The sequence below is a fragment of the Anaeromassilibacillus sp. SJQ-5 genome, assembly GCF_054108045.1.
The window spans coordinates 1-114838 of sequence record NZ_JBPJWQ010000002.1 but is presented as its reverse complement, the minus strand read 5'-3'; the positions used below and the strand labels follow the sequence as shown (position 1 = coordinate 114838).

The window sequence follows — 114838 nt, the reverse complement described above, 5'->3', positions numbered from 1 at the left end:
CCAGGGGAGCGGCCCGGTGACGGACGAGATGTATGCGGAGGTCAAGCGCTTCGCCCAGTTCATCCAGGCGCGCCAGAAGGAAGAGGAATAAAAGGGGGCGTATTCTCGGAGCGAGATAGTTTCACCCGGAAGGGGGGAGAGCTTTATGAACACACAGGTGAGCATCGAGGTCCCGGAAGCGGCCGAAACGGCGCTGTCCGCCGCCTATGAGGCGTTGCTGTCCATGGGCCGCTGCCCGAAATGGGCACGGCCTAGCATCGACCCAGCGCTTTTATACGCCCAGGCGTCCATCACCCGCCGGTATCTGCGCACCAACGATTACGTCTGTATCCTCACAGTTCAGCGGCTGGGGGAGGGGCGGTGCCGTCTGACCGTGACCGTCGATGCGCTCCTAAGAGAAAGAGCCTACGACCATACGGGTGGACAAAACATTCTGTTCATGTCCGACCTGCTCACCGCGCTGAGCCAGAGGCTGCGGGGGGCGCGGCCGGAGAAGTAAGGGAAGTGAAATGCATTGCGCCAATCATCCGGAATCGCCGGGGAGCCGGGGCTGCTGGAATACGCGGCCGGGCGGGACATCGAGGTCTACTACGGCCCGCTGCCGGCCTGCGGGTGCTTGTCCCTGACCATGGCCGGGCGGTGCTACATCGCGCTGGATCCCCTGGCTATCGGCAGCATGGCCGATGGGCGGGTGAAGCTGGCCCACGAAATCGGCCACTGTGTCACCGGCAGCTTTTACAGCCGGAGCAGCGCCTGCGACGTGCGGGAGCGGCACGAGTACCGGGCGGATAAATGGGCGGTGCACGCCCTGCTGCCGAAGGAGGAGCTGGAGCGGGCGGTGAAGGAGGGCTGCACCGAGGTGTGGGAGCTGGCGGAGCGCTTCGGCCTGACCGAGGATTTCATCCGCCGCGCCGCCTATGTCTACCGCTGCGAGGAGGCGGAATAAACCATGCGCAGACAACCCGCGGGGGCGCGAAGGCCCCCGCTGTCCGAAACCTTTGCCCTGGGGGCCCTGCTGGCGGCGGCGGGGGGCTTCCTGGACGCCTATACCTACCTGCTGCGAGGCGGGGTGTTCGCCAACGCCCAGACCGGCAACATCGTGCTGCTGGGCATGCGGCTGGCCGAGGGGGAGCCCGGCCGGGCCTTGGGGTATCTCGTGCCTATCCTGGCCTTCGCTGCCGGCGTGGCCGCCACCGAGGGGCTGCGCCGCCGCTGGGCCGCCTCGCCGCGGGGACGGGCCGCCCGCCTCCATTGGCGGCAAATCGTCCTGGGGGCCGAGTGCGCCATCCTGCTGGCGGTGGCCTTCCTCCCGGCGGGGCGGTGGGATATGGCGGCCAACGTGGCTATTTCCTTCCTGTGCGCCATGCAGGTGCAGGCCTTCCGCGCCCTGGAGGGCAACGCCTTCGCCACCACCATGTGCACCGGCAACCTGCGTTCCGCCACCGAACGGCTGTGCCGGTACGCGGCGCAGCGGCGGCGGGAGGATTTGCGGGCCGGGCTGCAATACGCGGGCATCCTCCTGTTTTTCGTCGCCGGTGCGGCGGGGGGCGCGCTGCTTGGCCGCCTGCTCGGCGTGCGGGCGGCCCTGGCCGGCTGTGTCCTGCTGGCCGCCGCCTTCGTCCTTCTATTCGCGGAGGAGCGGGAAGAGGCATAAAAAAAGCCGCCCCATCAAAGGGGCGGCTTTCCGCGCATGAAGGAGGTCTTTTTCAAACGACTGCAAGGGGATTCCCTCCCGCGCGTCAGCCCAGCAGGGCGTCGAACAGCCAGCGGAAGGCCACGCCGAAATTGACCGCGCCGACGGCCTTGGCCGCCCGGATGGGGTAGGTCGCCACCTCCTTGTCGTCCAGCTTGAGGACGACCTCGCCCACCACCTGGCCCTGCAGAACCGGCGCTTCCAGGTCCTCGGCCAGCTCGATGGTGGTGACGATGGCTTTTTCCTGCCCCTTTTTGACCAGGACGGGGGCGGGCGTCTCCACCGTGATGTCCACCTGAGGCTCCACCCCCCGCAGCACCTTGACCGGCTGCAGCTGGTTCTGGTCGATTTGAGGCGTGTGGATGCCGTAGCTGGCGAACCCGTAGTCCAGCATTTTGCGCGCGCCGCCGAACCGCTCGTCGGTGGTGGAGCAGCCCAGAATGACCGCCACCAGGCCCATGCCGTCCCGCTGTGCCGTGGCGGACAGGCAGTGGCCCGCCTTCTGGGTGGTGCCGGTTTTCAGCCCGGTGGCCCCCTTGTAGTGGCGCACCAGCTTGTTGGTGTTGACCAGCTGGGACTTGCCGTCCCGCAGGGTATCCATCCAGATGGTGGTGTACTCGGTGATTTTCTTGTGCTTCATCAGCTCCCGGGACATGACGGCCACGTCGTGGGCGGAGGAATAGGCGTCGTCGCTCAGGCCGCTGCAATCGAGGAATTTCGTGTCCGCCATGCCCAGCTGGGCCGCCCGTTCGTTCATTTTGGTCACAAAGGCGTCAATGGAGCCACAGATATGCTCCGCCAGGGCCGCGCAGGCGTCGTTGGCCGAGACCACCGCCGCCGCCTTGGTCAGCTCGTGGACGGTCATGACCTCCCCCTCCTTAAGCCAGATCTGGCTGCCGCCCATGGAGGCCGCGGTGGCGGAGCAGGATACCTTGTCGTCCAGGGAGATCTGCCCCGCGTCCAGCGCTTCCATCACCAGCAGCAGGGTCATGATTTTGGTCACCGAGGCGATGGCCACCTTCTCATGGGGGGTCTGCTCGAACAGGATCTGTCCGCTGGACAGCTCCATGAGCACCGCGCCCTTGCCCGCCACCGACAGGGAGCCGGCGTCGGCGGGCTGGGTGGCGGTGGTCACCCATTCGTCGTCGGTTTCCTGGAGGAGCTGCGCCGCCGTGGCGCCGTCGCTCTCGTCGGTCATCAGCGCCGGTGCCTCCTTGGCGAAGGCCTCCAGCCCGCCCCAGCCCGCCAGCAGGGCTGTGCAGCACAGCGCCGCCAGCAGCCGCTGCGCCCGCTTGTTGTGTTTCATGTGTTTCTCCGCCCTTTCTGCCAAATGCGGGAGTCCCCTTCACGGGTTCCCGCCTGTTCGGTACAGCATATGCGGAAAAACCGCCGTTTATCTCGCTTATGGGCAAAAAAACGCCGCCGGCGGCTGCCGGCGGCGGGTTTTATTCTTCGAGGAGGAATTCCTTGATTCTTTCCTTGTACGCGGCGAAGGTGCCGTCGTCCTTGCAGTAGGCCTGCAGCTCGATGGGCTTGGATAAATCCAGGCTGAACAGGCCCATGATAGACTTGGCATCGATGATATACGGGCCGGACACCAACTCTACTTTAAAGTCCACCTCGTTGCTGGCGGTGACAAAAGCCTTGGCTTCCACCACGGTTTCAAAATGCACGGTCGCTTTATACATCTGAAAGACCCCTCTCCTGTTCATGTTGTTGAAGGTTTACGCTTCCGGAGGCGGGGATAAGACCCGCGTAATGGGGAGTAGCACCTGTAACCCATTGTTCATTATATCCGCAAAGCACACGGAAAACAACCGGGAAAGGGAACAAACTGTTGATTGAAATTGCGGCATATTTCGATTATAATGGTGAAAGTGTGAGGAACATGCAAACCGCATGACATAGACGGATTGCACGGAAAGGGCTGTTCATTCTTATGAAAATTGTCTTTCACACCTTGGGCTGCAAGGTGAACCAATACGAAACCCAGGCCATGCGCCGCCTTCTGGAGGCCGAGGGCTTCGAGACGGGGGAGTTTGTCCCCGGCGACGAGGCGGCCCTGTCCGCCGACGGGCTGGTCATCAACTCCTGCACCGTGACCGGCGAAAGCGACCGGAAGCTGCGGCAGCTGCTGCGCCGCTGCCGGCGGGACAACCCCCACGCCGTGCTGGCGCTCACCGGCTGCATGCCCCAGGCCTTCCCCGAGGAGGCGGAGGGCTTCGCCGAGGCGGACATCGTGCTGGGCAACGCGTCCCGCCGCGCCCTGCCCCGCCATCTCGCCGCCTTCCTCCAAAACGGCCGGCGGATTGTGGACATCGGGGAGCACGACGCGCGGCTGGAGCCGCTGGAGATCGACGACTTCCAGGGCCGCACCCGCGCGTTCGTCAAGATCCAGGACGGGTGCAACCGCTTTTGTTCCTACTGCATCATCCCGTATGCCCGGGGACGCGTCCGCTCCAAGCCGCCGGAGGATGTCGCCCATGAGCTGCGCGCCTTGGCGGCGCGGGGCTTCCGGGAGGTGGTGCTGGTGGGCATCAACCTGACCGCCTATGGCCAGGAATGGGGCCTGTCCATCGCCGACGCGGTGGAGACCGCCTGCTCCGTGGAGGGGATCGAGCGGGTGCGCCTGGGCTCTCTCGAGCCGGACGCCTTGTCGGAGGAGGTGGTGCGCCGCCTGGCCGCGCAGCCTCGGCTGTGCCCCCAGTTCCATCTGGCGCTGCAAAGCGGCTGCGACGCCACCCTCCGGCGGATGAACCGCCACTACGACACCGCCGCATACCGGCGGATCGCCGGCCGGCTGCGGGAGGCGTTCCCCGGCTGCGCCCTGACCACTGACGTGATGGTGGGGTTCCCCGGCGAGGACGAGGAGGAGTTCGCCCAGTCCCTGGCCTTCGTGGAGGCCGTCGGCTTCTCCCGCCTGCACGTTTTCGCCTATTCCCGCCGCCCCGGTACGCCGGCCGCCAAGGCCCCGGGCCAGCTGTCCGCCGCCGTCAAGGCGGAACGCAGCCGCCGGATGACGGCCCTGGGCGACCGCCTGCGGGATGCCTATGCCGCGGCGCAGGTGGGATCCACCGCCGCCGTGCTGCTGGAAACCCGCCGGGAGGACGGCTTGGCCGAGGGGTACGCCCCCAACTATCTGCCCGTGCGGGTGCGCACCGCCCGGCCGCTGGGCTCCTGCCTGGACGTGCGGATCACCGGCCACGAGAACGGCGTCTGCCTGGGCGAAGAAGCGGATTGACAAAAGCAGAGGCTCCGGCTGCATGACGCAAGCCGGAGCCTTTTTCATCCCATTTTTCCCAAGAAGCCCATGCCGTAGAGCATGATGTTTTCCGCCATCTGGGCGATTTCGCCCGCCGGGGTGGTCATCCCGTCGTCCAGCCACTGCTGCAGCAGCCCCATGCAGCCGGAGCTGACGAACGCGTAGAAATAGGCGATCTGCTTGGGGGTGGCGTCCTTGAAATACTGGGCGTAGGAGCCGAAGCACCGGTCCCGCCCCAGATTGATGAGCTTGGCCAGGAACTCCTTGTCGCCGTAGGGGCCCAGCGTGACCGCGCAGATGTCGGAGTTGTCCTTGAGGCACTGGAAAATCTCGGTGCTGATGTCCACGGGATGAAACGACTCGCCCCCCGCAGACAGCAGGGGCTCCAGCGCCTTGTTGAAGTCCTCCAGCATCTCCTCTTCCATTTGGTGAAGCAGATCGTAGATATCGGTATAGTGGCAGTAAAAGGTGCCCCGGTTGATGCCGGCCCGCTCGCAAAGCTCCCGGATGGTGATGCTCTGGATGGGCTTGCTGCGCAGCAAATCGGTAAACGCCCGGCGGATCAGCATCTTGGTCACGCGGGTGCGGTGATCGGACGGTAACGTTTTCATGAACACACTTCCTTTTTCAACAAGTCTTGTCGGATATGTTGAAGAACTGACAAGCGTCCGGATTCTGTCGATTGTTTGCGGGTATACTTTATAGTATGATATAAACGGATAAGAAAATCAACGCTGCAATTGTAAACAAAGGAGCTTTTCGCCATGGATAGAATCTATATCGTTACCGGCGCCAACGGGCATTTGGGCGGCACCATCGTCCGTATGCTGCGCCGGGCGGGCGCCACGGTGCGGGGGCTGGTGCTCCCCGCCGAGAAGGTGGCGGATGCCGGCGCCGTCCGGTATTTCAAGGGGGATGTCCGGGACAAGGCCACTCTGGAGCCGCTGTTCGCCGATACCGACGGGCGGGACGTGGTGGTGATCCACACCGCCGGCATCGTCGACATTGCCGATAAGGTCTCGCCAGCCATGTACGCCGTCAACGTGGGGGGCACCCGCAACATCACCGCGCTGTGCCTGGAGCATCGGGTGAGCCGGCTGGTGTACGTCAGCTCGGTGCACGCCATCCCGGAGAAGGACGGGCTGCAGGTGCTGCGGGAGGTCCATCATTTTTCGCCCGACGAGGTGGTGGGCGGCTATGCCAAGACCAAGGCGGAGGCCACCCAGATCGTGCTGGACGCCGCGGCCGCCGGCCTGAACGCCGTGGTGGTGCACCCCTCCGGCATCCTCGGCCCCTACGACGCCTCCGGCAACCATCTGGTGCAGCTGGTGGTAGACTACGTGCGGGGCAAGCTGCCCGCCTGCGTGCGGGGCGGCTACGATTTCGTGGACGTGCGGGACGTGGCGGCCGGCTGCCTGGCCGCCGTGGACAAGGGCCGGGCCGGGGAATGCTACATCCTGTCCAACCGGCACTACGAGGTCAAGGACGTGCTGCGCATCGCCAAGAAGGTGCAGGGCGGCCGGAAGCTGCCGGTGCTGCCCATGTGGATGGCCCGGGCGGCCGCGCCCATGCTGGAGTGGGTGGCCAAGCGCCGCCGCGAGCGGCCCCTCTACACCAAGTATTCCCTGTATACCCTGGCGAGCAACGACCGCTTCTCCCACGACAAGGCCACCCGGGAGCTGGGGTATCAGCCCCGGGATTTGTACCAGACCATCCGGGACACCATCGCCTGGCTGAACCGCAAGCGCCCGGCCCCCGCCGGCTGAACAAGTCTCCTCCGCCGCCGTTTTTCGGCGGCGGATTTTTCATCCCATTTTTTCCCCGCGCCCTCTTGACAAAATCCGTGTCTTGTTGTATAATCTGTAAAGTTATTTACTTTACACTCAATGGGTGGGAAAGGAGCCGGGCAGTATGGCGAAAAACCTGGAGATATCCCTGCTGTTTGATTTTTACGGCGATATGCTGACCGAAAAGCAGCGGGATGTGGTGGAGCTGTACTACAACGACGACCTTTCCCTGTCCGAAATCGCGGAGAACGAGGGCATCACCCGCCAGGGCGTGCGGGATTCCATCAAGCGGGCCGAGGCCCAGCTGCTCGAGATGGAGGAGCGCCTGGGATTGGCCAAGCGGTTCCGCGAGATGCGGGACGGCTTCGAGGCCATCCGCGCCGCCGCCCAGGACATTCAGGAATACAACGACCGCTATGGCTATTCCCGGGAGATTGACGAGCGGGCCAAACGGATTCTGACCCTGTCCGACCATCTTTCCAGAGCGTAATAATATCACAGATTCAACATTTTGTATTGAGAGGTGACCACCATGGCCTTTGAGGGCCTTTCCGATAAGCTGTCCGCCGCGTTCAAGCGGCTGCGCAATAAGGGCAAACTGAATGAAGCGGACGTCAAGGAGGCCATGCGCGAGGTGCGCCTGGCCCTGCTGGAAGCGGACGTGAACTATAAGGTGGCCAAGGACTTTACCAACAGCGTCACCCAGCGGGCCATCGGCTCCCAGGTGCTGGAAAGCCTGACCCCCGCGCAGATGGTCATCAAAATCGTCAACGAGGAGCTGACCGCCCTCATGGGCGGAGAGGCCGCCCGGCTGGCCACCGCCAACCGGCCGCCCTGCATCGTCATGATGTGCGGCTTACAGGGCTCCGGCAAGACCACCCATTCCGGCAAGCTGGGCCTGATGCTCAAAAAGCAGGGGCACCGGCCGCTGCTGGTGGCCTGCGACGTCTACCGCCCCGCCGCCATCACCCAGCTGCAGGTGGTGGGGGAGAAGGCCGGCGTCCCGGTGTTTGAGATGGGCACGGCAAACCCGGTGGACATCGCCAAAAAGGCGGTGGCTCACGCCCGGGATTACGGCAACGACTATGTGATTCTGGATACCGCCGGCCGGCTGCACATCGACGAGCAGCTGATGAACGAGCTGAAAAACGTCAAGGCGGCGGTGTCCCCGCAGGAAATCCTGCTGGTGGTGGACGCCATGACCGGGCAGGACGCGGTCAACGTGGCCGCCTCCTTCAACGAGGCGCTGGGCATCGACGGCGTCATGCTGACCAAGCTGGACGGCGACACCCGGGGCGGCGCGGCCCTGTCGGTGCGCGCGGTCACCGGCAAGCCCATCAAATTTGCCGGTGTGGGCGAAAAGCTGGACGAGCTGGAGGTGTTCCATCCCGAGCGGATGGCCTCCCGGATTCTCGGCATGGGGGACGTGATGTCCCTCATCGAGAAGGCGGAGATGCAGTTCGACCAGAAGGAAGCCGAAAAAATGGCCCGGAAGATGCAGGAAGACAAGTTCGACCTGAACGACATGCTGGATCAGCTGCGGCAGATTCAGAAGATGGGCAATCTCAAAAGCATCCTCAGCATGCTGCCCGGCGTGGGCAATCAGCTCAAGGACGTGGACATCGACGAGCGGCAGTTTTCCCGGGTGGAGGCCATCATCCTGTCCATGACCCGGGAGGAGCGCACCAAGCCGGATATTCTCAACCCCTCCCGCAAGCGGCGGATCGCCGCCGGCTGCGGCCTGAAGGTGGAGGACGTCAACCGCCTGGTCAAGCAATACGACTCCATGCGCCAGCTGATGAAGCAGGTCAAGGGCATGGGGAAAAAGGGCCGGGGTTTCCCCCGGGGCATGGGCCTTCCCGGCGGCATGGGCGGCGGCCGCCGCTTCTTTTAGCATTCGACTCCCGCCGGGACGAACCCGCCCGGCATGAGTGGAAGAATAGACAAATATCAACAATTTTGGAGGTACTGAATCATGGCTGTTAAAATTCGTCTGCGCCGCATGGGCGCGAAGAAAGCTCCCTTCTACCGCGTTGTGGTGGCGGATTCCCGCTATCCCCGCGACGGCCGTTTCATCGAGGAAATCGGCTATTACAACCCCCTGGAGGAGCCGGCGGTCATCAAGATCGACACCGAGAAGGCGGAGAAATGGATCGCCAACGGCGCCCAGCCCACCGATACGGTGAAGGCGCTGCTGAAAAAAGTGAGCGCGGAGAAATAAGCACGCGGAAAGGCGGAAACCGGGATGAAGGAACTGTTGCTCACGATTGCCAAAGGGCTGGTGGAGAATCCTGATGCCGTCGCGGTGGAGCAGGATGAGCCGTCCGAGGATGGCACCATCGTGTTCCATCTGCACGTGGCGCCCGATGATATGGGCCGGGTCATCGGCAAGCAGGGCCGCATCGCCAAGGCGATGCGCACCGTCATGCGCGCCGCCGCCACCCGCCAGGATGCCAAAGTGTCGGTGGAAATCGACTGATAAACGGAAAGCCGCCCATGACATTCATGGGCGGCTTTTGGTATTCTTAGGTAGGCGCGGTGCATTCATCGTTTATCGAGGAATCCTGTGCTTCGCCGGTCAGGTTTTCCCCGCCAGCAGCCCCAGCGTTACCAGCAGCTTGACACAATCCAGATAGCCCTGCCGGTACAGCTCCTTTTGCATAATGGCGGTAGCTTCAAACTCCTGCTCGAAATACTCGCGGAAATTCAGACAGTCCCCCGCGCTTATGGAGATGTCGCCCTCATTTTGTACAATAGGTTCGAGACTGTCGTATAGCAATTTGCTGGATTCTGCCGCCAGCGCATAGCGGCCGTTGCCTTTACGCAGGGCCTGTGAAATTTCCTCTATGCGGCTTTCGATAAATTTGGACACGCAGTTTTGCATAGTGACATTCCTTTCTCAATTGTTTTCCAACAATGCTTGAAAGGGAGCGTGACGCATGGTATACTATTTACGTCAACCGCCTTTTGGCATGTGTTGGCTGGGGAAGTGGTGTTTGCTTTGACGAGAGAGCGCCACTTCCTTCATTTTTTGAGGTCATCCTTCAACTTCTTAATCCCGCGTCGTGCTGCTTCTGCTTTTGTTACCTGCTCTTGCTCGCAATAGGCGTCTAATGTGTCGCTGCTTTCGCTGTCCAGGCGAACAAAAAGCGTCTTGTCTTTGGGATTGTCAGTGGGACGCCCCATTTTAGGGCTTGACAAATGTTCACCTCCTTTTGATATTCATAAGTATACCATTTATGAATATCAAAAGTCAAGTATGTTTTCCAACAATGCTTGAAAGGGAGCGTGACGCATGATATACTATTTACGTCAACCGCCTTTTGGCATGTGTTGGCAGCGTCTTGCTATAGGCAAGCCGCCTGGGGAAGTGGTGTTTGCTTTGAGAGGGGAGCGCCACTTCCTTCATTTTTTGATGAGCTTGTCCTTTAGGCAGATAATTCCCTGCCGGGTGGCTTCTGCTCTGCCGATATTTTCCTGTTCGCAATACTTTTCAAGGACTTCCACGCATTCGGCATCAAGCCTTACATGAATGGAAGTCTCTTTAGGATTATCGGTAGGACGGCCCATCTTCTTTTTCGTGGGCAAATTGCTCACCTCACTTTTGCAGCCCAAATGTCAAGCGTGTCTATAAAATAAATTACGCATTCAAGTTGAGAAGGCGGCAGAGCGCCTTATTGGCCCAGGATACTATTGACAAGCAACCTGTCCATGGTATAATCAACCTGTGGCACTACCAGCGGCAGAAATGCCGCGTGCGGTTTCAAGGCGGTTGTCTCCTCCCATTCCCTGGGAGGGAGATTTTTCTTTTTCCCTCCTGTGAAAGGAGGGGATGCTTATGGTTACATATCCAGAGCTGTTTCAGTTCTGCCTGGTGGTAATCGGCATTATTGGCCTGATGTTCACGGCCATAAAAAAGAAGTAAGACCGCCCTGCTTCCCCAAGCGTCGGTCTTACTTCTGACGAACTGAGGGGACAACCGCCTTTCGGTAGTGCCACCCTGTATGTCTATTCTATGCCACTATGGCCGTTTTGTCAAGCCGATGCAGGTTTATTCCTGCCCGGCTTTTTTGTCGTTCCTAGCCATTCAAGCTCTCTCTGCTGCGCAGCTCGAACCGCTTGTGACCTCGGCATCTCGCGTTGCGAGCTGCCACTGAAAGGCCTGACGGCCTTTCGAGGAGGCAACGGCATGGGTTCCGTTATCACACATAAATTAAGAGCGGCCCACACTGACGTGTGAACCGTTCTTAATTGGTGGGCGTAAACGGACTCGAACCGCTTGTGACCTCGGCATCTCGCGTTGCGAGCTGCCACTGAAAGGCCTGACGGCCTTTCGAGGAGGCAGCGGCATGAGTCCGTCTTCGTACATAAAATAAAAGCAGCCCACTCTGACGAGTGAACTGCTTTTATTTGGTGGGCGTAAACGGACTCGAACCGCTGACCTCCTGCGTGTGAAGCAGGCGCTCTAACCAGCTGAGCTATACGCCCATACAATGGTGACCCGAACGGGAATCGAACCCGTGTTACCGCCGTGAAAGGGCGGTGTCTTAACCGCTTGACCATCGGGCCGCTGTTGCTCCTCCGGTTGGAGGAGCGATGGTAGCGGTAGTCGGATTTGAACCAACGACACTGCGGGTATGAACCGCATGCTCTAGCCAACTGAGCTATACCGCCATAGCTTGTCCCTGTTCCATCCGAGAAAAACTTCCCTTTTAGCCAGGTGTCGAAGACACCCCCTTACAGGGGACGCACTATATTATATAGGATCCCGTATCCGTTTGTCAACCATTATTTTTGCTTTTGCGGCAGAAATTATTCCGGCTCATAAAATCCGCTCTTTTTGCCGGTCAAACCTCCTGCGTCTCGGCGGCCTTCCCCTCGTTTAGGCCGAAGACGGAGATGCACTGGGAGGGGCATACGGCGGCGCAGGCGCCGCAGCCGGTGCAGATTTCCGGGTCGATGGCGGCGAGAAAATTCTCCACCTTGACGGCGCCGCTGGGGCAGGCCTTGACGCATTTCATGCACCCAATGCACCCGGCCGTGCAGACCTTGCGTACCAGCGCCCCCTTGTCGTGGCTGGAGCAGCGCACCGCCGCCTTCGCCTGCGCCGGCACGATGGAAATGATGCGCTTGGGGCAGGCCTTGACGCACAGGCCGCAGGCCGCGCATTTGTCCTTGTCGATGCGTGCCAGCCCGTTCTCCACCGTGATGGCGCCGTATTCGCATACCGCCCGGCAGTCGCCGTAGCCCAGGCAGCCGTAAGAGCAGGCCAGATCCCCGCCGTAGAACTGGGCCGCCGCCGCGCAGGAGGGCAGCCCGCTGTAGCGCAGCTTGCGGGCCGCAAATTCCTCGCAGCCTCCGCAGTGCACCAGGGCGGTTTTGGCCTCCAGCGTCCCCTCGACGCCCAGCAGATTGGCGGTGGCTTCGGCCACGGCCGCGCCGCCGGGGGAGCACAGCCCCACCTTGGCCCCCTCGTGGGCCATGGCCTTGGCGTAGCCGTCGCAGCCGGAATACCCGCAGGCGCCGCAGTTGGCCCCCGGCAGCACGGCCCGCAGGGCCTCCGCCTTTTCATCCCGGGGGACCGCCATGACCACGCTGGCCACCGCCAGAATTAGCCCGGCGGCCAGGGCCAAACCCGCGACAATAAGAACCGCCAATACGATTGGATTCATGATTGCAAGCCCCTTTCTGCTTTACAGGCCGAATAGCCCCTGGAACCCCAGGAAGGACATCGACACCAGGGAGGCGGCTACCAGCGTGATGGGCAGGCCCTTGAGCCCGGCGGGAATCTCGGCGCTTTCCAGCCGCTCCCGCACCCCGGCGAACATCACCATGGCCAGCAGGAAGCCCAGCCCGGCCCCCAGCGCGTTGACCAGGGACTGGCCGAAATCGTACCCCTTGTCGATGTTCAGGATGGTCACGCCCAGCACGGCGCAATTGGTGGTGATCAATGGCAGATAGATGCCCAGGGAATTGTACAGCGGCGGCAGGAAGCGTTTGAGCGCGATTTCCACCAGCTGCACCAGCGCCGCGATGATGAGGATGAACACAATGGTCTGCAGATACCCGAGATCCCGGGGCACCAGCAGCAGGTTGTAGATGGGCCAGGTGGCGGCGGTGGCCATCAGCATGACGAAGATGACCGCCAGGGACATGCCCACCGCGGAGTTCAGCTTCTTGGACACGCCCAGGAAGGGGCAGATGCCGAGGAACTGGGACAGCACGAAGTTGTTGACCAGCAGGCCCCCGATGAGAATGGCGAACAGGCTCGTGTTACTCATGAGCTCCGTCCTCCTTCCCCTCGGCCGGCTGGCCCAGCTGGCCGCAGGCCGAAGCGTGCGGGCAGGCGGCGCAGCCGCCCGCCGTCAAATCGGTCACCGCTTTGCCGCCCTCCAGCCGGGCCGACAGCTTGCCGACCAGCCAGATGAGCATCCCGAAAACAAAGAACCCGCCGGCCGGCAGCACGAACACGGTGATGGGGGGGATGATCCCCGCCTCCGGCCAGCCGAAAATCGTGCCGTTGCCGAAGAATTCCCGGATGGCCCCCATGACGATCAGTGCCCCGGTGAAGCCCGCGCCCATGCCCAGCCCGTCCAGGGCGGACAGGCCCACGCTGTTTTTGCTGGCGAAGGCCTCGGCCCGGCCCAGAATGATGCAGTTGACGACGATCAGCGGCAGATAGATGCCCAGCGCCTTGTCGATATCGGGCAGATAGGCCTTGACCAGCATCTGCACGATGGTGGTGAAGCCCGCGATAATCACGATGTAGGCGGGCAGCCGCACCTTGTCCGGGATCACCCGGCGCAGCAGGGAAATGACGATGTTGGAGCAGACCAGCACGAAGGTGGCCGCCGCGCCCATGCCCAGCCCGTTGATCGCCGCCGTCGTCACCGCCAGCGTCGGGCAGGTGCCCAGTACCAGGCGGAGCACCGGGTTTTCCTTAATCAGGCCCTTGGAAAACGCCTGTCCGTACTTGTTCACGATGCGCCGCCTCCCTTCGTGATGTCCTCGTAATAGGCGATCGCCTGGTTGACCCCGTCGGTGATCCCCTTGCTGGTCTTGGTGGCCTGGGACACGCCGTCCACATCCTTGCCCAGGGTAAGGGGGGCAGCGTTCTTGCCGGAGAAAGCGTCTAGCAGGCCGCCCTTGGTCACCTTGTCCACGTATCCGGCCGTCTCGTTCTCCTCCGTCACCTTCACGCCGGAGATGGTGCCCTCGGCCGTGATGCCGGTCATGACCACCAGGCCGGCGCTTTTCCCGGTCACGCTGGCGGTGAAGACATAGCCCACGGTTTCGCCGTTTTGCAGGGCGGTGTAATAAACGACTTCCTTCCCGTCGGCGGTCAGGGTGCCCTTCTCGAAGCTGTCCGCCTGGATGACCTGACGCCGGGCGGCGTTTTCGATTTCCGCCGTGCGCTGCGCGATGGTGTCCTTGGTCAGCAGATTGGTGCCTGCCAGGGCGGCGGTTACCACCCCGCCGATGATGGTCAGGGCCGCCGCGGAGACCAGGATGTCCTTCCCGTTATTTTTCATGACGCAGTAGCCTCCGTTTCGTCCCGAAAGCCCGGGGCCGGGTGGCCCTCTCGATGAGGGGAACCAGGATGTTGCCGATGAGGATGGCGAAAGACACGCCCTCGGTCAGCGATCCGTACAGCCGGATGAGCACCGTCAGCAGGCCGCAGAGCACGGCGAAGACCACCTTGCCCGCCTTGTTGATGGGGGAGGTGGTGTAGTCGGTCGCCATGAAGATGGCGCCCAGCATCAGGCCGCCGGAAAGAATGTGGTATACCGGGTTTTCTCCCAGAATCCAGGTCAGTACGAAAACCGTCCCTATGTAGCACAGCGGGATGATGGGGGTGATGACCCGGCGGATCACCAGGTAAATCCCGCCGATGATCAGGGCCGCCGCGCAGGTTTCTCCCAGGCACCCGGGATGGATGCCGAACAGCAGCTGGAAGGGCTTGTAGGCCATTTCCCCGCCGCCCGCCATCATGGCCAGGGGGGTGGCGGAGGAAACCGCGTCCGCCGCCTGCAGCTGCGCAGGCATGGTCCAGTCGTTCATCTGGGCCGGGAAGCTGGCCATCAGCACGATCCGCCCCGCCAGGGCGGGGTTGACGAAATTCTGTCCGATGCCGCCGAACATTTGCTTGGCCACCACAATGGCCGCCACGCTGCCCAGCGCCGCCTGCCACAAAGGAAGGCTCACCGGCAGGTTGAAAGCCAGCAGCAGGCCGGTGACCACACAGGAGAGGTCGCCCACCGTCTGCGGCCGCTTCATCACCGAGCGGCTGAGCGTTTCAGAGGCGACGCAGGCCCCGACGCAGACCAGCTCAATAGCCAGCGCCCGCCAGCCGAACAGCCAGACGGAGGCGACAGCGGCGGGCAGCAGGGCGATGAGAACGTCCAGCATGATGGTGCGGGTGGACGCGCCGCTGTGCAGATGGGGGGAAGAGGATACGATAAGGGATTTCTCCATACAGGAAACCCGTCCTTTCTAGCCGAAAATCGGGGGATCAGGCACGATCCGCCATATGTGCCCGCCGCACGGCGTCCTTGGCCATGCGCATGGTCTGGACGATGTGCCGGTGGGCCGGGCAGGCGAAGGAGCAGCAGCCGCATTCCATGCAGCTGCCCACGTCCAGCTTTTCCATGGCCGCCGGATCGCCGTTTTTGTAGGCGGCCGCGATGGAGGGGGGCACCAGATGCATGGGGCAGGCGTCGACGCACCGCCCGCAGCGGATGCAGGGAGAGGCCTCCGTCTGGAGAACGTCCTCCTCGGACAGGGCCAGGATGGCGTTGTTCTGCTTGAGCACCGGCATGGTGTCGTCCATCAGGGCCAGCCCCATCATCGGCCCGCCCATCAGCAGCTTGCGCACCTTGAAGCGGGTGCCGCCGCAGAAGGCGATGACCTCGCCCACCGGCGTGCCGATGGCCACCTGCACATTCTTGGGATGGGCTATGGCCGAGCCGTCCACGGTCAGCCGCTTTTCCACCAGCGGCATGCCGGTCTTCAGGTACCGGGCCAGGAACGCCACCGACGTGACGTTCATCACCACGCAGCCCACGTCGGCCGGCAGCTTGCCCGGCGGCACCTGCCGCCCGGTGCAGGCCGCGATGAGTACCTTTTCCGCCCCCTGGGGGTACCGGGCGGGCAGGGATTTGACCAGCACCTGCTTTTCCGGTTGGGACACGCTGGCCGCGATGCGGGACAGCTCGGCGATGGCCGCCGGCTTGTTCTTCTCGATGGCGATGATCACCTGCCGGGTTTCCAGGAATTCCATCACCGTCTGCACGCCCGACACGATGTCCCAGGAGTTTTCCATGCATTCCCGGTAATCGGTGGTGATGTACGGCTCGCATTCGGCGGCGTTGATGATGAGGGTGTCCACCTCGTCGAGATTTTTCGGGTTGAGCTTGATGTGGGTGGGAAAGCCCGCCCCGCCCAGGCCGACCAGCCCGGAGGCGCGCACGGCCTTCAGGAAGTCCTCCCGGGATTCCACCACCGGCGGCCGGACGCTTTCATGCACCCGCTGCTCGCCGTCGGAATCGATGACCAGGGCCTTGGTGGTCCGCCCGCCGGGCAGCAGCAGGGTGGTGACGGCCGACACGGTGCCCGACACGCTGGCGTGCACCGGCGCGGACACGAACTGATCGCTGTCCCCGATTACCTGCCCGACCTCCACATGGTCCCCCACCTGCACCACCGGCTCGCACGGCGCGCCCAGATGCTGGGACATGGCGATGGTCACCTGCGCGGGCGGCGGCATGACGATGGTTTCGCATGCGGCCGTATGCTTCCGGTGGGGAGCGTGTACGCCGCCGCGGGCGCGTTTGCGGAGTGTTTCTATGAGGTTTGCCAAGGACAATCCCGCCTTTCGTCGATACCGGGCGGACGCCGCCCGTCTGTTATAACTGTTTTAAGGAGCCGCCGTCCAGCCTGGCCATGCTGCGCCGCAGCGCGGGCATCACCAGGTTGAGCGTAAGCCCCGTGACCGTCCCCGCCGCCACCGCCAGAAACAGCAGCCAGGGGGAATAGTACAGCAGAGAATCGTCGAGCAGCAGCATGGCCATGCCCAGCTGCCCCATGTTGTGGGCGACCGCCCCGGCCACCCCGATGCCGATATAGCTGACGTGCCGGGCAAACAGCCGCAGGCACAGGGCCATCAGCAGGGTGCTCAGCACCCCGCCCGACAGGCTCATCAGGGCGGCGGTGCCGCCCCGGAACAGGGCGAACACCGCCTTGCCCGCCGTCACGGCCAGCGCCGCGGGCAGGCCCATGGAGGTCAGGACGTACATCGTCGCGATATTGGACAGGCCGGGCTTGGCCCCCGGCACCGGCAGCGTGGGCAGCCACCCCTCCAGGGAGGAGATGGCGATGGCCAGCGCCATCCATAGGCCGAGCTGCGCCGCCCTCCTGGCGGCGGAAGCGGTTTTCACGGCGTTCGCCCCCTTCATCCCGCCACCATGTCCACGGCGGAGCCGGCGTCGTCCGCCGCCTGAACCCGCACCACCACGCCCGCGGGCAGGCAGGCGGCGGTCTGCCCTGTCCGGGACAGCCAGCCGCTGCGCACGCAGACCTTGTCCGGGCAGCCGCTGGACAGAAAACGGATCCGGCCCTCCTCGACGGCCAGCTGCACCGTCAGGCCGTCCTTTCCGGCAAAGGCGTACGTCCCCGGCCGGTTCAGAGACAGTACCGTCTCCCCGTCCGGGGTGGTCACCACCGCTTCGCCGCCCGGCTTCGCCAGCAGATGCAGCCCCAGCAGCAGCGCGACGGCCAGCAACAGGACGCCGCCGCCCAGTATGCAGTCGCCGAGGCGCAGCCCGGCGGCGTTTTTTCGGGTTGCAGCCGCCGTGGCGTCCGCCTCCTTTGCCGCCGGCCCCCGCAAAAGAGGTGGCCGGCGCGTACGATCTATGATATAATATTTTGGACCAAAAAACAAGTTTTACCGGCCATTAACAGGATTTTCTTTAAAACGGGAGGCTACTGCGATGGACTTTACTTTTTATATGCCGGTGCGGGTGCTCAGCGGCCCCGGCTGCGTCCGGGCGGGGGGCGAGCTGCTGCGGGGGCTGGGCCGCCGCTGCCTGGTCATGACCGGGGGCCGCGGCGCCAAGGAAAGCGGCGCGCTCGACGACGTGCTGGACACCCTGAAGCAGGCCGGGGTGGACGCCACCATCTTCCCCGGCGTGGGGCAGAACCCCCTGGCGTCCCAGTGCCAGCAGGCCGCCTATGCGGCGGAAATCTGCCGGGCGGAGTTCGTGGTGGGCGTCGGCGGCGGGTCGGTGATGGACGCCGCCAAAGCCGCCGCCTGGCTGGCCGCCAACCGGGTGGAGGATACCGCCCGCCTCTTCGCGGGCACCCTGCGCCGCCCGCCCCTGCCCCTCGTCCTGGTCGGGACCACCGCCGGCACCGGCAGCGAGGTAAGCCCCACCGCGGTGCTCACCCTGGATACGGATATGCCCGGCCTGGGAACCGCGGGCCGCAAGAAAAGCATCACCCACCCGAGCTGCTACGCCCGTTACGCCTTCGCCGACCCGCGGTATACCGCTTCCCTGCCCCGGAAGCCCACCGTTTCCACCGCCCTGGACGCCTTGGCCCATGCCGTGGAAGGCTACTGCAACCCCGCCTGCGGCGACGTGGCGGCCGCCTGTGCCGAGAAAGCCCTGCCCCTGATAAGCGGCGGGCTGCGCTGGCTGGCGGAGAATCCCGGCCTGTTGCCGGACGAGGCGCTGCGGGAGGAGCTGCTGTACGGCTCTCTGTGGGCCGGCCTGGTGCTGAACGCCATGGGCACGGCCTACCCCCACCCCTTCGGCTATATCCTCACCGAGGATTTCGGTATTCCCCACGGCATGGCCTGCGCCGTGTTTCTTCCCTCTCTCTCCCGCCGGGCCGAGGCCTTCGTGCCCGCGCGGGCCCAGCGGCTGTTCACCCTTTGCGGCGGCCGGGAGGCGTATTACGGCCTGCTGGAGGCCCTGATCGACGCGCCGGTGACCATGACGGAAGAGGCCGTCCAGGTCTATGCCGCCCGCTGGGAGGGGCTGAAAAACCTGGAACGCACGCCGGGCGGCTTCACCGTGGAGGAGGGCCGGCAGCTGTTTCGTGAGCTGTTTGTTCCCCGGCAAGAGGCGTGAGGCGGAATCATCTATATTTCGATGTATATGCAACTATATTTGGGTTTCCCGCCCAATCTCTTGTTTTTTAAAAAACGGAGCGGTACAATCGGGGTATCGGGAGGGAAAGCTCCCCATTTTATACCATATCGGGAGGTTGAACCGCATGATTCAGAATATGCCGATCGCCCTGCAGCTGTTTTCGGTGCGCGACGAGCTGGCCGCCGATTTCCGCGGCACCCTGCAAAAGGTGAAGGACCTGGGCTATGAAGGGGTGGAGTTCGCCGGCCTGCACGGCCGGGATCCCCAAGAGATCCGCGCCATGCTGGACGACATCGGGCTGAAGGGCATGTCCGCCCACGTGCCGCTGGACGAGCTGCTGGCCGATATCGACAAGGTGGTCGAGGACTACAAGACGCTGGGCTGCCGGTACATCGCGGTGCCGTGGCTGGACGAGGCGCGCCGCCCGGGACAGCCTGGCTACCCGCAGGTTCTCGCGGATATCCGCGCCATCGGGGAGGCCTGCGCCGCCAAGGGCATGACCCTGCTGTATCACAACCACGATTTTGAGTTCACCAAGGTGGACGGCGCGTACGCCCTCGACCGGATGTACGCCGACATCCCCGCCGCCCTGCTGCAAACGGAGCTGGACACCTGCTGGGTCAACGTGGCGGGGGAGAGCCCCGTGGCCTATCTGAACAAATACGCCGGCCGGGCGCCGGTGGTGCACCTGAAGGATTTTGTCATGCCGGGGAAAAAGCCGGCCCATATGTATGAGCTCATCGGCGTGGACGACGCAGGCGCGCCGGGGGAGGACGAGGTGTTCGAGTTCCGCCCGGTGGGCTACGGCGCCCAGGATTTCCCGGCCATCATCGCCGCGGCCGCCGCGGCCGGCGCCAAATGGGTGGTCGTTGAGCAGGATCAGCCCAGCCTGGGCAAAACCCCGCTGGAATGCGCGGCCCTGAGCATCGCCTATGTGAATTCCCTGCAATAATGGAAAACCGCCGCCTCCTGCCGAATAAGCAGGGGGCGGCGCTTTTTTATAAAGCCTGGTTCGGCCGGGCCTTTTTTATTAAACCCTTTTGGGATGGGCCATACTATTGGAAACTGGCATATGTAAAGAATTCCCGCCGTATGATTGAACTGCGGCGGCGACTATGGTATAGTGGATAGGCATCAGGAATTTTTTAGGGAGGGGCCGGCATGAACCTCACAATCGACGGGCGGCAGGTGCAGTATCTCGATAAGGGCGAAGGGCCGACCCTTCTGTTTCTCCATGGCTGGGCCGCCCCGGTGGAAACCTACCGCCTGCTCACCGATCATCTTTCCGGCTACTGCCGGGTGGTCGCCCCCGATTTTCCCGGCTTCGGCGGCAGTGAGGAGCCGCCCGTCCCCTGGGACGTGGACGGCTATGTGGATTTCACCCTGAAATTTGCCGCCGCCCTGGGCATCGAGCGGGCCGTTCTGATGGGCCATTCCTTCGGCGGCCGGGTGATCATCAAGCTGATGAACCGTCCTGGTCCGCCCCTCGAGGTGCCGAAAATCATTCTGATGGACGCGGCGGGCATCAAACCGAAGCGCCCCCCGTCCTATTACTGGAAGGTGTACTCCTTCAAGGCCGCCAAGGCCTTTTTCCGCCTGCCCGGCGTGCGCCGCCTGTTTCCCGACGCGGTGGAAAAGGCCCGTGCCAAGCGGGGCAGCGCCGATTACCGCAGCGCCTCGCCTCTCATGCGCCAGGTGATGAACCAGGCGGTGAATGAGGACTTGACCCCTCTGCTTCCCGGCGTCGCGGCCCCCACCCTCCTGATTTGGGGGGAGAAGGACACCGCCACCCCCCTGTCTGACGGCCAGCTGATGGAGAAGAAGATCCCCGGCGCGGGTCTGGTTGTCCTGGCCGGCGCGGGCCACTTTTCCTTTGCCGACCGCTGGCCCCAGTGCAGCCGGGTGCTCGATTCCTTCCTCAAATAGGCTCTAAGAAAGGCTGAATAGTTTGAAAGAAAGGCATTCGCCTTTCTTTCAAACTTCCTGCGAAAGGATGAGTCATAGCCATGGAACTTGCCGCGAAAATCGCCATGCTTGTCGCCTGCGCCTTCAACTTTGGGGTGCAGTCGCTGTATTTTACCCACATGCTCCAGCTCAATTCCTACCGGAATGAGCGGTATCGCAAATGGTGCCGGGACAACGAGACGAAGCTGGTTTCCGTCCGCCGGATCCTGCCGGTTCTGCTCATTCCCGCCATGTATCTGCCGGTTGTCTGGGGCTACGGCGCGGCGGCGGCGATCCTGCTGCTCACCGGGCTGCTGAATCTGCCCAAAAAGGCCAAAAAGCCCCTGGTGTTTACCAACCGGGTGCGCAGGATTCTGGCCACCCAGGCTCTTCTGCTGGCCGCTGTGCTGACCCTCTCCTTCTTCTCCGCTTACCTGCGGGCCATCGGCTTCACCGCCCTGTTTTCCCTCATCATCTGGGCCTGGACGTGGCTGGCGAACACCATCAATCATCCGTTGGAAAAGCATATTGCCGGCGGCTACGTCAAGGATGCCCGCGCCCGCCTCCAGGCCATGCCGAACCTCATCGTAGTGGGCATCACCGGCAGCTATGGCAAGACCAGCGCGAAGAACTTTCTCCACGACCTCCTGGCCGTGGAATACAACGTCCTCATGACGCCCGAAAGCTACAACACCACCATGGGGGTGGTGCGCACTATCCGGGAGAGGCTGCGGCCTTCCCATCAGGTGTTTATTGCGGAGATGGGGGCCAAAAACCCCGGCGATATCCGGGAAATCTGCGACCTGGTTCATCCCCGGTACGGCATCCTCACCTCCATCGGGGAGCAGCATCTGGAAACCTTCAAGACCATCGACAACATCATTGCCACCAAGTTCGAGCTGGCCGACGCCATCCCGGCGGACGGCTGCGTGTTTCTCAATACCGACAACGATTACATCCGTGCTCATCCCGTCGGCGTTCCCCACGTCGCCTACGGCACCGCGCCGGATGCCGATTACCGCGCGTCCGATATTGTGGTGGACGCGGGGGGCTGCGCCTTCACCGTCACCGCCCCCGACGGGGAGAGCCAGCGCTTCACCACCAAGCTGCTGGGCGGGCACAATATCCAGAATCTGACCGGCTGCATCGCCCTGGCCCATCGTCTGGGCATCCCGCTGAGCAAGCTGGTCTATCCTATCCGGATGCTGAGGCCCGTGGAGCACCGGCTCCAGCTGCTGCCTAACGGCTTCATCGACGACGCGTACAATTCCAACCCCGCCGGCTTCCGCAGCGCGCTGGACGTGCTGGCCGGCTTCGACGCCCAGCGGGTGCTGGTCACCCCCGGCATGGTAGAACTAGGGGAGAGGCAGGAGGCCCTCAACCGGGAGCTGGGGGAATACGCCGCCGCCCGCTGCGACTACGCCGTGCTGGTGGGGGAGAAGCAGGCCCCGCCCCTGAAAGAGGGGCTGCTGCGCGGCGGCTTTCCGGAGGAGCGGATTTACGTGGCCGCCACCCTGCAAGACGGGCTGGCGCATCTGAACGCCCTGCCCGCCGCCCCCCGGATCGTCCTGCTGGAAAACGATTTGCCGGATAACTTTTAAAGGAGTTGGTTGACAGATGAAAACCAAGATAGCCGTCCTGTTCGGCGGGCACAGCGTGGAGCACGAGGTGTCCATCATTTCGGGCCTCCAGGCCTTCGCCGCCCTGGACCGGGAGAAATATGACCCCATTCCTCTGTACATCGGGAAGGACAACGCCTTTTACACCGGCGAGGCGCTGGGGAACATCGACAGCTATAAGGATATGAAGGCCTGCCTGGCCGCTGCCACGCGGGTGCTGCTGGTGCCCGGCGAGGCCGGCGTGGAACTGATCCGCTATCCCATGAAGAAGTTCGGCAACAACGTGGTGGGCAGCTTCGAGGTCGCCCTGCCGGTGGTGCACGGCACCAATGTGGAGGACGGCACCCTCATGGGGTATCTCGAAATGCTGGGCGTGCCCTACGCCGCCAGCGACCTGACCAGCTCCGCCCTGGGGATGGACAAATTCGCCATGAAGGCGGTGCTGCGGCAGGCGGGCCTGCCCGTGCTGGACGCGCTGGAATTCACCGGCAAGGCCTACGCTTTAGACCCGGACGCCATCCTGTCCCAAATCGAGGAAAAGGTGGGGTATCCCGTCATCGTCAAGCCGGTGAACCTGGGATCCTCCGTGGGCATTTCCAAGGCAAAGGACAGGGCTTCCCTCCGGGACGCCATGGACCTGGCCGCCTCCTTTTCCCCCCGGATCCTGGTGGAACGGGCGGTGGAACATCTGCGGGAAATCAACTGCGCCGTCCTGGGCGATTACGAAAGCGCCCGCCCCTCCGCCTGCGAGGAGCCGGCCGGCGCCGATGAAATCCTCAGTTACCGAGACAAATATCTCTCCGGCGGCAAGGGCAAGGCCGGCGGGGATAAGGGCGGCATGAGCAGCCTCAAGCGCCGCTGCCCGGCGGAGATCCCCGACGAGATGACCGCCGAGGTGCAGCGCCTGGCCGTGGCCACCTTCCAGGCCCTGGGCTGCTCCGGCGTGGCCCGGGTGGACTTTCTCAACGATAAGGAGACCGGCGGCCTGTGGGTCAACGAAATCAACACCATCCCCGGCTCCCTGGCCTTCTACCTGTGGGAGGCGGCGGGTACCTCTTTCACCGCCCTGCTGGATGAGATGCTGTCCCTGGCCTTCAAGCGGGCCCGCGAGCGGGAAGCCCTGACCTTCACCTACGAGAGCAACATCCTCTCCGGCATCTCCCTGGGCGGCTCCAAAGGCGGAAAAGCGTAATATTTATTCTGTATACAAAATCCGGCAGCCCTGTTTTGGGCTGCCGGATTTTTAATGAATGGTTAGAGACTGAGCTTAGTAGGACAGGCTATGACATAAAAAATCGGCGCCAGAGGCTGGCGCCGATTTAGGACTACTCCGATTGGTAGTCGCTATAGGCCGTATTCGCTTCATCGGCTTCTTGAAGCAGTCTGTCGACATCTGAAGCATCGATGGCAATCCGGGTAGTAATAAGATACTGCGTCATCTCACCCTGCTGACTATATCCTTGCAGTTTGAGAATAATTCCGGTTTGTGCATCCACGTATAGGGTGAATTGGTGAATCTGTAATTTGTCATTGGCATATGCCGAGGGCATTCCCTGAAGCACAAAACAATTTCGGTCTAAGAAAACGTCTCCCCCAACTAGCTCCCAGCTATTTAAATCTGCCAACAAATTGAATGCGAGCTCTTGAGAAAAGAGACTCGTGGAGGCAATACCTGTATTTGTTAAGTCGTATCGATAACGATATTCCTTGACCCCGTCCTGGCCGCTATGAATTCTATTGTCAATGAAAGAACGCTGCGGATCCGCTATTCCGTAGACTGAGGTATTCGGTTCATAGGATAGGAGGCGATTGTCGACGGGTAGCATAGAGGATACGATTCGAACGGTCTTTGCTCGGTTATCATACGTTGTAAATACAGCGTCTTTAAAATATTGCTCCAAATCCAGCGAATCTCCGGATATCCGTTGATAGGAACGTTGAGAATCAATATTGGTTACATATTTTACAGTGGTTTCTCCCATTCCCAATAGGTTGGTTCGAAATTCCCCTTTAGCTGTTTGAAAATAATCTACGCTGTTGATGATACCGTTTAAGAGCTTCGCTTTTGTGTCTTCGTTCTTTGGCAGCTTTTGTATAAGTTCTATCCAATTGCTTGAGATATTTTCTGTCTGCTCCGGTCTTTCGTCGCGTGGGTTTGAAGGAACGGCAGCGTTTGTGAGAGAGGCTCCGTTTACAAGAAGTCCTGAACATATGGACAAACTGACCATAGCTATACAAGCACCTATTCTTTTATGCATTTTCACTGTTATTCTCCTTTCTATATAGAGTCTATATTAGTTTACGCAATATTATCTAGAAAATTCATACAACAGGTTAACGTATCGTATACGTGTAAACTCGTATGCCGTCCGCGCCGGTATAGCCGCTCGCATTACCAGATGGAGATACTGATACAGATTGAAAAGAAAAATAATTGGGCTCTTCATAACTAGTATTTCTGGATACTTCGGGAAGCGTGTTCCATCCACCGGGAGCCGTTCTCTGATTTACACTGTGAATACGATAATACGCATTTACATTGCCTGCATAATAATTAGCAGCAGGGTCGGTAAAGGAGTTATCATATAAATATACGCTCAACGAAATGTAAACATTCCATCCACTGTGTACATTGCGCATCGTATGATTGCTATGATATTCATACCCACTATTTTTATTACTTGCCACTTCACGTCTTGCATCGCCATTATATAGATTCTTGTTGACAGTCAAATATGTCGGGAAGCCGCTCCTGCTGACATTGACAGCGCTGGCTATCGTGTCGTTATCGATCAACCAATGGGAGTAATACATTTCACGGGAAGAGCCTTCTGAATATCCCACGTCCGGATTAGCTAATCTAGGTGCCACCTTTTCCACACTAAAATCACCGGTGCAATTGTAATCTCGACCACTGTCTTCGACATAATCGGAATACTTATCCATGCAGTTTTGGAATTTCAAAGTAGAGATCGCTGGTTCGTCAATGGATATTTCTTTTGTTTCAAGATACTGAACCAATTCGTTTTGACTGTTATATCCTTTTAAATCCAAAAGAATTCCCGTAAATTTGTCAACCAAAAGAATGAAGGTCTGGAATCCCAATTTTTCTGCATAATATGTATCCGTGTATCCTTGAATTTCCAAACATGTTCTGCCTGCAAACTCTCGTTCACCTTGCAGAGACCAATTCTCTTTATTGCCTAGTAAACCAAATGTTAATTCTTGAGAGAAGAGGCTCATTCCTGCAAGAGATGTATTGGTCAGGTTAGAACGATAGCGATATTCTTTTGTTCCATCCGGATTGGTTACAATGCGTTCTTCAGTTCCCCTCGCTTTCGCGTTAAATTCGATCCCTCCCGTCGCCACGCTTTTTTTACCGGAAGTTAAGCGTTCGTCAACAGGAAACATGGTATCAATTCTTTCATATGAGCGCATACGATTATTATATACAAGCTCTTGATAATCAGAATAATACGATTCTTTATTTGTCACGGTATCTTTAACAGATTGGTATGCAGTTTGAGCGTCGATATCTACCTGATAATCCACAGTTGTTTCTTCGTTTTCATTGATGAGAGTCGTAACAAATTTCCCGGTTGCTGAATTATAATAATCAATGCTATTAAGCATAGCATCCAAAACAGAGCTCTTTTGTGAGTCATAGTAATTCTCATCCGCTTGTACAATTCCGCCAAACAAGGAGGACACTAAAAAAATAAGCGATAAACTGGAAATTGTGACTTTTGCTTTTCTTTTCATTTTTATCGACCTTTCTTATTTTATTCAAAGTATCCATGGGTTTGTGATAGCGATTAATCATCTTCTTGTCTTATATAACCAAATATTAACATAGAATCTTTATTTTGTCAACGTGATTTTATTTCAAAGTATTGTGATTTTTGTTATACAATCTCGAATATAAAGAAATAATATAAGCAAATCTATTGGTAATATAAAGACGAAATAGTGGCTATATATAAAAAATCCCCTCTTAGCCTAGACATCGTGTCTAAGGCTAAGAGGGGGCGCTGCTTGAGGTGGAAATGCCAATTGTTTAGCTATGTTTAGTTACGGCTGCTGGCCGTTGTTCTGGCCGGGTGCCTGGGTGCCCGTGTACGCGGGCTGCTGGGGATAAAGGGGCTGCGCCGGGGCGGCCGGCTGCACGGGCTGGGCGGGCGCCGCCTGGGTGTATACCTTCTGCTCAAGCAAGCCGAAGGCCCGGTTGGCCAGCTTAGACACCAGGGGAAGCCCCGCGTCCTGCTCCTTGACCACCTTGGTGATGGCGATGATGCAGAACACCAGGATAATCAGGGAGACCAGCCCGGTGATGCCGTTGAAGACAACGGAAACCGCCGTGCCTACAAACGGGATGGAACGGAATACGTTCAGAATGTCCAGCACGCTTCCGACCAGGGACGACGCCAGGGTCAGGAAAAACGCCTGCATCACCTGCTTGGACAGCCATTCGTTTTTCTCCGCCAGAATCACGAAGCCAAGCAGAAGCCCGCACAGCAGCGTCTGGCCCAGAAAGGCCAGCACGAACGCCAGTACGGCATAGAACCACAGACACACACCGAATTTACCTTTTTGCATGAGAGAAACCCTCCATTCGTATAATGGCCCCCGTCCGTGGGACAAGACGGCCTTTTTTCCAGTATAATCAACCGTCCGGATTTTTACAACCAGCCCCGCCGTATTTTTACGAAAAAATGCGGAAATCTTCATATTTGACAAGAAATGGCGCGGATTTTTGTGTGGGCGTGCCCGCGGCATGTGGGGCGGTACCATCGATAATGCCGGCCTTCAGCGCGGGCACCAGCACCCCGTCCAGGGAGCCGGGGTCGGAGGAACAGTGGATAGCCTCCACCTCCAGCCCCCGGTCGGTCATGGCGGTCATTACCGCCCGCATGAGGGAGTTTTTTCCCGTGCCCGGGCCGCTCTTAATAATGTAGGCCCGCCAGCCGTCGTGGGGAAAGTACAGATCGTCCAGATACCCGACGAATCCCACCGGCGTGTTGGCCCCCAGGAAAAAACGGACGTCCGCCGCGTTCGCCGCGTTCAAGTTGGCTTCGTTCATGCGAATCACTCATCCTTTCTCTCTCGCCGGACGACACGCCGCCCTTTCGAGCGATCCGCCCCTGTCTCTCGCTCCGGCTTTCCTTCCATGCTATTCCGTTTCCCCCGATTTGGTGCGGATTTCTCGAATCCCCCCTGCATTTTCCCCCGCTTTTCCCATTTTTGTCCGCCTTTCAATATGTACAAAAGTATACCATACTAGTATACTTTATTTTTCATTCCCTCCATTGAGAATCGCGGTCGAATTTGGTATACTACAAGCATAGAGACGCCGCCGCGGATCCGCCGCGGCGGGAATTCCCTTGCGATGCGAAAGGATAGGTAGCCCCATGAGCGAATTTAAATCCGGCAATTGGCAGAAATACATCGATGTGCGGGACTTCATCGCCCGCAACTACACCCCCTACGACGGGGATGAGAGCTTCCTCGCGCCCCCCACCGCGCGCACCAAGGCCCTGTGGGATGAGGTGTCCGCCCTGATGAAGGAGGAAACCGCCCGGGGCGGCGTGTACGACATCGACACCCACACCATCTCCGGCATCGACGCCTACGCCCCCGGCTACATCGACCGGGAGAAGGAGCAGGTAGTCGGCCTGCAGACCGCCGAGCCCCTCTGCCGTGCCATTATGCCCTTCGGCGGCATGCGGATGGTGCGGGGCTCCCTGGAAGCCTATGGCCGGGAGCTGGATCCGGAAATCGAAAAGGTGTTCGAGTACCGCAAGACCCACAACGACGGCGTGTTCGACGTGTATACCAAAGAGATGCGGGCCGCCCGGAAGTCAGGGGTCATCACCGGCCTGCCCGACGCCTACGGCCGGGGCCGGATCATCGGTGACTACCGCCGCGTGGCCCTGTACGGCGTGGATCACCTCATCGAGGAGAAGCAGCATTCCCGGGACGACGCGGATTTCAGCGTCATGGACTCCCGCGCCATCCGCCTGCGGGAGGAGCTGGCCGAGCAGGTGCGGGCCCTGGAGGCCCTGAAGCGCATGGCCGCCTCCTACGGATTCGACATTTCTGTGCCCGCCAAGGATACCAAGGAAGCCGTCCAATGGCTGTACTTCGGCTACCTCGCCGCGGTCAAGGAGCAGAACGGCGCCGCCATGTCCATCGGCCGGGTCTCCACCTTCCTGGATATCTACGCCGAAAAGGATCTGGCCGAGGGCCGCTATACCGAAAGCGAGATCCAGGAGATCGTCGATCATTTCATTATGAAGCTGCGCATGGTACGCTTCCTGCGCACCCCCGCCTATGACGAGCTGTTTTCTGGCGACCCCACCTGGGTGACGGAATCCATCGGCGGCATCTGCACCGACGGGCGGCATATGGTCACCAAAATGTCCTTCCGCTTCCTGCACACCCTGACCAACCTGGGCCCCGCGCCGGAGCCGAATATGACCGTGCTGTGGAGCCCCCGCCTGCCTGAGAATTTCAAGCGCTACTGCGCGAAGGTGTCCATCGAGACCTGCTCCATCCAGTACGAGAGCGACGAGCTGATGCGCAAGAAGTTCGGCGACGACTACGGCATCGCCTGCTGCGTGTCCGCCATGCGCATCGGCAAACAGATGCAGTTCTTCGGCGCCCGCTGCAACATGGCCAAAGCCCTGCTGTACGCCATCAACGGCGGCCGGGACGAAAAGAGCGGGGTGCAGGTGGGGCCCGAGCTGCTGGCCTGCCGGGGCAAATACCTGGACTACGACGATGTGATGAAGAAGTTCGACACCATCCTCGACTGGCTGGCCCAGCTGTATATCAATACCCTCAACGTCATCCACTATATGCACGACAAATACTGCTACGAGAAGATCCAGATGGCCCTGCACGATAACGAGGTGCTGCGCACCATGGCCTGCGGCATGGCGGGCCTCTCGGTGGTCTGCGATTCCTTGTCCGCCATTAAGTACGCCAAGGTGCGCCCCATCCGCAACGATGACGGCCTGGCCGTGGACTTCGAGGTGGAGGGCGACTTCCCGAAATTCGGCAACAACGATCCCCGGGTGGACGACATTGCCGTGGACGTGGTCAAGACCTTCATGCGCAAGCTGCGCAAATGCCCCACCTACCGTGAGTCGGTGCATACCCTGTCCATCCTGACCATCACCTCCAACGTGGTGTACGGCAAGAAAACCGGTTCCACCCCCGACGGCCGGAAGGCGGGCGAGCCCTTCGCCCCCGGCGCCAATCCCATGCACGGCCGGGACAGCCACGGCTGCGTGGCCTCCATGATGTCGGTGGCCAAGCTGCCCTACGATTACAGCGAGGACGGCATCAGCTACACCTTCTCCATCGTCCCCGGCGCCTTGGGCAAAAGCGAGGAGGAGCAGGCGGATAACCTGGTGGGCCTGATGGATGGCTACTTCAACGAGAGCGGGCATCACATCAACGTCAACGTCCTCAACCGGGAGCTGCTGCTCGACGCCATGGATCACCCCGAGCAGTATCCCCAGCTGACCATCCGGGTTTCCGGCTACGCCGTCAACTTCGTCAAGCTGACCCGCGAGCAGCAGCTGGACGTCATTAATCGGACGTTCCACACGCGGTTCTAATCCGGCAAAGAGCGCTTGAGGAGGTGTGGAACGTCATCGTTCCACACGCGGTTTTAAAAAGGAAGCCCGGCCCCCGCGCGGGGGCCGGGCATTTCTTGCCTGGGAGGCTATTGTATGACCAACGTCATGGGCCGGATCCATTCGGTGGAGAGCTTCGGCGCTCTCGACGGGCCGGGGATCCGCTATGTGCTGTTTTTGCAGGGCTGTCCCCTGCGCTGCCTGTTCTGCCATAATCCTGATTCCTGGAACGCGGAGGGCGGGCAGGCGATCGGTTCGGTCGACGTGGTGCGGGACATCCTGCGGTATCAGAATTTCATCCGCCGGGGCGGCGTCACCCTCTCGGGGGGCGAGCCCCTGCTGCAGCCGGATTTCGCCGCCTCCATCCTGGAGGGCTGCCGGGAAAACGGGCTGCATACCGCTCTAGATACCTCCGGCGGCGTTTCCCTGCTGGCCTGTCGGCAGGCGGTGGACGCGGCGGACATGCTCCTGCTGGACATGAAGGCCGCCAACGACCTGTTGTTCCGCACCCTTACCGGCCGGGGGATGGACAACACCCTGGATATCCTCCAGCACTGCGAGACCACCCGGAAGCCCGTGTGGATCCGCCACGTCCTGGTGCCGGGCTATACCCTGACCGAGCCCCATCTGCACGAGCTGGGCCGCCTGCTCCGGGATTTCGCCTGTATTGAGCGGGTGGAGCTGCTCCCCTTCCATAAGATGGGGGAGTACAAGTGGGAGGCCCTGGGGTATCCCTACACCCTGACCGACACCCAGCCCCCCGAGGCCGCTGAGGTGGCCCGGGCCCAGGAGATCCTCACCAGCTACGGCCTAAGCGTACGCTAAAGCACCTCCAGATCGTACCCGCCCGGCAGCGCGGGAAAGGACGCGGTCGGCAGCGTCTGATACCAGTAGGCCATGCTGAAAAAGTCGTCCTTGCGGGGCAGATAGGTGCGGTCGCCCCGCCAGCCTAAGTCTTGGATAGTGACCTTCAAATCGCTCTCGAACCGGATGGGATCCGGAATGTGCCAGCGGTAGAGGGAAAACCGCTGCTGCGAGTTGTAGCGCCCGTCGGGCGCGATGACGTGGTACATCCCCATGTATGGCGCGGAATAGGTGTTGTACGCCCCGCCCGCCATCCAGTCGTACGCCCCGCCGAAATAGTCTTCGGTGCCGGTGCCGCAGATGGTGGGATACGCCCCGTCCCCGTCCAGGTAGAACTTGATTTCTCCCTCGCCCCACCAGCCGCCGTGGCCGTTGATGCCCACCCCCAGGGCCGTGCCGACGTAATGTCCCCGGCCCTGCACGCCGTCCAGCAGGGTGTACACCCCGCCCTCCACCGGGCGGGCCTGCCGGTACTGGGCGTGGAAATAGGCCGCGTCCTCCGGCACCTCGGTCAGGGCGTAGTTGACCTGGTAATACACGATCGCATCCTGATCGCTCCGGTTCTCCACCGTGATGCGGCACCGCTGACGGAACGGCATTTCCCAAAAGCAGTTGTATCCCCGGTTGGGGGCCACCAGCACCGGCAGGGATTGCAGGGTGGGGAACCGCCCGGTGGAGCTGTCCTGGTTCTGATCCGGCCAGAAAAAGGCGAAAAAGTCGGTGATCGGCGCTTCCACCGACGGCCTCTCCTGCCCGTCCCAGTAAAAGCGCAGGAGGATGTGCCGCCCCAGGGAGCCGCCGATCCAAAAGCTCTGGATCGCCCCCGGCCCCTCGATGTCGGCCACCGTGTAGGTCGTCCCGGCTGGGACGACCACCGAGGGGGAGACCTTCCAGCCCTCCCCGATGTTGCGGGCAAAGTGGGCGCCGGTGCCCTCCATGCCCATGGCCGCCCGCCCCTTTTCGCCTCGGGGGTTCTCCGCGCTGATCGACCGGGTTCTGGCGGGGGAGAGACGGCTTAGATTGCCCATATGCATGCCGAGTCCGTTGAACATAAGCTGACCTCCTTTTCATTGCGTTGCTGTGTGTCCAGAATACCCGATTTTGCCCGCCGGTTCCATGGCGGCGCTTGCGTTGTTTTTAACGATTCTTGCGGGGGATACCGGAAAGGAAGAGTCAATATGCGCCTGGAAGCCCTGTCACCCTGCGTCCATCTGGCCATGCGGTCCTGGATCGATCCGCCCTGCCATATGGCCGACCGGGTGATTTTTGATTACGAGCTGGTGTACTGCGAGAGCGGCCGCGCCTCCTATACCGTGGAGGGGGAGACCTTCGTCTGCGGCCCGGGGGACATCATCCTCTTCCGCCCCAACCAGCGGCACAGCCTGACGGTGATCGACGCCGCCGGCGTCTTTTCCCAGCCGCACGTCCATTTCGACCTGCAATTCGCCCCGGACAGCCACCGGGTGTACGTCAATTTCAAGGACAGGGAGGCCCTGTCCCCGGCGGAATGGGGGCTGATGCGGCGGGATCTCCTGCCAGAGCTGGGCCTCAATATTCCCAGCCTCGTCCGCCTGGAACAGCCCGCCGCCTTCCACAACCGCCTGCTGGATCTCATCGGCGTGTGGGAACGGCGCCGCCCGGCCGACGCCCTGCTGCTGTCCGCCCGCCTGCTGGAAATGCTGTATATGCTGGCCGAGTCCTGCCGCCCCGGCCCCGCCGCGCCCGGCCGGGATAAGGCCTTGTACGACTCGGTGCGGCAGTATATCGAGCAGTCCGGCGGCCCCCTCACCCTGGAGCGGCTGTCCGCCCTGTTCGGGGTCAGCAAGTACCACCTGGCCCACCGGTTCCGCGAACTTCATGGGGAAGCCCCCGTCGCTTACTGGAACCGCCTGCGGGAGGAGCGGGCCCGCCGCCTGCTCACCGCCACGGACGAGCCGGTGTCCGCCGTGGCCGACCGTCTGGGCTTTTCCAGCGTCTATGCCTTCAGCCGCTTCTTCCGCGCCCGCACCGGCCAGTCTCCCACCGCCTGCCGCCGGGAAGCCCGCCCATAAAAACAGCCGGCATACCGTCAGGTATACCGGCTTTGGTTCAGGTGCGCTTGGGGTACGGCATTCCCTCCGGCAGCCCCAGCACATAATCCGCCGAGACGTTGTAAAACCGGCAGAGCTTTGCAATGTCCTCGGTATGATAGGGCACTTTTCGGGTTTCGTATTTGGAGACAGCGGACTGCTTGCATCCGAGCAGTTCGGCAATTTTGGTTTGCTTGACATCCCGGTCTATTCTCAGTTCAGTCAGTCTATCGATATAATCCATAGCAGCATACCTCCTGCTATCAGCTTACAAAAGTCTGGGTAAGACTATTGAAAAATAGTCTTACCCAGACTATAATAAGCAGGGGAGGCAATGGATATACATTGTGAAAATACAAGATGAGGGATGGAGGATTCTTCTCTATCATAAAAGCAGCCGGCATACCGTCAGGTATACCGGCTGTATCTGGCTAGAGAGATGTTTCCGCTCTTCGCTTTCTTTCATTATAATATGACCAATATATGCCCGGACAGGCCGGAATGCAAGAGGGATTATTCCACGGAGAACCAGATGCCCCCGTCGTTCCGTTCCAGAAACACCACCAGCGGCTGGTCACCCTCGTCCACCATGCCGTAGACGATCCCCTCCGCCTCGCCGCCCTTGTACAGGTCGGTCAGCGCCGGCTTCAGCCCCGCCAGCGAGACGAAGTCGTTGTACTTCACGCCCTTTTGACTGACGAACTTGAACAGGGCGTTGTTCAGGCTGACTGCCTTGCCGTCGGCGCTGTCCAATACCTTGATTTTGTACGTGACCAGCAGGTATTCCTTGCCGGCTTCCGGCTTTTTGTTGAAGCGGTTGCCAGCCACGGCGAGCGCCCAGGCTTCCTGTCCCCGCTTGACGTCCGTCACCGTCAGCTCCAGCCGGTATTGGTCAAACAGCGTGTCCATTCCGTTGAAAACGGCCGTGTCTCCCTTCCGGATGGGCTTTTCTCGCGAGCCCGGCCCGGGCGGCACAGTCGTTTTCGCGGTCGCCGTCGTCACGGCCTGCGCCTTGACCGTCTGCGTCGTACCGTTTTGAACAATGACCGTGCTGCTTTTATATGTTACCGCGTCGGTCGGAGGTAGGAATAGCCAGACTATCAGCCCCAGGCAGAACAGGATACCGACAAACCCAGCGATCATGTTCACGACGATCCATCTGCGCCTCACTTGATCCTGCCTTTTTTTCGCCTTCGGCTCCTTCTTGTTCAGCTCCGTGCCGCAATAGTCGCAGAACGGCCCCTTGGAATCCCCGCCGCAGTTTGGACATTTCATCCGACGTATCCCTCCCACCTTGTTCTTCCTTATAGTATAGCATAGGACAACACGCCGGGCAAAAAAATATTTTTTCCGTTTAAATGCCGCGGTAAGTTCCCGTTTGCCGAAGTAACTTCCGGCAAAACGAATAGGCAGAATGAAGAGAAAAATAACTTCTGAAAAATATCTGTATTTGTTTAAAAACAATTATAATTTTATATTGATTTGATGTATTATAAGTATAATTATATAAACGGCATAAAAATCTAAAAAAATAATTATATACGTAATTTTATATAAAATTTATATTTTAGAATATGCAAATAATATTTATTTTTTATTCGGGAATTTAATTCTGGATTTTGGCTTTATCTAAAAAAGCAAAGACGAAATTTTTAGAAAAACAAAAAATCGGACAAATAACACAAAAAGTGAGGGCAAATACAAAAAAATGGGCAGTAGGTACAATGAAAGTAATGACAAACGGATGATTTTTCAGACTTTTAACTAAACAAGTCACTTCCGTCAGCATTGCTCGTTATTTATCCCAACTCCCATGTTTTTACAAACAACAATACGCACAGGTGATTGGGAGGAATATGGTCATGACAGATTCTAAAAAGAGATTCCATGTGGACAATCAGTTTATTATGAATCCCCGTTTGTATGGGCAGTATTATCTTTTGCAATTGTGCGATCTGGCATGCTCGGCAGATTATGAGGTGCCCATACACGATCACCTGGGCTATGAGATCACCTATGTTTTATCGGGAGAAGGCGTGTTTTACCGAAACAGTATTCCGTATAACGTAAGCGCCGGCATGATTTTTTTGATCTCAAAAAATGATACCCATTCCCTGCGTTCCTCAAGGGATAACCCGTTGCGGTTTTTTTGCGTGAGCTTCAGCTTCAACAAAGCGGATCCGCGGTATTCCTCCTATGAAGAGATCGAACGCTTTTTTGATTCGTTCGATTATCCGATCGCCATGGACAAAAACAACATCTCTGCCGGTTTTGTCGGTGCGCTGAATGAAATGGCCAATTGGGGAAAAATGTCGGAGGAATTGATGATCTCCCATTTGTCCCAGATCATCATATATACCTATCGCAGTTTTCAGAGTGAAAAGAGCCAGCGGTATTTTTCCTCTCTGCATATCGATACCACCAAGAAATTCATTTATGAAATTATTAATTATATCGATTCGGATTTAACGGAAATCAATAAATTGCAAACATTGGGTGACAAACTAGGATACAACTATTCCTATATGTCGGCGAATTTCTCTCAGGTGATGGGCGAGACCATTAAGCAGTATTACACACGGCGGCGCTTTGAACGAGCCGTGGAGTTGCTGGAAGAAGGCGTGGAGATCGTGGCGGTGGCTGAAAAAATAGGATTTAAGACCGTACACGCATTCAGCCGGGCTTTTCGCAATTTTTACGGCTGCCCGCCGGGGGAATACCGAAAACGGCTGCTTGAGAGATGACACGGAGTTTGCTTAAAGGATTGATATGATGGTCCTTAAGAAATCATCGTAAATACGGTAAGAGGAGTTTGGCTTATGTTCTGGCAGTGTAAAAAAGGTAAAAGCAAAAACTTGATGGTTCCATTCATGGTGGGGATTCTTTTGGTTCACCTGGTACTGCCTGGTGTCTGCGCTGGCAAAACATCTTCCAAAGCGGCAGGCGTGATAGACGCTGCAAACACACCGACTTTACATAACATTCTCCAAAAAAGCGAACAGTCCTCCAATTATAAAAATTATTTGGCGCAGTATCCTCAAGCGGAACGTCCGATCATCAGCCGCCGCTATGCGGCTCAGGATGCCCGTCTGGAAGGGGCTGCCGAAAAGATATCGAACGGTCTCGGCCCGGAGGGGGAAGCTCCGGCGATCCTCTTTTCCGGTTCGGGAAAAGCGGAATGGACGGTCACCATGGAGCGCGAGGGGCTGTATGCGCTTGCTTTCGGATACTATACCGCCGAAAACGCCAAGCGGGATATGAATACCTGTTTAAAGATAAACGGCAGCGTTCCGTTTAACAATGTAGAAGAAATCACGTTTCATCGGTATTGGGCGGATGCCGAACCGATCACAACGGATATTCGTGGAAACGATAAGCGCCCGCGGCAGAAACAAGTTTCCATATGGCGTGAGCACACGATCAAAGATCCCCGCGGGCAAACGTACCTGTTTTTGTTTTACCTGAAACCGGGCAACAATACGATCAGTCTGGAAACGGCGGATGAAGGGCTGTATCTGGAAAGTCTGCGTGTTTTTAACGACGAACCCCCCATCCGTTACGAACAGGCGAAAACCGACTCGGATACTGCCGTGGACTTTTTAGAGCTGTATCAGGCGGAAACAGCGGATGTGAAAACCGATTCGGCGATCAAACAAGGAACCGACCGCACCGATGCCGCGACCATGCCTGCCGATCCGGTATTTTTAAAACTCAATATGATCTCCGGGGATGGATGGAAGCTGCCTGGACAAACCATTTTCTGGACGGTGGATGTCCCGCAGGATGGGAATTACAAGATTGGTTTGCGTTACCGACAGGCGGATATGCAGGGGCTGTTTGTTTCAAGACGGCTGTTGATCGACGGCGCACCGCCGTTTGCTGAGGCTGAAAATCTCCGCTTTCAATATCATGAATCCTGGAAATACAAAGAACTCGGCAGCGAAGCCGATCAGCCGTATGCCTTTTTCCTGAAAAAAGGGCGGCACACGATCGGGCTGGAAGTAGTTACGGACGAAAACGGAGAGGTGATCCAGTCTTTAGAGGAATGCGTGTATATCCTTAATTATCTGTATCGAAAGATCGTGGTCATCACCGGAACGTCCCCGGATTCTTTGCGGGACTATTCCTTGCCCGAAGAAATTCCCGAATTACTGCCCGCCTTTACCGAGATCGCGGACGTTTTAAATGGGCTGGTAGAACAGATCGTTTCTTTGACAGATCAGAAAGGAGGAAATGCCAGTATTTTGCGCGAAACGGAGGAGCAGCTTCGCTCCTTTGTGAAAGATCCCTACTCCATCACCGACCGTTTGGACAATTATAAATCCAACGTGACAGCGTTATCCGCGCTGATGCTGAAGATGCAGGAACAGCCTTTGGATCTGGATTATATCACCGTTTCCGGGATGGAACAGACGATCCCCAACACCAAAGCCGGATTTTTCCAGAATATCGCGTATCAATTCAAAGCGTTTATCGGTTCCTTTTTTAATGATTATACATCAATAGGCGGCAACGGCGAGAAGCTGGACCAAGTCATTAAGGTCTGGTACGGCGGCAGCCGTGAGCAGGCAGAGATCGTCCAGCGGATGATCGATGATTCTTTCACGCCGCAAAGCCATGTGGGCGTGACGTTGGAATTGGTGCAGGTATCCATCGCGCAGGCCATTATCGCGGGAACGGCGCCGGATGTTGTCATGAATGTGGCCAGAGGGCAGCCGATCAATCTGGCGGTTAGAGATGCACTGGTTCCGCTTGATCAGTTCCAGGGCTTTGATGAGCTGAAAAAACAGTATGAAGCAACCGTTCTGACACCCTATACGTTTCAAAACAAGGTTTACGGTTTGCCCATCACGCTGGATTATCATCTTCTGTTTATCCGGGATGACATTTTTGACGAGCTCGGCTTGCAGGTGCCGGACACCTGGACAGAACTGTACGATATGCTGCCGACTTTGCAGCGCAGTAATATGACCGTTGGGCTGCCCTATACCACCATGAGTTCGCAGGCAACGGTGGACGGCGGCATGGGCGCTAAGGATCTGTTTTCGGCGCTGGTGCTGCAGCGGGGCGGAACTTTTTACAATGAAAACGCCTCCAAAGCTATTCTGGACAGCAAAAACGTCATGGACGCGTTTAAACAATGGACAGAGTATTATCAGAAATATGAGCTGCCTTTGACATACGATTTTTACAACCGGTTCCGCAGCGGCGAGATGCCTATGGGCATCCAAGGTTACGGTATGTATAACATGCTGGAAGCGGCGGCTCCCGAGATCAAAGGCATGTGGTCGATGCATCTGCTGCCCGGAACACAAACGCAAGACGGCAAGATCGACCGAACCGAAGGGGCTTCAGGCACGGCAACCATTATGATCAACAACCGTCAGGACGAAGCGACAAAAACCGCGGCTTGGGAGTTTATGAAATGGTGGGCATCCGCCGAGAGCCAGGCTCGGTACGGCGTGGAGATCGAAACCCTGATGGGCACCGCTTCCCGGTATAATCCCGCGAATATTGCCGCCATGGAACAGCTTTCTTGGTCGCAGGAGGAACTATCCATTCTGAAGGAGCAGCGAAGCTGGATCAGGGAGATTCCCGAAGTCCCCGGCGGGTATTATACCTCCCGCTGCATCGATAACGCTTTCCGCAATGTGGTCCTCAAATCGGAAAATTACCGGGAGGCTTTACTGGAGCAAAATGTCATCATCAATACCGAAATTTCCCGTAAGCGCAGAGAGTTTTTTCTTGACTGAGAAATTTCTGTGTGCATCTCATCCATACGATGTTTTTATGTGAATGGTGGTACATTATGGAAAACAATCCATCAAAAGCCCGTGAAAACCCACTCAAACCCAGTATCGCATCGTTGATCATTAAAAACAAAAGCAGTTATTTGTTCCTTGCCCCGTTTGCCATCTTCTTTTTGCTGTTTACGGTTTTACCCGTGCTGGCAGCTATCGGGCTGAGCTTCTTTAATTTCAACATGATCGAAGTAACGGGGTTTGCCGGTGCGGATAATTACATACGCATGCTGTTTGATGACGATGTGTTTTTAATTGCCGTCAAAAATACGCTGGTTTTTGCCTTTCTGACCGGGCCTGTCAGTTACATATTGTGTCTGATACTGGCATGGCTCGTCAACGAAGTGCCGAAAAATCTGCGCATCTTTCTGACGCTGATTTTATACGCCCCGTCTATTACGGGCGGTGCCATTTTCATCTGGAGCTATATCTTCAGCGGCGATTCCTATGGTCTGATCAACAGCCTGTTCATGAAGATCGGGGTTTTGCAGGATCCCATCAACTGGCTGATCGATGACCGGTACAATCTGGGGGTCATCATCATCATTCAGCTGTGGCTGAGTCTGGGGGCGGGCTTCCTATCCTTTATCGCCGGATTCCAAACGGTAGACCGTTCGATTTATGAAGCGGGAGCCATTGACGGCATCCGAAACCGCTTTCAGGAATTATGGTATCTGACACTGCCCAGCATGCGGCCTCAGCTGATGTTCGGCGCTGTGATGCAGATCGCCGCCTCCTTCTCGGTCAGCGCCGTGCCGATGCAGCTGACAGGGTTCCCCAGTACCAACAACTCAACTACGACCATCGTCATGCACGTTCTGGATAACGGTACAATCCGAATGGAGATGGGCTATGCCTGCGCCATTGCCACGGTACTGTTTGTGACGATGATCATCACCAGAAACCTTGTGTCCAGAATTATCAAGAGTGAATAGCGGAGGAATGATATTGTGAGAAGCACATCAGCAAAGCATGTTAGTCGTTCTGCCGGAGGTACGGCAGCTATTATCATCTTCCTGCTCTTGTTCGGCTTGATCATGGCGCTTCCGCTTTTGTATACGATCCTCCAGTCGCTGAAGCCTTTGGATGAACTGTTTATTTTTCCGCCGCGTTTTTTTGTGCGGCGTCCGACTTTAGAAAACTTTATCCAGTTAAAAAATATCACGTCCGATCTGTGGGTACCGTTCTCCCGGTATCTGTTCAACAGCGTTTTCCTGACCGTGTTCTGTACGGCTATACAGGTGGTTTTTGCTTCCATGGCCGCTTATCCCTTGGCAAAACACAAGTTTCCCGGTCAAAAGGTCTTTTTTAATATGGTCGTTTTGTCGCTGCTGTTTACCAACGAAGTGACCTTTATCCCTCTGTATATCATGCTGTCCTCCATGCATCTGATCAACAGCTATATGGCGTTGATCTTACCGGTGGCGGCGTTCCCGCTGGGGCTCTACCTGATGCGGCAGAATCTGCTGGGATTCCCGGATTCGGTCATCGAATCGGCGCGCATCGACGGCGCAAAGGAAGCCACCATCTTCTGGCACGTGATCATGCCGTCCAACCGGGCGGTTTGGATGACCATGCTGATGTTTTCGTTCAGCAGTATGTGGAACCGGTCGGACACGGCGTTTATCTACACCGAAGCCAAAAAGAGCCTGCCCACGATCTTGGCGCAGCTATCCAGCGCCGGTATCGCCAGAATGGGAGTCGGCGCTGCCATCTCGGTGTTTATGATTCTTCCGCCCATACTCATCTTCTTGATAACGCAAAGCGGCGTGATGGAAACCATGGCCAATTCTGGAATGAAGGAGTGACAAAGCGGATGAAAAACACTCTCAAACGGTTTTGTGTTTGCCGTAAGGGAATTGGCTGTCTCCTTTTGCTGGCGGTTTATGCGATAAGCGGGTTTGGCACAGCGGCAGAAGTTCCGTATAACAACTACTGTGTAACCGAATGGGCAACCGATGCGGCGGCACCGGTTGCGTATACACCGCAGATGACAGTCACGCGCATCGAGGCTGAAAAGCCGGATTTTCTGGAGCCGCAGGATCTGTATATCCGTGACGGTGAGATCTATGTGCTGGACTCGGGCAACAGCCGCATCGTTGTTTTGGACAGCAACCTGCAGCTTATCCGTGTGATCGGGAAGTTCACCGGGTCGGGGGGAGAAACCCTGACGCTGAACAAAGCGCAAAGTCTGTTTGTGGACGAAAAACACGATCTTTACATAGCCGACACGGAAAATTCCCGTGTTTTAAAGGTGGATGGCACGGGTAAGCTGCTGCAAACCTTTGTAAAACCCACCAGCGCCGAGTATACCACGAAGTTTTTTAAACCCAAAAAAGTCGTGGCAGACCCCGACGGAACCGTGTTTGTCATTGCCGAAGGCGTTTATCAAGGCGCTTTGGTCTTTGAGTCGGACGGCAAATTCAAATCCTTCTTTGGCAGCGCAAGGGTGCAGGCAAGCGTGAAGCTGATCGCCGACAGGCTGTGGAAACAGCTGCTTTCCAACGACCAGCGTTCCAAGATGTCACAATACGTTCCCGTGGAATTTTCCAACTTCGATATCGATGACGAGGGACTAATTTATACCTGCACCAGTTTTACAAGCGGTAACCGCGAGCAGGTACGCAAGCTAAATTATTTGGGCAACAACATCTATCCGTACACCGAAAATTTCGGAGAAAAGGATATTGTGGGATATAAGCAAAGCACCTATATCACCTCTTTTGTGGATGTTTGCGTTAATGAGTCGGATATCCTGTATGCGCTGGACAACACCCGCGGCCGGGTCTATACGTTTGATCAGGAAGGCAACCGCCTGTTGGTTTTCGGCAACATTTCGGATCAAATGGGCGGATTCCGTACGCCGGTGGCGATCGATACGCTGGATAGCCGCGTGTATGTTCTGGATTACAGCAAAGGCAGCATCACCTGCTTTTTGCCCACGGAATACGGGCAAAAAATCCTGGAAGCGGTGAGCCTGTATCACCATGGCTTATACGAAGAGGCACTGGCTCCCTGGCAGGAGGTGCTGAAAATGAACAGCAACTTTGAACTGGGATACAGCGGCATGGGTCAGGCGATGATGAAACTGGGTAACTATGAAAAGGCGGTGGAGTATTTCCGCCTGGGATATGATCGGGCTAACGAGTCGAAAGCGTTTGAAAAGTATCGGAATGCCTATTTGCGTAGTCACACCACCCTTGTTATTTCGGTACTGGTCCTCGTTGTGCTGTTTTTAGTGATCGTTACCAGTAAATGCTTATCGCAAAGGGTGTTCCGCCGCAAACGAACAAAAAAGCCCGAGGAAAGGGGGATGCCGAAATGACCGAGGCGCTGCATAATATTCTGTTGCTTGTGAAAAAGCCGGTGGAAACCTTCAACGAGTTGAAATACCGCCGTTACCGCCATTGGGGACTGATCGCTCTCACCCTTGCGGCATGGCTTATCGTCGATATTATGGTCAAACAGCTGTACGGTTTCCGTTTTAATACCAATCATGCGGATGAATTGAATATTTTGATCGAGCTGAGCATGACCATCGGGCTGTTTTTTCTTTTCTGCATTTCCAATTGGGCTATCTGCACGCTGTCATCCGGCGAAGGGCGTTTTGATGAGATATGCACCTTTTGTGCCTATGCCATGATTCCCTATATCGTCTTCCGCTTTGTCAGCATTTTGCTGTCACGCGTGCTGACGTTCAATGAAGAGGTCTTTTTGAATTGGTTTGTGTGGATCGGCATGCTCTGGAGCGCCATGCTGCTTTTTCAGGCGATCCGGATCGTTCATCAATATTCCGGGGGCAGAACACTGTTTTCCATTTTTCTGACCTTGGTGGGGATCTGTGTGATACTGTTTATCCTGTTGCTCCTGGTGGCGTTGTTTCAGCAACTCTATTCCTTTATCTCCATGATCGTCAGTGAATTATGGATTCGTAAATAGGGCGGTGAACAAATGAGAAAAAGTAAAAGGTGGATCCCCGGACTGATCGTACTGGCCGTTATTGCTTTAACGGTTACCCTGTGCGTGGATTTTTCTCCCCGTGTCACCGCCTTTTCTGCCGAAAAGACAGGCGGGGTCGTGTCGAAGGTGTTGTTTCCGGCTGAGGAAACCTATACCCCCTCGCCATCGCCGGCAGGAATGGAATTGATGGCACAAAAGGGATTTTTGGCACTTCATGCGGACAAAACCACGGCGGCCATTGCGCTGGAGGATATGCGGGATCATATGATGTGGTTCAGCACCCCGACGCGTGTCGAGGAGGATACCACCGCCAAAGGGAATGCCAAAAACGAAATGTATTCCGTGCTGACGGTCACGGATATCGTCAGCGAGACCAATACCCAGAAAACACGGAATTCCATGATCGGCAGTGTGAAGAAAAACGGGCTGACACTGGAAAAATTACCCGACGGTTTTCGGGCAACTTTTGAATTTCCGGAGTATTCCTATACGATCCCGATGGACTTTATCCTCGTGGGAGACAGCCTGAAGGTTTCGGTGGATACCTCCAAGATCATAGAAAAGGGCGAGCAGCGTCTTTTTTCCCTGCGCATTCTGCCGTATTTCGGCGCGCAGGACTGGGAAACAGACGGATATTTTATCTTGCCGGACGGCAGCGGTTCTCTTCTGCGCTTTAATAACGGCAAGGGTAGATTTACCTATCGCTCCGATCTTTACGGTCTGGACGGCGTTGTGAAGCAGGACAGCCGGACGACCAACCAGCAGGCGGCGGCGCTTCCTTGCTTCGGTATCCAGACGAAGAAACAGGGGCTGCTGGCGGTCGTGGAGGACGGTGCGGGGCGTGCCGGCATCCATGCCTCCACATCGGGCGGAGAATCCCAGTTTAACCGCGCCTATGCGGATTTTAGTGTTCGCCTGAGCCAAATGCTGACGGTTGGCAGCGGATGGAACAGCCGGGATGTGATCATGTATGATGAGCGTCCCATCGATGCGGGCGTTATCTCGGTGCGTTATTTCCCCGCGGATGAGGATCAGCAGGAAATTGCCGGACTCGCCGGCATCATGCGGGAATATCTGATACGCCAAAACGGGCTGAAACCCGTTGCCGGCGAGGTTCCTCCTGTGTATATCCAGACGCTGGGAGCCATTCGCAAGCGTGCTTCCATTCTGGGTATCCGTATGGATTCCACGGAGGTCGTCACCTCGTTTGAGAAAGCGGCCCAAATGGATGCCGTCCTGAAATCCGGCGGGATCGATGCCACCGTCTGGTATTACGACGGATGGAGCGAGGACGCGCTTCGCGGCAAGGTCACGTCCCAAATGAACGTGGTCGGCAAAATCGGCGGAGAAAAAGGCCTTTCGGCGTTGGCAGAATCCTTGCAAAAAACAAACAGCCGCGTTTTTCTGAAGGGCGAAACGGTGAATTTTCATGATAACGGAGCCGGTGTTTTCTCGTTTATGGATGCCGCAAAAGATATCAGCAAATCCGCCATTAAAACCCACGTTTATAAGCGCAACACGTTTTTCCCGGATTCCCGTTCCGGAACAGGTTTTTTGCTGAACAATCAGCTTGCCAACGGTGCTTTTGTACGGCTGGCCGATCAGGGAAAGAAGTATCAAATCGGACTGAGCGCCGGATCGCTGGGAGCGCAAAGCTATACGGACTTTTCAAAATACGGTTCTTCGCGTGCCGATGCGGTAGAGTTAACAAGGCGCGGACTGAAAAAAGCGCAGGAGGCTTTGCCGCTGCTCGGAGACAATCCGATGGGCTATGCGATCCCGGCGTTATCGGGTGCTGTGAACCTGCCTGATTCCGGAAGCGGTTTTGATGTTTGCGATGAATCCGTTCCGTTTTTACAGATCGTCTTGCACGGAGTCATACCGTATGCAGGAAAAGCCATCAATCTTTCCGGCACTTACACGGACTCGTTTTTATGGAGCATCCAGTCGGGTTCACTGCTCCATTATTATCTGCTGGGTGTGGATCCCGCCGAATTGAAGGATACCGATCGTACGGATCTGTACGGAGCCGGCTTTGGGCTCTGGAAAGATAAAATAATCGAGCAATACACAGCTCTTAAAGACTTTTATACGCAAACAGCCGATGCCGTCATCGGGGGCTACGATACCCTGCAACCCGGCGTTGTCCGTACCCGCTACAGCAACGGATGGAGCACCTACGTGAATCGCACTGATAAGGATGTGCTCATTGCGGACATAGCGATTCCAAAGAAGGGATATCGGATTTTGCAGGAGAAAGGGGACGAATAAGCATGCAACGAGCAAGAACCATCAGGCAGAAAAAACACGTTATGCCGTATGAATCCAAAAAAAGTCTGGCAGGTTTTCTGTTTGTTTCGATTTGGGTTATTGGGTTTATTTTCTTCTTTCTGCTCCCGTTTCTCCAGTCTGTGCGCTATTCTTTTTCCGATATCGTTTTAAACCCCAACGGCGGGTATACCCTGAACTTTATCGGCTGGAAAAATTACATCAAGGCTTTCACCACGGATGCCGAATTTCTTCCCGCGGTGTTCAGTTCTCTCGGAGCCATGCTGTATCAGGTACCCATCATCGTCCTATTCAGCCTGTTTGTTGCCATCATTCTTAACCAAAAATTTGTTGGAAGAACATTTGTTCGCGGCATCTTTTTTATCCCGATCATTGTGGCAAACGGCGTCATCCTCTCCATCATGAACGGGGATGTGCTCTCCCAGACCATTATGCAGGGTTCCAGTTCTTCCACGCTGTTTCAAAGCGAGTTTTTATATGAGCTGATGTTTAAATCGGGCATGAGTCAGGAATTTGTCAATGGGCTGACTGGTGTTGTGGACAGCTTGTTTGCCCTGATATGGAAATCCGGCATACAGATCATTATTTTTCTTGCCGGACTGCAAACCATAGCGGATTCGATGTATGAGGCGGCAAAAATTGAGGGCGCAACGGGATGGGAGACGTTTTGGAAGATTACGTTTCCGATGATTTCACCCATGATCATCTTAAATCTTATCTTCACGATCATTGATTCGTTTACCGACTATAACAATGTGGTGATGAAATACATCAATGAGCAGCAGATCGGCATGCGTCTGGCTTACAGTTCCACACTGGGATGGATTTATTTTCTGATGGTTGCGGTCATTATTGTGATGGTCTATCTCATCATTAACAAACGCGTGTTTTATCAGGTTTGATGGAGGTGAAAAAATGGCTTTAACAGCAAGAACTCTTTGTTCGGCAGATGAACAAACACGGGCGAGAGCGGTCAAAAAACTCAGCGGCGTCGGCAGTATCGGCTGGAAGGTTTTTCGATTTTTTCTTCTTTGCGGGCTGTGCTTTGTGCTTCTTTATCCACTGCTTTATATGCTGAGTATCTCTTTCCGCAGCATGAAGGACATTTATGACCCCAGCGTTATTTGGGTATCCAAGCACTGGACGCTGGATAACTTCAAAGAAGTAATTGAGGTCATGGATTATAAACGGGCGCTTCTAACGTCTCTGGAGATCAATGTTGTCAGTTCGCTGATCCAGGTCGTGATTTGTGCGGTGGTCGGCTACGGCTTTGCTCGTTTTGAATTTAAATGCAAAGGCTTGCTGTTCGCTCTGGTCGTGCTTACGGTTATCGTCCCGCCTCAGCTGATCAGCACGCCGTTATACATTTATTTCAAAGGGTTTGATTTTTTCGGCATAGGCTCGTTGGTCGGATTGATTACCGGCACGCCGCTGACAAAAAACCTGCTGAATACCTCTTGGGTGTTCTTTCTGCCGGCTATTTTCGGTCAGGGGATCAAATCCGGGCTTTTCATCTTCATTTTCCGGCAGTTTTTCGGTGGTATGCCAAGGGAGCTGGAGGATGCCGCCCAGATCGACGGCTGCAGCTTTTTCGGCTGTTTCTGGCGGATTATGATCCCCAATGTCCGTTCCGGCATGCTGGTGGTGGTCGTGCTGTCCCTGGTCTGGTATTGGAACGATTATTTTCTGGGCTCCATGTTTATCAGCAATCACCGGACGGTAATGATGGAACTGGTAAACCTGCCAAGCGGACTGCGTATGTTGGGCGGGTATGAGTCGGCTGCGACGGATCCTTTGAAGATCATTACGCATATGCAGGCGGGTTCTCTGCTTGCCATTGCGCCCGTGCTGGGATTTTATATCCTGATCCAGCGTTTCTTTATACAAGGTGTGGAACGATCGGGCATTGTCGGCTAACAGCAGGTATATCGGACACCGGGGGTGTCTGCAAATAAAAGGAGGAATTCGTATGAAAAAGAGCCTAAGCAAAGCATGGATTTTACTGGTCACTTTTGTCATAGCTTTCTGTTTTATTGTTCCAACGGCAAGTGCCGCCGCGGAACCGACCAAATTGCCGATTTTTTGGGGATTTGAAGATCCCGAAAGGCAGCTCGATGTCCCGGAACTGATGCTGGATTATCATGGCTTTATGCATGACGGCAACGGCGCTTCGGAAATCCAGTCCAAGGTGGTCTATGAAGGCAAATATGCCATGAAATGCGACGCCAAGGATTTGGTATGGGGCATGGTGCTGGCGCCCACACTGCAAAAGGGAAAGACCTATATCTTCTCGGTTTACATCAAAACCGAAGATTTCAAAAACAATAACGGCTATAACTTGTATTCCCGCGTGAAACGTCCCGTGGAGATGTATCTCAGCGATTCCCTTCGTCTTGAGGACGGCACTGCCGACTGGAAAAAATACGAGATTAAATTCAAAGCGCTGCAAGACGGCCTTGTGGATTTAGGGATTCAGCCTTTTGAAGCCGGTGCGAAACCAACCGGTATTCTGTATTTTGATAACATTGAGCTGAAGGAAGAAGGCGGCTCGACGAATTCAACCGCAGCTCCCACCACAAAAGCCCCCACCACAAAAGCCCCTTCCACAAAAGCGCCGACCACAGCGGTCGTTCAGCCTACCGCAACCGACACAGCGACTACCGAATCCAGCGCGATCGAAACGACCGACACCACCATAGCGACAGAAACCAACGCGCAGGCCACGGCACCGACCGGCACCACCACAAAAGATGCCACGCCCGCGGGAAATACGCCTTCCACGCCGTGGGGATGGATCATTGCCGGCATCGTTGTTGTTCTGGCAGCCGGAGGCGGCGTTGCGTTCTGGCTTTTGAAAAAGAAAAAGGTATCCTAACACAGCTTGTTATTTCCGCGTTTCGGCATTCCCCAAAATAAAATAGTGGAGGTAATTCAATTGAAAAGGATTCAACGTTTCGTTACCCTTTTGGCAGTTCTCAGCATGGCTGTTTTCTGTATACCGGCCTTTGTAAACGCCGCAAGTTTTGAGATGCTCAAATACGACTTTGAGGATGACGTCAAACCCATCTGCGGCGCTGCTTTTGCGCTGAACGACACCGTGTCGTACAGCGGCGCAAAAGCCCTCAAGTTTGACCCGAATGCCGCTGACAACTGGGGCTTGCAGATCGAACCGGCGCTGACCGTCGGGGACGAATATACCTTTGCGGCAAAGATCAAGACGGTCAATTTTAAAAACAACGGTGCGGCATGGCAGTTCTGGGCTCAGCAGGCCGGCGCCGGCAACAAGGAATTTTCCGATGGCACCAACGACTGGGAATGGTATACCATGACCTTTACGGCGCAGGACATCGCCAACCATAAATTCGGCATCTTCTCATTTGGCTCGGGCACACCCGAAGGCCTTATCTATATCGATGATATAGCCTTTGGCCTGAAAGCAGACGTGGCAGCGTTTATGGCGGCAACGGACGAGGCTGCTGCCGGCAAATATACGTATGATATGATAAAGTACGACTTTGAGGATGACGTCAAACCCTCCTGCGGCGCTGCTTTTGCGCTGAACGACACCGAGTCGTACAGCGGCAAAAAAGCTCTCAAATTTGACCCCAACGCCGCTGATAACTGGGGCTTGCAGATCGTACCCAGTCCGGCGCTGAAAGCCGGCATGAAATACACCTTTGCGGCAAAGATCAAGACGGTCGATTTTAAAAACAACGGTGCGGCATGGCAGTTCTGGGCTCAGCAGGCCGGCGCCGGCAACAAGGAATTTGCCGATGGCAGCAACGACTGGACATGGTACACCATGACCTTTACGGCACAGGATATCGCCAACCACAAATTCGGTTTCTTCTCGTTTGGTTCGGGCACACCCGAAGGTCTTATCTATATCGATGACATCGCCCTCGGACTGGAGGCGGATGTGGCAGCGTTTATGACGGCAACAGATGCAGCGGCGACAGAGCCCGAACCTACGGACCCGGATGACGAATCTTCCTTTATGGCTTTTGATATGGAAGACGAAACCAAGCTGCCGCTGACTTCTTTTGATCGGGTGAGCACGGAAAGTTATAAAGGCCAGTATTCGTTGCTGTTTGATCCCGCGGCGAAACAGCACTGGGGACTGGAAATGCTGCCGAAAGTGGTGCCGGGAAAAACCTATACGTTCGGTGCCATGATCAAGACGGACGGTTATGCCGATAACGGACGCGAATGGATGCTTTGGGCACAGCAGCCGGCGGCGGGTAACGTCTACATTGAAGACGGCACGAAGGACTGGACATGGTATTCCATGACGTTTACGGCAGAAGATATCAACAATCACAAATTCGGCATTTACGCTTTTGGACCTCAGCTTCTCGTTCCGGACGGTAAATTCTATGTGGACAATATCGTTTTCGGCCTGAAAGAGGATGTGGATGCCTATTATAAGGAACTGACGGGCGAAACGGTGCCAACCGGTTCTACCACCACCATCCCCACGAAACCGAATGCGACCACTACCACCACCAAGGGCGATGCCTCTCCCACCACCGGAAGCGGTACGGTTCTGCCCATCGTCATCGTGTCGCTTGTTTCCGGCGCTATTTTGGCCATGACCCGAAAAAGCCGGAAACACGGATAAAGGCAACAACCCAGGCACGGTAAACTTTACTAAAGGTTTGATGTTAGGAAGAGACCCCTTGCCCGCAGAAAGACAGGATACAGTGTGACCGGCCTTCCTGCCGGCAAGGGCCTGTTCCGCTATTCGCTATAAAATCGATAAGGAAAGGTTGAGGCAGTAATGCTGAAAAAACGTCTGTTTTCCATTGCTTGCGCCATCACCATTGCCACAGCTATGTGCGCGGTCACCGGTTGCGGAAGTTCCCAGTCCAGCGGTGCTTCCCAACAAGGTGCCGGAAAGGTCGACTACAGTGCTTTGCCCAAAATTGACATGCCGGACAAAAAGATCGTTCTGCTGACTCAGTCGGAAGAAAAAGCCACAACATATAAAGAGCATTATGGCGGTGAAGTGGAATCCATTTTGGTTTCGGATAAAGAAATTTTCACCCGGTTTATGACCATGGTTATGTCGGAAGAGCGTGTCGATGTGTTCTGGAACTATCTCAAGCCGGCACTGGCAACGCAGGGGTATCTTAAAAACCTGGATGAGTATATCGATTTTAACCAGCCGCTTTGGGCGGATGTCAAGGATATCAATAATTTGTTACAGGATAAAGAGGGAAAGCATTACTGTGCCATCCCCGGCGTACAGCGCAACATGTGTTTGTGGTATAACACCGAAATTTTCGAAGAGTATGGACTGGACACGCCGGAGAGCTATGTCAAGGCGGGAACCTGGGACTGGAACGTTCTCCGCGATATGGCGATAAAACTGACAACGGCTCCCGGGAGCGACGGAAAAAGCTCGCTTTACGGCATGTGCGTGGACGAGGTCGACGCTTTCCTGTATTCCTGCGGAAAACATATCATTTCGTTTAACGGCGACGGAACGGCGACCAACAACATCATGAGTGAAGAAATCGCACGCGCCGTTAAATTTGCTACCGATTTAAACGTCGTGGATAAAGTGCTGTATACCAACAATGACGGCAGAGAAATGTTTAAACAGGGTAAAGTTGCCATGATTTCCGGCGGCGTGTGGTACCGTACGCTCTGGCCGGATATGATGAGAAGTGGAGCAGCCATGTTTGTTCCGTTCCCGAAAGATCCGAACGCCGATCAATATTATGTACAGCAGCAGTCCGACGGCTATATGATCCCCTCGACGGCGCAGAACGTTGCCGGCGCCTGCGCGTTTATTGCCACCAAGCGTTTTGATTTTATGGATACTTCCAAAAAGGAACGCACCTTGGCGGAAATGAAAGAAGCCTACGGCTGGAACGAAAAGCATCAGGAGATGTTTGAAAAATATTGCGGGTCCAAAGACAAAGTCGGCGTGCCGATCTCCTATATCCCGTTTGAAACAGGCGAATATTACGGCGATCTGTTTGCGCGTCCGTCTTTAGGCGAACCCTGGTCGACGATCGCCGCCGAAATAGCGCCGAAAATCGATGAAAAAATAGCCATCGCCTACGAAAAATAAATCGGGTATTGGATTCGTCTGCTGGTCCTGTGCTGTTGTTCCCCCGCTGAAATGGTACCAAACAGGAATGCAGCGGGGGAATAACAATTGTATTCTTGGAGGAGCTCAGGATGTCGCAGCAAACGCTCGGATGGAAACCCTTACAGATTATCCATCACTATTTCCCTCGTGATGAGAAAAAAATGGAAGCCTTTATCGATGCAAACCCGGGAGACGGTTTTGTTGTCAATGTCAAAGAGCCCTGGAACGATCCAAACGATCATGCGGGCTATGACACCTATCTGCGGCAGCCGGAGGAGTGGAAAACCTTAGATGCCTTTATCCGCCTTTGCTCTCGGAAAGGAAAACGCATCTGGATCTATGATGAACCGGGATTTCCAAGCGGTGCAGCGGGACGGCGGGTCGTGGAAACCAATCCATCCTATGCGGTAAGCTGTCTGGCCTGTAAAAGCGCGGAAACAACCGGAGGAACGGGTGAAATGCTGCTGCCGGAGGGGGATACGCTGCTGGCAGCGGCTATCCCCATGGCGCAGGACGGTACTCTGACAGAGTCCGAGATGCGGCTGCTTTCGCCGCAGAACGGCCGCCTGTGCTGGACACTGCCGGAGGGAAACTATCGGATAGCGGCGATTATACATAAACCGTGCCAATGGATAACCGGCGCGGGAGTACCGTATATCGATGTGCTGAATCCGCAAGCTGTGCAGACGTTTATCCAGTGTACCCATGAAAGCTACCGGCAGAATCTGAGTGCGGAGGCTTTTCGCCATATCGAAGCTTTTTTCAGCGACGAACCCGGACTGCCCGTTTACGGATGCAGTATGATATTCAACGAGCCGGACCCCGTTGTTCCGTGGACGGAAGGGCTGGAAGCCGATTTTTTGAACGGCTGCGGCTATCCCCTGCGTCCCCGCCTGGCAAGCTTGTTTTTTGACACCGATTCGGGAGGACAAGTACGCCGCGATTTCTGGAGGCTGGTATCTGCACGGCTGGAGGAATCGTATTTCGGTCAGATAGCGGACTGGTGTACCCGTTATGATATTTGTCTGACAGGACACCTGTACGGAGAAGAAACCTTATCGATGCAGATCGGGCTGAACGGGGATCTGTTCGGGCTTCAGAGGCGTATGACACTTCCCGGTGTGGATCGGCTGTACTGCACCAATCCCACGGGTATATTGCCGGAAAAGACGGCAGCCTCCGCCGCCGATCTGATGGGGTACCGCCGCGTCATGAGCGAATCCAGCGCCTGCTTTGAATCTTCCTACTGGCATACTCCGCATGACACTTCCGATATGCTCCATGCCTGCCTGTATCAGATGATCCTGGGCATCAATGTGATCGCCTCGTATTTTTCATCCGGTGAGTACCCGTCTGCCAAGTTTTGCGAGGCTTATGAAACCATTGGCCGCGTGGGAAGCATAATGGATGGTTATCATCAGGCGCCGGTGCTGTTCCTTTTGCCCATGGAAGGCGCATGGGAACGGTATCGCCCTGTGAACCAAAAATACTGGTCGATGGAGCCGGAATCATATTCGCCCAAGCAGCCGTATGCCATGCAGCGGCTGGAGCAGTATATGGATGCGGTGATGACCAGGCTGCTGGATAGCCGCTTGGATTTTGACCTGATCGACGACAGAGGACTGCAAACCTGTCGAGTGATAAACGGTCGGATACAGGCATCATACGAAGATTTTGATTTGCTTGTGCTTTTTGATACCGGCGATTTTCTGCCGGAAACCCTTGCCGCCCTGCAGCGGCTGGCGCAGGCAGGCGGCCGCATGCTTTGTATACGGGAAGGAGAGACCCTTTCACAGGAGATCCGCCTTCTGGCGGAACAGTATGCAGACCGGGTATGCGTTGCTGCACCGGAAGATGCTGTGAAAGCGGCGTCTGCCCTTTGCCTGCCCGTTTTAAAAATCAAAGAAGAAGCCCCCTTCCTTTGGGTACGGCGTTGCCGCCGGGAGAGCGAGGATGTTTGTTTGCTGCATTGCCGCGACGGACAGCAGCATACGGTCACCGTTTTGCCCGAGCCGGGACAGACCGTTTTCGTCTATGATCCGGCAAGCGGGAGCGAAGAACCTGCCAGGATACAGGATACGGGTTTTTCGTTGGAGATCCCCGCAAAACAATGCCGGATTCTCCGCCTTACAGCAAAAGAATAACAGGTGAAGTACGAGGATGAATTTCAGCATAGGCATCATGGCGGGCTCCCTGCGCCTGCCTTTTCGGGAAAGCCTTGCAAAGGAGCCGGCGTGAATCTGGAGCCGGCTAACCTGGTCGTGGTTACGGGCGATGATCCGGTGAACGCGGAATACGGAGGAGGACAACCACATGGAACCCGATTTTAAAAAGCATAATCAAGAGGTGAAACAGGTATGGGACACCTATTATGCCGGCAAACCTTATCGCATCCCGATGGTCATCGGCATCAACCCTCGCTATATGTTATTGGATTCACGCCTGAACCCCCAAGGCATCACGTTTCAGCAATACTTTGAAGATCCCGAGACCATGTTTCGGATTCAGCTGGAGTTTCGGGATTTTGTGCGGCATCATGTGTTTGCCGATCATGAAATGGGCATCCCGGAAAAAGGTTGGGAGATCTATGTGGATTTTCAAAACAATTACGAAAGCGCCTGGTTTGGCTGTCCGATCGTGTACAAAGAAGATAATTGCCCGGTTTGTCCGGCTATATTGGATGATCAACATAAGCATATGCTGTTCGAAAAGGGTATGCCGGATCCGTTTTCGGGAATTATGGGAACCGTTCGGGAGTATACGGAACTATTTAATGAAAAAAGGCAAAAGGGATTTACCTATAAAGGCGCCCCTCTGGCGCCGGCATCTCCGAACATCATGTGTACAGACGGTCCGTTTACCTTAGCGTGTAATTTGCGGGGTGTCGATGATTTCTGCGTGGATATGTATGAAGATCCCGATTATGCCCATCAGCTTCTTGCGTATATTACGGCGGCGACGATTGAACGGCTGAAAGCGTGGCGGCGGTATTTGCGGCAAGATGAGATACAGCCCTCCTTCTTTTTCGCCGATGACAGTGTGGCTCTTCTTTCTGCGGATATGTACCGGGAATGGATCTATCCCTATCATAAACAGCTGATAGACGCTCTGAGCACCGACGACGCACGCAACGGCATCCATTTATGCGGGGACGCCTCCCGTCACTTCCGTTTTCTTAAAGAACATTTGAACATCACGACGTTTGATACGGGATATCCCCTTGATCACCGAAAAGTTCTGCTCGAACTGGGACCGGATGTCTGCATTCAGGGAGGTCCCAGTACCAGTTTGCTGCTGACCGGCAGCAAGGAAGACGTGGTCAGGGAAACCGGGCGTATCCTTTCTTCCGTTAAGGATGTAAGCCATCGGTTTATCCTGCGGGATGCCAATAACCTTTCTCCCCGCACACCTCTCGAAAACATCCGTGCCATGTATGAAACGGTGAGGACGCAGGGGGTTTATCTGTAAGTGGAAAGGATTTTTTGTATGAAAAAATTGTTGGGAAGAGCGCTCTGCGCTGTTGTTTGCGGAGGGATATTGGCTATAGCAGGCAATGCAGGTCCGGTTATCCCGGTATCGGCTGCGGAAGGTAAGGTTTGCAATGTCAATGACTACAAGGGCAGTGGCTCCGTTGCGATACAAAACGCCATCAACGCCTGCCCCGAAGGTGGGACGGTGTATATCCCCGCAGGAACCTATCGCATGGTGACGACCGTTACGCTGAAATCGAATATCACGCTTAAAGGCGACGGAGATAAAACCATACTCGAAGTGAATTCCCTGCTTTCCACCGGCGCCAATATGATGAAAAGCTCTGACCCGCCCGTTGGGTTGAACAACTATGGGGACGAAAACATCACCCTGCGGGACATCACCTTCACAGGAAAGAGAGCATCCGGACGAACCGGGTCGCTTCTGGGGCTGACAAAAGCGCAGAATGTTACCATTGTCAACTGCACGTTCAAGGAGAATCCGGGCATCACTTTAGGGCTCGGCGGCTGCAAGAATGTTTTGGTCAAGGACTGCATATTTGAAGACAACGGGCTGACCAAACCATCCAAGATTTCCTCCCCCGCCCTTTGGGTAGACAGAACGATGGGCACTCCTGCCATCAACATAACGGTGGAAGACAGCATTTTCAGAAACAATAACTGGTCGGGCTGCTATTTTATGCCGCAGGGTGGAAAAATTGCCCGCTGTACCTTCATTAACAACGGCGAAAGCTCGATCTATACCAATCAATACGGTTCGGATATCCAATATATCGACAATTACATCGACGGCGCACGCAGCTCCAACATTTCCGCTAGCGGACTTGAAACCTGCGCGAGCAATGTACTGATTGAGGGAAATTTGATCAAAAACAGCGGGAATGAGGGGATTTCCTTAACCAACCAGAAAAATGTCATCGTTCGCAACAACATGATCCTTAATAACGGGCAGGAAAAAGAAAAATTTGCCAATGCCGCCGGTATTATGATTTACTCGCTGGGGCTTGTCGAAAATTACTACGTCCCGCAGGATATTACCATTACCGGGAATATAATCGCCAATCGTCCGGGAATGGAAGCAACACAAGGTGCGGGCGTGGCATTATGGCGGCATTCCGCCGGCGAGCCCGTTGAGAGACTTACCATTTCAAACAATATCTTCGGTGAGTTCCCCTATGGTACCGTGCGGTTCATCGGCGATAAAAGTATGATTATCGGTTCCGGCTATTCGTTTAAGGGCAATAAAGAGTCGCAGACCGTCACCATGAAAACTGAAGAGGATTTTGTGAAGGCGCTCAACGAACGTATCCGCAAAGCCAGAGAGACCGCCACGACTGCGAAGCCCGGCCCATCCACCACAGGAGCCGGTACGACCATGCCCGGCAAAACCCAAACCCCCGCAGGCAGTTCCCCTGCCGCCGCAGGCAGCTCCTCTGTGCCGACAGGCAGCACGGCGGTTTCTTCCGGCAGTGCCGGTACGCCGGATTCTTCGGGAACGATAGCCGCAGGCAGTACGGCGGGATACTCGGATACCTCGGCAAATTCTGTGCCGGCCGATGTGGCGCCCGAAAAAGGCATGAAACCGTGGATTATTACGTTACTGATTCTGCTTTGCGGCGGCGCTATCGGCACCGGGGCGGTTTTCATTGTCAAAAAACGCAAAAATACCCCTGAACCTACCGACCAACAAGAGCCCTAAATGCAGGCATATTCTGCCGCTTTCGGCAGTAAGAACCCGATCAACAAACGGTGCGGAGGATACTACCGCCGGCATTTAAAAGCGGGGAGTCACAGGACTCCCCGCTTTATTTGTTACTTTAGTAAGTAAGGTCCATCGCGAAGTGAAGGGCTCTACAAAAAACGTCCGCTAAGCGGTGGGATTAGGGGCTTAAGGAAGAGCATCACCTTTCCTGGTATAATGGCGAGTGTTCAACCCCAAGTATCGAAGAAAGATTGATAAACAGACCACACTAGTGTATAATGGACTCATAAGAGAGTTTCTCATGAGAAAGTTATGATATGTTTTACGGTCGCGAGCATGAACTGACTACGATGAATATAAAACGAGCCGAAAAGGGATATCCCTTTTCAGCTCGTTTTGCAGTTTTATACGATTGCGTTGGAACGGGCGGATATAGAATCCGCCCCTATGGAAATTGCCTGTTCGCAGGGCGATTGCCAAAGACTACCGCACCCACCTATGCAAATTATCTGCGGCAGGTGCATTGAGAATTCAAATCAGAGTAACTTCTGGCTCAACCTGGAGTTTGGTTTGGCAAATAACTAAATATTTTTTTCTTGCAATAAAACGCCCGTCTCGCGGATTAACTGATTGAAAGGGGTGAGACCATGCGGAATCTATCCTCGGCGCCGGACGCGGCGCGCAGTGATATACCGGACGCCGCCGCGCTGGACGCCTGTTTGGCGAACATCGCGGAAAAGAACGCCGCCGCGCTGGAGGAGCTGTACCGCGGGACAAGCGCCTCCGTGTATGGTTTCGCCCTTTCCATTCTAAAAAACGCCCCCGACGCCCAGGACGTGATGCACGACTGCTATGTCAGCATCTATTCCGCCGCCGCCGGGTACCGTTCCAGCGGCAAGCCGATGGCTTGGATCCTGACCATCGTGCGCAACCTCTGCCTGCGCAAACTGCGGGAAAGCCGGAAAACGGCGGATCTCCCGCCGGAGGAGTGGGAACGTGTGCTGGAGGAGCGGGAGGAGGTCGAGCCGGAGGACAAACTCGTCCTTTCGGCCTGCATGCGCCTGCTGTCCGATGAGGAGCGGCAAATCGTGACCCTCCACGCCGTGTCCGGGTTCAAGCACCGGGAAATCGCCCAGATGCTGGGGGCGCCGCTGCCCACCGTGCTGTCCAAGTACAGCCGGGCGCTGAAAAAGTTGAAACACGCGTTACTGAAAGGAGAGCGACAAAATGCGGAACAAAGAGCTGGAAGGGAAACTCCGGCGGGCCTATAGCCACGCCGCTCCGGATGTTCTCGATTCTGTCCTCTCGTCCTGTGAGGATACGAAAGATAAGGTGATCGTCATGACCGAACAAAAGAAACGCAGTCCGTGGATCCGGCGGGGAATGGGGATAGCCGCCGCACTGGTTCTCCTGCTGGGCGGCGCGGCCGGCGTCCGGCTGTACAGCGTCAACCGCGCTGTCGCCTCCACCGTCTCCCTGGACGTCAATCCCAGCGTCGAAATCCAGGTCAATCAGAAGGATCGGGTGCTGCGGGTGAACGCCCTCAACGAGGACGGCCGCATTGTCTTAGGCGACATGAATTTTTCCGGCAGCAGCCTGGACGTGACCGTCAACGCCCTGGTGGGCTCCATGCTGCGCAATGGCTATCTCAGCGAGCTGGCCAACTCCATTCTCGTCAGCGTGGACAACGGCGACCCCGCCAAGGGCGCGGCCCTGCAGACCCGGCTGACCGAGGAAATCAATTCCCTGCTGCAAACCGACGCCTTCACCGGCGCGGTGCTCAGCCAGACCGTCTCCGCCGATGGCACCCTGGAAAAGCTGGCGGATACCTATGGCATTTCCCTGGGCAAAGCCCAGCTCATCCGGGAGATTGCGGATAAAAACCCGCTGTATACCCCGGAGGACCTGGCCAAACTGACCATCAATGAGCTGAATCTCCTGGCCAGCGCCGGAAGCGGCGCCCTGGACAAGGTGGAATCCGTCGGGACAGCCAGCGATAAGGCCTATATCGGCGCGGACAAGGCGCGGGACGCCGCACTGCGCCACGCCGGCGTGACCGCGGCTGACGCCGCCAAGCTCGAGGTGGAACTGAGCTGCGAAAAGGGCGTCATGGTGTACGAGGTGGAATTCGAAGCCGGCGGCTATGAATACGATGTCGACGTGAACGCCAAAACCGGAGACATCCTGAAAAGCGAAAAGGAGAGGGACGACGATGAGCCGACCGCGACCCGTCCCACCTCCGGCACCACGTCCGCCGATCCAGGCGCCGTCACGGCCCCCCTCATTGGGGAGGCCAAGGCCAAGGAGATCGCGCTGAAGAACGCCGGCGTGACCGCTGGCAGCCTGATCGGCTATGCCATCGAGCTGGATACGGAAAACGGTGTCATGGTGTACGAGGTGGAATTCAAATCCGGCGGCTATGAATACGATTACGACATCGACGCCAAAACCGGCAAGATTCTCAAGCGCCAGAAGGAGCGGGACGACGACCGGATCTCCGCCGCCGGCACCGCCGCTCTCATCGGCAGCGCCAAGGCGAAGGAGATCGCTCTTTCCCACGCCGCCGTGTCCGCCGATGGCCTGCGGGATGTTGCCGTCGATCTGGACGACAAGGACGGCGCCCCGGTCTACGAGGTGGAATTCAAATCCGGCGGCTATGCCTACGACTATGATATAGACGCCAAAACCGGCAAAATCCTAAAAAACGAAAAGGAACAGGACGACTGAATTTTCAAAAGGATGGGCCTCCTTTAGCAGGCCCATCCTTTTGCTGGTATTTCATGCACGGCGGTGCCGACAGGTGAAGTTGTATAAGAAGAAAAGCCCGGCCACGCGTATCGTGTGCCGGGCTTTTGACGACCTAGAGCTCACCGGGCTCTAAGCTGCCAGAAAGCGACGGCGCTGGCAGCCGCCACATTTAAAGAATCGACGCCGTGGGACATGGGGATGCACACGGTGTAATCGCAGTCGGCTATTGTGCGGGGCGCCAGTCCGTCTCCCTCCGTACCCAGTACGATAGCCAGCTTTTCCACTGCCAAAAGCCGCGGGTCTTCTATACTGATGGCCTTGTCGTTTAAAGCCATGGCGGCAACTTGAAAGCCCAGCCTGTGCAGGCGGGCGATACCCGGCTGTGGCCATGCGGAGGGATCGTTGCCGATGCGCGTCCATGGTACTTGAAAAACAGTACCCATGCTGACCCGTACCGCCCGCCGGTTTAACGGATCGCAGCAGGAGGGGGTCACCAACACCGCGTCCATGTGCAGTGCCGCCGCCGAGCGGAATATGGCGCCTATGTTGGTAGCATCCACAATGTTCTCTAATATGGCTACCCGGCGCGCTCCTGCGCATAAATCCTCGACACAGGGCAGGGGAGGTCGGCGCATGGCGCATAATATTCCGCGGGTCAGCCGGTAACCGGTCAGTTCGGCCAGCAAATCGCTGGCGGCAGTAAAGACGGGAACATCACCGCAGCGGCCGATGATACCACTGGCTTGTCCGTGAATATGCTTTTTTTCCATCAAAAATGAAACCGGCTCGTATCCCGCGTCAAGAGCGCACGTGATCACCTTGGGGCTCTCCGCGATAAAGAGCCCCTTTTCCGGCTCCAGCCGGTTGCGCAGCTGCGCTTCCGTCAAATGAGCAAAGACCTCCAGCTCAGGCAGAGCCCAGTCGGTAATCTCGATGATGGCAGCCATGTGGATATCCCCCTTCGCATTTGTTTTTCAGCGTCTCTGGAGTGCCAAAGCTTTGTGCAAACAACCGCGTCCTGCCCTGACAGCTTGCGGCCGTTTCTGTCCGCTTTCATCGGAACCACAGCAAAAGAAAAGGCCCGCCACCGGATAGTGAGAATTTGGGCTGGCTGGAGATCGACCGGCCGCACCGCAGGCGCGGCCTTATGAAACGGCCCCGGAACGTGTTCGCCGCCGTCCTTTGTGCGAACAACCGCGCCCTGTCCTGGCAGAATGCGGCCGTTTCTGTCCGCTTCCATCGGAACCACAGTAAAAGAAAAGGCCCGCCACCGGATAGTGAGAATTTGGGCTGGCTGGAGATCGACCGGCCGCACCGCAGGCGCGGCCTTATGAAACGGCCCTGGAACGTGTTCGCCGCCATGCTTTGTGCGAACAACCGCGTCCTGCCCTGACAGCTTGCGGCCGTTTCTGTCCGCTTTCATCGGAACCACAGTAAAAGAACAAGCTCCCACCTGATGGCGGGAGCTTGTTCTTTTGGCTGGGCTGGCTGGAATCGAACCAGCACGGGCAGAGTCAAAGTCTGCTGTCCTACCACTAGACTACAGCCCAATATGGTGTATCGGCGATTGAGCCGCTGTTTACGAAGGAAGGGACACGCGGTTGCCCGTGTGTCCCCTTCTCATGTGGGGTGGAAGATGGGATTCGAACCCACGGTCTCCAGTGCCACAAACTGGCGCTTTAACCAACTAAGCTACATCCACCATAACTGGCGCGCCTGAAGGGACTCGAACCCCTGGCCCTCTGCTTAGAAGGCAGATGCTCTATCCAGCTGAGCTACAGGCGCCTATTTGATTGGTGCGCAGAGCTCCTGCGGTCCCCTGCAGGTCCCGTGCGGCGACGGGTTGGAGCGGGTGATGGGAATCGAACCCACACGACCAGCTTGGAAGGCTGGGGTTCTACCATTGAACTACACCCGCAAATCGAAGCCGGGAAAACCATGCGCTCCCATCGGCCGCCCCATCACAGCGTCAATTATAATAGCATATCGCCGGGCGCCCTGTCAAGGCCTTCCGCGCAACTTTTTCCCCTTTTCCCGTAAAAAAGCGGCCGCCGTCGCCGGCGCCGCTCCGGCCCGCCCGTCCCGGGATCACCCCTTCGGGTACGCGCCCTTTTTGTACAAGCTGAGGATTTTTTCGTCCGGCTCTCCCCGCACCTCGTATTCCCACATGGCCAGCCCGGCGTCCTTCAGCAGGGCGTTGACCTTGGCCGTCAGCACCTTGGTCTGCCGGAAGAATACGGCGGCGTTGCCATAGGTGTCGTCGCTGAAGCGCATCTCTACCGCGTCCTTGCCCAGACGCACCTGCTGGGCGATAACAGCCGCGATGTCGTCCTGCTTGTATGTATGCAGATAGGTCTTGCCGTGCACGAAGAAATTGGCCTCGGTGGCGGTGCAGGTGTCCACCCCGATGTTGTCCTTGTCCAGCCGGTGGGAAATCTCGATTTGTTCGGTCGTCAGGTTGAAGTAGTTGTGCCGCAGCACGTCGTCGCTGTCGTCCCATGTCGCGTCCACGTGGTAGTTCCTCCCGTCGATGGTCACCAGGTTCCACATGTGGGCCACGCCGGTCTTTTTCCCCGCCCCGCTGACCAGGGTGCACTCGATTCCCGCCTTGTGAAGCAGAAGCTGCATGGCGCGGGAATACCCCTCGCATACCGCCCGGCCCTCCACCAGCGCGCCATAGGCGCTGAAGGCGTTGGGAAACTGGGCCGCCGGATCCGCCGCGGCCGCCGCCGCCTCATCGTAGCGGCATCGGGCGGCCACCGCGTCGTGGATGGTCAGCTCTTTGCCGTACTCGTAAGTGCCCGGTCGGATGTCCGCCAGAATGTCGTTCAGCGCCCGATCCAGCTGCCGCTGGGCGGCGGCCCTCTCCTGGGCGTTCATGGTGAACACCAGGCTGATGGAATCGTAGCTGTCCGCGTTCCGCCCCGTCAGGCCGTAGGTGTTGCTGATAAAGAAAAACTGGGGATTGTCCCAGGTAAAGGCCACATACAGGGTCTGCGCCTCGCTGCGGCTGAACAGCTGGCGGGGGAGCGTTACCTTCACCCCGTGGTACTCCTGGGGCGGGGTGCTCGACTTGCTGTCCGCCACCGTCACCATCTCGTCCGCGTCGATTCCCTCCGCCACCGCCTCGTAAATGGCGGCGTAGCATGCCTGCATCCGGGTATTCAGCCGCTGATAGCACCATTTGCCGGTATATTCGCCGGCATATGCGCCGTGCTTGTCGGTTTCCTCGCTGCTTGTCGGGGCGTTGGGCCAGAGAAACTGGCAGCCCGCGCCGCCAAGCAGCAGAAAACAGGCGGCCAGAACCGCCAGCAGCTTTCTCAACGGTGGAGTACCTCCAAATCGATGTTTCTTCCCTTCACTATACCACGGGAAGGCGCTGGATTCCATGGGGAATATGCCGGACTTTTGCCCGCCGGCCCTTCGCTTTCCGGCGAATTTTTCAGGATGTGCCGAAGGTCCCGCGCAGGTTGGCCTTGGCGCTGTCCGCCGGCTCGAAGCGCAGGGCGTCCCCGCTGCCCACATATTGCCCCTCTAAGGAGGCGCTCGAACAGATGGCGCCCGTGTTCCGTTCCGCCAGATACTGCAGCCCCGCCTTCGCCTTGACGAAATGGGAGACCTTGATGTCGGTTTGCAGGAACCCGATGAGGCTGTTGAAATCCGCCTCCATGTCCCGGTCCGCCTTCATGTATTGGTTGATGAGCGCCGCCGTCAGCTGGGCCTGGATGTCCGCCTGCTGCTTGCGCCCGCCGTGCCAGTTGGGGTACCGCATCACGTCCACCACCTGGGAGGGGGTGAGATTGCGGCTGCCGCCCGTCAGCTTGAGGGTGGCGCCGGTGCTCGGGTTCTGGTAATCGAGATCCTCCGGCAGCGTGAAAATCAGCCCGCCGTCCAGCTTTTTCAGCAGCTTCTCCGTGTTGGAATAGGTCAGCACCGCGTAATTCTGGAATTCCATGCCCAGCAGCTTGGCCGCCGCGTCCCGGGTGGCTGTCGCCCCGCCGGAGGCGTAGAGCTCGAACATCCGGGTCTGGCTGGTGCCCACGTCCACGGTGGTTTCCCGGGGGATGGCCAGCGTGCGGATCCGGGTGTTGGCCGGGTCGGTGCGCACCACGATAAAACCCTGGGCGTCGGTGTCCACCGTCACCAGGAACAGATTGCGCGCGTCCTCCTCGGTGAAGGTTGCCGCCGGATCGGCCGAGATGGGGGCAGACGAGGAATCCCCCGCTCCCACCCGGCGCTGCTCGTTGATCTTGACCACTGCCCACAGGCAAAGCCCGCCGAACACCGTCACAAACAGCACGAACGCCAGCAAAAAAATCGCCAGGCTGCTCAGCCGTTTCGTTCTCTTTTTCTTTTGCCCCAGTGCCATATATGGATTCACGCGCCTTTCGCGAAATTCGCTCAATTCCCCGCATCCGCCGGGTTTTCCAGTGTTATTATAGCAGAAGTACGCCGGATAAGACAACTACAGAACTGTAATATTCGGCTACAGAACTGTAATCATTCTAAAGGGTTGACCAAAATCCAGCCCTCCAACCAAAAAAAGAGGGGGAAGCGTCGCTTCTCCCTCTTTGCTATGGATTTTTCAGTCGTCGGCATACCGTTTGGCCAGGCTTTTCGCGCAGACGGGGCAGACGTTGCGCCCCTTGAACGTGACCACGTCCCGGGACTCCCCGCAGAAAATGCAGGCCGGCTCGTATTTTTTGAGGATAATGGTGTTGTCCTCCACAAATACCTCCAGTGCGTCCTTGTCCTCGATTTCCATCACCCGGCGGCATTCCACCGGCAGTACGATGCGTCCCAGCTCGTCGACCTTCCTGACAATTCCCGTGGATTTCATCATGTAGTTTCATCCTTTCTGTTACGGCCTTCCGAAACCTGGCGGATTCATCCGGCTTCCTGTTTCTTTTACAATTTAACAAAATTATATCTTTTATGCCAATTTATGTCAATCATAAAGTGGAGATCTGTCACTACTGGTTTCCAAAATTTATCAATTGCCTAAAAATACATACAAAAATCTTTTTATAATCAGGAGTTAAGCCCTGATCTTGTATATACAAAAAATTTTTGCTTGACCTTTCCCAGCGAATCTTGTAGAATATCTTGTGCATATTTGATTTAAACCGTTACGGTTTAAATCGATAAAGCGTTCGGCCGGTCACCCTGTGTCCGTCCGTGGGAGGCAGCATCCCTGAAACGAAAGGATGGCGTCGTCATGCCTAAGGAAGCGGTTATTTGGGTGACCATCGGGGTCTATTTTGCGTTCATGCTGGTCATTGGCCTGATCAGCAGCCGGCATACCAACAGTATGGGGGAGTTCACCGTCGGCGGTCGTAACGCCGGCGCCTGGACCTCCGCCTTGTCCTATGGCACCGCGTATTTCTCGGCGGTGATGTTCATCGGCTACGCGGGCGGCACTGGCTGGAAATATGGCCTGTGGGGCGTTCTGCCCGGCATCGGCAACGCGGTGTTCGGTTCCCTGCTGGCCTGGCTGGTGCTGGCGCGGCGTACCCGGTCGGCCACCCGCCGGATGAAAATCAAATCCATGCCTCAGTTTTTCGACAAGCGGTTCGTCAGTTCCCCTATGAAGCTGTTCGCCACCTTCGTCATCTTCATCTTCCTGCTGCCCTACTCCGCCTCGGTCTATAAGGGGCTGACCAGCGTCTGTGCGGTGCTGCTCAAGGTGGACGAGCGGATCTGCATGGTGGTCATCGCCCTGGCGGCCATGGCCGTGGTGGTGCTGGGCGGTTATGCCGCCACCCTGAAGGCGGATTTTGTCCAGGGCATTATCATGTTGGTGGGGGTGACCGCCCTCATCGTGGCCGTGGTGCGCTGCGAAACGGTGGGCGGCCTGCAGGCCGGCCTCGCCGCCATCTCCGCCAAAACCGGGGAGCTGAACCTGGGCCTGAAGGAGCACCTTGGCTTGTGGGCCACCGTGCTGATGACCTCCTTCGGCACCTGGGGCCTGCCTCAGATGATCCATAAATATTATGGCATCCGGGACGATAAGGAGGTCAAGCGGGGCACCGTCATTTCCACGCTCTTCGCCCTGCTGGTGGCCGGCGGCGGGTATTTCATCGGCTCCTTCTCCCGCCTGTTTTTCTCCAGCCTGAACGACCTGCCCGGCGCCGGCGCCGGCAACCCCGACTATCTGGTACCCAATATGCTGGTGGACGCCCATCTGCCCACCGTCCTGCTGGGCGTGGTGCTGGTGCTGCTCATCGCCGCCTCCGTTTCCACCCTGGCCTCCATCACCATCACCGGATCCTCCACCCTGACCATGGACTGGGTGCAGGCCCGCCTGCGCCCCGGTATGAGCGGCGCGGCCACCGCCCGTTTGACCAAGGCGGTCTGCGCGGTGTTCATTGTCCTGTCCTATATCATCGCCAACACCGACACCCCTATTCTCGATATGATGTCCTATTCCTGGGGGATTCTGTCCGGCTCCTTCCTCGCCCCCTATCTCCTCGCCCTGTACTGGAAGGGGATCAACCGGGCGGGCGCCTGGGCCGGGATGATCGGCGGCTTTGTCGTCGCCGCCCCGCCGGTGATTTGCAAGCTCCTGTTTCCTGGTGCTGTCCTGCCCTTCTTCGGCAGGCTGGTGGACTGCGGCCCTCATTTCGCCTGCCTGGCCATGGCGGTCTCCTTCCTCCTCTGTTTCCTGGGCAGCGTCCTTGCCCGGCGGGCCGGCTGGAAATCCGCGGCCGACAACCCCGCTTTCTATGAGGAGACAGAGGCCCAGCCCGTCGCCGGCTGAACTTTTCGCTTTACTTTTCCCCGCAAGGGGGGTACAATGGTTTAAAGCACAAAAGCATGAAAGCATGGAGGAGGACTCCCGCAATGAACGCCATTTGGAACAAGGATATGGAATGTATGCCCCGCCGGGACCTGGAGACCCTGCAGCTGGAACGGCTCAAGGCTCTGGTGGATTACTGTGACCGGAATGTGGAGTTTTACCACAAACGGCTGGAAGCCGCCGGCGTGACGGCGGATAAAATCAAGGTCCTGTCGGATGTGCAGTACATACCTTATACCACCAAGGCCGACCTGCGGGATACCTATCCGTTCGGTATGTTCAGCGTTCCCCGCAAGGAACTGGTCCGTGTGCACGCCTCCTCCGGCACCACCGGCAACCCCACCGTTGTGGGCTATACCCGGGAGGATTTGGACAACTGGGCCGAGCAGGTGGCCCGCGTGGTGGTGGCCGCCGGCGCGTCGGACGAATCGATGGTGCAGATCTGCTTCGGCTACGGCATGTTCACCGGCGCCCTGGGCCTGCACTACGGCCTGGAGCGCATCGGCGCCACCGTGGTGCCCACCTCCTCCGGCAACACCGAGAAGCAGCTGAAATTCATGCGGGATTTCGGCACCGATACCATCGTCGCCACCCCGTCCTACTGCCTGTATCTGGCCGAGGCCGCCCGGGAGGCGGGGGAGGAGTTCCCCATGGATCGGTACCGGCTTTCCCTGGGCCTGCTGGGCAGCGAGGGCTGTACCCCGGAAATGCGGGATCAGATCGAATCCCGGTGGGGCGGCGGCTTCTTCTGCACCGATAACTATGGCATGTCCGAGCTCAACGGTCCCGGCATGTCCGGCGAATGCCGCGAGCGGGCCGGCCTGCACATCAACGAGGATCATTTCCTGTGCGAGGTCATCGACGCGGCCAGCGGCCAGGTGCTGGAAAAGGGAAGCACCGGTGAGCTGGTGGTGACCAACCTGACCAAGCGGGGTCTGCCCATGCTCCGGTACCGCACCAAGGACATCACCCGCATCGATTACAGCCCCTGCGCCTGTGGACGCACCACCGCCCGGATGCATAAGATCATCGGCCGCAGCGACGATATGCTGAAAATCCGAGGGGTCAACGTCTTTCCTTCCCAGGTGGAAAGCGCCCTCATCAACATCAAGCACATCAGCCCCCATTATCAGCTGGTGGTGCGCCGCAAGGGCTATGCCGATACCCTGGAGGTGCGCGTGGAGCTCATCGACGGATCCCTGCTGGAGAAATACGCCGAGCTGGAAGCCCTGCAGAAGAATATCCACGATCGCATCAAAGCGATCCTCGGCATTGAAATCGCCGTCAGCCTGGTGGAGCCCAAGTCCATCGAGCGCTTCACCGGCAAGGCCCAGCGGGTGGTGGACCTGCGGGGGCAGAAATAAGTTTACCCATATCATTCGAGGGGACAAGGCTTCGGCCTTGTCCCTTTTGTCAAGCCGATATGTGAATATTATTCACATATCGGCCCGCCTGTCAAAAAGGACGCCCTTCGGCGCCCTTTTCCCATTTGTATTATTTTGACTGAATCGACAAAGTGTATTCGCTTGGCGTCATGCCTGTCGCCTGCTTGAAATAGCGGGAGAAGTAATGCACCGACGCGTACCCCAGCTTGTCCGCGATTTGGGTGATGTTGCCGTTGCCCTCCCGCAGCAGCACCTTGGCTTGCTCGATTTTCAGCCAGCGGTAGTATTCCATCACGCCCCGCCCCGTCGCCGCCTTGAAGATGGTTTTTAGATTGGTGGCGCTCTGGGCGGAGAAGCGGCAGACTGCTGAGAAGGTCAGGTTCCCGGCCACGTTCTCCTCCATGTAGGCGATCACCCGGCGCACCAGGTCGTTGTCCGACCGTTTTTTCACCGAGGAGGACTCCTTGACTGAATCCGCCGGCTCCGCCCCCCGGCGCACCAGCCGGATGAGCATTTGCTCAAGGAGCATGCCGATCATCTGCTCGCTGCCGAAAGCGCTGGAGCTCGCCCGTTCCATCCTCACCGTGCCCGGGTCGTCGAGCGGGGTGGTGAAGGCGTCCCGCGCCTCGTTGACCAGCCGCGCCAGCAGCTCCCTCTCATCCTCGCCCGCCTTAAGGATTTTCCCCTCGAAATAGGTCATGGCGGGGGAGGGGCACACAAACGCCACCACCACCAGGTTGGGGGCCACCACCCCGTTGGCGAACACATTGTGGAATTCGTTCGGCTTGTGGAAGATCATCTCGCCCCGCTTGAGGCGGTAGCCCACCTCGTCGGCCATGACCTCCACCTCGCCCTTGTCCACGTAAAGCAGCTCCCAGAAATCGTGCCGCTCTCCTTCAAAAACATAATTCTTGGCGTATTCGAAGTAGTGCACGGTCACGATGGACTGCACGTCGATGACCTTGCGCAGTTCTGTGGCGATATAGCTGCTCATGGAATTCCTCCTTTTCGGTAAGTCCGGATGAAACCGGCCCTGCCTTCATGGGCTGACGATATAATTCAGCTGCCCCACAACCTGCCCGTCCCGGACGAACAGGCGGGGCACCCGCTTGCTGATTTGGCAGACAACTTCGTAGTTGATGGTGCCCATGTGATCGGCCAGCTCCTCCACCGGGAGGAAGGCTTCCCCGTCCCGGCCGAACACGGTCGCCACCATGCTTTCCCGCACGTCCAGCCCGGTCACATCCAGCATGCATTGGTCCATGCACACCCGGCCGACCACCCGCACCCGCCGGCCGGCCAGCAGCATGTCGGCCCGGTTGGACAGCACCCGGGGATATCCGTCCGCGTATCCGATGGGTACCGTGGCCACCCGCCGGGCCTCCCCGGTGGTGTAAATGCGCCCATAGCTCACCGGCGTGTCCGCCGGCAGATCCTTGATCATGGACACGGTGGTTTTCAGCTCCATCACCGGATCGAGCGGCAGCATCCCCTCCATCCAGGGGGCGGGGGAGAGGCCGTACAGGATGATGCCGGGGCGCACCATGTCGAGATGCATCTCCGGGTACCGCAGGGTGGCCGCGCTGTTGCAGCAGTGGCGCAGCGCGAAGGACACGCCCCGTTCTTCCAGCCGCCGGACAGCGTCCATAAATAGGGCGAACTGCCGCCGGGTGAAGCCCCCGTCCTCCTCCTCGTCCGCCGAGGCAAAGTGGGTGAAAATCCCTTCCGCCGTCAAATGGGGCAGACGGCAGGCGGCGGCCATGTCGTCCAGGACCGCCTCGTCCCCCTCCCGGTGGTAGAGAAAGCCCACCCGGGACATGCCGGTGTCCACCTTCAGGTGCACCCGCACCCGCACCCCCGCGGCCTGGGCCGCGGCGTCCAGTTCCTCGGCATAGGGGCGGGAGAGCACCGTCTGGGTGACGGCAAACTCGGCCAGCCGCCCCGCCTCCTCCGGCGGGGTAAAGCTGAGGATGAGAATGTCCCCATCGATGCCTGCCCGGCGCAGCTGCACGGCCTCCTCCAGGTTGGAGACCCCGAACCAGGCCGCGCCCGCTTCCCGCAGGGCTTTGGCGGCGGCGGCGGCGCCGTGGCCGTAGCCGTCCGCCTTGACCACCGCCATGGCCTGGCTGCCGGGGGCCAGGGAGGCCTGTATCGCCTGAAAATTCCCCTGCAGACGGTCCAGGTGAATCTCCGCCCAGGTGCGTTTCAAGAATTCGGACATGAAAAACCAGCAGCCTTTCGCGTATTTTTTCGCTCAATTGCGCATGCTTGTTGCGTATACGCTATCCATTATACGTTGTTTTTCGCAATTAATCAAACGTTTTCGCTCGGATTCCGTCTATGCCCCTCCTTCCCAATTCTGCGGGGCGAAGGGGACGGAATTTCATGCTTTTATCTATTTCCCTTCCGGGGGATTTATGGTAATATAAAGAGTATACACGGACAAGGGGGCGCCCCTGCATTGTATCGTATGAAGTGAGGAGTTAAACTATGTCGAATGTGATCCGGGTATTTGTGGAAAAGCGGGAGGGCTTCGACGTCGAGGCCCGGCATATGCTGGCGGATTTGCGGGATAATCTGGGGCTGACCAAGCTGACCGGCCTGCGGCTGCTGGTCCGCTATGACATCGAAGGCCTTTCGGCGGAGGAATTCATCCGGGCGCGGGGCGTCGTCTTCTCCGAGCCCAACGCCGACGATGTGTACGACGAGGAATTCACCGTGGCCGAGGGATGGCGGGTGTTCGCCATGGAATACCTCCCCGGCCAATACGACCAGCGGGCGGATTCCGCCGCCCAGTGCGTCCAGCTGCTCACCCAGGGGGAGCGGCCCCGGGTGCTTACCGCCCGGGTGGTCTGCCTGGAAGGGGCGCTGACCGATGAGGAATTTGCTCGGGTGCAGGCTTATCTCGTCAACCCGGTGGAGTCCCGCATCGCCTCCCTGGACAAGCCCGAGACCCTGGATATCACCGCCGACGTGCCCGCCGACGTGGCGCGGGTAACCGGCTTCACCGCCATGTCGCAGGAGGAAATCGCCGCGTACTGGCAGGCCATGGGGTTTGCCATGTCGGCGGCGGATCTCGCCTTTTGCCGGGACTATTTCCGGGACGAGGAGAAGCGGGATCCCAGCCTGACTGAGCTGAAGGTCATCGACACCTACTGGTCCGACCACTGCCGCCACACCACCTTCCTGACCCGTTTGGATCAGGTGGCCGTGGAGCCGGGCGGAGCCATTTCCGCCGCCATTGAGGAGGCTCTGGCCGCGTACTACGCCGCGCGGGAAGAGGTTTACGGCGAGAGACTGGCTAAGAAAAACGTCTGCCTGATGGACATGGCCACCATGGGGATGCGCCTGCTCAAAAAGCAGGGGAAGATTCCGGATCTCGACGAGTCGGAGGAGATCAACGCCTGCTCCATCGAGGTGCCGGTGGTCATCGACGGCCGGGTGGAGAAATGGCTGGTACAGTTTAAAAACGAGACCCACAACCACCCGACGGAAATCGAGCCCTTCGGCGGCGCGGCCACCTGCCTGGGCGGGGCCATCCGCGACCCGCTGTCCGGGCGGGCCTACGTTTATCAGGCCATGCGGGTGACCGGCAGCGGCGACCCGCGCGTCGGCCTGGCGGACACCCTGGAGGGCAAGCTGCCCACCCGGAAAATCACCACCGGCGCGGCGGCGGGCTATTCCTCCTACGGCAACCAGATCGGCCTGGCCACCGGCCAGGTGGCGGAGCTGTACGACCCCGGCTATGTGGCCAAGCGGCTGGAAATCGGCGCCGTGGTGGGCGCTTCTCCCAAGGAAAACGTGGTGCGGGACGTGCCCGTGCCGGGTGACGTCATCGTCCTGCTGGGCGGGCGCACCGGCCGGGACGGCTGCGGCGGGGCCACCGGCTCCTCCAAAGCCCACACCTCCGAATCCATCGACACCTGCGGCGCGGAGGTCCAGAAGGGCAATCCGCCCACCGAGCGGAAGATCCAGCGGCTGTTCCGCAAAGGCGCGGTGTCCCGGATGATCAAGCGGTGCAACGACTTCGGCGCGGGCGGCGTATGCGTGGCCATCGGCGAGCTGGCCCCCGGCCTGCAGGTCGATCTCGACAAGGTACCCAAGAAATACGAGGGGCTGGACGGCACCGAGCTGGCCATCTCCGAATCCCAGGAGCGGATGGCCGTGGTGCTGGCCCCCGCCGACGTGGAGGCGTTCATCGCCGCCGCCGGGGAGGAGAACCTGGAGGCCACCGCCGTGGCCGTGGTCACCGCCGAGCCCCGCCTGCGCATGAACTGGCGGCAGGACACGGTGGTGGATATCAGCCGCGCCTTCTTGGACACCAACGGTGTGACTCAGACGGCCCGGGCGGCCATTGCGGCCCCCGATCCGGCGGCCGATTACCGTACCGCCATTCCGGCGGGGCTGGCGGTCATCCCGCTGGCCGACGCCTTCCAGGAGAATCTCCAGCGGCTGGAGGTGGCCTGCCAGAAGGGGCTGGCCGAGCGGTTCGACGCGAGCATCGGCGCCGCTACCGTGGGCATGCCGTTCGCCGGCCGGTATCAGCTCACCCCCGAAGAGGGCATGGTGGCCAAGCTGCCGGTGCTCCATGGGGAAACCGACACCGCCACGGCCATGACGTTCGGCGGCATCCCCGGCATCTCCCGGTGGAGCCCCTTCCACGGCGCGGCTTACGCGGTGGTGCAGTCCCTGGCCCGCCTGGCGGCCATGGGCGCCGACCCGCTGTCCGCCCGGCTGACCTTCCAGGAATATTTCGAGCGGCTGCGGGACGTGCCGGAGCGGTGGGGTAAGCCCGCCGCCGCGCTTCTGGGTGCGTTCCTGGCCCAAAAGGAGCTGGGGGTGCCCTCCATCGGAGGCAAGGATTCCATGTCCGGCAGCTTCAATGAGCTGGACGTGCCCCCCACCCTGGTGAGCTTCGCGCTGAGCATGACCAAGGCGTCCCAAACCGGCACCGCCGCCTTCCAGAAGGCGGGGAGCCTGGTGGCGTTCCTGCCCCTGCCGGTGAACCGGGAGACCCGGCTGCCCGACTGGCCCCGGGTGAAGGTGCTGCTGGACGAGGTGGCCAAGCTGGTGCAGTTCGGTGTGATCAACGCGGCCTCCGTGGTGCGGGAGGGCGGCGCGGCCGCCGCCGTGGCCAGGATGTGCTTCGGCAACCATATCGGCTTCGCGTTCAACCGCAATGTGGATCGCGCCACCCTGTTCGCGCCGCTGGCCGGCTCTTTGGTGGTGGAGCTCAAGGAGGGCGACATGTGCCTGGAGGGGCTGGAGTACAGCCTCATCGGCACCACCATGGAGGAGGAGGCCGTGGTCATCGACGGCCAGGAGTTTCCCCTGGAGGATCTCATCGATATTTGGACGGCCCCGCTGGAGCCGGTGTTCCCGAACAAGGCGGACGAGGAGCCGGAGATGACCCCGGCCGTCCCCCTGTATGTCCAGCGCAGCGGCCTGACCCCGGCTATCAAGGCTGCCCGGCCCCGGGTGTTCATCCCCGTTTTCCCAGGCACCAACTGCGAATACGACACGGCCCGGGCTTTCGAGCGGGCGGGCGCGCAGCCCGATGTGCTGGTGGTCAAGAACCTGAGCCCGGCGGCCATCGAGGAGACCATCGCCCGCATGGAGGCCGCCATCCGGCAGGCCCAAATCGTCATGCTGCCCGGCGGCTTCTCGGGCGGCGACGAGCCGGACGGCTCCGGCAAGTTCATCGCCACCACCTTCCGCAACCCCCGGGTGGCGGACGCGGTCACCGAGCTGCTCGAGCAGCGGGACGGCCTGATGCTGGGCATCTGCAACGGCTTCCAGGCGCTGATCAAGCTGGGACTGGTGCCCACTGGCTCCATCCGGGAGCTGCGCGACAGCGACCCCACCCTGACTTTCAACACCCTGGGCCGCCATGTCAGCCGGATGGTGTACACCCGGGTGACCTCGGTGAAATCCCCCTGGCTGTCGGGCTGCGCGGCGGGCGACATCCACTGCGTCCCGGTATCCCACGGGGAGGGGCGGTTCGTGGCGGACGAGGCCACCCTCAAGCAGCTGGCGGCCAACGGGCAGATTGCCACCCAGTATGTGGATCCCGAGGGACGGCCCTCGGCGGACATTCTGTGGAACCCCAACGGCTCGGTCTGCGCGGTGGAGGGCATCACCTCCCCGGACGGCCGGGTATTCGGCAAGATGGCCCACAGCGAGCGCAGCGGGGACGACCTGTACAAGAACGTTCCCGGCGAGAAGGATCAACGGATTTTCATCAGCGGCGTCCGGTATTTTGCCTGAGCCGCAGGGCGTATACAAGCAAGGCCTCCGCAGCGATTGGCTGCGGAGGCCTTGCGGCGTTTCAGGTGTCAGGGAGAGCCCTTGTGTATACCCTATCGGGGGTTGCGTTGGTATGCCGGGTTTCCTTACGGAAACCCTAGGATGACCCCGCATACCTACGTAATACCCGATGGGGTATACCATGAACTTATGCTGGCAGATAGAAATTTAAAATTTTATAGACACCGCATGGTGTACTATTTTAAACTGGCCGATCACTGTGAAACCTGCCGGTATTACTACCGGCATTACATCCGCTGCGGCAACCGCTACGAGTCCCTTGGTAAGCGCTGAATGAATCACGTCCGGCGGCTTTTTCTGTAAGTTTCCTGCAAGATTTTGTCCGCGGTTCTTCCCAAGCGGGCGCGGGTATGGTACTATAAACCATATACGAGGCATAGAAAAAAACGGCGCGGGCAGTGGAAGCGGCTGTTTTTAGAAAAAACGGCGGGCGCGCCAACAATGGGCGCCGCTCGAGCATTATACGAAAGGGGCCGTGGACGATGAAACGGATAGTGGCGGGCCTTCTGACGCTGGCGATCCTGGTCGGCGGGCTGGCGGGCTGCGCGCGGGAGCCGGCGCCGGAGGGGACGCTGACCGTCACCGTGCTGGACGTGGGCAAGGCCGACTGCATCCTTATCCAGGAATCGTCGGGCGGGGCCATGCTCATCGACACCGGAACCCGGGAGAGCGCCTCCGCCATTCTGGAGTTTTTGCGCGCGCGAGGGATCGACACCCTGGAGACGCTGCTGCTCACCCACATGGACAAGGATCACATCGGCGGGGCGGCCGCGATCCTGCAAGCGGTGAAGGCCGAGCGGGTGGTGCAGCCGGGAGCGAGCAAGGACAGCGGAGAATACACGGCCTATCAGGCGGCGCTGCGGGAAAAGGGCATCGAGCCCGAAATGCTGTGGAAGGCGGAGCGGGCCGATTTGGGCGGCGCGGCCGTCACCCTGATCCCGGGGCGGGAGCTGAGCTATAAGCAATCCAACGACTACTCGGTATTCACCGAAATCACATACGGCGATCACCGGTTCCTCTTCACCGGGGACGGCGAGAAGAAGCGGCTGCAGGAATATCTGGACGGGCGGCCGGATCCCTGCGATTTCCTGAAGGTGCCTCACCACGGGCGGGCGGAAAAGAACAGCGAGGCGTTTTTTGAGGCGGTGGCGCCGCGATACGCGGTGATCACCTGCTCCGAGGAGGAACCGCCGGAGGACGAGGTGCTTGCCCTGCTCAAAGCGGCGGGGGCCGAAACCTATCTGACCAGCGGCGGGACGGTGACCGCCGTCAGCGACGGCAGGACACTGACCGTCACCCAGTGAAGGAGGACGCGGACATGACGGAAAACAGGGCGGCGGCCAGCCGCATCGGGTATATGGACGGCCTGCGGGCCGCGGCCATGGTGGGCGTTATTCTCATCCATGTGTGCGCGAAGGCGGCCACGGCTTTGGCGGCGGACGGGCAGGCGCTGGGCGTTTCCTGGCAGCTGGCCAACCTGCTGGACGCGCTGGGCCGGTTCGCGGTGCCGGCGTATCTGATGGTGACGGGGGGGCTGCTGCTGGGCAGCGACCGGGCGCTGTCGGTGCGGGAGACGCTGCGCCGGCGGGTGGCGCGCATCGCGGCGCCGCTGGTTTTCTGGACGGCGGCGTATCTGGTGTTACAGGCCGCGACAGTGCCCGGCTACGACTGGAAGGGGGCGGCGGCCAACCTGTTCAACAAGCCGGCGGAAATTCATCTATGGTATCTGTACGCGCTGCTGGCGATTTATCTGCTGCTGCCGCTGCTGCGCCTGCTGGTGCGGCAGGCCCCCCGCCGCCTTCTGTGGTACGCGATAGGGCTGTGGGTGGCGTTCAGCAGCCTGTGGCGGGCGGCGGCCGGCCTGATGCCGGCGCTGCAGCTGCCGGATTACGCCAACCTGGACATTCTGGGCGGGTATTTGGGGTATGTGCTGCTGGGGTGGCTGCTGGCCACGACGAAGCGCGCGCCTTCCAAAGGGCTGTGCGCGGCGGGGTTCCTGGCGGGGCTGTTGGTCACGGCCGGTGGCACCTGGTTTATGACCCGGCGGGCCGGGGAGCTCAACGGCGTGTTTTACCAGTATTTCATGCCCAACGTGGTGCTGATGGCGGCCTGCGCCTTCCTGCTGTTCAAGGGGCTGTGGGCGGGCCGGGAAAGCGGCCGGGTGATCCGGCGGCTGTCCGCGTTGTCCTTTGGGGTGTATCTGGTGCACGAGGTGTTTCTGAGGCTGCTCGAGCCAGTATTTGCCCCGCTGCCCGCGGCGGCGGGCATGCTGCTGCTCTCCCTGGCGGTGCTGGCGCTTTCGCTGGCGGCGGCGTGGCTGCTGTCCCTGATTCCGGGGGTGCGGTTCATCACGCTGGGGGAGCGGAAATAGTTCGGCATTTACTTTTTTGGCGGCTTGTGGTATCCTATAGAAGTTATGGCATGATTTTGTCGGGAACAGCCGGAAAGGACGACCAAATCCAATGAAAAAGCTATGTGCGGGGATATTGAGTATCCTGTTGATTTTCAGCCTGCTGCCTTTGGCGGCCCTGGGGGATGAGACGACCACCACCACAGGCTCCTCCTCCGAATCCAGCGCGCCGGCGGCGGACAGCAAGGTGACCATCGTGGTCAGCGTGGACAAAACGGAGGTGGTGGCCACGGTCAAGGACAAGGACGGCAAGGCGCCGGAAGGGCTCAGCCTCAAGCTGACGGTGGACGGCGTGGAAAAGGAAACCAAGGCCGTGGAGAAGAAAACCCAGGTGATGTTCGACTACACCGTCGCGGTGGGGGACACGGAAATCGTGGTGTCCAGCGACAAGCAGACGGTGGGAGATGTGACCTACGCGGCGGCCAGGGGCAGCAAGACCCTGGAATACACGCCGGAGGAGCTGCTCGGGTTCACTTTTGTGGAGTATGAGCGGACGTTTGACGGGGACACGGGACGTTTTTATGTCCGGTGGAACGAGGAGGAAGCGGGCAGCTGGACCATCAACCGGATTCTGGTGGACGGCGTGGGCTACCGGGCGGAGAGCCTGGGGGGCAACCTGATGGCCGCGCTCATCGACATCCCTCACGGGGCCCACAAGCTGTCCTATGTGTTCGCCGCCGGCGACAAGACGGTGACGCTGCCGGTGGAGAAGCTCGTGCGCACCGGCGAGGTGGACACCAACGTGGATGTGGCGGTGGTGAACAACAAAATCACCGCCACGGTCACCGATTTTTGGGGACAGCCGGTGGCGGGGATGCCCGTCACCCTGACCATGGGGAACACCACCCTGATGACCGTGAACACCAACAGCAAGGGCGTGGCCGCCTTCAACGTGGCGCCGGACGGCAGCGCGGTGACCTGCGCGGCCGGGGGGTTCACCAGCGCCGACGGGGTGATTTACCGGCCGTCCACCGGGGCGCTGGGCACGTCCCAGAGCACCACGGCGGGTACCACCGGGAACGGCACCACCGGGGATAAGCCGGCCACCACGGCCCGGCCCATCACCAAAAAGCCCACCACGACCACGGCGGGCCCCACGACCACGGCCAAGACCTACGCCACCATCACGGGGGCGGGCACCACGGGCGTGGAAGGGGACGACATCGTGCTCGACGCCACCTTCGACACCGGCGTGGTGGATGCGTTCAAGCTGAAAAAAGACGATTTTCTGGGCAAAGCCCGGTTCCTGCTGCCCAAGGCGACCTATCAGGACATCGTGGGGGACAGCAACGGGATTCTCATGATGCAGGTGCGGTCGTCCGCCATCCAGGTGACCGATGCGCAGATAGGCGCCGCCATTGCCAACGTGTCCAAGTTCAGCCTGTACCACGCCGAGAACGTCAAGCGGGTGACGGTGGATATTTCCCTGCTGTTCAACAGCGGCGGCAAGGAAGCGACCATGTCCGCCCTGCCGAACGCCAACTACACCGTGCAGCTGCCGGTGCCCAAGGACATGAAGGACATCAAGCTCATCGCGGTGGCGGCCACCAACGAGGCGGGCATTTCCACCCCGGTAGTGGCCAAGGTGGAAAACGGGTATCTGCGGTTTGACACCCATTATCTGGCCAATTTCACCATTCTGGGCTTCGCCGAGGCGGAGGAGCAGGCGGTCAGCCGGGTGCCCACCCTGGTCATCGTGGCGTTCGTCATCGCCGGCGTGCTGCTTGTGGGCGCGGGGCTGCTGTTCTACTTCTTCGTGCTGCGCGGGCCCAAGGATGACGACGGCGGGGAGCTGCCGCCTCCCGACGGCGGAGAGGGGCCGGACGGCGGCCCTGGCGGAAACGGACCGTCCGGCGGCGCCGGAGGCGATACGATGGAGGACATTTTCAGCGGGGCCGCGATGGATAAGCTGCAGCCGCCGGTGCCCTACACGCCCCCGTCCCAGCCGGACATGGAGGATCTCTACAGCTCCGACAGCCGCCGGCCTCAGCCGCCCGCGCAGCAAGCGCCGGCGCAGGGCGTATCCCTAGGGTCCTTCCAGCAGCGGCCGCAGGCGGGGCAGAACCCGCCGCCGAAGAATCCGCTGGATATCGATTTATAAACGGGCAGAAAACGCCCCCGCTGTCGGAAAACCGACGGCGGGGGCGTAGGTTTGTAAAAGCGATACCGCTGCCTGATTCGCTATAAAAAGCCGGACGCGATTGCGCGTCCGGCTTTTTTCAGGATTTCGTTTTGGAATAGGCGACGCCGCCCTGCGTCAGGCGACGGCGGAGAAGCCGGGTGGGCAGGAAGGAAGCCAAGGGGTCGTTCTTCTGCTCCAGATACAGGTGAGAGGCGCAGTCCGCGCAGGCCACGACCATCATAAAGACGCCGACCAGTTTGGGGGACAGCAGGGGGAAATCCACCATGCCATACATGATAAAGGCCACGACAAATGCGATAATCATCACGCCCATGGAGGAGGATTCGCCCTTCATGGCCAGATGGACGCCGCCGCGCAGCATCTTGAAGCCGATAATCATCATAATAGCCAGGGCGATGACGCCGCCCTCCACCAGAAGCTCCAGCACCAGGTTATGGGTATGCGGCGCGTTCACGCCGCCGGCCATCAGCATATCCCAGCTGTTCTGTATGCCGGGCCCGCGGCCGAAAATCGGCCGCTCGAGAATGCCCTCGATGGAAACGCCCCAGATTTGCCACCGCTGGCTGATAGAGCCGTCGTTGCTGCCGATGGAGAAAAAGCGTTCCATAATGGATTCCGGCACCAGCACCAGCAGGGAGACCGCGCTCATAACGATGAGCAGCAGCTTGCGGTAATTGGCGATGCACAGAACGGCGACGATGCACAGCAGGGCCAGATAGCTGCCCCGCGAGAAGGAGAAGGCGATACCGCCTAGGGCCGCCAGCAGGCAGCAGCGGCAGAGAATCCGGATCCGGCTGCGCCGGCCGCTGAAAGCGTAATAAATCACCAGGGGCAGAACCATGATAAAATATTCCGCCGCGATGTTGGGATTGTTGAAGGTGGTGGATACCCGCATGCCGAAATCGCTCAGGTTCAGCGGCATGGGGAACCACTGATACAACACCTTGTCAATCCAGGCCCAAAACTGCTGAGGAACGCCTCCGAACACCAGGTTCAGGCCGTACTGGAAGCAGGAGATAAGACCGACGATGCCCGCCACCAGAGAGATGCTGAACAAGGCGGTGTCCAGCCGCTGCTTGTTGCACAGCACGGTGGTCATGGACACGTAAATCAAGAACATAATCACCCACATAGACAGGGTGGAGACGCTGTTAAAGGGGTTGGCGGAGTAGAAAACCCCCAGCGCCATGTAGAGCATAAACACCAGCAGCAGCTTGCCCAGCGTGCCGACTGCCAGAGTGCTGCGCCGCTGTTTGGCGTCGCGGGCGGCCGCCCACAGGGAGGCGCCGGCCAGAGGGATGCTGATATATTCTGGAAAAATGGGAATAATAGCAATAAATAAAATCGACAGCAGCCAGGGCTGCCGCAGATGATTGCGTATATCGGTGACCAAGGCTTTCATGGGGTTTCCTCCTTCCTTGGCTTGTATTTTAAAAGGGATCCAAAATATTCCTTTTTGGGCGGTTTTCGAACTATACTGAAGTGTAACATATTCGGCCAGGGGTTGCAATGTTTGTTACAATCCTGTTATTATTTTCGCTCAAAGCACCATTGTGGACAAATACAAAGGGGAACATTTGGAGGAAATGACGGGAAAAGTTACAGGATTGTCTCGTTGTCGAAGAGGGGTGTCGAACGGGGACGGAAAAAGCGGATTGACTTGCGGAAGCGGCGTTTCTATAATAAAGGAAGAAACTGCACAGGCGGGGACAGACTGGTTCTGCGGCGCGGAGGCGGGGATTTCCAGAAAATTGGCGGAAGGAGCGGAGAGTATGCGTTTTAATCGGCATCGCGGGCTGGCGGCCTTCATGGCGGGATGTTTGCTGCTGGCGGGCTGCACGCGGGCGGTTCCGTCGCAGAGCCGCAGTGGGCTGCTGCTGGACACCACGGTGACGATTACCGTATATCATTCCCAGCCCGCCCCCATATTAGACGCATGTTTTCGACAAATTGCGGATTTTGAGCGGCTATTCAGCCGGACGCTGGAGGGCAGCGACGTCTGGAACCTGAATCACGCGCAGGGACAGCCGGTGACGGTGTCCGAGGAGACGGCGCGGCTGCTCCGGCTGGCACTGGATTATGCGGACAAGTCGGATGGGGCGCTGGACGTGACCATCGCGCCGGTCAGCAGCCTGTGGGATTTCAAGGCGGCGGATCCGGCCGTGCCGGCGGCGGAGGAGCTGAAACGGGCCGCGGCCCATGTGAACTGGAAAAATCTGCGGCTTGAAGGGAGGACGGCGCAGCTGCTCGACAAGGAAATGGCGGTCGACCTGGGGGCCGTGGCCAAGGGCTACATCGCCGATCGGCTGGAGGAGAGCCTGCGCGGGCAGGGGGTGACGAGTGCCCTCATCAATCTTGGGGGCAACATCGTGGCCCTGGGGGATAAAAACGGCAAGGCCTGGCAGGTGGGGATTCAGTCCCCCTTCGACGAGGAGGCGCTGGCCGCCACGCTGGAGGTGCGGGACAAAACGGTGGTCACCTCCGGCACCTACGAGCGGAGCTTTCGTAAGAACGGGGTGCTGTATCACCACATTTTGGATCCCAGGACGGGGGAGCCAGTGCGCAACGGGTTGGCCTCTGTGACCATTCTGGCCGACGGTTCCATGATAGCGGACGCGCTGTCCACCGCCTGTTTCGTGTTGGGGGAGACAAAAGGGATGGAACTGATCGCGGCGACGCCGGAGGCGGAGGCGCTGTTTATCCGGGAGGACGGTACGGAGCTGCGATCCGCCGGATTTCCCCAATAAACAGATAGACCGGAGTATCCGCTTGAGAAAACGGCCGGGCGGGAAAATTCCCGCCCGGCCGTTTGTGCGTATTTCGGTTTATTGCAGCAGGGTTTTGCCGTCCATTTCCGCCGGCTGGGGCAGCCCCAGAATTTCCAGCATGGTGGGGGCGATATCTGCCAGACGGCCGCCCTGGCGCAGGGAGCAGTCCCGTCCCACCACGCAGAAGGGCACGGGGAAGGTGGTGTGGGCCGTGAAGGGAGAACCGTCCGGCTCATACATTTTGTCGGCGTTGCCGTGATCGGCGGTGATGAGGGCAGTGCCGCCCATGGCCAGTGTGGCCTCCACCGTCCGGCCCACGCAGGCGTCCACCGCTTCCACCGCGGCCTTGGCCGCGTCGAACACGCCGGTATGGCCCACCATGTCGCAGTTGGCATAGTTGAGAATAATCACGTCATAAGCGCCGGAGCGGATTTTCTCCACTACCGCGTCGCATACCTTGTTCGCGCTCATTTCCGGCTGCATATCGTAGGTGGCGACCTTCGGGGAGTTTATAAGCACCCGATCTTCGCCCGGGTATTCCTTTTCCACGCCGCCGTTGAAGAAGAAGGTCACGTGGGCGTATTTCTCAGTCTCGGCGATGCGCAGCTGGGTCAGGCCCTTGTCGCTGATATACTCGCCGAAGGTGTTGGTCAGGGACTGGGGGCGGAAGGCCACCTGCACGCCGGGCATGGTGGCGTCGTACTGAGTCATGCAGACATAGGTCAGGGGGAACCAGCCGTTTTTCCGCTCAAAGCCGGCAAACTCCTTGTCCACGAAGGTGCGGGTGATTTCCCGGGCGCGATCGGGGCGGAAATTGAAGAAAATCAGGGAATCCCCCGCCTTGACTTTACCCTCCGGCGCGCAGACAACCGGCACGACGAATTCGTCGGTCACGTCGGCGTCATAAGAGGCGGCCATAGCGGCGACCGGGTCGAGGTTCTGCACGCCCTCGCCGTACACCATGGCGGCGTAAGCCTTTTCCACTCGTTCCCAGCGGTTGTCGCGATCCATGGCGTAATACCGGCCCATGACGGTGGCGATCCGGCCCACGCCGATTGCCTTCATTTTGGCCTCGAGCTGCTCGACAAATTCCTTGCCGGAGGTGGGGGGGACATCCCGTCCATCCATCAGGCAGTGGACGAATACCTTTTCCACACCAGCCTTTTTGGCCATGGCCAGCAAGCCGTAGAGGTGCTCGTTATGGCTGTGCACCCCGCCGTCGGACAGGAGGCCCGCCAGGTGCAGGGCGGCCCCCGGTTTTTTGGCGTTGTCCATGGCGTTTTTCAGGGCTTCGTTTTCGAAGAAATCCCCATCCTGAATGGATTTGGTGATGCGGGTCAGCTCCTGATACACCACCCGGCCGGCGCCGATATTGGTGTGGCCGACCTCGCTGTTGCCCATCTGCCCGTCGGGCAGGCCCACGTCCATGCCGGACGCGCCGATGGCGGTGCAGGGGTTCTCCGCGAACAGCTTGGTCAGGTTGGGGGTCTGGGCGGCCTTGATGGCGTTGCCGTAGGTGTCGGGGTTAATGCCGAAGCCATCCATGATGATAAGAGTCAAAGGTTTTTTCATAACCGTGTTCCTTTCATGAGTCGGTGAGTGAAATCAACGCTTGCCGACGGACAGCAGGCCCGCCAGCTTGGAGAAGGGCATGGTCTGGATCCAGATATGCCCGGGGCCGGTCACTTTGGTGTTGAACAGCCCCTCGCCGCCCAGCATCATATTCTTGACGCCCTTGACCATTTCCACGTCCAGGGACACGGTGTCGGTCATGGCGGCCAGATGGCCGGTGTCTATATATAAGGATTGCCCCGGCAGCAGATCATATTCCACCACGTGGCCGTCGATTTCCAAAAACGCCATGCCCTGGCCGGACAGGCGCTGCATGATGAAGCCCTCGCCGCCGAAGAAGCCGGCGCCGATTTTCCGGGTGAAATGGGTGTTCAGCTGCACCCCGATTTCCGCCGCCAGAAAAGCGGATTTCTGAACGATGATGCTGTACGAGGGGTTGATATTCAGCGGGATGATGCGGCCCGGGAAGGAGGAGGCAAAGGCGATCATCCCCTCGCCGCCGCGGCAGGTGTAATAGTTCATGAACATGGATTCGCCGCTGAAGGCCCGGCCGAAGGCTTTTCCCAGGCCGCCCTCCATGGAGGTGGACATTTCTATATTGGGGGTCATCCAGCTCATGGCGCCCTTTTCGGTGAGCATTCGCTCTCCGTCCTGCAGGGTGCAGATCGCCACTGGCAAATTGTCGCCTTCAATCGCATAACGCACCGAGACACCCTCCTTCGTCGATAAAAAGGGGGACGGGCCTGCACCCATCCCCCTCGGTGTGGATTATTTCGCCGCGGAGACGATAGCCGCAAAGTCCGCGGGCTTCAGGGAAGCGCCGCCGATGAGGCCGCCGTCCACGTCGGGCTGCGCGAGCAGCTCGGCCGCGTTGCCCGCGTTCATGGAACCGCCGTACTGGATGACCAGATCGTCGGCGATTTCCCAGCTGTACAGCTGGGCGACCGTGTCGCGGATAAGGGCGCAGACCTCGTTCGCCTGGGCCGCGGTAGCGGTGCGGCCGGTGCCGATGGCCCAGACGGGCTCATACGCGATGATGACGCGGGCCAGCTCCTCGGCGGAGACGCCGCCCAGGGCGATTTTGGTCTGCATGGCCACCACCTCGCCGGTGACGCCCTGCTCCCGCTGCTCCAGGTATTCGCCCACGCAGAGAATGACGGTCAGGCCGGCATCCAGGGCGGCGCGCACCCGCTTCTGCACGGTGACGTCGGTGTCGCCGAAATACGTGCGGCGCTCGCTGTGGCCGAGGATCACGTAGCCCACTTCCATGGCCTTGAGCATCTCAGCGGAAACCTCGCCGGTGAAGGCACCGGATTTCTCCCAGTGGCAGTTCTGCGCGGCGACGCCGATAGCCGTGCCCTTGGTGGCCTCCAGGGCGGCGGGCAGATCGACGAAGGGCACGCCCACGACGACGTCGCAGGAAGCGCCGGCGACCAGGGGCTTCAAATCGTTGATGAGCGCGGTGGCCTCGGCGGGGGTCTTGTTCATTTTCCAGTTGCCCGCAATGACATATTTACGCATAGTGGACCATCCTTTTCATTTACTGTCTGCCCGTCTTATTTATCGTTGAGGCAGGCGATGCCGGGCAGCTCCAGGCCTTCCAGGAATTCCAAGGAAGCGCCGCCGCCGGTGGAAATATGGGTCATCTTATCGGCGAAGCCCAGCTGCTCCACGGCTGCCGCGGAATCGCCGCCGCCGATGATGGAGATGGCCTGGCTGTCGGCGATGGCCTTGGCCACCGCGATGGTGCCGCCCGCGAAGGGCGCCATTTCGAACACGCCCATCGGGCCGTTCCAGATGACGGTGCCGGCGTCCTTCACCGCGTCGGCAAACAGCGCCTGGGTCTTGGGACCGATGTCCAGGCCCATCCAGCCGTCGTCGATATCCCCTTCGAACACCTTGGTGTTGGCGCCTACGTCGAACGCGTCGGCCGCGATGTTGTCCACGGGCAGGAGGAATTTCACGCCCTTGGCCTCGGCCTTGGCCAGGATTTCCTTGGCCAGTTCCACTTTGTCAGCCTCGAACTTGGAGTCGCCGATTTTATTGCCCATGGCCGCTTTAAAGGTGTAGGCCATGGCGCCGCCGATGATCAGGGTGTCCACCTTGTCGATGAGGTTGGTGATGACGCCGATTTTATCGGACACCTTCGCGCCGCCGAGGATAGCCACGAAGGGACGCTTCGGATCGGCCAGGGCGCCGCCCATGACCTTGATTTCCTTCTGAATGAGATAGCCGCAGACGGCGGGCAGATAATCGGCAACGCCGGCGGTGGAAGCGTGGGCCCGGTGGGCGGTGCCGAACGCGTCGTTGACATAAATGTCCGCCAGGGAGGCGAGGGCTTTGGCAAAATCGGGATCGTTCTTGGTTTCCTCTTTAAAGAAGCGGACGTTCTCGATGACCAGGATTTCGCCCGGCCGCAGGGCGGCGGCCAGGGAATGGGCCTCGTCGCCGATGATATCGGTGGTGAACTTAACCTCTTTGCCCATCAGCTCGGACAGCCGTTTGGCCACCGGGGCGAGAGTGCATTTCTTTTTGGATTCCTCATCCTTCGGCCGGCCCAGGTGGGAGCAGAGGATGACGGCCGCGCCGTGATCGGCCAGATACCGGATGGTGGGAATGGATTCACGGATACGCTTGTCGTCGGTGATGACGCCGTCGGCCAGCGGCACGTTGAAGTCGCAGCGCACCAGCACTTTTTTGCCGCTGACGTCGATGTCTTCAATGGTCTTTTTATTGAGGTAGTTCATGCATGACATCCTTTCCTGTCGTTCCATCTCATTTTGTTAAAATGTAAACGAGCTTTCCAATCCCTTATTTTAAAGGATTCCGGAGGGTTTTGCAATACCTGAGCCGAAAAAGTTTACATTTCCTGCCGGTCAGAAATTGTTCAAATGGCTTGAAATGCGAAAGGTGGGGGAGGGGGCGCAAACGGCGGGCGCCGTTTGCGTAAAATTCGGGCTTGCATGCGGCCGGGGATTGTGCTATTCTGAAAGCAAATTTGGGCATCAGGGAGGTATTTGAAATTATGAAGGTATTGTTTCAGGGCGACAGCATTACCGACGCGGGCCGGGATTATGCGGATCCCCATCATCTGGGCGACGGGTATCCGAAATACGCGGCCGAGGCGATCCGGGAAAGGTTCCCGGACGAGACGTTCGAATTCATCAACCTGGGCATCAGCGGCAACCGCACCACCGATTTGCTGGAGCGGTGGCAGAAGGACTGCATCGCGGTGCAGCCCGACGTGCTCTCGATTCTCATCGGCATCAACGACACCTGGCGGCGGTATGACTCCAACCTCCCCATGACGGTGGAGGAGTACGAGGCCAACTACCGCCGGCTGGTGCAGGATGTGAAGGAAAATACCAAGGCGAAGCTGCTGCTGCTGGAGCCGTTCCTGCTGCACGCGGATCCGGCCAAGGAGTGCTTCCGGGAGGACTTGGATCCGAAGATCCTGGCGGCCCGCCGGGTGGCGCGGGATTATGCCGACATGTTCCTGCCGCTGGACGGCCTGCTGGCCGCCGCGTCGGTGATCGAGGAGCCGTCCCACTGGTCGGGGGACGGGGTGCACCCGAACGAGGCGGGATCGCGGCTGATTGGCCGGTATTATGCCGAGGCCTTCGCCGCCATGCTGGGAAAATAAACAAGACGAGGGCGGCACAGCGGCGGGCTGTGCCGCCTTTTGGTTTGGAGCGCGGCAAATGACCGAAGAAGGCGCGGCCAGCACGGGCGTATTTTGTGAAAATTTGGGCTATTTTCATCCGCCGGCGCGCATGCTATACTAGCAAAAGCGGCGAGGAGGTGTGCGCACTATGGTAAAAGATTTGACGACGGGCAGCCCGGCGAGGCTGATTATCGGGTTTTCCCTGCCCCTGCTGGCAGGAAATCTGTTTCAGCAGTTTTACAGCATGGCCGACACCATCGTGGTGGGGCGCAGCATCGGGGTGGACGCCCTGGCGGCGGTGGGCTCCACGGGGGCCATTTCCTTTTTGGTTTTGGGGTTTGTTATCGGCCTGACCGGCGGCTTTTCGGTGGTCGTGGCCCAGAAATTCGGCGCGGGGGACGAGCGGGAGGTGCGCCGGGCCGTCGCCATGTCGGTCTATCTCAGCGTGCTGCTCACCATCGTGCTGACGGCGGTGAGCGTGCTGTGCACCCGGCCGCTGCTGAATTTTATGCAGACGCCGGCCAACATTTACGAAGACGCCTATGCGTATATCGTGGTGATCTTCGCGGGGACGGGAGCCACCATTTTCTACAACCTGCTGTCCGGCGTCCTGCGGGCTCTGGGGGACAGCCGAACGCCGCTGTATTTCCTGATTTTGTCCTCCGTCATCAATGTGGCGCTGGATCTGGTGTTCATCCTGGTGTTTGGTATGGGGGTGGCGGGGGCGGCCTATGCCACGGTGGCGGCGCAGGTGCTTTCCGGCCTGCTGTGTCTGCTGTATATGGCGAAAAAGTTCCCTATTCTCCGGTTTCATAAAAGCGACTGGGTCTGGAACGGCCGGCTGGTGGTTCATCATCTGCGGCTGGGCCTGCCTATGGCGTTTCAGTTTTCCGTGACCGCCATCGGGGTTATGATTCTGCAGGGGGCCATCAACGGCTTCGGCTCCTCCGTGGTGGCGGGGTACACGGCCGCCTCCAAGGTTGAGCAGCTGACCACCCAGCCCATGATGACCTTCGGTATCACCATGGCCACCTACGGGGGCCAGAACCTGGGGGCCGGCCGGCTCGATCGCATCCGGCAGGGCACCCGCCGGTGCGTGGAGATTTCCACGGTGGTGAATCTGGCCTGTGCTGCCCTGGTGGCGTTCCTTGGCAAATACCTGGTGCGGCTGTTCCTGTCCAGCGACAACGCCGAAGAGCTGGCGGCGGCCACCGACGCGGCTATCCAATATATGAACACCATCGCGGTGTTTTTTGTGGTGCTGGGCCTGCTGTTCATTTTCCGCAACGTGCTGCAGGGGGTGGGCAGCACGCTCGTGCCTCTGCTGGCCGGGTTCATTGAGCTGATTCTGCGCACGGCGGTGGTGTTCACCCTGCCCCGTTACATCGGATACACCGGGGTCTGCCTGGCCAACCCCGTGGCCTGGATCGGCGCGACCATCCCGCTTGTCATCGCGTATCTGTTCGTCATGCGGCGCATGGAGCGGCGCCAGCGGGCGGAGGCGACGATGTCGGAACATCTATAATATAGGTAAAAGAACAAAAGGCCCGCGTCGAAAAAACGACGCGGGCCTTGGTTATGGCTCTTGCCGGACAAGATAGCTGTTGCCCTCGGGATCCTGAAAGGTGAACATGGTGCCGTAGGGCATTTGCTGCAGGCTGCCCACCGCCACGTCGTCGGCCTTCATCTGCTCATAGGTACGTTCCGCGTTGTCGGTACTGAGAATGACGGACGGATGGCCGACGCAGACGGTGGCATTCTGCTGCTGCATCAGCGCCTTGTCGTAAAGGACGAAGCTGGTCGGAGACGCGTCCGACGGCGCCACCTCCAGCCAGCGGACCGGCCCCATGCGGTGATCCGCCCGTTTGACGAAATGGCACTGCTCGGTCCAGAAGCGCAGCGCGGCCTCCGGATCGTGCACATACAGGGTGATTTTACGAATAGCATCCAACATAACAAGATAATCCCCTTTCCTGCGGATAGTGTTTCCGCAGGAAAGGGGATTATCCTTTGACAGCTATTCGGCCGCTTCCTTTTTCGATTTTTCCTTTTTGGTTTCCTTCGGCTCCTCCTGCTTGAGGCAGCTGAGGATACGGGCCGCGGCGGTGCGGCGGGCGTTGGCCTCCACCGCCAGCTCCATGGCCATGCGATAGAGGCTTTCCTCCGACTGATCGGGCATCTCCCGGATGCGTTCCACCACGCCGCCGAGGGCCCGCAGCTCCATAGCGGAAAAATCCGGATACAGGGTTTCCACGCGGTTTTCCGCATCGAGTCCGTGCATAGTTTCCTGGATCTCCGGCAAAGATAATACCGATTTGAGCATGCAGATCATGGTTAGCATGGCCAGGTGATCCCGGGAGTATTTTTTCTGGGAGGGGCGGGGCAGCACGCCGCCTTTGACGTAGTTGTTGATCATACTGGAGGTCAGCAGCCGTTCTTCCCCCACCTGGAACAGCTCGAGCTGTTTGCCCATCAGGGTGATGACCTGATCCATATACAGATCCAGCTCCGGCAGCCGCTCCCAGGGCGTGGGATCGAAATCGTGAACGGCGGCCACCCAGTCGTTGAGTTTTTGAATCGATTCGTCCATTGTCGTTCTGCCTTTCTCAAAGGGTTAAAGGCCGGGGGAATCCCCCGCGGGGCCGCTTACCGGCCTATACAGCTTGCTCCGCATACGGCCAGAATATGACTCAAGTATAACATATTTGTAAATTCCTTGCAAGACGGCAAAATACCACTTGACAAAATGACAAAAATGAAATAAACTAGTTTTATAAACCAGATAACATAATGTTAATAAATTGTTAACGCGATTTTCGACAGGAAGGTTGTGGAGCGGTATGAAGCTCGTTCAGTCCATCGGCGTATGGGGAGACAGTGTGATGAAGGGCGTCGTGTATGACGAGAATAAATCGAAATACACGCTGCTCAGCGAAAATGGGGCGGACAAAGCGTCCCGTAAGCTGGGGCTGCGGCTGTTCAACCGCTCCCGCATGGGATGCACGGTGACCAAAGGGCTGCAGCTGCTCAAGAAGGATCTGCAGCGGCCGGAGGCGGCCTGCGACGCGGCGCTTATCGAGTTCGGGGGCAACGACTGCGATTACGATTGGGCCCAGGTGGCGGCCCATCCGGAGCAGGACCATCAGCCGAAAACGCCCCTGCCCCTGTTTATCGCCCAGCTGCGGGACATGATCGATCTGGTCAGGCAGAAGGGGATGCAGCCGGTGATGATGACGCTGCCGCCCCTGCACGCCCAGCGGTATTTCGATTTCTTCACCCGAAACGGCCTGTCGGGGGACAGCATCCTGCGCTGGCTGGGAGATGTGCAGCATATCTATCGCTGGCATGAGCGGTACAACGCCGCCGTCATGCGGGTGGCGCAGGAATGCGGCTGCCCGCTGGCCGACGTGCGGGACGCGTTTTTGGCCGAGCGGGATTACGGCGATCTGCTGTGCGCCGACGGCATCCATCCCAACGCCAAGGGCCACGCCCTGATGGAAAGCGTGCTGGAAGGGTTCGGCTATTCCTTCCGGCGGGACGGAATCTTGGCGGTATAAGAAGGTTCTTCCTCTTTTTTATCGGTATAGTTAACACGCCTTTTACAGACACTTCTGTAGAAGGCGTGTTTTTTACGTTTTTTAAAGCAAACCTAAATTTCGGTTAACATCCGCCTAACATAGCGGCGGTAAGATGACGACGTACTAAAGGAATGACAAACAACGGAGGAGAACGATGATGAAAAAGATTCTTGGCGCGGTGGCTGCGGCCGCCCTGATCACCACGGTGTTCGCCGGATGCAGTACCGGTGAGGTCGGCGGCACCACCTCGTCCAAAGCCGACGGCTCTTCGGAAACCAAGCTGACCGGCACCCTGACCATGGCGGGCTCCACCTCCATGACCGATGTCTGCACCGCCCTGAACGAAGCGTTTATGAAGAAGAATTCCGGTGTGAAGGTGGTCCTCAACGGCGGCGGCTCCGGCGCGGCCATCACGGCGCTGGGCGACGGCTCCGCCCAGGTGGGCAACCTGTCCCGGGCCGTCAAGGACAGCGAGAACGCGGACGGCAAATACGAGGCCATCACCATCGCCCTGGACGGCATCGCCGTGGTGGTGGGCAAGGACAACGCGGTTGCCGACCTGACCACCGAGCAGCTGGCGAAAATCTTCAAGAAGGAGATCACCAACTGGAAGGACGTGGGCGGCAAGGATGCGGCCATCAGCGTCATCGGCCGGGAATCCGGCTCCGGCACCCGGGACGGGTTCGAGGACATCGTCAAGGTCAAGGACGCCTGCCAGTATGACGTCACTCTCAACAGCACCGGCGCGGTGGTCTCCAAGGTCATGTCCGACGCGAACGCCATCGGCTATGTGTCCTACTCCGCGGTCAGCGATGAAATCAAAGCCCTGAAGGTCGGCGGCGTGGAAATCAACGACGACAATATCGCGGACAAATCCTATGCACTCCAGCGGCCCTTCGTCCATGCCTATCTGAAAAACACCGACAATGAGCTGGTGCAGGCGTATCTGCAGTTCCTGCAGACCGACGAGGCCCAGAACATCATGAAGAAGGATAAGCTGATTCCGCAGGAATTCTGGAAATAAAAACGCACGGCGATAACAGCGCCGACAGCAAGTCTCGCCGCGGGGAGGAATCCCTGCGGCGGGACTTGCGGCGGATGGAAAGGCATGGTCAAACGTATGGAAGCGACAATTCCAAAACCTGCGGTCCGGCAGGCGATGAGCAATGAGGACGCCCGACGCCGCCGGCTGCTGCAGCGCCGGGTGTGCGCTGTCGTGCTGGCGGGCGTCTCGGCGCTGCTGATCGCGCTGTTCTTCCTGCCCTATGTGACCTTTGAACTCAGCAAGGTGACCTACCAGTTCACCTCGCTGCAGCTGGTCACCAGCTTCATGACCGTGAAAGGCACGGCGGTCTCCATGTCCCTGATCACCAAGGCGGCGGCTGTGCTGCCTCTGCTGCTGGCGGCGGCAGGGGGCGTTCTGATATGGCTGCGCAAGCCGGTGGCGGCGGCGGTCTGCTACATCCTCGTCGCCCTGTGCGCCCTGACGGCCATGATGTCGATTAACGCCATGTCCAGCCAGTTCGTGGATATCGGGGTGGGCAGCATTCATATCGGCTTTCACTTCCCCCTGGCCGTCCAGCTGGGGGCGGGGATCCTGGCCGCCATGCTGGCCATGTGGACAAAAGGCGGGGAAAAGCTGGCCGAATCGGTGTTTCTGGTGTTCGCCTGCATGTCGGTGGGGTCGGTGGCCATCATCACCATCTACATGATCACCGTGGGCGCGCCGGCCATCGGGGAAATCGGGCTGGGGAATTTCCTGTTCGGCACCGAATGGAGCCCCGGATCCGGCAAATACGGCATCTGGCACATGATCCTGGCCTCCTTCGCCGGGATGTTCGGCGCGATTGTTATCGGGGTGCCCATCGGCCTGCTGACCGCCGTGTTCCTGGCCGAGCTGGCGCCCCGCCGGCTGGCCAATCTGGTGCGTCCGGCCATTGAGCTGCTGGCCGGCATTCCGTCGGTCATCTACGGCTTTTTCGGTATGATGGTGCTGGTGCCTTTCCTGCGCCGCGTTTTTCCCGGCACGGTGGGGGACAGCCTGCTGGCCATGATTCTCATCCTGGCGGTGATGGTGCTTCCCACCATCATCAGCGTGTCGGAAACCGCCCTGCGGGCCGTGCCGGTCGCGTATAAAGAGGCGTCCCTGGCCCTCGGCAACACCCATATCGGCACCATTTTCAAGGTGATGGTGCCGGCGGCGAAATCGGGTATCCTGGCCGGGGTGATCCTCGGGGTGGGCCGCGCCATCGGCGAGGCCATGGCGGTGGTCATGGTCTGCGGAAACATGGCGAATTTCCCCAAGCTTTTGGGCACCGTGCGCCCTCTGACCACCGGCATCGTGCTGGAGATGGGCTATTCCTCCGGCCTGCACCGGCAGGCGCTTTTCAGCATCGGTCTGGTGCTGTTTGTCTTTATTATGATCGTCAACATTTCCTTTACCATAGTTTCCAGGCGGGGGGTGAAAATCGATGGCAAAGAGTGAGACAGGCGGGACGCTGTCCCTGTACCGCAAAACGCGCCGGCCGGGCGACAAGGCGCTGGCCTTCTGCATCTATCTGGCGGCGGCGCTGACGGTCTGTATCCTGGTGGGCATTATCGGATACATTCTGGTCAAGGGCGTGCCTCACATCTCCTGGTCCTTCCTGTCTACCTCCTTTTCGGCGCTGGACGAGGGGCGAAACGGGATTCTGCCCATGATCATCAACACCTTGTATATCGTGGTGATCACCCTGCTCATCGTCACCCCCATCGGCATCGCCTCCGCCATCTATCTGACCCAGTACGCCCGGCAGGGCAAGCTGGTGAAAACCATCCGCTTCACCACGGAGGTGCTCTCCGGCGTGCCCTCCATCGTGTTCGGCCTGTTCGGCTACACGGTGTTCTGCGTGATGATGGGCATGGGTTACTCGATACTGGCCGGCTGTCTGACCATGACCATCTGCATCCTGCCCACCATCGTGCGTACCACCGAGGAATCCCTGCTGGCCGTTCCCGAAAGCTACAAGGAGGGCGCCCTGGCGCTGGGAGCGGGGAAGACGCGGGTGGTGCTGGGCATGGTGCTCCCCTGCGCCATGCCGGGCATCCTGACGGCTGTCATCCTGGGCATGGGCCGCATCGTCGGCGAGTCGGCCGCCCTGCTGTTTACCTCGGGCATCGCCACCAACATGCCGGACGGCGTGCTGTCTCACGTGATGAGCAGCGGACGCACCCTGACGCTTCACCTCTACCAAACCGCCACCGAGGCCACCGATCCCGCGGCGTTCCAGATAGCCTACGCCACGGCGGCGGTGCTGCTGATTCTGGTGTTCATACTCAACCGGCTGGCAGGCCTTCTGTCCCGGGTACTCAGGAAAGGATAAGCCGCCTATGAAAACGAAAATCGCGCTGGACAGCCTGCATCTCTTTTACGGGGATTTCCAGGCGCTCAAGGGCATCACCATGGATATTGCCGAGAACCAAATCACCGCGTTCATCGGCCCCTCCGGCTGCGGCAAGTCCACCTGCATCAAAACCCTCAACCGGATGAACGATCTGGTGGCGGGCTGCCGGATCACCGGCAAGGTGAGCATCGACGGGGAGGACATCTACGATCCCCGCACCGACGTCACCCTGCTGCGCAAGCGGGCGGGCATGGTGTTCCAGAAGCCCAACCCCTTCCCCATGAGCATCTACGACAACATCGCCTACGGGCCCCGGGTGCACGGGGTGCGGAATAAGCGTCAGCTCGATGAGGTGGTGGAAAAATCCCTGCGGGGCGCGGCCCTGTGGGATGAGGTGAAGGATCGATTGAAAAGCTCGGCCCTGGGCATGTCCGGCGGGCAGCAGCAGCGGCTGTGCATCGCGAGGGCCTTGGCCGTGGAGCCGGACATCCTGCTCATGGACGAGCCGACCTCCGCTCTGGACCCGATTTCCACCCTGAAGGTCGAGGATCTCATGCAGGAGCTGAAAAAATCCTACACGGTGGTCATCGTCACCCACAACATGCAGCAGGCCGGCCGCATCGCGGATAAAACCGCCTTTTTTCTGATGGGCGAGCTGGTGGAGTTCGACGACACCGTGACCATGTTCAACACCCCCCGGGACAAGCGCACCGAGGATTACATCACCGGCCGGTTCGGCTGACAGAGGAAAGGACGATTCAACCCATGCCGAGAAATGTATTCGACGAGGAGCTGGCGCGGCTGAACGCCGATCTGGCCGAGATGGGCCGGCGCATCGACAGCATCATGCAGGGCACCATCCGCACCCTGAAAAATATGGACGTGGCCATGGCCAAGAGCATTTTTCAGAAGGACGTCGAGATCAACACCATGGAAAAAAGCATCGAGCAGAGCTGTATGAACCTGCTGGCCCTGCAGCAGCCCCTGGCCCGGGATCTGCGGGTGATCACCGCCACCCTGAAGGTCATTACCGACATGGAGCGGATTTCCGACCAGTGCGCGGACATCTGCGAAATTCTCGCCACGGTGGCGGGAATATCGGTCATGAATACCTCCCCGCGGATGATTCAGATGTTCGAGAAGGCCCGGGAAATGGTCGCCGGGGCGGTGGATGCCTATATCCGCCGGGACAGCGGAGCGGCCGCGGCCATCTGCGAAGCGGACGATGAAGTCGACGCCCTGTTTTCCTCCACGGTGCTGGAGTTGTGCAGCCAGATTTCCCGGGACAGCGCCGCCGTGCCGGAGCATGTGGATTTCATGTTCATCGCCAAATATATCGAACGCATGGCGGATCACGCCACCAATATCGCGGAATGGGCGATTTTCATCGACACCGGCGTGCATCCCAACCTCAACGATACCCAGGCCGGCAAGTAACCGGTAGACAAGGGCGATGATTGCCGGTATAATGGAAAAACAAGGGCGTCCGTCCCGGGGACGGACGATGGAAAGGCTGGTCGAACCTATGGCATTGGTCTATATCGTGGACGATGAACCCCACATCCGGCGGCTGGCGGCCATCGGGCTGAAGGATGCCGGCTTCGAAACGGCGGAATTTTCCGACGGGTCGGTTCTGCTTCACGCGGTGCAGCAAAAGCAGCCCGACGCCGTGCTGCTGGACTGGATGATGCCGGGGCAGGACGGTCTCGCGGTGCTGCGCGCCATGCGGGAGAATTCGGTCACCCGGCCGATCCCGATTATCATGATGACCGCCCGGGCCGACGAGGTGGATCGGGTGCTTGGGCTGGAGCTGGGAGCGGACGATTACGTCACCAAGCCGTTCAGCGTCAAGGAGCTGGCCGCCCGGGTGCGGGCCGTCATCCGGCGGCAGGAATACCTGGCCGCACCGGACAGCCAGACGCTGACCGTCTGCGGTATCTCCATCGACGCGTCCCGCCGCCATGTTCTTAAGAACGGGGAACCGGTGGAACTGACCCAGCGGGAGTTCGATCTGCTGTACACCCTGATGAAAACCCCCGGACGGGTCTACACCCGGGAGATGCTGCTGGACACCGTATGGAAGGTGGACTTTTTCGGTGACACCCGGACGGTGGACGTGCATGTCCGGTATCTGCGGCAGAAGCTGGAGGACGAACCGGATCACCCCAAACGGATTCTCACGGTGCGGGGCGTCGGCTACCGCTTCGCCGAGGAAGAATCTTGATGCCCCGCCCCCGACGCACTGCGCCCGGGGGCCTGTTTGTTTGAAGGAGGGAAATTGGCATGCGCAAGCGGTTTTTCCGGGCCGCCACCCTGTCCATCGCCGTGGGACTGGTCATCGCTTTCCTGTTCGCCGTGCCGCTGATGGAGCAGATTTATACCGATGAAACCCAGCAGAGACTGGAAACCGCCCTGTCCCTGGCCGAGGGCTATGCGACGGCGGACGGCTATCAGGCGCTGGCCGAGCGAGTCGGCAGCCGGGCGGAGGGGCTGCGGTTTTCAGTCATCGGGCTGGACGGCGCCGTGCTGGGGGACAGCATGGCCGATCCCGCCCGGATGGGCAATCACAGCGAGCGGCCGGAGGTTTCTCACGCCCTGGCCACGGGAGCCGGCCGGGATATCCGGAGAAGCGAGACCACCGGCGAGCGGCAGATGTACGTGGCCCGGAAGGTGACCGCCGGCAGCGGAGAGACGATGATTTACCGCACCGCCCTGCCGCTGACCCAGTTCGGCAATGTGCCGCTGATGCTGTGGGGCTGCGCGGCCATCGGCATCTTCATGGGGCTGATTGTGGCGCTGTTCAGTGCCAATTATTCCGCCGGCCGGGTGGTGGAACCGCTGCAGGAGCTGACCAAAGCCGCCCGATCCATCTCGGCGGGGGACATCCCCGTCCGGGTGGAGAACGCCCCGGACGAAATGGGCGAGCTGTCCGGCGCTTTTAACCGCATGTCGGAACGGCTGGCCGCCGCCTATCAAAAGCTGGAGCAGAGCAACAGCCAGCTCGCCGGCATCCTGCAGGGGATGAACGACGGGGTCGTGGCCGTGGACGGGCAGGGGCGCATCGCCCTGATGACCGATCGGGCCCGGGAGCTGCTGGGCTCCTATGCCGGCGTTTCCCGCCGCCTGGCCGACTGCGGCACCCATTATCTGGCTGTGCAGGCCATGCTGGATAGGGTGATGGCCGGGGAGAAGCCGTTCACCGAAACCCTGACCCTGGCGGCCCCGACCGAGCGGATACTGGAAATTTACGCCGCCCGGGTGGAGGGGGACGCCTCCGGGGGAGCGCTGGCGGTGATTTCCGACGTGACCCGGCTGCGTAAGCTGGAGATCATGCGCAGCGAGTTTGTGGCCAATGTCACCCACGAGCTGAAGACGCCGCTGACCTCCATCCGCGGGTATATCGAGCTGCTCAAATCGGAGGAGCGGGATCGGCAGACCGCCCTGTCCTTCTATGAAATCATCGAAATCGAGGCGGAGCGGCTGCAGAAGCTGACCGACGATTTGCTGCAGCTGTCCGACATCGAGCATGGCGGCGGCGAGGCGGAGGTCGTCCCCGTCCCCCTGGAGGAGGTGGTGGATCGAGTGATCGCCACCCTGCGGCCCGAGGCGGAAGCCCGGAACATCGCCCTGCATCCCTTCATCGAGCCGGGGCTCCAGGTCTGCGCCCAGTCCGGCCGGCTGTATCAGCTGATCAAAAACCTGATGGAAAACGCCGTGAAATACAACCGGGACGGCGGGGCCGTCAACCTGTCCGCCGCTGTGGAGCGGGGGGTGGCGGTTATCCGGGTGCACGACACCGGCATCGGTATTCCGCCGGAGCACCTGGAGCGGATTTTTGAACGCTTCTACCGGGTGGACAAGGGCCGCTCCCGGGAGCTGGGAGGCACCGGGCTTGGGCTGTCCATCGTCAAACATATCGTCAGCCTCTACGGCGGCGACGTGAGGGTGGACAGCGCTGTCGGCGTCGGCACCACCTTCACGGTCCGTCTGCCCTGCCGGTAAACGGCGTCACGCAGGCCCCGGATCCCGCGGCTGCAGGGAACCGGGGCCTTTTTGCCGGAATTTCCTCCAAACTGGGGAGGCGGGCCGCTGGAAATTGCACAATTGCGCTATACACCTTGCAAAACGGCGAATGGTGCGGTATAATAACCTCACGCCGTAAGCGGAAATCCAAGATTTCCGACGGCTGGGAGAACATGGAACCACTCCGGAACGGACAAAGCCGTTCCGGACTAAGGAGGGCGGCGCTCCGCGCGCCGCTTTGTGGTATAATACAAAAAATGAGGCCGGCCGCTTGAAAACGCCAATTGGCTCTTGCAATCCCCCGGTCTCTTCGCGTATAATAAAAGAACCGATGCCGCGCGGCCGGAGGGGCGGCGCGCAACAGAAGATTTGGAGGGTATTGTATGAAAAAAACGAAGCTTTTATCGTTTGTTTTGGCGGCAGCCATGCTGGCGATCCCGTTGGCCGGTTGCTCCCAGGACGAGGGCGCAGACGGCGGCAAGGAGACAATCAAAATCGGCGGCCTGGCGCCTCTGAGCGGCGATGTGTCCCAGTATGGCGTCGCCGTGAACAACGCGGTGAAGATGGCTGTGGAGGACATCAATGCCAAGGGCGGCATTCTCGGCGGCCGTAAAATCGAGTACATTGTCACCGACGAGAAGGGCGATTCTACCGAAGCGGTCAATGCGTACAACGCCCTGATGGATCAGGAAATCGTGGCCCTCATCGGCGACGTAACCTCCAAGCCCTGCAAGGCCGTGGCGGCCAAGGCGGCGGCGGACAATATGCCTATGCTGACCCCCTCCGGCACCGACGCCGATATCACCAAGGCCGGGAAAAACGTGTTCCGCGCCTGCTTCATCGATCCGTATCAGGGCCAGCTGATGGCCAACTACGCGGCCAAAAAGCTGAACGCCAAGACCGCCGCCATCCTGTACGACAGCGGCGATCCTTATTCCACCGGCATTGCCGATGCTTTTGAGGAAGCGGCCAAAAAGGAAGGCATGGAAGTCACCAACAAGGAGGGCTATGCCTCCAAGAGCACCGACTTCAAGACCCAGCTCACCAAAATCAAGGGCAAAAACCCCGACGTGCTGCTGATCCCCGTGTATTACGGCGACGTGGCGCTGATTGTCGACCAGATTCAGCAGCAGGGCATCACCTCCAAGCTGCTGGGTGCCGACGGCTGGGACGGCGTGGCCAGCGAGGTGGCCAAGAAATCCGACGATATCAAAAAGCTGCTGAACAACGCCTATTTCTGCAGCCAGTATTCGGCTTCTTCCACAGATCCGGATCTCCAGGCGTTTTTGACCAAGTATAAAGAGAAAAACGGCAAGGAAGCCAACATGTTCGCCGTTCTGGGCTACGACTCCATGCAGATCATGGCCGCGGCCATCGATAAGGCCGGCTCCACCGATTCGGACAAAATCATCGAGGCGCTGAAGGCCACCGAGTACAAGGGCCTGACCGGCACCACGAAATTTGATGATCAGCGCAACCCGGTGCGGGAAGCGGTTATCACCAGCTTTGATAACGGCGCCTATAAGGTGATTGAAAGCTATTCGATGCAGTAACGGCAGGAAACCGCCAAACGGAAGGGTCTTTTGCACAATGCGAATATACGAGAGACCGAGAAAAAGCGCGGTTTTGCGTCTGCAAAGGCGCAAAATATGGACCATGCTCCATGTGCCCACCGGCATAACGCTCGCGTTATGCCCGCGGTTTTTCAGGGGTGCTGCAAAATTTGTTGTTTTGCAGCACCCCCTTTCCGGTTGTATAGGGGCGGCGAGTATGATTGGAAGTTGGAAGGTGCGGCAATGAATTTTATCACACAGTTGCTAAACGGCCTGGGATTGGGCAGTATATACGCGCTGGTGGCATTGGGATACAGCATGGTGTACGGCATCGTACAGCTGATAAACTTTGCCCATGGCGACATCATCATGGTGGGCGGCTATATGGTCTACCTGGCCATGGCGACGGCGGGACTGCCCATTTGGCTGGCCCTTCCCTTCTCCATCCTGGTCTGTGCGCTGGCGGGGCTCATCATTCAGCGAGTGGCCTACCGCCGGCTGCTGGTACATAACGCGGCGCGGATCTCCCTGCTGATTACCGCCCTGGGGGTCAGCATTTTCCTGCAGAATCTGTTTATGCTGCTCTTTACCCCCGACCCCAAGACCATGCCCACCCTGTTCGGCGCACGGCCGGTGGATTTCGGCGGCATCACCTTGACGTCGGACACCCTGATCAACATCGTGGTGTCGGTGCTGCTGATGGTCGGGCTGCAGCTGCTGGTCCGCAAGACCAAAATCGGCAAGGCCATGCAGGCCACCTCCGAGGACACCGGCGCGGCCAAGCTGATGGGCATCAACACCAATTCTGTGGTGGCCTTCACCTTTGCCATCGGCTCCGCCCTGGCGGCGGTGGGCGCCATTCTGTACTGTAACTCCTACCCGCAGATTAAGCCCGACATGGGCAACCTGCTGGGGTTGAAGGCCTTCGTGGCCGCGGTTCTGGGCGGCATCGGCTCCATTCCGGGCGCCATGCTGGGCGGCTACGTGCTGGGCGTGGTGGAGAGCCTGACCAAGGCGTATATCAGCACGACCATCACCGATGCGGTGGTGTTCGCGATTCTTATCCTGGTTCTCCTGGTCAAGCCCACCGGCCTGCTGGGCAAAAACAGAAAGGAGAAGGTGTGAGCATGGGACGTTTGACAAAGAAAAGAACCGGCGCGTTCTATCTGACCAACCTTCTTCTCACGGTCGTCCTGTTCGTTGTCTTGTACCTCCTGATCGACGGGAAGGTGCTCACCGGACGGTACACCACTCTGATTACCCTGGTGTGCGTGAATGTGATCCTGGCGGTCAGCCTCAACCTGGTGACCGGTATCCTGGGCCAGCTGGTGCTGGGCCACGCCGGCTTCATGCTGGTGGGGGCCTACGCCTCCGCGCTCTTTACCAAAAACGTCGGCATGGCCCTGCCGATTTCCTTCCCGATTTCCCTGGTGCTGGCCGGCCTGCTGGCCGCCCTGTTCGGCGTAATCATCGGCATCCCGGCCCTGCGGCTGCGGGGGGATTACCTGGCTATCATCACCCTGGGCTTCGGGGAAATCATTCGGGTGCTGGCCAACGCCGATTTCCTCAAGCCCATCACCAACGGCGCCATGGGCTTGGGCGACATCCCCACCCTGTACAACCGCCGCACCAGCCCTGCCGGCCTGTTCGTTTACGCCTTTATTATTATGGTCCTGGTGATCGTGATCAACTTCTCCTTTGGCCGGTCCCGCCATGGCCGGGCGGTCATCGCTATCCGGGAGGATGAGATCGCCGCCGAATCCGCGGGGGTCAACACCACGTACTACAAGCTGTTCGCCTTTGTGCTGGCCGCTTTTATCGCCGGGGTGGCCGGCGGGCTCTACGCCAACCAAATCCAGGTTATCGATCCCGCCAAGTTCGATTTCAACCGCTCGGTGGAAATCCTCATCATGGTGGTGCTCGGCGGCATGGGCTCCATCACCGGCTCGATTATTTCCGCTACGGTGCTGACCGTGCTGCCGGAAATGCTGCGCGGCTTTGATGAATACCGGATGCTGCTGTACTCGATCATTCTCATCGCGGTGATGCTGTTCAAGCCTTCCGGTCTGCTAGGACGGTATGAAATTTCGGTTCCCGGCCTGTTCATGAAGCTGTGGAACAAGCTGAAGCATCCGAAGCAGAAAACGACAGGGGAGGCGTAACGCATGCCGCTATTGGAAACCAAGGATTTAGGTATCGCCTTCGGCGGCCTGCAGGCGCTGGACGATGTATACATCACGGTGGATGAAAAGGAAATCGTGGGGTTGATCGGCCCCAACGGCGCGGGAAAAACCACGGTGTTCAACCTGCTGACCGGCGTCTATACGCCCACTAAGGGGGCCATCCGCTTCGAGGGCAAAAGCATCCTGGGCCGCAAGCCGTATCAAATCAACCGCTTAGGCATCGCCCGGACCTTTCAGAACATCCGGCTGTTCAAAAACATGACCGTGATGGACAACATCAAGGTGGCCATGAACCAAAACATGCGCTACACGGTGGCGGAGGGGATATTCCGCCTGCCCCGGTACTGGAAGGAAGAAAAAAAGGTCGAGAGAAAAGCGCGGGAGCTTCTCCAGATTTTCGGCATGGAGGACACGGCGGACCAAATGGCCGCCAACCTGCCCTACGGCCAGCAGCGCAAGCTGGAGATCCTGCGGGCCCTGGCCTCCAAGCCCAAGCTGCTCCTGCTCGACGAGCCGGCCGCCGGCATGAACCCCACCGAAACCCACGATTTGATGGAAACCATCCGGGAAATCCGGGACATGTTCGGCGTGGGCATTCTGCTCATCGAGCACGATATGTCGCTGGTCATGGGTGTGTGCGAGCGGATTTATGTGCTGGACTACGGTACTCTCATCGCCAGCGGCACGCCGGAGGAAATCCGCTCCGACGAAAAAGTTATCAAGGCCTATCTGGGCGGTTAAGGAGGAAGCCGTATGCTTAACGTCACCGACATCAACGTCTACTACGGCGCCATCCACGCGCTCAAGGGCTTGTCCTTTCATGTGGAAGAGGGGGAAATCGTCTCCCTCATCGGGGCCAATGGCGCCGGAAAAACCACCACCATGCAGACCATTTCCGGCCTGCTGCGCTCCAAAACCGGCGACATCACCTTCATGGAGTCCAGCATTTTCAAGACAGAACCCCATAAGATTGTCGCGCTGGGCTTGGCGCAGGTGCCGGAGGGCCGCCGCATTTTCGGCAGCCTGACGGTGCAGGAAAACCTGGAGATGGGCGCTTACATCCGTTCCGGCAAGGAGAGCACCGCCATTGCGGAGGATCTGGAAAAGGTTTTTGTCCGCTTTCCCCGGCTGAAGGAGCGGCGCAAGCAGGTGGCCGGCACCCTATCGGGGGGCGAGCAGCAGATGCTGGCTATCGGGCGGGCCCTGATGTCCCGGCCGAAAATGCTGCTGCTGGACGAGCCGTCCATGGGCCTGGCCCCCATCATGGTGCAGGAAATTTTCAACTGCATCACCGAGGTCAATAAAGAAGGCACCACCGTGCTGCTGGTGGAGCAAAACGCCAAAATGGCGCTGTCCATTTCCAACCGCGCCTATGTGCTGGAAACGGGCGGCATCTATCTGGAAGGCGACGCCGCCGGGCTGCTGGACAACGAACAGGTCAAGCAGGCCTACCTCGGCGCATAAGTCTCTGCAAACCGACAAAAACCCGCTTCCCTTTTCGGAAGCGGGTTTTACCATGACACCATGAAAGGCCTGACCTGTCGTATGAGCGATTCCACGCCGCGCCGCGCCCTGTTTGTTCAGGGCCTGCGCTATGGGCTGCCGATTTTGCTGGGATACGTGCCCGTTTCCTTTGCCTTCGCCGTCACCGCGGTGGGCAGCGGGCTCCCCTGGTATCTGGTGCTGGCCATCTCCATGACCAACTTCACCTCCGCCGGGCAAGCCGCCGGTTCCGGCCTGCTGGCCGCCGGGGGCCCCCTGCCGGAAATCGGCGTGACGGTGTTCGTTATCAATATCCGCTATATGCTCATGTCCCTGTCTCTGTCTCAGCGGTTGGAGGGGATGTCCCTGGGCAAGCGGCTGCTGGTGGCCAACGGGGTGACGGATGAGATTTTTTTCCTCGCCATGCAGAAGCCGGGCAATCGCCTGTCCGGCTGGTTTTTCACTGGCCTGGCCCTGGGGCCGTATGCCGGCTGGGTGGGCGGAACGCTGGCCGGCGCGCTGGCCGGCGCCGTGCTGCCTGCCTCCTTGACTTCCGCGCTGGGCGTGGCGCTGTACGCCATGTTTATCGCCATCGTTATTCCCACCGTGCGGGATTCCTCCCGGGTGGCCCTGGTGGTGGCCCTGGCGGTGCTGCTGTCCTGCCTGTTCCATTACGTGCCGGGCCTGAACGCCGTGCCCTCCGGCTGGGCGCTGATTCTCGCGGCGGTGACCGCTTCGGCGGTGGGAGCCTGGCGCTTTCCCCACGTCGAGCCGCAAGGGGGTGCCGCCTCGTGAGCACGCCTGTGTATTATGCCCTCGGCGTCCTGGTTATGGCCGTGGTGACGTATATTCCCCGGGTGCTTCCCCTGTCGCTGATGCGCCGCCGGGTGGAGAGCCGGTTCTTGCAGTCCTTTCTGTATTACATGCCCTACGCCGTGCTGGGCGCCATGACCTTCCCTGCGATTTTGGAGGCGACGGCCACCCCTTGGTCGGCGGCAGTGGGGATGGCGGTGGCCCTCATCCTCGCCTATCTGCGGCTGAATCTGCTGCCGGTGGCCCTGGCCTCCACCGCGAGCGTCTTTGTGGTGGAGTGGGCTATGGGGCTTTACCGGTAGTGTGGAACAGGCCGCCCGCCGTCCCTGCCAAAAGAGCAGCCAGCAATAAGGCTCCGCCCGTCGCCCAGTATACCCGATCGTAGGCGGTGAAGCGGCCGGATACGTTGACAATGCCCCGGACGAGACAGCCGAAAATCAGCGCGGCGATGCCGGAGTTCCAGAGGTTGAAGGCGGACCGGTTCAGCCGCTCCGCCCGGGCTGCCAGCAGCAGCCCGAGAGACGGCGCCATCCCTCCCGCCAGAGGGAGGAGCCACATCCAAGCGAGAAACGGGGAGTCCTCCCCGTAGCTAAACCGGGCATAGATTCCATGAAACGCGATGCACAGCAGGGTGACCAGCAGATAGACGGCGGCTGCGAGAAGCAGCCGCTTGTTTTTATGCCCGCCCGATATATACAATGTCGCTCACCGCCCTTTCGGAAATGGTGCGGCCGTTGGTGGTGGGGTTGTTCAGCACCCGGCCGTTGAAATACAGGGTGGAGGAACCGCCGCCGTCCAGGTTGTAGGCGGTGGCGCAGCCCGCCTCCCGCATGACCCGCGCCAGATCGGCCAGCGTCAGCCCCACGCTGTCGGCGGTGCGCCCGTCGGATACGGCTAAGACGATATGCAGCGGGTCGATGAAGCCGATGGCGGTGCGGGGGTTGCTCGACATGGCTTTCCCCACTTCCTCGCCCTCGGTCACCGCCACCTCACCGTTCTGCACCAGCACCGGCCCGAAAGCGAACAGCTGCACAACGCCGCTGTCCAGCAGTTCCTGGGCGGTCACTTCCGCTTCCCGGATGATGCCGCAGGTGCCGTCGGCGTAGATGACCAAATCGCCGTTCTCGCTGTCCGCGCGTACTGTGTCCCGGTAAAGCACGCCGTTTTTGATGACATATCCCCGGGAGTTGGCGCCGTAGTAATCGCCGTTCACCGCCAGAATGGCCTGATTGGCCGCCGCCATGGCCGATACCTTTTGGGTGACGTTGGTGCCGAAGGTGCTATGGGCCAGCGCGGTCTTCAGGCTGGCGGCGCTTTGCAGCCGGATATCCGCCAGATACACGGTGGTGTTTTCCACCCGCCGGGTCTGCATGGTGATGGATACCGCCCCGTCGGTATAGGAGTCCTCGGTTATCACCGCAGCGGCTGTAGGGTTCCCCTCGGATGTTTCGCCCGATTCCGCTGGAGAAGCGGCCGTCTCACCCGTTTCCTTTTGGGACGCGTCGGGCGATACGGCGCTTAGGGGATGGGGGATAACAAAGACGTCCAGCAGTGCGTAAGCGGTGAAGGCCAGCAGGCACAGGGTGAATAGCCCCGCGTATACGAACGGCTTGCGGAAAAAGCCCATGAGAGATCCTCCTTGTTTAGGATGCTCTCAGTATACCGCCAGCTTGTGTGCGGCGGTTGTCGGTTTGTTGAAAATCCGGTGAACATCAAAAATCCCCCGGCGAGCCATAGGCCCGCCGGGGGATTCCGTGTGGTTATACTCAGTTGCAGATGGTGCGCTCGGTCTCTTTGTCGAACAGGTGAATCTTGGTGTTCTCCAAAGCGATCTCAATGGTATCGCCAGGACGGGCTGTGGTGGTAGGCTCGACGCGGGCGGTGAAGCTGTGGCCTTCCACGTTCACGAACAGGAAGGTCTCGGCGCCCATCAACTCGGTGACTTCCACTTCCGCCTGCACCTTGCAGTCGGAGAACTCTTCGAGCAGACGGGGTTCGTCGTGGACGTCCTCAGGACGGATGCCCATGATGAGCTCTTTATCCACATACTCTTCCAGCACGCCCTTGACATTTTTATTCTCAGGCAGCGGAATCTGATACTTCTTGCCGCGGGTGGTCTTGGTATCCTCGGAGCCGAACTCCACGAAGAACTTGCCGTCCTTCTTGATCAGCTTGGACTCGATGAAGTTCATCTGCGGGCTGCCGATAAAGCCGGCGACGAACATATTGCAGGGCGAATCGTACAGGGTCTGAGGAGTCTCCACCTGCTGGATAAAGCCGTCCTTCATAACCACGATGCGGTCAGCCATGGTCATAGCTTCCGTCTGGTCATGGGTAACGTAAATAAAGGTGGTGCCCAGCTTCTTATGCAGCTTGGACAGCTCGGTTCTCATCTGCGCACGCAGCTTAGCGTCCAGGTTGGACAGCGGTTCGTCGAGCAGGAAGACCTTCGGCTCACGCACAATGGCACGGCCCAGGGCGACACGCTGACGCTGACCGCCGGACAGAGCCTTCGGCTTCCGGTCGAGCAGGTGGGCGATATCCAGAATACGCGCGGCTTCTTCCACGCGGCGCTTGATTTCATCCTTCGGGGTCTTGCGGAGCTTCAGACCGAACGCCATGTTCTCAAACACGGTCATGTGGGGATACAGGGCGTAGTTCTGGAACACCATCGCGATATCGCGATCCTTGGGGGCCACATCGTTGACCAGCTTGTCGCCGATGTACAGCTCGCCGTCGGAAATCTCTTCCAGACCGGCGATCATACGCAGGGTGGTGGATTTACCGCAGCCGGAAGGTCCGACCATGATGATGAATTCCTTGTCCTTGATTTCCAGATTGAAATCGGAAACCGCCGTGACGCCACCCGGATATTTCTTGTAAATGCTTTTGAGGGACAAACTAGCCATACCAAAACCTCCATAACTCTACATGGACCGGCGCAGCCAGCCCTTTTCATGAACAAGTCTTACTGTTTATACTATATCAGAATTCCCCGTATATAACCATTCTTTTAATCCACAAACTTTTAAAAACTGCTTTATCTAAAATATCTAAGGACAAAATCCACAAAAAAATACCACCTAAAAAAAGACCGAAGCGGTTTCCTCGGGGGTCAGTTCTCGACATTTTTCCTCCGGCAGAGAAGGATCCAAAACCAGCCCGCCGATGGCGTACCGCTTCAACCACAAGACCTTGCGGCCTACCGCCTCGAACATCCGCTTTATCTGGTGGTACTTGCCCTCGCAGATTTCTACCTCCACCAGCGGCCGGTCGCCGGCCCGCAGAATGGTCAACTTTGCCGGCAGGCAGCGGGTGCCGTCCTCGAGGCTTGTCCCTTCGTGAAACAGCGCCACATGCCTATCGTCCGCCGGCCCGTCCAACACCGCCTGATAGCGCTTGAAAATCGCCTTTTTAGGGGAGAGCATCCGATGGGCGTAATCGCCGTCGTCGGTGAGAAGCACCAGCCCGTGGGTGTCCTTGTCCAGCCGCCCCGCCGGGAACATCCCCCGCCGCCTCAAGGCGGGGGGGAGTAAATCCACCACCGTCGCCGCTTTGGGATCCCGGGACACGCACAGGATGCCCGCCGGCTTGTTGAGCATGACATACAGGTGCTTTTTATAACCGAGCGGCCGGCCGCCGACAGTCAAGGCCTGCTTTTCGGGATCGCACTTCGCGCTCGGATCCCGCACCGCCGCGCCGTCCACCGTCACCCCGCCGCCGCGTATCAGCTTTTGCACCTCGCTGCGGGTTCCCAGCCCCTGGGATGCCAGCAGCTTATCCAGCCGTTCCATACGTCACCGCCCCTGAAGAATCGTTGTGGGATTTCCTCCAGTATACCATGGGACGGCGCAAAAGAAAAGAGAATCAGCTCCCCAGCTTGGTCAGGCCGTGCATGAACCCGTCCAGCGCCGTGGAAGAAACGTCACCGCCCACAATCTTATCCTTATATATATAGAGGTGGGCCAGCACTCCCTCCTCTCCGGGGTAGTTGAGCACCGTGTAGGTCCAGCATTTCACCCGTTTGCCGTGATAGGGTTCCAGGTCCATGCCCGCCGTCTTCTGCAGGTCGTTGTACTGGGTGAACACCTCGTCGAATTCGTCGGGAATCAGCACTTCCCGCACCTCCACGCTCTGCGGCGTCACCTCGTAGCCCAGATCCCGCAGAAAGCCGATCCGCTCGGTATCGTCCGCCGCGGCGACCGGGCTGAAGGTCTGGGCGGAGGTTTCGCCTCCCGGCCAGGCAATGACCACAATCAAGATGGCGATGAGCATCACCACGCATACCAGCATGGACAGGATCTGCTTTTTTGAGGTCTTGATCGAATAGACAAACATACCGCTCCATCCCTCCGCCGCTCCGGCCATCCGCCGGCGCTTCCTATATCCCATCTATATGCGGGGCGGGGAGAGGATATGCGCGCGGGATAGGCTACGCCTGCTCGGAAAAATAGACGCCGTACCACACCAAAAACATGTACACGGTCCAGATTTTGCGGCTGTTGTCCTTTTTCCCGGCAGCGTGCTGATCGAGCAGGCGGACAAGCTCCTCGGTATGGAAAAACCTCTGGGCGTCGGCGGAGGTAAAGGCCGCCTTGACCCGGTTGTAATGCTCTTCCTTGCGCAGCCAGATGCGGATGGGCACCGGAAAGCCCAGCTTGGGCTTGCTGGCCGAGGCCTTGGGCATGTGCCTCTCGGCGGCCAGGCGCATGGCGTATTTGGTGGTGCCGCCCCCGATGCGGTGTTTGACCGGGATGCGGGAGGCCACCTGAAAGACCTCCCGGTCCAGGAAGGGCACCCGCAGTTCCAGCGAATGGGCCATGCTCATCCGATCCGCCTTGAGCAGAATGTCGCCCACCATCCAGCGGTTGATGTCGAGATACTGCATGCGGGACACGTCGTCCAGCCCCTGGCACCGCTCGTAATACTCTGCCGTGTAGGCGGTGGGTTCGGTGGCCGGAATATCCCGCAGCAGCCGGGCCTTTTCCTTCTGGCTGAACATGTTGGCGTTGCCGATGAACCGATCCTCCAAGGTCTTGGAGCCGCGGATGAGGAATGATTTGCCCTTAAAGTCGAAGGGGATGGCCCCCACCACCGCCGCGGCCGCCCGGCGCAGCCAGCGGGGCAGCTTCTGATAGCCCGCCAGGGAATAGGGTTCGTGGTAAATCCGGTAGCCGCCGAACAGCTCGTCCGCTCCCTCGCCGGACAGCACCACCTTCACCTGCTCGGCCGCCAGCTTGGAGACGAAATACAGAGCCACGCAAGACGGGTCGGCCAGGGGCTGATCCAGATGGTATTGTACCTTGGGCAGCGCCTCCCAGTATTCCTCCTCGCTGATCAGATGGGTATAATGCGCGATCCCCACCTCTTCCGCCAGCTCGGCGGCGTAATTCGTTTCGTTGTAATGCTGCCCGTTGTCAAAGCCCACGGTAAAAGCCTTTTGCCCTCCGAAATAGGAGGCAACGTAGCTGGAATCCACGCCGCCGGACAGGAAGCAGCCCACCTCCACGTCGCTTATCCGGTGGGCCTCCACGGAATCGGTGAACACCCGGTCGATGCTGTCCACCGCCTCCTCCAGGGTCATGGATTCGTCCGGCTCAAACACCGGCTCCCAGTACCGGTGCTCCGTCACGGTTCCGTCTTTGAACCACAGATAATGGGCGGGCGGCAGACAATAGATGCCTTTAAAAAAGGTTTCCCGCGGGACGGCGTACTGAAAGGAGAGGTAGCTGTCCAGCGCTGCCGGATTGAACGCCTTAACCACGCCGGGATGGGCCAGAATGGACTTGATTTCCGAGCCGTACACCAGGCTCCCGTCGTCGAGTACGGTGTAGTGCATCGGCTTGATGCCGAAATAGTCCCGGGCGATGAATACAGAGCCCTCCTCTGGGTTCCAAAGCACGAAGGCGAACATGCCCCGCAGGCGGGGAAGCAGCTCCTCCCGCCATTCCTCGAAGCCGTGAACCAGTACCTCGCCGTCACCGTCGGTGACAAACACATGGCCGGCGGCCAGCAGTTCGTCCCGCAGCTGGCGGTAATTATAAATCTCCCCGTTAAACATCAGCACCAGGGACTTGTCCTCGTTGTACAGCGGCTGGTTGGCCGCCTCAATGTCGATAATGCTCAGACGGCGAAAGCCCATGGCAATGCCGTCGTCCAGATAATACCCTTCCGAATCCGGCCCCCGATGGGTGATGAGCCGGGCCATTTCTTTAATATAGGCGTCCCGGTCGAGAACGTTTCCGGTGAATCCGCAAAATCCGCACATAGTTTAAACCGCCCAATCTTTTCGAATTCCAGGGGTACCTGCCCCGTATCGTTAGTAGTATACCAGATTCCGGCAGGGATTTAAACGGGACAGCTGAAAAATTCAAAAATTCCCGCAGTCGGAGCGGGGGCTGCCTGCAAAAAATTGCGGTTGGGGGCTTGACAACCTAGGTTGTCCATGGTATAGTATCACTTGCGTTGGACATGGGAGAGTTCCCGAGTGGCCAAAGGGGGCAGACTGTAAATCTGTTGTCACTGACTTCGATGGTTCGAATCCATCCTCTCCCACCATCCAAACAAGACCCGCTTTTCGAACGTTTTTATCGAAAAGCGGGTCTTGTTTTATACACTATTATGATGTTTACGGGTTCAACTCCAATGTTGCGGAAACGGTACCTTTTTCACAGTTGTACCAAAAATATCTGTCATGCTGTACCTGTTCAACATCGAAGAAAGAATAATAAATGAGCATAGACCCGCTATCAGTCCCCCACTGTAAAAACTGATATTTTATTTCTGGACTTAAATCACTATTGTATTGCAGACCATATTTTGCCAATTCATTCATCTCAACGCCAGTCGATAAATATGCAGATAAATTGCTCTCAGAGCTTTTTTCTATCCACGCTAAAGCAAGAGAGTCTCTGTCTCCATATTTTAGAGAAAGAACATATTTTTTACCGTCAGGTGCCCACCGAAGCCCCTCATAGGTACAATCGCCGTAAGTGATTAACGTTTCAATATTATTAGGCTTCTTCGTTATTATCAGAGAGAGTCCATCCTCTTGGGAAAATCTACGCCACGATAGCTGATTATCATAAACAACGACGCTGGTAGATCTATCTGGGGATATGCTTTTATCAATAACAAAACAATATCCACCCCTCCAAAGAACAAATACACATATCGCCGCAATAGCAACAAAACAAACCATGGCTATAATTATGTGCGTTCTATTCAGTATTTTGACTTTGCGCGTTATCTCTTCTCTGGAATAGTCGATAATATTTTTGGTGGTCATTACTACTTTTTCAATATAATCATCCTGAATATCTCGTTTACCTTCGATCAATTCAGCAATAGATATGCCTAATATCTCTGCAAGCGGTTCAAGCAGTGATATATCCGGCGCACATAAACCGCGTTCCCATTTGGAAACTGCCCTGTCTGTAATATGAAGAAAATCGGCAAGCTCTTTTTGCGTCATGCCTTTTTCTTTGCGCAACTTCTTTATCAGAAAGCCCGTTTTTGTGTTGTCCATGTAATCCCTCCCGTTTATGCTTATTATAGATCACATCCTGCAAAGATGCACCAAACCACAGGTTGATATTCGTGAACAAGAGCCGTTTTTTGAACACTTTTATCGAAAAGCGGGTGTTTTCTACGTCTAAAGTCTTGATAAGTCCGCTCATACAATTGCAAAAGACTCTACAGCGGTAGACAAGTCAAATGAACCTTGTCTGTTGTTCAGACAAAAAATTGCTTGCTTCCATCTGCCTTTTGATTGCATAAAGGCAGATGGTCGTAAACAGTCCCTTTGCAGATTCATACAGCCCGCAATGCGCATTGCGTAAGGGCTTTTGTAGCATTATGACGATAAGTGTTCGATAAGCACAAAGTCGACAATGATATGCTAATTTGAGAATTTCATGAGCTGTTGGGAAAAGACGATTAAGTAAAAAAAGTCATATCAAGATTTCTAGCATAAATTTATGGTATAATAACCTCACGCCGTAAGCGGAAATCAGAGATTTCCGCTTACGGCTGAGAGAACATTGAACCACTCCGGAACGGTCAAGGACGTTCCGGGCCAAAGAGGGCGGCGCTCCGCACCGCCTTGTGGTATAATATAGATGACAATTATCAGAAAGCCGTATTGTGAAATGCGGATACCATTCAAGATCTGGAAAACCCTTTATCATAATTTGTATTACTTTCTCAAGAATGTATAGGGGTGACTATGAAACAGTTTATAAAAAGCATCTTTGATATTTCGTTTAAAAATTGGCCGACACTGCTATTGTTTAACATCTTGTACAAGGGCCTTTGCTACTCCACTATATATTCAATCATAAGCAACTTGCTATCTCTAACATTAAAATCAATAGAGGTATCTTATTTATCAACTGAGAATTTGTATCTTGTTTTGACAAACCCGATTGCTATTATTTTATGTATCTGCATGATTGTACTTGTTACTGCTTCGGTGATTTTTGAGACAATAGCGTTATATACCTATTGTGAAGCAGGGTGGCAGCAGGAACGGCTTTCCATCCTGACATTGTTAAAGCGTACTGTATTGCATGGCAAAAAGCTGTTGAATATATCAAATATAGTATTCTTTTTGGGCTTCACCGTCATGATACTCTTAACTGTCCTGCCGTTTTCCCCCTATATTTTGCAGTGGTTGAGCATACCTGAGTTCATCATGGAGGTTATCACACAAAACTCTTTATTGCTTCCAATTTATGTAGTGGTTGTGCTGGCGGCCACCCTTGTCTGCCTATTGTTTTTGTTTATCCTTCCCTACATGCTGTTTCATAATAAGACGATTAAAATGGCATGGAAAGACGGCATGGCGCTTCTGAAAAAGCGTAAAATCGTCTCTATTGCCCATCTGCTAGGAGCATTTCTCGTGTTCGGAGCTGTGATGCTGGCACTGCTCTCTCTTGCCATTCTCGGACTGGTTGTCTACACAAAGCTTGTGGAGTCCCCGGCAGAAGCCGTAGCAATGTTTACCCTGAACTTTAAGCGTGCTTTCCCCGTGGTAATTCTAATCCTTAGTACGCTTACTACAATTTGGCTGTTTTCTGTGCTCCTCACGCTTTTTCATCGGTATCATGAGGACATTCGGCCTGCTCGTGTCCCGAGGGCAAAGAATGGAATTCACCATCTAATCCACCATGTAAAGAATGCAGCAATCATCCTGTCTGTCGCGTTGGTTCTGATTATATTCAGCGAAACAGAACTGGGCGGAAGTGTTTTATATCAAACCTATTCAAATCCGGAAGTCGTCGCCCACCGTGGGGGCGCAAAATTTACACCGGAAAATACAATGGCGGCGGTGGATAATGCCATTTCCATGGGGATTGATACGATTGAAATTGATGTACAGCAACTACGGGACGGAAGCTTGATTCTACTGCACGATGACAACTTTAACCGTATCGCAGGGCACAACAAAAAGGTGTGGGAGGTTGACTATTCCGAGGTGCAGACATATGATGCCGGAAGCTGGTTTTCTCCTGAATTCATTGGGGAACCTATTCCGACATTGGATGCTGTTTTACAGCGGGCAAAGGACAATATTCGAGTTATGATAGAACTCAAGTTGACCGGCCATGAGAAAAACTTAGTTGAACAGGTAATTGATATTATTGAAAAACATGATATACTCAATCAGTGCCTTATTGGTTCGTTGAATCTTGAGATCCTGAAAGAAGCGAATGCCATCAATCCGAAGATTGAAACGGTTTATATCACGCCGTTTATTTTTTCCGGCCAATACTCTATTGATTTTATAGATGCGTTCAGCGTGGAAACGACTTCCATGACGAGAGAAATGGTTACTACCATGCATATGCAGAAAAAGAAAGTATATGGATGGACAGCCAACTCAAAAGAAACCATTCAGAAAAATTTGCGATGTCAGGTTGACGGTATTGTGACCGATAACCCTGAAATGGTGAAGTGTTACACGAAACAGGCATGGGAAAACCGTTTGTTAGATACTATAATTCAAAAATTTTTTAATGAAGTGCCTAAGTCTGAATTCGATTAAGATCTATTACGAACCTGCTTGCTTACTGAAAATGTAGCCCTTTCTTAAGCGGTGTTAGGTTTAAATACAATCGTTCAACCCCTTTTGTTAAATGCAAATTCACATTTTCCATACCCCGCAGACATTGTCAAAAGAAGCCGATTGCTGTAAAGTGGTCGACTTCTTTTATTTTGTGTGATAGGATATGAATAAGGTTATTTATATTTCGGAAGCGTTTAAAAGCCATGATAAGGTAGAATAAGTTGCGCAAATTGAAAAAGGGATAAAAAAAGAGACATAGTTTGCAGTCTTTGGTAGAATGAAGTCACGACACACCATTCTGAAAGGAGACAATAAACTATGTCCGAGAAAATTGTACAACTAAATGAGGAAGTAATCAAGGGTGAAATCAGGGAACTGGTGCGTGGGAGCGTGGAGGAGACCCTCAACGGCCTGTTGGAGGCGGAGGCGCAGAAACTGACCCAGGCGGCGCGCTACGAGCGCAGCGAGGAGCGGCAGGCCTACCGCAGCGGTCACTACCAGCGTAACTTGACCACCAGCTCCGGCGACGTGACCTTGAACGTCCCTCGTTTAAAGGGAGCAACCTTTGAAACCGCCATCATCGAGCGGTATCGCCGCCGGGAGAGCAGCGTGGAGGAAGCGCTGATTGAAATGTATCTGGCTGGAGTATCTGTGCGCCGCGTGGAGGACATCACCGAGGCACTGTGGGGCAGCAAGGTGTCCCCCTCTACCATCAGCGAACTGAACAAGAAAGCCTATGTCCACATTGAAGACTGGCGCAACCGCCCCTTACAGGGCGGTAAGTACCCGTATGTGTATGTAGACGGCATCTACCTGCGCCGCAACTGGGGCGGAGAGTATGAGAATGTGGCCGTACTGGTTGCCATTGCGGTTAACGAAGACGGCTACCGCGAGGTGCTGGGCGCTGCCGAGGGTATGAAAGAGGACAAGGCTAGCTGGGTCAGCTTCTTTCAGTGGCTCAAAGGGCGGGGTCTGGAGGGCGTCCAGCTCATCGTGGGAGACAAATGCCTCGGTATGCTGGAAGCTGTGGGAGAGGTGTACCCGGACGCGAAATACCAGCGGTGTGTGGTACACTTCTACCGCAACGTGTTTTCCTGCGTCCCACGCACCAAGGGGAAGCTGGTGGCCAAGATGCTCAAAGCAATCCATGCCCAAGAGAGCAGAGCCGCCGCCCAGGCGAAGGCGCGGGACGTAGTGACCGCTCTGCGTGAAATGAAACTGCCCGAGGCGGCGAAAAAGGTAGAGGATGGGCTGGAGGAAACACTTGCTTACACTGCTTTCCCCTATGAGCACTGGACGCGCATCCGCACCAACAATGTGATTGAACGTCTTAACCGGGAGATCCGCCGTCGCACTCGCGTGGTGGGGGCTTTCCCAGACGGTAATTCTGCCCTCATGCTTGTCTGTGCCCGGCTGCGTCATGTGGCCGGCACTCAGTGGGGCAGCAAGAAGTATATGAACATGAAGCATTTAGACGGGGCGTGTGACGATGCCTCTTTTGCCGGTTGACTTCTTTCTGTTTTTGACTGCAAACTAATTTGCGCATAACTCTTGACACT

The 114838-nt window shown here is 58.2% G+C and carries 103 protein-coding genes and 8 tRNA genes (1 of these 111 cut by a window edge); 63 read left to right on the top strand and 48 right to left on the bottom strand.

Annotated elements, in window-relative coordinates; translation table 11 throughout:
• The 4 genes in view from ACSAMM_RS15725 to ACSAMM_RS15710 are tightly spaced (at most 54 nt apart) and all read left to right on the top strand, a layout consistent with a single transcriptional unit that may run on beyond the window.
• A protein-coding gene (locus ACSAMM_RS15725; protein WP_178722372.1) for a helix-turn-helix domain-containing protein crosses the window boundary here: on the top strand, positions 1–91 show its final stretch. The gene continues 248 nt to the left of window position 1, outside the view; the window shows 91 of its 339 coding nt (coding positions 249–339); its start codon lies off the left edge, out of view; it ends in the stop codon at positions 89–91.
• 54 nt (positions 92–145) lie between these two features.
• Positions 146–499, top strand: coding sequence for a hypothetical protein (locus ACSAMM_RS15720; protein WP_178722370.1), 354 nt, complete (start codon positions 146–148; stop codon positions 497–499).
• A 15-nt stretch (positions 500–514) separates the two neighbouring features.
• Positions 515–946, top strand: coding sequence for an ImmA/IrrE family metallo-endopeptidase (locus ACSAMM_RS15715; RefSeq protein WP_178722368.1), 432 nt, complete (start codon positions 515–517; stop codon positions 944–946).
• 3 nt (positions 947–949) lie between these two features.
• Entirely contained in the window at positions 950–1654 is a 705-nt protein-coding gene (locus ACSAMM_RS15710; protein ID WP_457792304.1) for a YoaK family protein, read from the top strand.
• An 85-nt stretch (positions 1655–1739) separates the two neighbouring features.
• Here the strand turns inward: ACSAMM_RS15710 and ACSAMM_RS15705 are convergent, their stop codons facing one another.
• The gene (locus tag ACSAMM_RS15705; protein WP_178722364.1) at positions 1740–2999 is read right to left on the bottom strand and encodes a serine hydrolase; all 1260 of its coding nucleotides are present in this window, start codon (positions 2997–2999) and stop codon (positions 1740–1742) included.
• Positions 3000–3138: 139 nt separating this feature from the next.
• Complete coding sequence (locus ACSAMM_RS15700) at positions 3139–3381, bottom strand: HPr family phosphocarrier protein (protein WP_178722362.1); 243 nt, start codon at positions 3379–3381, stop codon at positions 3139–3141.
• Between the two features lie 251 nt (positions 3382–3632).
• Between ACSAMM_RS15700 and mtaB the strand changes: the two genes are divergently transcribed.
• Entirely contained in the window at positions 3633–4934 is a 1302-nt protein-coding gene (gene mtaB, locus ACSAMM_RS15695) for a tRNA (N(6)-L-threonylcarbamoyladenosine(37)-C(2))-methylthiotransferase MtaB (protein WP_457792303.1), read from the top strand.
• A gap of 44 nt (positions 4935–4978) precedes the next feature.
• Here the strand turns inward: mtaB and ACSAMM_RS15690 are convergent, their stop codons facing one another.
• Positions 4979–5566 (bottom strand): TetR/AcrR family transcriptional regulator C-terminal domain-containing protein, encoded by a 588-nt coding sequence (locus tag ACSAMM_RS15690; RefSeq protein ID WP_178722358.1) that lies wholly within the window; start codon positions 5564–5566, stop codon positions 4979–4981.
• A 153-nt stretch (positions 5567–5719) separates the two neighbouring features.
• Here ACSAMM_RS15690 and ACSAMM_RS15685 point away from each other — a divergent pair, with 153 nt between their 5' ends.
• The 5 genes from ACSAMM_RS15685 (at position 5720) to ACSAMM_RS15665 (ending at position 9221) form a co-directional block, all read left to right on the top strand.
• On the top strand, positions 5720–6721 hold the full coding sequence (locus ACSAMM_RS15685; RefSeq protein WP_178722355.1) for an NAD-dependent epimerase/dehydratase family protein: 1002 nt from the start codon (positions 5720–5722) through the stop codon (positions 6719–6721).
• 145 nt (positions 6722–6866) lie between these two features.
• Positions 6867–7232 carry a YlxM family DNA-binding protein gene (ylxM, locus tag ACSAMM_RS15680; protein ID WP_178722353.1) on the top strand — a complete coding sequence of 122 codons (366 nt, stop codon included), beginning with the start codon at positions 6867–6869 and terminating at the stop codon, positions 7230–7232.
• 42 nt (positions 7233–7274) lie between these two features.
• The gene (ffh, locus tag ACSAMM_RS15675) at positions 7275–8636 is read left to right on the top strand and encodes a signal recognition particle protein (protein WP_178722351.1); all 1362 of its coding nucleotides are present in this window, start codon (positions 7275–7277) and stop codon (positions 8634–8636) included.
• 81 nt (positions 8637–8717) lie between these two features.
• Positions 8718–8963, top strand: coding sequence for a 30S ribosomal protein S16 (rpsP, locus tag ACSAMM_RS15670; protein WP_457792300.1), 246 nt, complete (start codon positions 8718–8720; stop codon positions 8961–8963).
• Between the two features lie 24 nt (positions 8964–8987).
• Positions 8988–9221, top strand: a complete 234-nt coding sequence (locus ACSAMM_RS15665) for a KH domain-containing protein (RefSeq protein ID WP_178722348.1) — start codon at positions 8988–8990, stop codon at positions 9219–9221.
• 99 nt (positions 9222–9320) lie between these two features.
• Here the strand turns inward: ACSAMM_RS15665 and ACSAMM_RS15660 are convergent, their stop codons facing one another.
• The 14 genes from ACSAMM_RS15660 to ACSAMM_RS15595 form a co-directional block, all read right to left on the bottom strand.
• The gene (locus ACSAMM_RS15660; protein ID WP_457792299.1) at positions 9321–9626 is read right to left on the bottom strand and encodes a hypothetical protein; all 306 of its coding nucleotides are present in this window, start codon (positions 9624–9626) and stop codon (positions 9321–9323) included.
• 140 nt (positions 9627–9766) lie between these two features.
• Positions 9767–9943, bottom strand: coding sequence for a hypothetical protein (locus ACSAMM_RS15655; RefSeq protein WP_457792298.1), 177 nt, complete (start codon positions 9941–9943; stop codon positions 9767–9769).
• A 204-nt stretch (positions 9944–10147) separates the two neighbouring features.
• The gene (locus tag ACSAMM_RS15650) at positions 10148–10330 is read right to left on the bottom strand and encodes a hypothetical protein (RefSeq protein ID WP_457792296.1); all 183 of its coding nucleotides are present in this window, start codon (positions 10328–10330) and stop codon (positions 10148–10150) included.
• Between the two features lie 823 nt (positions 10331–11153).
• A tRNA-Val gene (locus ACSAMM_RS15645) sits at positions 11154–11230 on the bottom strand.
• A 6-nt stretch (positions 11231–11236) separates the two neighbouring features.
• Positions 11237–11311, bottom strand: a tRNA-Glu gene (locus ACSAMM_RS15640).
• Positions 11312–11339: 28 nt separating this feature from the next.
• Positions 11340–11416 (bottom strand) — tRNA-Met (locus ACSAMM_RS15635).
• Positions 11417–11589: 173 nt separating this feature from the next.
• Entirely contained in the window at positions 11590–12414 is an 825-nt protein-coding gene (locus tag ACSAMM_RS15630) for an RnfABCDGE type electron transport complex subunit B (protein WP_178722296.1), read from the bottom strand.
• 21 nt (positions 12415–12435) lie between these two features.
• Positions 12436–13023, bottom strand: a complete 588-nt coding sequence (locus ACSAMM_RS15625; protein WP_178722294.1) for an RnfABCDGE type electron transport complex subunit A — start codon at positions 13021–13023, stop codon at positions 12436–12438.
• Positions 13016–13723 carry an electron transport complex subunit RsxE gene (rsxE, locus tag ACSAMM_RS15620; protein WP_457792294.1) on the bottom strand — a complete coding sequence of 236 codons (708 nt, stop codon included), beginning with the start codon at positions 13721–13723 and terminating at the stop codon, positions 13016–13018. Before rsxE ends, ACSAMM_RS15625 begins: the two co-directional genes overlap by 8 nt.
• The gene (locus ACSAMM_RS15615; RefSeq protein WP_457792292.1) at positions 13720–14274 is read right to left on the bottom strand and encodes an FMN-binding protein; all 555 of its coding nucleotides are present in this window, start codon (positions 14272–14274) and stop codon (positions 13720–13722) included. Before ACSAMM_RS15615 ends, rsxE begins: the two co-directional genes overlap by 4 nt.
• The gene (locus tag ACSAMM_RS15610; RefSeq protein WP_457792291.1) at positions 14264–15217 is read right to left on the bottom strand and encodes an RnfABCDGE type electron transport complex subunit D; all 954 of its coding nucleotides are present in this window, start codon (positions 15215–15217) and stop codon (positions 14264–14266) included. The genes ACSAMM_RS15615 and ACSAMM_RS15610 overlap by 11 nt, the downstream gene beginning before the upstream one ends.
• 37 nt (positions 15218–15254) lie before the next feature.
• The gene (gene rsxC / locus ACSAMM_RS15605) at positions 15255–16601 is read right to left on the bottom strand and encodes an electron transport complex subunit RsxC (protein ID WP_457792290.1); all 1347 of its coding nucleotides are present in this window, start codon (positions 16599–16601) and stop codon (positions 15255–15257) included.
• 46 nt (positions 16602–16647) lie between these two features.
• Positions 16648–17178 carry a Gx transporter family protein gene (locus ACSAMM_RS15600; RefSeq protein WP_457792289.1) on the bottom strand — a complete coding sequence of 177 codons (531 nt, stop codon included), beginning with the start codon at positions 17176–17178 and terminating at the stop codon, positions 16648–16650.
• 14 nt (positions 17179–17192) lie between these two features.
• Entirely contained in the window at positions 17193–17627 is a 435-nt protein-coding gene (locus ACSAMM_RS15595) for a NusG domain II-containing protein (protein WP_178720638.1), read from the bottom strand.
• Between the two features lie 103 nt (positions 17628–17730).
• On the opposite strand from ACSAMM_RS15595, the gene ACSAMM_RS15590 reads away from it, so the two are divergent.
• From ACSAMM_RS15590 to ACSAMM_RS15570, 5 genes are all read left to right on the top strand, one after another.
• Complete coding sequence (locus ACSAMM_RS15590; protein WP_457792287.1) at positions 17731–18873, top strand: iron-containing alcohol dehydrogenase; 1143 nt, start codon at positions 17731–17733, stop codon at positions 18871–18873.
• Between the two features lie 145 nt (positions 18874–19018).
• Positions 19019–19846 (top strand): sugar phosphate isomerase/epimerase family protein, encoded by an 828-nt coding sequence (locus ACSAMM_RS15585; RefSeq protein ID WP_457792286.1) that lies wholly within the window; start codon positions 19019–19021, stop codon positions 19844–19846.
• A 209-nt stretch (positions 19847–20055) separates the two neighbouring features.
• Complete coding sequence (locus ACSAMM_RS15580; RefSeq protein ID WP_178720634.1) at positions 20056–20820, top strand: alpha/beta fold hydrolase; 765 nt, start codon at positions 20056–20058, stop codon at positions 20818–20820.
• Between the two features lie 80 nt (positions 20821–20900).
• Complete coding sequence (locus ACSAMM_RS15575; RefSeq protein ID WP_457792284.1) at positions 20901–22439, top strand: UDP-N-acetylmuramoyl-tripeptide--D-alanyl-D-alanine ligase; 1539 nt, start codon at positions 20901–20903, stop codon at positions 22437–22439.
• Positions 22440–22455: 16 nt separating this feature from the next.
• On the top strand, positions 22456–23649 hold the full coding sequence (locus ACSAMM_RS15570; RefSeq protein WP_457792283.1) for a D-alanine--D-alanine ligase family protein: 1194 nt from the start codon (positions 22456–22458) through the stop codon (positions 23647–23649).
• A gap of 133 nt (positions 23650–23782) precedes the next feature.
• Here the strand turns inward: ACSAMM_RS15570 and ACSAMM_RS15565 are convergent, their stop codons facing one another.
• The 4 genes from ACSAMM_RS15565 to ACSAMM_RS15550 form a co-directional block, all read right to left on the bottom strand.
• Positions 23783–24721, bottom strand: a complete 939-nt coding sequence (locus tag ACSAMM_RS15565; RefSeq protein WP_457792282.1) for a hypothetical protein — start codon at positions 24719–24721, stop codon at positions 23783–23785.
• Between the two features lie 70 nt (positions 24722–24791).
• Complete coding sequence (locus ACSAMM_RS15560) at positions 24792–26219, bottom strand: hypothetical protein (RefSeq protein WP_457792281.1); 1428 nt, start codon at positions 26217–26219, stop codon at positions 24792–24794.
• Between the two features lie 309 nt (positions 26220–26528).
• On the bottom strand, positions 26529–27053 hold the full coding sequence (locus ACSAMM_RS15555) for a hypothetical protein (RefSeq protein ID WP_457792279.1): 525 nt from the start codon (positions 27051–27053) through the stop codon (positions 26529–26531).
• 106 nt (positions 27054–27159) lie between these two features.
• Positions 27160–27537 (bottom strand): hypothetical protein, encoded by a 378-nt coding sequence (locus ACSAMM_RS15550; protein WP_178720626.1) that lies wholly within the window; start codon positions 27535–27537, stop codon positions 27160–27162.
• Positions 27538–27865: 328 nt separating this feature from the next.
• Here ACSAMM_RS15550 and pflB point away from each other — a divergent pair, with 328 nt between their 5' ends.
• On the top strand, positions 27866–30082 hold the full coding sequence (gene pflB, locus ACSAMM_RS15545) for a formate C-acetyltransferase (RefSeq protein ID WP_178720624.1): 2217 nt from the start codon (positions 27866–27868) through the stop codon (positions 30080–30082).
• Positions 30083–30196: 114 nt separating this feature from the next.
• Positions 30197–30925, top strand: coding sequence for a pyruvate formate-lyase-activating protein (pflA, locus tag ACSAMM_RS15540; RefSeq protein WP_457792278.1), 729 nt, complete (start codon positions 30197–30199; stop codon positions 30923–30925).
• On the opposite strand, the gene ACSAMM_RS15535 is transcribed toward pflA, so the two are convergent.
• Positions 30922–32016: a glycoside hydrolase family 172 protein gene (locus ACSAMM_RS15535; RefSeq protein ID WP_457792276.1), complete on the bottom strand. Its 1095-nt coding sequence runs from the start codon at positions 32014–32016 to the stop codon at positions 30922–30924. The genes pflA and ACSAMM_RS15535 overlap by 4 nt on opposite strands.
• A 126-nt stretch (positions 32017–32142) precedes the next feature.
• Between ACSAMM_RS15535 and ACSAMM_RS15530 the strand changes: the two genes are divergently transcribed.
• Positions 32143–33015: a helix-turn-helix domain-containing protein gene (locus tag ACSAMM_RS15530; RefSeq protein ID WP_457792275.1), complete on the top strand. Its 873-nt coding sequence runs from the start codon at positions 32143–32145 to the stop codon at positions 33013–33015.
• A gap of 37 nt (positions 33016–33052) precedes the next feature.
• On the opposite strand, the gene ACSAMM_RS15525 is transcribed toward ACSAMM_RS15530, so the two are convergent.
• Positions 33053–33277: a helix-turn-helix domain-containing protein gene (locus ACSAMM_RS15525; RefSeq protein ID WP_457792274.1), complete on the bottom strand. Its 225-nt coding sequence runs from the start codon at positions 33275–33277 to the stop codon at positions 33053–33055.
• A 269-nt stretch (positions 33278–33546) separates the two neighbouring features.
• Complete coding sequence (locus ACSAMM_RS15520; RefSeq protein WP_457792273.1) at positions 33547–34308, bottom strand: hypothetical protein; 762 nt, start codon at positions 34306–34308, stop codon at positions 33547–33549.
• Between the two features lie 581 nt (positions 34309–34889).
• Here ACSAMM_RS15520 and ACSAMM_RS15515 point away from each other — a divergent pair.
• The 17 genes from ACSAMM_RS15515 to ACSAMM_RS15435 all read left to right on the top strand — a co-directional run bounded on the left by ACSAMM_RS15515 (position 34890) and on the right by ACSAMM_RS15435 (position 59106).
• Positions 34890–35777, top strand: coding sequence for a helix-turn-helix domain-containing protein (locus tag ACSAMM_RS15515; protein ID WP_178726117.1), 888 nt, complete (start codon positions 34890–34892; stop codon positions 35775–35777).
• 75 nt (positions 35778–35852) lie between these two features.
• Entirely contained in the window at positions 35853–38786 is a 2934-nt protein-coding gene (locus tag ACSAMM_RS15510) for an extracellular solute-binding protein (RefSeq protein ID WP_457792272.1), read from the top strand.
• A gap of 56 nt (positions 38787–38842) precedes the next feature.
• On the top strand, positions 38843–39769 hold the full coding sequence (locus ACSAMM_RS15505) for a sugar ABC transporter permease (RefSeq protein WP_178726113.1): 927 nt from the start codon (positions 38843–38845) through the stop codon (positions 39767–39769).
• Positions 39770–39784: 15 nt separating this feature from the next.
• Positions 39785–40642 carry a carbohydrate ABC transporter permease gene (locus ACSAMM_RS15500; RefSeq protein ID WP_457792271.1) on the top strand — a complete coding sequence of 286 codons (858 nt, stop codon included), beginning with the start codon at positions 39785–39787 and terminating at the stop codon, positions 40640–40642.
• A gap of 8 nt (positions 40643–40650) precedes the next feature.
• Complete coding sequence (locus tag ACSAMM_RS15495) at positions 40651–42159, top strand: hypothetical protein (protein ID WP_457792269.1); 1509 nt, start codon at positions 40651–40653, stop codon at positions 42157–42159.
• Complete coding sequence (locus tag ACSAMM_RS15490; RefSeq protein ID WP_178726109.1) at positions 42156–42773, top strand: YIP1 family protein; 618 nt, start codon at positions 42156–42158, stop codon at positions 42771–42773. The genes ACSAMM_RS15495 and ACSAMM_RS15490 overlap by 4 nt, the downstream gene beginning before the upstream one ends.
• A 12-nt stretch (positions 42774–42785) precedes the next feature.
• Positions 42786–45065, top strand: a complete 2280-nt coding sequence (locus tag ACSAMM_RS15485) for a DUF5696 domain-containing protein (RefSeq protein ID WP_457792268.1) — start codon at positions 42786–42788, stop codon at positions 45063–45065.
• Positions 45066–45067: 2 nt separating this feature from the next.
• A complete protein-coding gene (locus tag ACSAMM_RS15480; protein WP_178726104.1) occupies positions 45068–45985 on the top strand; it encodes an ABC transporter permease subunit in 918 nt (305 codons plus the stop codon).
• A 13-nt stretch (positions 45986–45998) separates the two neighbouring features.
• Positions 45999–47000 carry an ABC transporter permease subunit gene (locus ACSAMM_RS15475; RefSeq protein ID WP_178726102.1) on the top strand — a complete coding sequence of 334 codons (1002 nt, stop codon included), beginning with the start codon at positions 45999–46001 and terminating at the stop codon, positions 46998–47000.
• Positions 47001–47052: 52 nt separating this feature from the next.
• Positions 47053–47958: a hypothetical protein gene (locus ACSAMM_RS15470; protein ID WP_457792266.1), complete on the top strand. Its 906-nt coding sequence runs from the start codon at positions 47053–47055 to the stop codon at positions 47956–47958.
• A 6-nt stretch (positions 47959–47964) separates the two neighbouring features.
• On the top strand, positions 47965–49704 hold the full coding sequence (locus tag ACSAMM_RS15465; RefSeq protein ID WP_457792264.1) for a hypothetical protein: 1740 nt from the start codon (positions 47965–47967) through the stop codon (positions 49702–49704).
• Between the two features lie 159 nt (positions 49705–49863).
• Positions 49864–51165 carry an ABC transporter substrate-binding protein gene (locus tag ACSAMM_RS15460; protein ID WP_457792262.1) on the top strand — a complete coding sequence of 434 codons (1302 nt, stop codon included), beginning with the start codon at positions 49864–49866 and terminating at the stop codon, positions 51163–51165.
• Positions 51166–51275: 110 nt separating this feature from the next.
• Complete coding sequence (locus ACSAMM_RS15455) at positions 51276–53330, top strand: hypothetical protein (RefSeq protein WP_457792261.1); 2055 nt, start codon at positions 51276–51278, stop codon at positions 53328–53330.
• Positions 53331–53499: 169 nt separating this feature from the next.
• On the top strand, positions 53500–54654 hold the full coding sequence (locus tag ACSAMM_RS15450; RefSeq protein ID WP_457792260.1) for a uroporphyrinogen decarboxylase family protein: 1155 nt from the start codon (positions 53500–53502) through the stop codon (positions 54652–54654).
• A gap of 18 nt (positions 54655–54672) precedes the next feature.
• On the top strand, positions 54673–56376 hold the full coding sequence (locus tag ACSAMM_RS15445; protein WP_457792259.1) for a right-handed parallel beta-helix repeat-containing protein: 1704 nt from the start codon (positions 54673–54675) through the stop codon (positions 56374–56376).
• Between the two features lie 650 nt (positions 56377–57026).
• Positions 57027–57650 carry an RNA polymerase sigma factor gene (locus tag ACSAMM_RS15440; protein WP_457792258.1) on the top strand — a complete coding sequence of 208 codons (624 nt, stop codon included), beginning with the start codon at positions 57027–57029 and terminating at the stop codon, positions 57648–57650.
• Positions 57607–59106 (top strand): PepSY domain-containing protein, encoded by a 1500-nt coding sequence (locus ACSAMM_RS15435; protein ID WP_457792256.1) that lies wholly within the window; start codon positions 57607–57609, stop codon positions 59104–59106. The genes ACSAMM_RS15440 and ACSAMM_RS15435 overlap by 44 nt, the downstream gene beginning before the upstream one ends.
• Positions 59107–59246: 140 nt before the next feature.
• Here ACSAMM_RS15435 and ACSAMM_RS15430 read toward each other — a convergent pair whose 3' ends face one another.
• A complete protein-coding gene (locus ACSAMM_RS15430; protein ID WP_457792254.1) occupies positions 59247–60074 on the bottom strand; it encodes a TrmH family RNA methyltransferase in 828 nt (275 codons plus the stop codon).
• Positions 60075–60274: 200 nt separating this feature from the next.
• On the opposite strand from ACSAMM_RS15430, the gene ACSAMM_RS15425 reads away from it, so the two are divergent.
• On the top strand, positions 60275–60520 hold the full coding sequence (locus tag ACSAMM_RS15425) for a hypothetical protein (RefSeq protein WP_457792252.1): 246 nt from the start codon (positions 60275–60277) through the stop codon (positions 60518–60520).
• An 83-nt stretch (positions 60521–60603) separates the two neighbouring features.
• Here the strand turns inward: ACSAMM_RS15425 and ACSAMM_RS15420 are convergent.
• The 7 genes from ACSAMM_RS15420 to ACSAMM_RS15390 all read right to left on the bottom strand — a co-directional run bounded on the left by ACSAMM_RS15420 (position 60604) and on the right by ACSAMM_RS15390 (position 63967).
• Positions 60604–60677, bottom strand: a tRNA-Gln gene (locus tag ACSAMM_RS15420).
• 75 nt (positions 60678–60752) lie between these two features.
• Positions 60753–60829, bottom strand: a tRNA-His gene (locus ACSAMM_RS15415).
• Between the two features lie 6 nt (positions 60830–60835).
• A tRNA-Arg gene (locus ACSAMM_RS15410) sits at positions 60836–60912 on the bottom strand.
• 59 nt (positions 60913–60971) lie between these two features.
• Positions 60972–61045: transfer RNA gene (locus tag ACSAMM_RS15405), tRNA-Gly, on the bottom strand.
• A 170-nt stretch (positions 61046–61215) separates the two neighbouring features.
• A complete protein-coding gene (locus ACSAMM_RS15400; protein WP_457792250.1) occupies positions 61216–62451 on the bottom strand; it encodes a transglutaminase domain-containing protein in 1236 nt (411 codons plus the stop codon).
• Between the two features lie 118 nt (positions 62452–62569).
• On the bottom strand, positions 62570–63508 hold the full coding sequence (locus ACSAMM_RS15395; protein ID WP_457792249.1) for an LCP family glycopolymer transferase: 939 nt from the start codon (positions 63506–63508) through the stop codon (positions 62570–62572).
• Between the two features lie 204 nt (positions 63509–63712).
• Positions 63713–63967: an AbrB/MazE/SpoVT family DNA-binding domain-containing protein gene (locus ACSAMM_RS15390; RefSeq protein WP_178725022.1), complete on the bottom strand. Its 255-nt coding sequence runs from the start codon at positions 63965–63967 to the stop codon at positions 63713–63715.
• 378 nt (positions 63968–64345) lie between these two features.
• On the opposite strand from ACSAMM_RS15390, the gene ACSAMM_RS15385 reads away from it, so the two are divergent.
• Together ACSAMM_RS15385 and ACSAMM_RS15380 are read left to right on the top strand one after the other, a co-directional pair.
• Positions 64346–65887, top strand: coding sequence for a sodium:solute symporter family protein (locus ACSAMM_RS15385; protein ID WP_457792247.1), 1542 nt, complete (start codon positions 64346–64348; stop codon positions 65885–65887).
• Positions 65888–65970: 83 nt separating this feature from the next.
• Complete coding sequence (locus tag ACSAMM_RS15380; protein WP_457792245.1) at positions 65971–67290, top strand: phenylacetate--CoA ligase family protein; 1320 nt, start codon at positions 65971–65973, stop codon at positions 67288–67290.
• Between the two features lie 130 nt (positions 67291–67420).
• On the opposite strand, the gene ACSAMM_RS15375 is transcribed toward ACSAMM_RS15380, so the two are convergent.
• Positions 67421–68305 carry a helix-turn-helix domain-containing protein gene (locus ACSAMM_RS15375; protein WP_178724242.1) on the bottom strand — a complete coding sequence of 295 codons (885 nt, stop codon included), beginning with the start codon at positions 68303–68305 and terminating at the stop codon, positions 67421–67423.
• A gap of 45 nt (positions 68306–68350) precedes the next feature.
• A complete protein-coding gene (alr, locus tag ACSAMM_RS15370) occupies positions 68351–69532 on the bottom strand; it encodes an alanine racemase (RefSeq protein ID WP_457792243.1) in 1182 nt (393 codons plus the stop codon).
• A gap of 269 nt (positions 69533–69801) precedes the next feature.
• Between alr and ACSAMM_RS15365 the strand changes: the two genes are divergently transcribed.
• The 4 genes from ACSAMM_RS15365 (at position 69802) to ACSAMM_RS15350 (ending at position 78149) form a co-directional block, all read left to right on the top strand.
• A complete protein-coding gene (locus ACSAMM_RS15365) occupies positions 69802–73578 on the top strand; it encodes a phosphoribosylformylglycinamidine synthase (RefSeq protein ID WP_457792242.1) in 3777 nt (1258 codons plus the stop codon).
• 542 nt (positions 73579–74120) lie between these two features.
• A complete protein-coding gene (locus ACSAMM_RS15360) occupies positions 74121–74942 on the top strand; it encodes a ComEC/Rec2 family competence protein (RefSeq protein WP_457792240.1) in 822 nt (273 codons plus the stop codon).
• Between the two features lie 14 nt (positions 74943–74956).
• On the top strand, positions 74957–76009 hold the full coding sequence (locus ACSAMM_RS15355) for an acyltransferase (protein WP_457792238.1): 1053 nt from the start codon (positions 74957–74959) through the stop codon (positions 76007–76009).
• Between the two features lie 91 nt (positions 76010–76100).
• Positions 76101–78149 carry an Ig-like domain-containing protein gene (locus ACSAMM_RS15350; RefSeq protein ID WP_457792236.1) on the top strand — a complete coding sequence of 683 codons (2049 nt, stop codon included), beginning with the start codon at positions 76101–76103 and terminating at the stop codon, positions 78147–78149.
• A 118-nt stretch (positions 78150–78267) separates the two neighbouring features.
• Here ACSAMM_RS15350 and ACSAMM_RS15345 read toward each other — a convergent pair whose 3' ends face one another.
• On the bottom strand, positions 78268–79593 hold the full coding sequence (locus ACSAMM_RS15345; RefSeq protein WP_457792235.1) for an O-antigen ligase family protein: 1326 nt from the start codon (positions 79591–79593) through the stop codon (positions 78268–78270).
• Positions 79594–79963: 370 nt separating this feature from the next.
• On the opposite strand from ACSAMM_RS15345, the gene ACSAMM_RS15340 reads away from it, so the two are divergent.
• Complete coding sequence (locus ACSAMM_RS15340) at positions 79964–80938, top strand: FAD:protein FMN transferase (RefSeq protein ID WP_457792233.1); 975 nt, start codon at positions 79964–79966, stop codon at positions 80936–80938.
• 78 nt (positions 80939–81016) lie between these two features.
• Here ACSAMM_RS15340 and gpmI read toward each other — a convergent pair whose 3' ends face one another.
• The 4 genes from gpmI to ACSAMM_RS15320 form a co-directional block, all read right to left on the bottom strand.
• Positions 81017–82531 carry a 2,3-bisphosphoglycerate-independent phosphoglycerate mutase gene (gene gpmI, locus ACSAMM_RS15335; protein ID WP_457792231.1) on the bottom strand — a complete coding sequence of 505 codons (1515 nt, stop codon included), beginning with the start codon at positions 82529–82531 and terminating at the stop codon, positions 81017–81019.
• A 33-nt stretch (positions 82532–82564) separates the two neighbouring features.
• The gene (locus ACSAMM_RS15330; protein WP_178724224.1) at positions 82565–83236 is read right to left on the bottom strand and encodes a TIGR00266 family protein; all 672 of its coding nucleotides are present in this window, start codon (positions 83234–83236) and stop codon (positions 82565–82567) included.
• A 63-nt stretch (positions 83237–83299) separates the two neighbouring features.
• Complete coding sequence (tpiA, locus tag ACSAMM_RS15325) at positions 83300–84052, bottom strand: triose-phosphate isomerase (RefSeq protein ID WP_178724222.1); 753 nt, start codon at positions 84050–84052, stop codon at positions 83300–83302.
• Positions 84053–84087: 35 nt separating this feature from the next.
• Positions 84088–85278, bottom strand: coding sequence for a phosphoglycerate kinase (locus tag ACSAMM_RS15320; RefSeq protein WP_178724221.1), 1191 nt, complete (start codon positions 85276–85278; stop codon positions 84088–84090).
• 278 nt (positions 85279–85556) lie between these two features.
• On the opposite strand from ACSAMM_RS15320, the gene ACSAMM_RS15315 reads away from it, so the two are divergent.
• Together ACSAMM_RS15315 and ACSAMM_RS15310 are read left to right on the top strand one after the other, a co-directional pair.
• Positions 85557–86174 carry a GDSL-type esterase/lipase family protein gene (locus ACSAMM_RS15315; RefSeq protein ID WP_178724219.1) on the top strand — a complete coding sequence of 206 codons (618 nt, stop codon included), beginning with the start codon at positions 85557–85559 and terminating at the stop codon, positions 86172–86174.
• 169 nt (positions 86175–86343) lie between these two features.
• The gene (locus ACSAMM_RS15310) at positions 86344–87720 is read left to right on the top strand and encodes an MATE family efflux transporter (RefSeq protein ID WP_457792229.1); all 1377 of its coding nucleotides are present in this window, start codon (positions 86344–86346) and stop codon (positions 87718–87720) included.
• A gap of 51 nt (positions 87721–87771) precedes the next feature.
• Here ACSAMM_RS15310 and ACSAMM_RS15305 read toward each other — a convergent pair whose 3' ends face one another.
• Both ACSAMM_RS15305 and ACSAMM_RS15300 read right to left on the bottom strand, forming a co-directional pair.
• Complete coding sequence (locus ACSAMM_RS15305) at positions 87772–88149, bottom strand: VOC family protein (protein ID WP_178724207.1); 378 nt, start codon at positions 88147–88149, stop codon at positions 87772–87774.
• A 63-nt stretch (positions 88150–88212) separates the two neighbouring features.
• The gene (locus ACSAMM_RS15300; RefSeq protein ID WP_178724205.1) at positions 88213–88785 is read right to left on the bottom strand and encodes a DUF1836 domain-containing protein; all 573 of its coding nucleotides are present in this window, start codon (positions 88783–88785) and stop codon (positions 88213–88215) included.
• 250 nt (positions 88786–89035) lie between these two features.
• Between ACSAMM_RS15300 and ACSAMM_RS15295 the strand changes: the two genes are divergently transcribed.
• From ACSAMM_RS15295 to ACSAMM_RS15225, 15 genes are all read left to right on the top strand, one after another.
• Positions 89036–89752: a GDSL-type esterase/lipase family protein gene (locus ACSAMM_RS15295; protein WP_178724203.1), complete on the top strand. Its 717-nt coding sequence runs from the start codon at positions 89036–89038 to the stop codon at positions 89750–89752.
• A gap of 178 nt (positions 89753–89930) precedes the next feature.
• The gene (locus ACSAMM_RS15290) at positions 89931–90797 is read left to right on the top strand and encodes a phosphate ABC transporter substrate-binding protein (RefSeq protein ID WP_457792227.1); all 867 of its coding nucleotides are present in this window, start codon (positions 89931–89933) and stop codon (positions 90795–90797) included.
• 96 nt (positions 90798–90893) lie between these two features.
• Positions 90894–92258 carry a phosphate ABC transporter permease subunit PstC gene (gene pstC / locus ACSAMM_RS15285; RefSeq protein WP_457792226.1) on the top strand — a complete coding sequence of 455 codons (1365 nt, stop codon included), beginning with the start codon at positions 90894–90896 and terminating at the stop codon, positions 92256–92258.
• Complete coding sequence (gene pstA, locus ACSAMM_RS15280; protein WP_178724201.1) at positions 92245–93135, top strand: phosphate ABC transporter permease PstA; 891 nt, start codon at positions 92245–92247, stop codon at positions 93133–93135. The genes pstC and pstA overlap by 14 nt, the downstream gene beginning before the upstream one ends.
• Positions 93136–93142: 7 nt before the next feature.
• Positions 93143–93898, top strand: coding sequence for a phosphate ABC transporter ATP-binding protein PstB (gene pstB, locus ACSAMM_RS15275; RefSeq protein WP_457792224.1), 756 nt, complete (start codon positions 93143–93145; stop codon positions 93896–93898).
• Positions 93899–93921: 23 nt separating this feature from the next.
• Positions 93922–94593, top strand: coding sequence for a phosphate signaling complex protein PhoU (gene phoU / locus ACSAMM_RS15270; RefSeq protein WP_178724197.1), 672 nt, complete (start codon positions 93922–93924; stop codon positions 94591–94593).
• An 88-nt stretch (positions 94594–94681) separates the two neighbouring features.
• Positions 94682–95380: a winged helix-turn-helix domain-containing protein gene (locus ACSAMM_RS15265; RefSeq protein WP_178724194.1), complete on the top strand. Its 699-nt coding sequence runs from the start codon at positions 94682–94684 to the stop codon at positions 95378–95380.
• Positions 95381–95439: 59 nt separating this feature from the next.
• Complete coding sequence (locus ACSAMM_RS15260) at positions 95440–97158, top strand: ATP-binding protein (protein ID WP_457792222.1); 1719 nt, start codon at positions 95440–95442, stop codon at positions 97156–97158.
• Positions 97159–97562: 404 nt separating this feature from the next.
• Complete coding sequence (locus ACSAMM_RS15255) at positions 97563–98732, top strand: ABC transporter substrate-binding protein (RefSeq protein ID WP_178724191.1); 1170 nt, start codon at positions 97563–97565, stop codon at positions 98730–98732.
• A gap of 243 nt (positions 98733–98975) precedes the next feature.
• Complete coding sequence (locus ACSAMM_RS15250; RefSeq protein WP_178724189.1) at positions 98976–99857, top strand: branched-chain amino acid ABC transporter permease; 882 nt, start codon at positions 98976–98978, stop codon at positions 99855–99857.
• Between the two features lie 2 nt (positions 99858–99859).
• The gene (locus ACSAMM_RS15245) at positions 99860–100894 is read left to right on the top strand and encodes a branched-chain amino acid ABC transporter permease (RefSeq protein ID WP_178724187.1); all 1035 of its coding nucleotides are present in this window, start codon (positions 99860–99862) and stop codon (positions 100892–100894) included.
• 3 nt (positions 100895–100897) lie between these two features.
• Positions 100898–101656 carry an ABC transporter ATP-binding protein gene (locus ACSAMM_RS15240; RefSeq protein ID WP_457792220.1) on the top strand — a complete coding sequence of 253 codons (759 nt, stop codon included), beginning with the start codon at positions 100898–100900 and terminating at the stop codon, positions 101654–101656.
• Positions 101657–101668: 12 nt separating this feature from the next.
• Positions 101669–102379 carry an ATP-binding cassette domain-containing protein gene (locus ACSAMM_RS15235; protein WP_178724183.1) on the top strand — a complete coding sequence of 237 codons (711 nt, stop codon included), beginning with the start codon at positions 101669–101671 and terminating at the stop codon, positions 102377–102379.
• 81 nt (positions 102380–102460) lie between these two features.
• A complete protein-coding gene (locus ACSAMM_RS15230) occupies positions 102461–103192 on the top strand; it encodes an AzlC family ABC transporter permease (protein WP_178724181.1) in 732 nt (243 codons plus the stop codon).
• Positions 103189–103512, top strand: a complete 324-nt coding sequence (locus ACSAMM_RS15225; RefSeq protein ID WP_457792218.1) for an AzlD domain-containing protein — start codon at positions 103189–103191, stop codon at positions 103510–103512. The genes ACSAMM_RS15230 and ACSAMM_RS15225 overlap by 4 nt, the downstream gene beginning before the upstream one ends.
• Here ACSAMM_RS15225 and ACSAMM_RS15220 read toward each other — a convergent pair.
• From ACSAMM_RS15220 to asnB, 6 genes are all read right to left on the bottom strand, one after another.
• Positions 103493–103909 carry a hypothetical protein gene (locus ACSAMM_RS15220; protein WP_457792216.1) on the bottom strand — a complete coding sequence of 139 codons (417 nt, stop codon included), beginning with the start codon at positions 103907–103909 and terminating at the stop codon, positions 103493–103495. The genes ACSAMM_RS15225 and ACSAMM_RS15220 overlap by 20 nt on opposite strands.
• Complete coding sequence (locus ACSAMM_RS15215; protein WP_457792214.1) at positions 103887–104837, bottom strand: phosphodiester glycosidase family protein; 951 nt, start codon at positions 104835–104837, stop codon at positions 103887–103889. The genes ACSAMM_RS15220 and ACSAMM_RS15215 overlap by 23 nt, the downstream gene beginning before the upstream one ends.
• Before the next feature lie 139 nt (positions 104838–104976).
• Positions 104977–106119, bottom strand: coding sequence for a sn-glycerol-3-phosphate ABC transporter ATP-binding protein UgpC (locus ACSAMM_RS15210; protein WP_178724175.1), 1143 nt, complete (start codon positions 106117–106119; stop codon positions 104977–104979).
• 174 nt (positions 106120–106293) lie between these two features.
• Positions 106294–107004 (bottom strand): pseudouridine synthase, encoded by a 711-nt coding sequence (locus ACSAMM_RS15205; RefSeq protein ID WP_457792213.1) that lies wholly within the window; start codon positions 107002–107004, stop codon positions 106294–106296.
• A 73-nt stretch (positions 107005–107077) separates the two neighbouring features.
• Entirely contained in the window at positions 107078–107548 is a 471-nt protein-coding gene (locus ACSAMM_RS15200) for a DUF4830 domain-containing protein (protein WP_178724171.1), read from the bottom strand.
• A gap of 94 nt (positions 107549–107642) precedes the next feature.
• Complete coding sequence (gene asnB / locus ACSAMM_RS15195; RefSeq protein WP_457792212.1) at positions 107643–109478, bottom strand: asparagine synthase (glutamine-hydrolyzing); 1836 nt, start codon at positions 109476–109478, stop codon at positions 107643–107645.
• A 205-nt stretch (positions 109479–109683) separates the two neighbouring features.
• Between asnB and ACSAMM_RS15190 the strand changes: the two genes are divergently transcribed.
• Positions 109684–109768, top strand: a tRNA-Tyr gene (locus ACSAMM_RS15190).
• 70 nt (positions 109769–109838) lie between these two features.
• Here the strand turns inward: ACSAMM_RS15190 and ACSAMM_RS15185 are convergent.
• Positions 109839–110738 carry a helix-turn-helix domain-containing protein gene (locus tag ACSAMM_RS15185; RefSeq protein ID WP_457792211.1) on the bottom strand — a complete coding sequence of 300 codons (900 nt, stop codon included), beginning with the start codon at positions 110736–110738 and terminating at the stop codon, positions 109839–109841.
• A 699-nt stretch (positions 110739–111437) separates the two neighbouring features.
• On the opposite strand from ACSAMM_RS15185, the gene ACSAMM_RS15180 reads away from it, so the two are divergent.
• Positions 111438–113258: a glycerophosphodiester phosphodiesterase family protein gene (locus ACSAMM_RS15180; protein ID WP_457792210.1), complete on the top strand. Its 1821-nt coding sequence runs from the start codon at positions 111438–111440 to the stop codon at positions 113256–113258.
• 339 nt (positions 113259–113597) lie between these two features.
• On the top strand, positions 113598–114788 hold the full coding sequence (locus ACSAMM_RS15175; RefSeq protein ID WP_457789050.1) for an IS256 family transposase: 1191 nt from the start codon (positions 113598–113600) through the stop codon (positions 114786–114788).
• Positions 114789–114838: the final 50 nt, after the last annotated feature.

Bases quoted from the DNA above. Each gene is read 5' to 3' on its own strand.
- ACSAMM_RS15720 (WP_178722370.1), top strand. From the start codon at position 146: ATGAACACACAGGTGAGCATCGAGGTCCCGGAAGCGGCCGAAACGGCG.
- ACSAMM_RS15710 (WP_457792304.1), top strand. From the start codon at position 950: ATGCGCAGACAACCCGCGGGGGCGCGAAGGCCCCCGCTGTCCGAAACC.
- ACSAMM_RS15705 (WP_178722364.1), bottom strand. From the start codon at position 2,999: ATGAAACACAACAAGCGGGCGCAGCGGCTGCTGGCGGCGCTGTGCTGC.
- ACSAMM_RS15700 (WP_178722362.1), bottom strand. From the start codon at position 3,381: ATGTATAAAGCGACCGTGCATTTTGAAACCGTGGTGGAAGCCAAGGCT.
- mtaB (WP_457792303.1), top strand. From the start codon at position 3,633: ATGAAAATTGTCTTTCACACCTTGGGCTGCAAGGTGAACCAATACGAA.
- ACSAMM_RS15690 (WP_178722358.1), bottom strand. From the start codon at position 5,566: ATGAAAACGTTACCGTCCGATCACCGCACCCGCGTGACCAAGATGCTG.
- ACSAMM_RS15685 (WP_178722355.1), top strand. From the start codon at position 5,720: ATGGATAGAATCTATATCGTTACCGGCGCCAACGGGCATTTGGGCGGC.
- ylxM (WP_178722353.1), top strand. From the start codon at position 6,867: ATGGCGAAAAACCTGGAGATATCCCTGCTGTTTGATTTTTACGGCGAT.
- ffh (WP_178722351.1), top strand. From the start codon at position 7,275: ATGGCCTTTGAGGGCCTTTCCGATAAGCTGTCCGCCGCGTTCAAGCGG.
- rpsP (WP_457792300.1), top strand. From the start codon at position 8,718: ATGGCTGTTAAAATTCGTCTGCGCCGCATGGGCGCGAAGAAAGCTCCC.
- ACSAMM_RS15665 (WP_178722348.1), top strand. From the start codon at position 8,988: ATGAAGGAACTGTTGCTCACGATTGCCAAAGGGCTGGTGGAGAATCCT.
- ACSAMM_RS15660 (WP_457792299.1), bottom strand. From the start codon at position 9,626: ATGCAAAACTGCGTGTCCAAATTTATCGAAAGCCGCATAGAGGAAATT.
- ACSAMM_RS15630 (WP_178722296.1), bottom strand. From the start codon at position 12,414: ATGAATCCAATCGTATTGGCGGTTCTTATTGTCGCGGGTTTGGCCCTG.
- ACSAMM_RS15625 (WP_178722294.1), bottom strand. From the start codon at position 13,023: ATGAGTAACACGAGCCTGTTCGCCATTCTCATCGGGGGCCTGCTGGTC.
- ACSAMM_RS15615 (WP_457792292.1), bottom strand. From the start codon at position 14,274: ATGAAAAATAACGGGAAGGACATCCTGGTCTCCGCGGCGGCCCTGACC.
- ACSAMM_RS15610 (WP_457792291.1), bottom strand. From the start codon at position 15,217: ATGGAGAAATCCCTTATCGTATCCTCTTCCCCCCATCTGCACAGCGGC.
- ACSAMM_RS15590 (WP_457792287.1), top strand. From the start codon at position 17,731: ATGGACTTTACTTTTTATATGCCGGTGCGGGTGCTCAGCGGCCCCGGC.
- ACSAMM_RS15585 (WP_457792286.1), top strand. From the start codon at position 19,019: ATGATTCAGAATATGCCGATCGCCCTGCAGCTGTTTTCGGTGCGCGAC.
- ACSAMM_RS15580 (WP_178720634.1), top strand. From the start codon at position 20,056: ATGAACCTCACAATCGACGGGCGGCAGGTGCAGTATCTCGATAAGGGC.
- ACSAMM_RS15575 (WP_457792284.1), top strand. From the start codon at position 20,901: ATGGAACTTGCCGCGAAAATCGCCATGCTTGTCGCCTGCGCCTTCAAC.
- ACSAMM_RS15570 (WP_457792283.1), top strand. From the start codon at position 22,456: ATGAAAACCAAGATAGCCGTCCTGTTCGGCGGGCACAGCGTGGAGCAC.
- ACSAMM_RS15560 (WP_457792281.1), bottom strand. From the start codon at position 26,219: ATGAAAAGAAAAGCAAAAGTCACAATTTCCAGTTTATCGCTTATTTTT.
- ACSAMM_RS15555 (WP_457792279.1), bottom strand. From the start codon at position 27,053: ATGCAAAAAGGTAAATTCGGTGTGTGTCTGTGGTTCTATGCCGTACTG.
- ACSAMM_RS15550 (WP_178720626.1), bottom strand. From the start codon at position 27,537: ATGAACGAAGCCAACTTGAACGCGGCGAACGCGGCGGACGTCCGTTTT.
- pflB (WP_178720624.1), top strand. From the start codon at position 27,866: ATGAGCGAATTTAAATCCGGCAATTGGCAGAAATACATCGATGTGCGG.
- pflA (WP_457792278.1), top strand. From the start codon at position 30,197: ATGACCAACGTCATGGGCCGGATCCATTCGGTGGAGAGCTTCGGCGCT.
- ACSAMM_RS15535 (WP_457792276.1), bottom strand. From the start codon at position 32,016: ATGTTCAACGGACTCGGCATGCATATGGGCAATCTAAGCCGTCTCTCC.
- ACSAMM_RS15530 (WP_457792275.1), top strand. From the start codon at position 32,143: ATGCGCCTGGAAGCCCTGTCACCCTGCGTCCATCTGGCCATGCGGTCC.
- ACSAMM_RS15525 (WP_457792274.1), bottom strand. From the start codon at position 33,277: ATGGATTATATCGATAGACTGACTGAACTGAGAATAGACCGGGATGTC.
- ACSAMM_RS15520 (WP_457792273.1), bottom strand. From the start codon at position 34,308: ATGAAATGTCCAAACTGCGGCGGGGATTCCAAGGGGCCGTTCTGCGAC.
- ACSAMM_RS15515 (WP_178726117.1), top strand. From the start codon at position 34,890: ATGGTCATGACAGATTCTAAAAAGAGATTCCATGTGGACAATCAGTTT.
- ACSAMM_RS15510 (WP_457792272.1), top strand. From the start codon at position 35,853: ATGTTCTGGCAGTGTAAAAAAGGTAAAAGCAAAAACTTGATGGTTCCA.
- ACSAMM_RS15505 (WP_178726113.1), top strand. From the start codon at position 38,843: ATGGAAAACAATCCATCAAAAGCCCGTGAAAACCCACTCAAACCCAGT.
- ACSAMM_RS15495 (WP_457792269.1), top strand. From the start codon at position 40,651: ATGAAAAACACTCTCAAACGGTTTTGTGTTTGCCGTAAGGGAATTGGC.
- ACSAMM_RS15490 (WP_178726109.1), top strand. From the start codon at position 42,156: ATGACCGAGGCGCTGCATAATATTCTGTTGCTTGTGAAAAAGCCGGTG.
- ACSAMM_RS15485 (WP_457792268.1), top strand. From the start codon at position 42,786: ATGAGAAAAAGTAAAAGGTGGATCCCCGGACTGATCGTACTGGCCGTT.
- ACSAMM_RS15480 (WP_178726104.1), top strand. From the start codon at position 45,068: ATGCAACGAGCAAGAACCATCAGGCAGAAAAAACACGTTATGCCGTAT.
- ACSAMM_RS15475 (WP_178726102.1), top strand. From the start codon at position 45,999: ATGGCTTTAACAGCAAGAACTCTTTGTTCGGCAGATGAACAAACACGG.
- ACSAMM_RS15470 (WP_457792266.1), top strand. From the start codon at position 47,053: ATGAAAAAGAGCCTAAGCAAAGCATGGATTTTACTGGTCACTTTTGTC.
- ACSAMM_RS15460 (WP_457792262.1), top strand. From the start codon at position 49,864: ATGCTGAAAAAACGTCTGTTTTCCATTGCTTGCGCCATCACCATTGCC.
- ACSAMM_RS15455 (WP_457792261.1), top strand. From the start codon at position 51,276: ATGTCGCAGCAAACGCTCGGATGGAAACCCTTACAGATTATCCATCAC.
- ACSAMM_RS15450 (WP_457792260.1), top strand. From the start codon at position 53,500: ATGGAACCCGATTTTAAAAAGCATAATCAAGAGGTGAAACAGGTATGG.
- ACSAMM_RS15445 (WP_457792259.1), top strand. From the start codon at position 54,673: ATGAAAAAATTGTTGGGAAGAGCGCTCTGCGCTGTTGTTTGCGGAGGG.
- ACSAMM_RS15440 (WP_457792258.1), top strand. From the start codon at position 57,027: ATGCGGAATCTATCCTCGGCGCCGGACGCGGCGCGCAGTGATATACCG.
- ACSAMM_RS15435 (WP_457792256.1), top strand. From the start codon at position 57,607: ATGCGGAACAAAGAGCTGGAAGGGAAACTCCGGCGGGCCTATAGCCAC.
- ACSAMM_RS15430 (WP_457792254.1), bottom strand. From the start codon at position 60,074: ATGGCTGCCATCATCGAGATTACCGACTGGGCTCTGCCTGAGCTGGAG.
- ACSAMM_RS15425 (WP_457792252.1), top strand. From the start codon at position 60,275: ATGAAACGGCCCCGGAACGTGTTCGCCGCCGTCCTTTGTGCGAACAAC.
- ACSAMM_RS15390 (WP_178725022.1), bottom strand. From the start codon at position 63,967: ATGAAATCCACGGGAATTGTCAGGAAGGTCGACGAGCTGGGACGCATC.
- ACSAMM_RS15385 (WP_457792247.1), top strand. From the start codon at position 64,346: ATGCCTAAGGAAGCGGTTATTTGGGTGACCATCGGGGTCTATTTTGCG.
- ACSAMM_RS15380 (WP_457792245.1), top strand. From the start codon at position 65,971: ATGAACGCCATTTGGAACAAGGATATGGAATGTATGCCCCGCCGGGAC.
- ACSAMM_RS15375 (WP_178724242.1), bottom strand. From the start codon at position 68,305: ATGAGCAGCTATATCGCCACAGAACTGCGCAAGGTCATCGACGTGCAG.
- alr (WP_457792243.1), bottom strand. From the start codon at position 69,532: ATGTCCGAATTCTTGAAACGCACCTGGGCGGAGATTCACCTGGACCGT.
- ACSAMM_RS15365 (WP_457792242.1), top strand. From the start codon at position 69,802: ATGTCGAATGTGATCCGGGTATTTGTGGAAAAGCGGGAGGGCTTCGAC.
- ACSAMM_RS15360 (WP_457792240.1), top strand. From the start codon at position 74,121: ATGAAACGGATAGTGGCGGGCCTTCTGACGCTGGCGATCCTGGTCGGC.
- ACSAMM_RS15355 (WP_457792238.1), top strand. From the start codon at position 74,957: ATGACGGAAAACAGGGCGGCGGCCAGCCGCATCGGGTATATGGACGGC.
- ACSAMM_RS15350 (WP_457792236.1), top strand. From the start codon at position 76,101: ATGAAAAAGCTATGTGCGGGGATATTGAGTATCCTGTTGATTTTCAGC.
- ACSAMM_RS15345 (WP_457792235.1), bottom strand. From the start codon at position 79,593: ATGAAAGCCTTGGTCACCGATATACGCAATCATCTGCGGCAGCCCTGG.
- ACSAMM_RS15340 (WP_457792233.1), top strand. From the start codon at position 79,964: ATGCGTTTTAATCGGCATCGCGGGCTGGCGGCCTTCATGGCGGGATGT.
- gpmI (WP_457792231.1), bottom strand. From the start codon at position 82,531: ATGAAAAAACCTTTGACTCTTATCATCATGGATGGCTTCGGCATTAAC.
- tpiA (WP_178724222.1), bottom strand. From the start codon at position 84,052: ATGCGTAAATATGTCATTGCGGGCAACTGGAAAATGAACAAGACCCCC.
- ACSAMM_RS15320 (WP_178724221.1), bottom strand. From the start codon at position 85,278: ATGAACTACCTCAATAAAAAGACCATTGAAGACATCGACGTCAGCGGC.
- ACSAMM_RS15315 (WP_178724219.1), top strand. From the start codon at position 85,557: ATGAAGGTATTGTTTCAGGGCGACAGCATTACCGACGCGGGCCGGGAT.
- ACSAMM_RS15310 (WP_457792229.1), top strand. From the start codon at position 86,344: ATGGTAAAAGATTTGACGACGGGCAGCCCGGCGAGGCTGATTATCGGG.
- ACSAMM_RS15305 (WP_178724207.1), bottom strand. From the start codon at position 88,149: ATGTTGGATGCTATTCGTAAAATCACCCTGTATGTGCACGATCCGGAG.
- ACSAMM_RS15300 (WP_178724205.1), bottom strand. From the start codon at position 88,785: ATGGACGAATCGATTCAAAAACTCAACGACTGGGTGGCCGCCGTTCAC.
- ACSAMM_RS15295 (WP_178724203.1), top strand. From the start codon at position 89,036: ATGAAGCTCGTTCAGTCCATCGGCGTATGGGGAGACAGTGTGATGAAG.
- ACSAMM_RS15290 (WP_457792227.1), top strand. From the start codon at position 89,931: ATGAAAAAGATTCTTGGCGCGGTGGCTGCGGCCGCCCTGATCACCACG.
- pstC (WP_457792226.1), top strand. From the start codon at position 90,894: ATGGAAGCGACAATTCCAAAACCTGCGGTCCGGCAGGCGATGAGCAAT.
- pstA (WP_178724201.1), top strand. From the start codon at position 92,245: ATGGCAAAGAGTGAGACAGGCGGGACGCTGTCCCTGTACCGCAAAACG.
- pstB (WP_457792224.1), top strand. From the start codon at position 93,143: ATGAAAACGAAAATCGCGCTGGACAGCCTGCATCTCTTTTACGGGGAT.
- phoU (WP_178724197.1), top strand. From the start codon at position 93,922: ATGCCGAGAAATGTATTCGACGAGGAGCTGGCGCGGCTGAACGCCGAT.
- ACSAMM_RS15265 (WP_178724194.1), top strand. From the start codon at position 94,682: ATGGCATTGGTCTATATCGTGGACGATGAACCCCACATCCGGCGGCTG.
- ACSAMM_RS15260 (WP_457792222.1), top strand. From the start codon at position 95,440: ATGCGCAAGCGGTTTTTCCGGGCCGCCACCCTGTCCATCGCCGTGGGA.
- ACSAMM_RS15255 (WP_178724191.1), top strand. From the start codon at position 97,563: ATGAAAAAAACGAAGCTTTTATCGTTTGTTTTGGCGGCAGCCATGCTG.
- ACSAMM_RS15250 (WP_178724189.1), top strand. From the start codon at position 98,976: ATGAATTTTATCACACAGTTGCTAAACGGCCTGGGATTGGGCAGTATA.
- ACSAMM_RS15245 (WP_178724187.1), top strand. From the start codon at position 99,860: ATGGGACGTTTGACAAAGAAAAGAACCGGCGCGTTCTATCTGACCAAC.
- ACSAMM_RS15240 (WP_457792220.1), top strand. From the start codon at position 100,898: ATGCCGCTATTGGAAACCAAGGATTTAGGTATCGCCTTCGGCGGCCTG.
- ACSAMM_RS15235 (WP_178724183.1), top strand. From the start codon at position 101,669: ATGCTTAACGTCACCGACATCAACGTCTACTACGGCGCCATCCACGCG.
- ACSAMM_RS15230 (WP_178724181.1), top strand. From the start codon at position 102,461: ATGAGCGATTCCACGCCGCGCCGCGCCCTGTTTGTTCAGGGCCTGCGC.
- ACSAMM_RS15215 (WP_457792214.1), bottom strand. From the start codon at position 104,837: ATGGGCTTTTTCCGCAAGCCGTTCGTATACGCGGGGCTATTCACCCTG.
- ACSAMM_RS15210 (WP_178724175.1), bottom strand. From the start codon at position 106,119: ATGGCTAGTTTGTCCCTCAAAAGCATTTACAAGAAATATCCGGGTGGC.
- ACSAMM_RS15205 (WP_457792213.1), bottom strand. From the start codon at position 107,004: ATGGAACGGCTGGATAAGCTGCTGGCATCCCAGGGGCTGGGAACCCGC.
- ACSAMM_RS15200 (WP_178724171.1), bottom strand. From the start codon at position 107,548: ATGTTTGTCTATTCGATCAAGACCTCAAAAAAGCAGATCCTGTCCATG.
- asnB (WP_457792212.1), bottom strand. From the start codon at position 109,478: ATGTGCGGATTTTGCGGATTCACCGGAAACGTTCTCGACCGGGACGCC.
- ACSAMM_RS15185 (WP_457792211.1), bottom strand. From the start codon at position 110,738: ATGGACAACACAAAAACGGGCTTTCTGATAAAGAAGTTGCGCAAAGAA.
- ACSAMM_RS15180 (WP_457792210.1), top strand. From the start codon at position 111,438: ATGAAACAGTTTATAAAAAGCATCTTTGATATTTCGTTTAAAAATTGG.
- ACSAMM_RS15175 (WP_457789050.1), top strand. From the start codon at position 113,598: ATGTCCGAGAAAATTGTACAACTAAATGAGGAAGTAATCAAGGGTGAA.